102 protein-coding genes, 1 tRNA gene and 1 pseudogene (2 of these 104 only partly in view) are annotated in these 115,343 nt (G+C 58.6%); 43 read left to right on the top strand and 61 right to left on the bottom strand.

Annotation, left to right across the window (positions count from 1 at the left end):
- On the bottom strand, positions 1-339 hold the beginning of the coding sequence (gene radC, locus R3D51_03170) for a DNA repair protein RadC (GenBank protein MEZ5898474.1). 411 nt of this gene lie to the left of the window's left edge; 339 of the gene's 750 nt are visible here — the first part of the coding sequence; the start codon lies at positions 337-339; the stop codon falls past the left edge of the window.
- 77 nt (positions 340-416) lie between these two features.
- Complete coding sequence (map, locus tag R3D51_03175; GenBank protein ID MEZ5898475.1) at positions 417-1,250, bottom strand: type I methionyl aminopeptidase; 834 nt, start codon at positions 1,248-1,250, stop codon at positions 417-419.
- A 115-nt stretch (positions 1,251-1,365) separates the two neighbouring features.
- Between map and R3D51_03180 the strand changes: the two genes are divergently transcribed.
- The gene (locus R3D51_03180; protein ID MEZ5898476.1) at positions 1,366-2,364 is read left to right on the top strand and encodes an OmpA family protein; all 999 of its coding nucleotides are present in this window, start codon (positions 1,366-1,368) and stop codon (positions 2,362-2,364) included.
- 113 nt (positions 2,365-2,477) lie between these two features.
- Here the strand turns inward: R3D51_03180 and rplS are convergent, their stop codons facing one another.
- Positions 2,478-3,173 carry a 50S ribosomal protein L19 gene (gene rplS, locus R3D51_03185; protein ID MEZ5898477.1) on the bottom strand — a complete coding sequence of 232 codons (696 nt, stop codon included), beginning with the start codon at positions 3,171-3,173 and terminating at the stop codon, positions 2,478-2,480.
- Between the two features lie 223 nt (positions 3,174-3,396).
- On the opposite strand from rplS, the gene R3D51_03190 reads away from it, so the two are divergent.
- From R3D51_03190 to R3D51_03210, 5 genes are all read left to right on the top strand, one after another.
- Positions 3,397-4,269 carry an NAD(P)-dependent oxidoreductase gene (locus R3D51_03190; GenBank protein ID MEZ5898478.1) on the top strand — a complete coding sequence of 291 codons (873 nt, stop codon included), beginning with the start codon at positions 3,397-3,399 and terminating at the stop codon, positions 4,267-4,269.
- A gap of 118 nt (positions 4,270-4,387) precedes the next feature.
- Positions 4,388-5,344: a glutathione synthase gene (gene gshB / locus R3D51_03195; GenBank protein ID MEZ5898479.1), complete on the top strand. Its 957-nt coding sequence runs from the start codon at positions 4,388-4,390 to the stop codon at positions 5,342-5,344.
- Between the two features lie 90 nt (positions 5,345-5,434).
- Positions 5,435-5,908 (top strand): hypothetical protein, encoded by a 474-nt coding sequence (locus R3D51_03200; protein ID MEZ5898480.1) that lies wholly within the window; start codon positions 5,435-5,437, stop codon positions 5,906-5,908.
- A gap of 116 nt (positions 5,909-6,024) precedes the next feature.
- Complete coding sequence (locus R3D51_03205; protein ID MEZ5898481.1) at positions 6,025-7,410, top strand: GntP family permease; 1,386 nt, start codon at positions 6,025-6,027, stop codon at positions 7,408-7,410.
- Between the two features lie 104 nt (positions 7,411-7,514).
- Positions 7,515-9,044, top strand: a complete 1,530-nt coding sequence (locus R3D51_03210) for a YifB family Mg chelatase-like AAA ATPase (GenBank protein MEZ5898482.1) — start codon at positions 7,515-7,517, stop codon at positions 9,042-9,044.
- Positions 9,045-9,071: 27 nt separating this feature from the next.
- Here the strand turns inward: R3D51_03210 and R3D51_03215 are convergent, their stop codons facing one another.
- From R3D51_03215 to R3D51_03230, 4 genes are all read right to left on the bottom strand, one after another.
- Positions 9,072-9,449 carry a DUF4345 domain-containing protein gene (locus R3D51_03215; GenBank protein ID MEZ5898483.1) on the bottom strand — a complete coding sequence of 126 codons (378 nt, stop codon included), beginning with the start codon at positions 9,447-9,449 and terminating at the stop codon, positions 9,072-9,074.
- Positions 9,450-9,627: 178 nt separating this feature from the next.
- Complete coding sequence (gene folD / locus R3D51_03220) at positions 9,628-10,509, bottom strand: bifunctional methylenetetrahydrofolate dehydrogenase/methenyltetrahydrofolate cyclohydrolase FolD (GenBank protein MEZ5898484.1); 882 nt, start codon at positions 10,507-10,509, stop codon at positions 9,628-9,630.
- Between the two features lie 100 nt (positions 10,510-10,609).
- A complete protein-coding gene (locus R3D51_03225; GenBank protein ID MEZ5898485.1) occupies positions 10,610-10,891 on the bottom strand; it encodes a DUF167 family protein in 282 nt (93 codons plus the stop codon).
- A 50-nt stretch (positions 10,892-10,941) separates the two neighbouring features.
- Positions 10,942-11,232, bottom strand: a complete 291-nt coding sequence (locus tag R3D51_03230) for a YggT family protein (GenBank protein ID MEZ5898486.1) — start codon at positions 11,230-11,232, stop codon at positions 10,942-10,944.
- Positions 11,233-11,497: 265 nt separating this feature from the next.
- On the opposite strand from R3D51_03230, the gene R3D51_03235 reads away from it, so the two are divergent.
- Positions 11,498-11,573 (top strand) — tRNA-Ala (locus tag R3D51_03235).
- Positions 11,574-11,687: 114 nt separating this feature from the next.
- On the opposite strand, the gene R3D51_03240 is transcribed toward R3D51_03235, so the two are convergent.
- From R3D51_03240 to R3D51_03255, 4 genes are all read right to left on the bottom strand, one after another.
- Positions 11,688-13,019 (bottom strand): DUF5677 domain-containing protein, encoded by a 1,332-nt coding sequence (locus R3D51_03240; GenBank protein ID MEZ5898487.1) that lies wholly within the window; start codon positions 13,017-13,019, stop codon positions 11,688-11,690.
- Positions 13,020-13,205: 186 nt separating this feature from the next.
- Positions 13,206-13,799, bottom strand: a complete 594-nt coding sequence (locus R3D51_03245; protein MEZ5898488.1) for a mobile mystery protein B — start codon at positions 13,797-13,799, stop codon at positions 13,206-13,208.
- Positions 13,796-14,254, bottom strand: coding sequence for a mobile mystery protein A (locus R3D51_03250; protein MEZ5898489.1), 459 nt, complete (start codon positions 14,252-14,254; stop codon positions 13,796-13,798). The genes R3D51_03245 and R3D51_03250 overlap by 4 nt, the downstream gene beginning before the upstream one ends.
- Before the next feature lie 143 nt (positions 14,255-14,397).
- Entirely contained in the window at positions 14,398-15,948 is a 1,551-nt protein-coding gene (locus R3D51_03255) for a relaxase/mobilization nuclease domain-containing protein (protein MEZ5898490.1), read from the bottom strand.
- A 49-nt stretch (positions 15,949-15,997) separates the two neighbouring features.
- On the opposite strand from R3D51_03255, the gene R3D51_03260 reads away from it, so the two are divergent.
- The 3 genes from R3D51_03260 to R3D51_03270 all read left to right on the top strand — a co-directional run bounded on the left by R3D51_03260 (position 15,998) and on the right by R3D51_03270 (position 18,994).
- Positions 15,998-16,150, top strand: a complete 153-nt coding sequence (locus R3D51_03260; GenBank protein MEZ5898491.1) for a hypothetical protein — start codon at positions 15,998-16,000, stop codon at positions 16,148-16,150.
- An 842-nt stretch (positions 16,151-16,992) separates the two neighbouring features.
- Positions 16,993-18,366, top strand: coding sequence for a type IV secretory system conjugative DNA transfer family protein (locus R3D51_03265; protein ID MEZ5898492.1), 1,374 nt, complete (start codon positions 16,993-16,995; stop codon positions 18,364-18,366).
- Positions 18,356-18,994, top strand: coding sequence for a hypothetical protein (locus R3D51_03270; GenBank protein MEZ5898493.1), 639 nt, complete (start codon positions 18,356-18,358; stop codon positions 18,992-18,994). The genes R3D51_03265 and R3D51_03270 overlap by 11 nt, the downstream gene beginning before the upstream one ends.
- Positions 18,995-19,075: 81 nt before the next feature.
- Here the strand turns inward: R3D51_03270 and R3D51_03275 are convergent, their stop codons facing one another.
- The 7 genes from R3D51_03275 to R3D51_03305 are packed head-to-tail and all read right to left on the bottom strand — an operon-like array spanning position 19,076 to position 21,226.
- Complete coding sequence (locus R3D51_03275) at positions 19,076-19,387, bottom strand: hypothetical protein (GenBank protein ID MEZ5898494.1); 312 nt, start codon at positions 19,385-19,387, stop codon at positions 19,076-19,078.
- On the bottom strand, positions 19,384-19,605 hold the full coding sequence (locus R3D51_03280; protein MEZ5898495.1) for a hypothetical protein: 222 nt from the start codon (positions 19,603-19,605) through the stop codon (positions 19,384-19,386). Before R3D51_03280 ends, R3D51_03275 begins: the two co-directional genes overlap by 4 nt.
- Positions 19,602-20,300, bottom strand: coding sequence for a hypothetical protein (locus tag R3D51_03285; protein MEZ5898496.1), 699 nt, complete (start codon positions 20,298-20,300; stop codon positions 19,602-19,604). The genes R3D51_03280 and R3D51_03285 overlap by 4 nt, the downstream gene beginning before the upstream one ends.
- Positions 20,297-20,626, bottom strand: coding sequence for a hypothetical protein (locus R3D51_03290; GenBank protein MEZ5898497.1), 330 nt, complete (start codon positions 20,624-20,626; stop codon positions 20,297-20,299). The genes R3D51_03285 and R3D51_03290 overlap by 4 nt, the downstream gene beginning before the upstream one ends.
- Entirely contained in the window at positions 20,617-20,826 is a 210-nt protein-coding gene (locus R3D51_03295; protein MEZ5898498.1) for a hypothetical protein, read from the bottom strand. The genes R3D51_03290 and R3D51_03295 overlap by 10 nt, the downstream gene beginning before the upstream one ends.
- A complete protein-coding gene (locus R3D51_03300) occupies positions 20,823-21,002 on the bottom strand; it encodes a hypothetical protein (protein MEZ5898499.1) in 180 nt (59 codons plus the stop codon). The genes R3D51_03295 and R3D51_03300 overlap by 4 nt, the downstream gene beginning before the upstream one ends.
- Positions 21,002-21,226, bottom strand: coding sequence for a hypothetical protein (locus R3D51_03305; GenBank protein MEZ5898500.1), 225 nt, complete (start codon positions 21,224-21,226; stop codon positions 21,002-21,004). Before R3D51_03305 ends, R3D51_03300 begins: the two co-directional genes overlap by 1 nt.
- Before the next feature lie 448 nt (positions 21,227-21,674).
- Here R3D51_03305 and R3D51_03310 point away from each other — a divergent pair, with 448 nt between their 5' ends.
- The 6 genes from R3D51_03310 to R3D51_03335 are packed head-to-tail and all read left to right on the top strand — an operon-like array spanning position 21,675 to position 27,378.
- Positions 21,675-22,142, top strand: a complete 468-nt coding sequence (locus R3D51_03310) for a hypothetical protein (protein MEZ5898501.1) — start codon at positions 21,675-21,677, stop codon at positions 22,140-22,142.
- A 13-nt stretch (positions 22,143-22,155) separates the two neighbouring features.
- Entirely contained in the window at positions 22,156-22,755 is a 600-nt protein-coding gene (locus R3D51_03315; protein MEZ5898502.1) for a hypothetical protein, read from the top strand.
- A 60-nt stretch (positions 22,756-22,815) separates the two neighbouring features.
- Positions 22,816-23,088, top strand: coding sequence for a hypothetical protein (locus R3D51_03320; GenBank protein ID MEZ5898503.1), 273 nt, complete (start codon positions 22,816-22,818; stop codon positions 23,086-23,088).
- Positions 23,085-23,444, top strand: a complete 360-nt coding sequence (locus R3D51_03325) for a hypothetical protein (GenBank protein MEZ5898504.1) — start codon at positions 23,085-23,087, stop codon at positions 23,442-23,444. Before R3D51_03320 ends, R3D51_03325 begins: the two co-directional genes overlap by 4 nt.
- A complete protein-coding gene (locus R3D51_03330; protein MEZ5898505.1) occupies positions 23,441-25,834 on the top strand; it encodes a hypothetical protein in 2,394 nt (797 codons plus the stop codon). The genes R3D51_03325 and R3D51_03330 overlap by 4 nt, the downstream gene beginning before the upstream one ends.
- Positions 25,835-25,845: 11 nt before the next feature.
- Entirely contained in the window at positions 25,846-27,378 is a 1,533-nt protein-coding gene (locus R3D51_03335) for a hypothetical protein (protein ID MEZ5898506.1), read from the top strand.
- Between the two features lie 34 nt (positions 27,379-27,412).
- Here R3D51_03335 and R3D51_03340 read toward each other — a convergent pair whose 3' ends face one another.
- Both R3D51_03340 and R3D51_03345 read right to left on the bottom strand, forming a co-directional pair.
- Entirely contained in the window at positions 27,413-28,771 is a 1,359-nt protein-coding gene (locus R3D51_03340) for a hypothetical protein (GenBank protein MEZ5898507.1), read from the bottom strand.
- Between the two features lie 75 nt (positions 28,772-28,846).
- The gene (locus R3D51_03345) at positions 28,847-29,782 is read right to left on the bottom strand and encodes a zincin-like metallopeptidase domain-containing protein (protein ID MEZ5898508.1); all 936 of its coding nucleotides are present in this window, start codon (positions 29,780-29,782) and stop codon (positions 28,847-28,849) included.
- A 237-nt stretch (positions 29,783-30,019) separates the two neighbouring features.
- Here R3D51_03345 and R3D51_03350 point away from each other — a divergent pair, with 237 nt between their 5' ends.
- A complete protein-coding gene (locus R3D51_03350; GenBank protein ID MEZ5898509.1) occupies positions 30,020-30,595 on the top strand; it encodes a hypothetical protein in 576 nt (191 codons plus the stop codon).
- 12 nt (positions 30,596-30,607) lie between these two features.
- Here the strand turns inward: R3D51_03350 and R3D51_03355 are convergent, their stop codons facing one another.
- The gene (locus R3D51_03355) at positions 30,608-31,183 is read right to left on the bottom strand and encodes a recombinase family protein (protein ID MEZ5898510.1); all 576 of its coding nucleotides are present in this window, start codon (positions 31,181-31,183) and stop codon (positions 30,608-30,610) included.
- 311 nt (positions 31,184-31,494) lie between these two features.
- Between R3D51_03355 and R3D51_03360 the strand changes: the two genes are divergently transcribed.
- Both R3D51_03360 and R3D51_03365 read left to right on the top strand, forming a co-directional pair.
- Positions 31,495-32,340 (top strand): hypothetical protein, encoded by an 846-nt coding sequence (locus R3D51_03360; GenBank protein ID MEZ5898511.1) that lies wholly within the window; start codon positions 31,495-31,497, stop codon positions 32,338-32,340.
- A 55-nt stretch (positions 32,341-32,395) separates the two neighbouring features.
- Positions 32,396-33,322, top strand: a complete 927-nt coding sequence (locus R3D51_03365) for a hypothetical protein (protein MEZ5898512.1) — start codon at positions 32,396-32,398, stop codon at positions 33,320-33,322.
- A gap of 79 nt (positions 33,323-33,401) precedes the next feature.
- On the opposite strand, the gene R3D51_03370 is transcribed toward R3D51_03365, so the two are convergent.
- The 7 genes from R3D51_03370 to R3D51_03400 form a co-directional block, all read right to left on the bottom strand.
- Entirely contained in the window at positions 33,402-33,716 is a 315-nt protein-coding gene (locus R3D51_03370) for a hypothetical protein (GenBank protein MEZ5898513.1), read from the bottom strand.
- Between the two features lie 324 nt (positions 33,717-34,040).
- Positions 34,041-36,143: an AAA family ATPase gene (locus R3D51_03375; GenBank protein MEZ5898514.1), complete on the bottom strand. Its 2,103-nt coding sequence runs from the start codon at positions 36,141-36,143 to the stop codon at positions 34,041-34,043.
- 51 nt (positions 36,144-36,194) lie between these two features.
- Complete coding sequence (locus tag R3D51_03380) at positions 36,195-37,031, bottom strand: DpnII family type II restriction endonuclease (GenBank protein MEZ5898515.1); 837 nt, start codon at positions 37,029-37,031, stop codon at positions 36,195-36,197.
- On the bottom strand, positions 37,031-38,140 hold the full coding sequence (locus R3D51_03385) for a DNA adenine methylase (protein MEZ5898516.1): 1,110 nt from the start codon (positions 38,138-38,140) through the stop codon (positions 37,031-37,033). Before R3D51_03385 ends, R3D51_03380 begins: the two co-directional genes overlap by 1 nt.
- Positions 38,141-38,212: 72 nt before the next feature.
- The gene (locus tag R3D51_03390) at positions 38,213-38,701 is read right to left on the bottom strand and encodes a hypothetical protein (protein ID MEZ5898517.1); all 489 of its coding nucleotides are present in this window, start codon (positions 38,699-38,701) and stop codon (positions 38,213-38,215) included.
- A gap of 475 nt (positions 38,702-39,176) precedes the next feature.
- A complete protein-coding gene (locus tag R3D51_03395) occupies positions 39,177-40,637 on the bottom strand; it encodes a ThiF family adenylyltransferase (protein MEZ5898518.1) in 1,461 nt (486 codons plus the stop codon).
- A 23-nt stretch (positions 40,638-40,660) separates the two neighbouring features.
- Entirely contained in the window at positions 40,661-41,827 is a 1,167-nt protein-coding gene (locus R3D51_03400; GenBank protein MEZ5898519.1) for a multiubiquitin domain-containing protein, read from the bottom strand.
- 124 nt (positions 41,828-41,951) lie between these two features.
- On the opposite strand from R3D51_03400, the gene R3D51_03405 reads away from it, so the two are divergent.
- The 4 genes from R3D51_03405 to R3D51_03420 are packed head-to-tail and all read left to right on the top strand — an operon-like array spanning position 41,952 to position 46,430.
- The gene (locus R3D51_03405) at positions 41,952-42,356 is read left to right on the top strand and encodes an MbcA/ParS/Xre antitoxin family protein (protein MEZ5898520.1); all 405 of its coding nucleotides are present in this window, start codon (positions 41,952-41,954) and stop codon (positions 42,354-42,356) included.
- Positions 42,349-43,050: an RES family NAD+ phosphorylase gene (locus R3D51_03410; GenBank protein MEZ5898521.1), complete on the top strand. Its 702-nt coding sequence runs from the start codon at positions 42,349-42,351 to the stop codon at positions 43,048-43,050. Before R3D51_03405 ends, R3D51_03410 begins: the two co-directional genes overlap by 8 nt.
- Positions 43,051-43,072: 22 nt before the next feature.
- A complete protein-coding gene (locus tag R3D51_03415) occupies positions 43,073-46,228 on the top strand; it encodes a TM0106 family RecB-like putative nuclease (GenBank protein MEZ5898522.1) in 3,156 nt (1,051 codons plus the stop codon).
- On the top strand, positions 46,212-46,430 hold the full coding sequence (locus R3D51_03420; protein ID MEZ5898523.1) for a hypothetical protein: 219 nt from the start codon (positions 46,212-46,214) through the stop codon (positions 46,428-46,430). The genes R3D51_03415 and R3D51_03420 overlap by 17 nt, the downstream gene beginning before the upstream one ends.
- Before the next feature lie 30 nt (positions 46,431-46,460).
- On the opposite strand, the gene R3D51_03425 is transcribed toward R3D51_03420, so the two are convergent.
- The 16 genes from R3D51_03425 to R3D51_03500 form a co-directional block, all read right to left on the bottom strand.
- Positions 46,461-46,778, bottom strand: coding sequence for a hypothetical protein (locus tag R3D51_03425; GenBank protein ID MEZ5898524.1), 318 nt, complete (start codon positions 46,776-46,778; stop codon positions 46,461-46,463).
- Positions 46,778-47,137: a hypothetical protein gene (locus tag R3D51_03430; protein MEZ5898525.1), complete on the bottom strand. Its 360-nt coding sequence runs from the start codon at positions 47,135-47,137 to the stop codon at positions 46,778-46,780. The genes R3D51_03425 and R3D51_03430 overlap by 1 nt, the downstream gene beginning before the upstream one ends.
- A complete protein-coding gene (locus R3D51_03435; protein MEZ5898526.1) occupies positions 47,134-47,805 on the bottom strand; it encodes a ParA family protein in 672 nt (223 codons plus the stop codon). Before R3D51_03435 ends, R3D51_03430 begins: the two co-directional genes overlap by 4 nt.
- Before the next feature lie 1,477 nt (positions 47,806-49,282).
- Entirely contained in the window at positions 49,283-50,827 is a 1,545-nt protein-coding gene (locus R3D51_03440) for a Fic family protein (GenBank protein ID MEZ5898527.1), read from the bottom strand.
- Positions 50,828-50,996: 169 nt separating this feature from the next.
- A complete protein-coding gene (locus R3D51_03445; GenBank protein MEZ5898528.1) occupies positions 50,997-51,884 on the bottom strand; it encodes a replication initiation protein in 888 nt (295 codons plus the stop codon).
- 167 nt (positions 51,885-52,051) lie between these two features.
- Positions 52,052-53,410 (bottom strand): type II toxin-antitoxin system HipA family toxin, encoded by a 1,359-nt coding sequence (locus tag R3D51_03450; protein ID MEZ5898529.1) that lies wholly within the window; start codon positions 53,408-53,410, stop codon positions 52,052-52,054.
- Between the two features lie 3 nt (positions 53,411-53,413).
- Positions 53,414-53,740, bottom strand: a complete 327-nt coding sequence (locus R3D51_03455; GenBank protein ID MEZ5898530.1) for a helix-turn-helix domain-containing protein — start codon at positions 53,738-53,740, stop codon at positions 53,414-53,416.
- A 355-nt stretch (positions 53,741-54,095) separates the two neighbouring features.
- On the bottom strand, positions 54,096-54,938 hold the full coding sequence (locus tag R3D51_03460) for a hypothetical protein (protein MEZ5898531.1): 843 nt from the start codon (positions 54,936-54,938) through the stop codon (positions 54,096-54,098).
- Positions 54,939-54,978: 40 nt separating this feature from the next.
- Positions 54,979-57,801: a hypothetical protein gene (locus R3D51_03465; GenBank protein ID MEZ5898532.1), complete on the bottom strand. Its 2,823-nt coding sequence runs from the start codon at positions 57,799-57,801 to the stop codon at positions 54,979-54,981.
- Between the two features lie 23 nt (positions 57,802-57,824).
- The gene (locus tag R3D51_03470) at positions 57,825-58,523 is read right to left on the bottom strand and encodes a hypothetical protein (GenBank protein MEZ5898533.1); all 699 of its coding nucleotides are present in this window, start codon (positions 58,521-58,523) and stop codon (positions 57,825-57,827) included.
- A gap of 156 nt (positions 58,524-58,679) precedes the next feature.
- The gene (locus R3D51_03475; GenBank protein MEZ5898534.1) at positions 58,680-59,237 is read right to left on the bottom strand and encodes a hypothetical protein; all 558 of its coding nucleotides are present in this window, start codon (positions 59,235-59,237) and stop codon (positions 58,680-58,682) included.
- Positions 59,238-59,682: 445 nt separating this feature from the next.
- The gene (locus R3D51_03480; protein MEZ5898535.1) at positions 59,683-60,132 is read right to left on the bottom strand and encodes a hypothetical protein; all 450 of its coding nucleotides are present in this window, start codon (positions 60,130-60,132) and stop codon (positions 59,683-59,685) included.
- A 24-nt stretch (positions 60,133-60,156) separates the two neighbouring features.
- On the bottom strand, positions 60,157-64,497 hold the full coding sequence (locus R3D51_03485; protein ID MEZ5898536.1) for a peptidylprolyl isomerase: 4,341 nt from the start codon (positions 64,495-64,497) through the stop codon (positions 60,157-60,159).
- A 376-nt stretch (positions 64,498-64,873) separates the two neighbouring features.
- On the bottom strand, positions 64,874-65,122 hold the full coding sequence (locus R3D51_03490; GenBank protein ID MEZ5898537.1) for an AlpA family phage regulatory protein: 249 nt from the start codon (positions 65,120-65,122) through the stop codon (positions 64,874-64,876).
- Between the two features lie 108 nt (positions 65,123-65,230).
- Entirely contained in the window at positions 65,231-65,917 is a 687-nt protein-coding gene (locus R3D51_03495) for a hypothetical protein (protein ID MEZ5898538.1), read from the bottom strand.
- Between the two features lie 79 nt (positions 65,918-65,996).
- Positions 65,997-67,271 (bottom strand): tyrosine-type recombinase/integrase, encoded by a 1,275-nt coding sequence (locus tag R3D51_03500; protein ID MEZ5898539.1) that lies wholly within the window; start codon positions 67,269-67,271, stop codon positions 65,997-65,999.
- 924 nt (positions 67,272-68,195) lie between these two features.
- Here R3D51_03500 and R3D51_03505 point away from each other — a divergent pair.
- The 5 genes from R3D51_03505 (at position 68,196) to R3D51_03525 (ending at position 72,709) form a co-directional block, all read left to right on the top strand.
- Positions 68,196-69,311, top strand: coding sequence for a GTP-binding protein (locus tag R3D51_03505; GenBank protein ID MEZ5898540.1), 1,116 nt, complete (start codon positions 68,196-68,198; stop codon positions 69,309-69,311).
- Positions 69,298-70,272: a GTP-binding protein gene (locus R3D51_03510; GenBank protein ID MEZ5898541.1), complete on the top strand. Its 975-nt coding sequence runs from the start codon at positions 69,298-69,300 to the stop codon at positions 70,270-70,272. The genes R3D51_03505 and R3D51_03510 overlap by 14 nt, the downstream gene beginning before the upstream one ends.
- Positions 70,269-71,303 carry a WD40 repeat domain-containing protein gene (locus R3D51_03515; protein MEZ5898542.1) on the top strand — a complete coding sequence of 345 codons (1,035 nt, stop codon included), beginning with the start codon at positions 70,269-70,271 and terminating at the stop codon, positions 71,301-71,303. Before R3D51_03510 ends, R3D51_03515 begins: the two co-directional genes overlap by 4 nt.
- Positions 71,303-71,596: a hypothetical protein gene (locus R3D51_03520; protein ID MEZ5898543.1), complete on the top strand. Its 294-nt coding sequence runs from the start codon at positions 71,303-71,305 to the stop codon at positions 71,594-71,596. The genes R3D51_03515 and R3D51_03520 overlap by 1 nt, the downstream gene beginning before the upstream one ends.
- Before the next feature lie 66 nt (positions 71,597-71,662).
- A complete protein-coding gene (locus R3D51_03525; GenBank protein ID MEZ5898544.1) occupies positions 71,663-72,709 on the top strand; it encodes a nickel/cobalt transporter in 1,047 nt (348 codons plus the stop codon).
- Positions 72,710-72,870: 161 nt separating this feature from the next.
- Here the strand turns inward: R3D51_03525 and R3D51_03530 are convergent, their stop codons facing one another.
- The 6 genes from R3D51_03530 to R3D51_03555 form a co-directional block, all read right to left on the bottom strand.
- On the bottom strand, positions 72,871-73,833 hold the full coding sequence (locus tag R3D51_03530; protein MEZ5898545.1) for a metal ABC transporter substrate-binding protein: 963 nt from the start codon (positions 73,831-73,833) through the stop codon (positions 72,871-72,873).
- A gap of 35 nt (positions 73,834-73,868) precedes the next feature.
- Positions 73,869-74,741 (bottom strand): metal ABC transporter permease, encoded by an 873-nt coding sequence (locus tag R3D51_03535; protein ID MEZ5898546.1) that lies wholly within the window; start codon positions 74,739-74,741, stop codon positions 73,869-73,871.
- Positions 74,738-75,496 (bottom strand): ABC transporter ATP-binding protein, encoded by a 759-nt coding sequence (locus R3D51_03540; protein ID MEZ5898547.1) that lies wholly within the window; start codon positions 75,494-75,496, stop codon positions 74,738-74,740. The genes R3D51_03535 and R3D51_03540 overlap by 4 nt, the downstream gene beginning before the upstream one ends.
- Before the next feature lie 97 nt (positions 75,497-75,593).
- Positions 75,594-75,821 (bottom strand): hypothetical protein, encoded by a 228-nt coding sequence (locus R3D51_03545; protein ID MEZ5898548.1) that lies wholly within the window; start codon positions 75,819-75,821, stop codon positions 75,594-75,596.
- Entirely contained in the window at positions 75,818-76,210 is a 393-nt protein-coding gene (hisI, locus tag R3D51_03550; GenBank protein MEZ5898549.1) for a phosphoribosyl-AMP cyclohydrolase, read from the bottom strand. Before hisI ends, R3D51_03545 begins: the two co-directional genes overlap by 4 nt.
- Complete coding sequence (locus R3D51_03555) at positions 76,207-76,632, bottom strand: Fur family transcriptional regulator (GenBank protein MEZ5898550.1); 426 nt, start codon at positions 76,630-76,632, stop codon at positions 76,207-76,209. The genes hisI and R3D51_03555 overlap by 4 nt, the downstream gene beginning before the upstream one ends.
- Positions 76,633-76,736: 104 nt before the next feature.
- Here R3D51_03555 and zigA point away from each other — a divergent pair, with 104 nt between their 5' ends.
- Complete coding sequence (zigA, locus tag R3D51_03560; GenBank protein MEZ5898551.1) at positions 76,737-77,996, top strand: zinc metallochaperone GTPase ZigA; 1,260 nt, start codon at positions 76,737-76,739, stop codon at positions 77,994-77,996.
- Between the two features lies 1 nt (position 77,997).
- Positions 77,998-78,672 (top strand): DUF1826 domain-containing protein, encoded by a 675-nt coding sequence (locus R3D51_03565; GenBank protein MEZ5898552.1) that lies wholly within the window; start codon positions 77,998-78,000, stop codon positions 78,670-78,672.
- A 98-nt stretch (positions 78,673-78,770) separates the two neighbouring features.
- On the opposite strand, the gene R3D51_03570 is transcribed toward R3D51_03565, so the two are convergent.
- Positions 78,771-79,424: an SDR family NAD(P)-dependent oxidoreductase gene (locus R3D51_03570; GenBank protein ID MEZ5898553.1), complete on the bottom strand. Its 654-nt coding sequence runs from the start codon at positions 79,422-79,424 to the stop codon at positions 78,771-78,773.
- Between R3D51_03570 and R3D51_03575 the strand changes: the two genes are divergently transcribed.
- From R3D51_03575 to R3D51_03590, 4 genes and pseudogenes are all read left to right on the top strand, one after another.
- The gene (locus R3D51_03575) at positions 79,423-80,451 is read left to right on the top strand and encodes a LysR substrate-binding domain-containing protein (protein MEZ5898554.1); all 1,029 of its coding nucleotides are present in this window, start codon (positions 79,423-79,425) and stop codon (positions 80,449-80,451) included. The two genes, R3D51_03570 and R3D51_03575, sit on opposite strands and share 2 nt — an antisense overlap.
- A 139-nt stretch (positions 80,452-80,590) precedes the next feature.
- Complete coding sequence (locus R3D51_03580) at positions 80,591-82,954, top strand: sulfatase-like hydrolase/transferase (protein ID MEZ5898555.1); 2,364 nt, start codon at positions 80,591-80,593, stop codon at positions 82,952-82,954.
- A gap of 263 nt (positions 82,955-83,217) precedes the next feature.
- A pseudogene (locus R3D51_03585) lies at positions 83,218-83,529 on the top strand (GTP cyclohydrolase I).
- A 717-nt stretch (positions 83,530-84,246) separates the two neighbouring features.
- Positions 84,247-86,547, top strand: coding sequence for a TonB-dependent receptor (locus R3D51_03590; GenBank protein MEZ5898556.1), 2,301 nt, complete (start codon positions 84,247-84,249; stop codon positions 86,545-86,547).
- A 957-nt stretch (positions 86,548-87,504) separates the two neighbouring features.
- Here the strand turns inward: R3D51_03590 and R3D51_03595 are convergent.
- The gene (locus R3D51_03595) at positions 87,505-87,864 is read right to left on the bottom strand and encodes a hypothetical protein (GenBank protein ID MEZ5898557.1); all 360 of its coding nucleotides are present in this window, start codon (positions 87,862-87,864) and stop codon (positions 87,505-87,507) included.
- A 283-nt stretch (positions 87,865-88,147) separates the two neighbouring features.
- Here R3D51_03595 and R3D51_03600 point away from each other — a divergent pair, with 283 nt between their 5' ends.
- On the top strand, positions 88,148-88,429 hold the full coding sequence (locus R3D51_03600; GenBank protein MEZ5898558.1) for a hypothetical protein: 282 nt from the start codon (positions 88,148-88,150) through the stop codon (positions 88,427-88,429).
- Positions 88,430-88,738: 309 nt separating this feature from the next.
- Here R3D51_03600 and R3D51_03605 read toward each other — a convergent pair whose 3' ends face one another.
- Positions 88,739-90,046 (bottom strand): FAD-binding oxidoreductase, encoded by a 1,308-nt coding sequence (locus R3D51_03605; GenBank protein MEZ5898559.1) that lies wholly within the window; start codon positions 90,044-90,046, stop codon positions 88,739-88,741.
- 471 nt (positions 90,047-90,517) lie between these two features.
- Positions 90,518-91,462 (bottom strand): glycosyltransferase family 2 protein, encoded by a 945-nt coding sequence (locus R3D51_03610; GenBank protein ID MEZ5898560.1) that lies wholly within the window; start codon positions 91,460-91,462, stop codon positions 90,518-90,520.
- A 383-nt stretch (positions 91,463-91,845) separates the two neighbouring features.
- Here R3D51_03610 and R3D51_03615 point away from each other — a divergent pair, with 383 nt between their 5' ends.
- Genes R3D51_03615 through R3D51_03630 form a run of 4 tightly spaced genes read left to right on the top strand, consistent with a single transcriptional unit; the run spans position 91,846 to position 100,789 of the window.
- Positions 91,846-92,427, top strand: coding sequence for an SIS domain-containing protein (locus tag R3D51_03615; protein MEZ5898561.1), 582 nt, complete (start codon positions 91,846-91,848; stop codon positions 92,425-92,427).
- Complete coding sequence (locus tag R3D51_03620; protein MEZ5898562.1) at positions 92,409-93,653, top strand: HAD-IIIA family hydrolase; 1,245 nt, start codon at positions 92,409-92,411, stop codon at positions 93,651-93,653. The genes R3D51_03615 and R3D51_03620 overlap by 19 nt, the downstream gene beginning before the upstream one ends.
- Before the next feature lies 1 nt (position 93,654).
- Positions 93,655-94,650, top strand: a complete 996-nt coding sequence (locus tag R3D51_03625; GenBank protein MEZ5898563.1) for a galactokinase — start codon at positions 93,655-93,657, stop codon at positions 94,648-94,650.
- Positions 94,651-94,693: 43 nt separating this feature from the next.
- Entirely contained in the window at positions 94,694-100,789 is a 6,096-nt protein-coding gene (locus R3D51_03630; GenBank protein ID MEZ5898564.1) for a glycosyltransferase, read from the top strand.
- Positions 100,790-100,975: 186 nt separating this feature from the next.
- Here the strand turns inward: R3D51_03630 and R3D51_03635 are convergent, their stop codons facing one another.
- The 3 genes from R3D51_03635 to R3D51_03645 form a co-directional block, all read right to left on the bottom strand.
- On the bottom strand, positions 100,976-102,124 hold the full coding sequence (locus R3D51_03635) for a glycosyltransferase family 4 protein (GenBank protein ID MEZ5898565.1): 1,149 nt from the start codon (positions 102,122-102,124) through the stop codon (positions 100,976-100,978).
- Positions 102,125-102,136: 12 nt separating this feature from the next.
- A complete protein-coding gene (locus tag R3D51_03640) occupies positions 102,137-103,906 on the bottom strand; it encodes an ABC transporter ATP-binding protein (protein MEZ5898566.1) in 1,770 nt (589 codons plus the stop codon).
- 114 nt (positions 103,907-104,020) lie between these two features.
- Positions 104,021-104,827 carry a glycosyltransferase family 2 protein gene (locus R3D51_03645; GenBank protein MEZ5898567.1) on the bottom strand — a complete coding sequence of 269 codons (807 nt, stop codon included), beginning with the start codon at positions 104,825-104,827 and terminating at the stop codon, positions 104,021-104,023.
- A 445-nt stretch (positions 104,828-105,272) separates the two neighbouring features.
- Between R3D51_03645 and R3D51_03650 the strand changes: the two genes are divergently transcribed.
- Together R3D51_03650 and R3D51_03655 are read left to right on the top strand one after the other, a co-directional pair.
- On the top strand, positions 105,273-105,869 hold the full coding sequence (locus R3D51_03650) for a DUF1326 domain-containing protein (protein ID MEZ5898568.1): 597 nt from the start codon (positions 105,273-105,275) through the stop codon (positions 105,867-105,869).
- A gap of 3 nt (positions 105,870-105,872) precedes the next feature.
- Entirely contained in the window at positions 105,873-106,634 is a 762-nt protein-coding gene (locus tag R3D51_03655; protein ID MEZ5898569.1) for a DUF2182 domain-containing protein, read from the top strand.
- A gap of 103 nt (positions 106,635-106,737) precedes the next feature.
- Here the strand turns inward: R3D51_03655 and R3D51_03660 are convergent, their stop codons facing one another.
- The gene (locus R3D51_03660) at positions 106,738-107,667 is read right to left on the bottom strand and encodes a LysR family transcriptional regulator (GenBank protein MEZ5898570.1); all 930 of its coding nucleotides are present in this window, start codon (positions 107,665-107,667) and stop codon (positions 106,738-106,740) included.
- A gap of 102 nt (positions 107,668-107,769) precedes the next feature.
- Between R3D51_03660 and R3D51_03665 the strand changes: the two genes are divergently transcribed.
- Both R3D51_03665 and R3D51_03670 read left to right on the top strand, forming a co-directional pair.
- Entirely contained in the window at positions 107,770-108,105 is a 336-nt protein-coding gene (locus R3D51_03665; GenBank protein MEZ5898571.1) for a hypothetical protein, read from the top strand.
- Positions 108,106-108,726: 621 nt separating this feature from the next.
- The gene (locus R3D51_03670) at positions 108,727-111,771 is read left to right on the top strand and encodes a DUF3857 domain-containing protein (protein ID MEZ5898572.1); all 3,045 of its coding nucleotides are present in this window, start codon (positions 108,727-108,729) and stop codon (positions 111,769-111,771) included.
- 51 nt (positions 111,772-111,822) lie between these two features.
- Here R3D51_03670 and R3D51_03675 read toward each other — a convergent pair whose 3' ends face one another.
- From R3D51_03675 to R3D51_03685, 3 genes are all read right to left on the bottom strand, one after another.
- Positions 111,823-112,875 (bottom strand): transporter substrate-binding domain-containing protein, encoded by a 1,053-nt coding sequence (locus R3D51_03675; GenBank protein ID MEZ5898573.1) that lies wholly within the window; start codon positions 112,873-112,875, stop codon positions 111,823-111,825.
- Positions 112,876-113,136: 261 nt separating this feature from the next.
- Positions 113,137-114,090: a DUF2950 domain-containing protein gene (locus R3D51_03680; GenBank protein ID MEZ5898574.1), complete on the bottom strand. Its 954-nt coding sequence runs from the start codon at positions 114,088-114,090 to the stop codon at positions 113,137-113,139.
- A gap of 51 nt (positions 114,091-114,141) precedes the next feature.
- A protein-coding gene (locus R3D51_03685; protein ID MEZ5898575.1) for a DUF3300 domain-containing protein crosses the window boundary here: on the bottom strand, positions 114,142-115,343 show its 3' portion. It continues 193 nt past the right edge of the window; only the last 1,202 of its 1,395 coding nucleotides appear in the window; its start codon lies off the right edge, out of view; its stop codon occupies positions 114,142-114,144.

Below are 115,343 nucleotides of genomic sequence, written 5' to 3' on the forward strand. Positions count from 1 at the left end.
TGCGGCGCGGACTAGTTTTAATTCATCGACCGCGCGCGGACCAACGCCCTCCACCTCCATCAACCGCTGCGCGGGTGCGTTGATCACTTCGGAGAATGTGCCGAATGCAGCCAATAGCCGTTTGGCGATTGGCTTCGTATCGCCACGCGGATAAACGCGAAAAAGGATCATCTCCAGCAGTTCGTAGTCGGGAACGGCGTCCGCTCCGCCTTCACGAAATCGCTCTCGCAGGCGCTGGCGATGGCCTACGCGATCGTCAAGCGGCTGGGGAGCCTCGAAGAACGAGCCTTGGCCAGCGGCTTTAATAGCCGGAGGCTTATCGGATCCCTCGTTACTCATTCCCCTTCACCCCTTGCCACCGACGTCCACACACCTTGTGAGCGATGCCGTCGGCCATTCGCCAGCCTTCAATTACATCAGGCAGCCTTCGTGACGGGGTAAGGCGGGCATTCCAGCCCGGCCGGGGAGGTAGTGAAAATCTCGCATCCCGTCTCGGTCACGCCAATCGTGTGCTCGAATTGAGCGGAAAGCTCCCGATCCCGCGTCACCGCCGTCCACCCGTCCGGTAGAATTTTGACGTGCGGCTTGCCGAGATTGATCATCGGCTCGATAGTGAAAAACATGCCGGGCTCCAGCACGTTTCCATCGCCCCGCTCGCCGTAGTGCAAAATGTTGGGCCGGTCGTGGAACACGCGCCCCAAGCCGTGGCCGCAGAAATCCCGCACGACGCTGCACCGCTCGCCTTCAGCATAACTCTGGATCGCGGCGCCGATATCTCCCGTCGTATTTCCGGGCTTCGCTTCCGCAATGCCGCGCTGCAGCGATTCATAGGTGACCTGGATGAGCCGCTCTGCGCGCCGCGAAATGTCCCCGACCGGGTACATCCGGCTGGTATCGCCGTGCCACCCATCGACGATCAGCGTCACATCGATGTTAACGATTTCGCCTTCCTTAAGAGCCTTGGCGTTTGGAATCCCGTGGCACACGACATGATTAATCGACGTGCAGATGGATCGCGGAAATCCACGATAATTCAATGGCGCAGGTACCGCTCCATGATCGAGCGCGAACTCCAGCACCAGCTCGTCGAGCCGGTCGGTGCTGACCCCGGGCACAACGTGAGGCAACAGCAGGTCGAGTGCCTCAGCAGCCAGCCGCCCCGCCTTGCGCATACCTTCAAAGGCTTCAGGTCCGTGAAGCCGGATCTTCCCGTCACGGCTGAGAGTGCGATTAACGTCTACGTTCGACATCGTTTTCCTAGTGGCCTCATCTATCTCGTCAATTAGGGAATTTAGTGCAAAACTGCGTCTGCGCAAATCGGCGTCCATAAAAGAAGGCGTCATCAATATTTGGAGGAAATAAATAATGATCAGGTACCGCGCTATGCTGCTGGGCGGCGTCTGTCTCGGCCTACTTGCCCCGCAGGCATTGGCCGAAGATGCCGCTAAAGAAACGCCCGCGTGGGCGGCCGAAGCCACGATGAATCCCGACTACAAACCAGCCGAAGACAGCGCGCCAACCGCGTCACAAGAGGCTGCCGACGATACCCAAGCCGCAGAGCCTGCCGCAACTGCCGAAACTGAAGCACCCAAGGAAGTGCCCGCGTGGGCTGCCGAAGCCACGATGAACCCCGACTATAAGCCGCTCGACGACGCAGCTCCCGCGGCTGAAGCCGAAGCCCCTGCCGCAGCGGAACCCGCAGCTGAGCAAGCGCCCGCTGGTGAACCTGGCCAGACCGAGTACTACGGCGACACCTCGACCTCAGGCACACCGGCCTGGGCCGCTGAGGCGACGATGAACCCCGACTACGAAGCAGCCAAAAAGGCGGAGGAAGAAGCTGCCGCAAAGAAGGCTGCCGAGGAAGAGGCGGCAAAGAAAGCTGCAGAGGAAGAAGCCGCCAAGAAGGCTGCGGACGAAGAGGCCGCGAAGAAAGCCGCCGAGGAAGCAGAAGCCAAGCGCAAGGCCGATGAAGAAGCCGCCCGCCAGACCGCCATTGAGAGTTGCCGCGATGCGCTTAACGGCGCCATCTCGGCTGGCAACATTCAATTCAAGTTCAACAGCTGGAGCCTCGACGGCAAGGCCGACAAACTCCTCGACAAAGTGGCAACGATCGCCAAGGACTGTCCGTCCAATGTCACCATCGACGTGGGAGGACATACGGATAGCTCAGGCAAAGCCGAAGCCAATCAGAAATTGTCGGAACTGCGTGCGAAAGCCGTCATGGACTATCTCGTCAAGGCAGGCGTCTCGGAAGGCAAGTTGAAAGCGACCGGCTATGGACAGGACAAGCCCATCGCGGACAACGATACCTCTGCCGGGCGCGCCAAGAACCGCCGTATCGAATTCTCGGTTTCGTCGAACTGAGCCTTTCAGCTCGCACCTTATGCGGAACCCACCGCAAGCCAAGAAAAGCAAAAGGCCCGGCAATTTGCCGGGCCTTTTTTCATTCGCCTACGCCTCGAAGCGATCAAGAGCAATCAGCCCTGAGCTTCCTCGGCAGGCACCTCTGACGCGGTCGCCTCAGCGATCAGCCGCTGGGCCTGACCGGCCCAATCCTGCTTCTCGATAGCGCCCTTCAGGTTGAGCGTCTCATCGATGTTGGCGATGTCGTCGTCCGAGAGGTTTGCGACCTGGTCGAACTTGTAGCAGTTGAGCTGCTTCAGGCGCAGCGCGAGATCCGCGCTGATGCCGTTGATCTGCGTGAGATCATCTGCCTCGCCCTTGGGCTTCTTGAAGCCTTTCCAGGCGGCGTTGAGGCGACGGGCGCGCGCATCGGTGCGCTCGACAATACGGGCAGCCTTACCGCGGCGACCACGCAGATAGTAGAGTTTCGCGCGGCGAACTTTGCCGCGGCGGATGACTTCAATCTCGGCGATGTAGGGCGAATAGATCGGGAAGACGCGCTCGACGCCCTCACCGTAGGAAATCTTGCGGACCGTGAAGGTCTCGTTCAGGCCAGCGCCGGAGCGCGCGATGACGACGCCCTCATAAGCCTGCATGCGCTCGTTGATCTTGGGCTCGGCGGACTTCCTCTTCTTGTCCTTGGGATCATCGATAACCTCGATGACGCGGACCATGACCTTTACGGTGTCGCCGGGAGAAAATTCGGGGATGCCACGCTTCGCGAGCACAGCATCCATCTGCTCGCGCTCGAGCTCCTGGATGATATTCATCGTGTTCTTCCTTGTTCATCGTTGAGGCAGAGGAGCATTCCGATAAGCCCCAAGGGCCCGGTTGGCTCGTGCCGCCCCTGTTCGGGGCCACCCATTTTCGGGATATTGTTGGCCGGGTTCCTAGCCTAAAAGACCCTGGCTGTCGAGTGGGGGCATCCAGGATCGGCCAAAACTGCCATTTTGCCTCACGGATTGTACAGACTTCGCATAAGGAAATCGACTGATGCGTATCGGATTTTTTGGGCTGGGGGCTATGGGCCAAGGCATGGCGGCAAACCTCTTGGCCGCTGGTCACGAGGTCGTCGTCTGGAACCGCTCACCGGGCCCTGCCGTCGCCCTGGCTGCTAAGGGCGCCCGCCTTGCAACGACACCTGCGGACGCTCTAAAGGGCGATCTTGCACTCTCCATTCTGGCTGACGATGCCGCCGTTCTTTCCGTTTTTGACGAGGAGGCTCTTGGTACTGCGGTGCCAGAGTTGGTCCACGCCAACATGGCGACAATTTCGCTGGATGCCGCCAAGACGCTGATGGAGAGGCACGCCCGCCATGGACTGGGCTACGTCGCGGCGCCCGTCTTCGGTCGGGCAGACGTGGCGGCGGCTGGAAAACTCAACATCGTAGCCAGCGGCGCCCCTGCCGATCTGGCGAAGCTCGCCCCCGCATTCGAGGCGGTCGGACAAAAAACCTGGGAGGTCGGCGAGGACCCGCTTCACGCCCACACGGTCAAAATCGCCGGCAATCTCATGATTGCAACTGCGATCGAGATGCTTGGCGAGACGCTGGCACTTTGTGAAAAAAGCGGCATCGATCCCAAGCGGTTCGCCGAGATCATGACGAGCACCGTCTTCAATGCCCCGGTTTTCAAGGGCTATGCTGGCCTCATCACCGAAAAGCGCTATGAGCCGGCAGGCTTCAAAATGCGGCTGGGGCTCAAAGACGTGTCGCTTGCACTGGCAGCCGGGTCCGCAAGCCAAACCCCTCTCCCACTCGCAAGCCTCATTCGCGATCATTTCCTGGAAGGCATTGCGAACGGGAATGGCGACAAGGATTGGTCCGCCTTGGCCGAGGTGGTAGCCCGTAAGGCGGGGCTGAACTGACCGCAGACGACACTAAGATCCGCGAACCATCTGTTACGCGAGCGTGGCACGGCAGCAATACCCACGGCCGCGCGAGCGCGTAGACTGAGACAGCTAAAGAGAAATCGGAACGTTTCCCATGGCCTTAAAAATCGCCGCTCAAATGGACCCGATCGAGCGGATCGACATCCGCGGCGATTCCACGTTCGCTATATTGCTCGAAGCGCAAAACCGCGGTCATGACATCTTCTACTACACACCGCCCAACCTTGCCCTGCATGGGCCACGGCTGCTGGCCCGCGGCCATAGCCTCAAGGTGAAGGACAAGGAGGGTGACCACTACGCCCTTTCCGATCCGCGCGTCGTCGATCTCGGCCGTGATATCGATGTGGTTCTGCTTCGCCAGGATCCGCCATTCGATATGGCCTACATCACGACGACACATCTGCTGGAGCGCATCCATCCCAAAACGCTGGTCGTGAACGACCCCATGCATGTTCGCAATGCGCCAGAGAAGCTGTGGGTTCTCGACTTCCTGGACCTGATGCCGCCAACTCTGGTGACGCGCCAACTCGACGACGTGTTGGCGTTTCGTGCCGAGCACAAGGACATCATCATCAAGCCGCTCTATGGAAACGGGGGCGCCGCCGTGTTTCGCATCAAGCCGGAGGACAGCAACCTGTCTTCGCTTGTCGAATTGTTCCAAACGGTATTCCGCGAGCCGTTCATGGTTCAGGAATACCGGCCCGAGGTGAAGCTGGGCGACAAACGCATCATCCTCGTCGATGGCGAAGTGGCCGGCGCAATCAACCGCGTGCCGCAGGAGGGCGAAACACGCTCCAACCTGCACGTTGGCGGCACCGCGCGCGCCGTTGAGTTGACCGCCCGCGATAAAGAGATTTGCGCCCGACTTGGTCCTGAGCTGAAGAGGCGTGGCCTCATATTCACCGGCATAGACGTCATCGGGCCGTATCTTACGGAGATCAACGTTACCTCTCCGACCGGCATACGCCAGGTAAAAGCGTTCGGCGGTAACGACATCGCCGCGATGATCTGGGACGCTATCGAGCGAAAGGTCTCCCCGAAAAGCACTTGAGCGTCTAAATCGAAAAACTCGCGACCGATGCTCGTTTCCCAGTCGAAGGATAAATTGATGTTGTCGTGCCTTACCCGCCTGAACGCCACCATGTCCATGCTTGCTTTCTTAAGCATCGTGCTCGTTTGGCTGATCGCACCGGCGAAAGCCGAAGAGCCTTCGCCTTTCGTCACCTTGGCAGGACGTTGGGTCGGAGAAGGTCGCTTCGGCATCAAAAACAATCCTCCAGAAAGCGTGAAATGCCGCGCGACCTACATTGCCGGTGAAACCGTCGATGATTTGAAGCAAACAATTCGGTGCGCGTCGTCTGGCGGCTCCATTGAAGTCATCAGCGCCTTGAAGCACGAGGGCGGAAAACTCTCGGGCGAATGGAAGGAGACGATGCACAACATCGAGGGCAAGCTCGATGGAGAAGTGACCGCGGCAGGCTTTCGTATCAAAGTCATGAGCACCGATCTCGCCGCCAACATGGATGTCATCGTCAAAGCCAACCGGCAAATCGTTGAAATTCAATTCTTCAATTCAAACCTCATCGGTCTCAGTTTGGTCCTGACCAAGGGATGAGTCTCAATCAAGGTGCAGTGCAGCGCTAACTGAGCGTTTGACGCCCGAACGAAGCCGCAATAGCCTCCCCGCTTAAATGGTCAGAAAAATTGACCGGGTTTGGGGGGAATAGACACATGAGCACGCTCGGCATCCTTATCTCGCTCGCGCTGTTGATGTATTTCGCCTACCGCGGCGTGACCGTACTGATACTCGCGCCCCTTGTTGCGGCTCTCGCTCTGCTGTTTTCGGGCGAAGTTGGGACGCTGCTTGCGACCTACACTCAAGTTTTCATGAAGTCGATGGGTGGGTATCTCATCCAATTTTTCCCCCTGTTTCTGCTCGGCGCAATTTTTGGCAAACTGATGGACGATTCAGGCTCCGCCCGAGCCATCGCCCACGCGATCATCGAGAAGATCGGCAAACAGCACGCCATCATGGCGATAGTGCTCTCGTGCGCGTTGCTGACCTACGGCGGCGTGTCGTTGTTCGTTGTGGCGTTCGCAGTGTTTCCGATCGGCGCGGCCTTGTTTCGCGAGGCCAACATTCCCAAGCGGCTCATCCCCGGCACCATCGCGCTCGGATCATTCACGTTCACGATGACAGCGCTGCCGGGAACGCCCGCCATCCAGAACGCAATACCAAGCCCCTTCTTCGGAACCGATACTTTCGCCGCTCCAGGCCTCGGCATCATCGGCGGTTTCATCATGTTCGCGCTCGGAAGCTGGTGGATGCAGGTGCAGGCGCGCAAGCTCATGGCGGCAGGCGAAGGCTTTGGCCTTCATGCTCAAACCACCGAAGAACGACGCGACATCCCAGTCGTCAGCTTCGCGACCGCGCTTATCCCGATCATCGTTGTCATCGGCCTCAACTTCTTGATGGCCAAAATCGTTCTGCCGAACATCGACACCAGCTTCTTGGCGAAACCGGAATTTGGCGGACTAAAAGATGCAAGCTCCGTGATCGGCATCTGGTCGATCATCGCGGCGGTCACGACCGCCGTGCTGTTATTGATCGCGCTGCACTGGCCTCGTTGGGCGGACCTCAAGAAGACGCTCAACGAGGGGACGTTCGGCTCGATGCTGCCGATCCTCAACACTGCGTCCGAGGTCGGTTATGGAACCGTGATCGCGTCGCTCGCGGGCTTCGCGATCATTCGCGACCTCGTCCTCAACATTCCGGGCAATCCGCTCGTTTCGGAGGCCGTTGCCGTCAACGTGCTTGCCGGCATTACGGGGTCTGCATCGGGCGGCATGTCTATCGCGCTCAAGACGCTTGGACCGCAATATCTTGAGATGGCCAACGCGGCTGGCATCAGTCCGCAACTGCTCCACCGCGTCGCCGCCATGGCATCAGGTTGCATGGATACACTTCCGCACAACGGGGCGGTCATTTCGCTGCTCACGATCTGCGGCCTCACGCACCGGGAGTCCTATAAATTCATCTTCTACAATACGGTCCTCTTCCCGCTGATCGCGCTCGTCGTCGTCATCATCCTCGGCAGCACGTTCGGAAGTTTTTAGCGGTGCCATTCCGACGGTCCTGCTAGATCTGCGCGTGTTCTATTTTTGTTCTTGACGACGTTCCGGGGCCGGACTAACGTCCTTCGCAAGTGGGGAGGGGCGTCATGTACGGTCAGATTTCAACGCTCGCGTTCATCGGCGTGGAGGCGCGCGCCGTCGAAGTTCAGGTGCGCATTACGCCAGGACAGCCAACGTTTGCGATTGTGGGACTTCCCGACAAGGCAGTGGCCGAGAGCCGCGAGCGGGTGCGCAACGCGCTGCACGCCGTCGGTCTGGGGCTTCCCTACAAGCATATCACCGTCAATCTCGCACCAGCCGACCTTCCTAAGGAGGGAAGCCATTTCGATTTGCCCATCGCGCTGGCCATGATGGCCGCGATGGAAGCCATCGCCCCTGACGCCATCAGCGGATACGCAGCTCTCGGCGAACTGGCCCTTGATGGCTCGATCCGCTCTGTTCCAGGCGCTTTGCCAGCCGCCATCGGCGCCAACGCTATCGGCAAGGGCCTCATCTGCCCGCAGTCGGGCGGCCCAGAAGCAGCGTGGGCCGGAGAAGAGATCGACATCCTTGCGCCTGCGCACCTGCTGTCCCTGGTCAATCACTTCAAAGGACTGCAAACGCTGTCACGTCCGGTGCCAAATCTCGAACGGACGCAAACCACGCTCGCTGATCTGGCCGACATCAAGGGCCAGGAGATGCCTAAGCGCGCGTTGGAGATCGCGGCCGCAGGGGGCCACAATCTGCTGATGATCGGTCCGCCGGGCTCGGGCAAATCCATGCTTGCCGCGCGCTTGCCCTCCATTCTTCCTCCCCTTTCACCAGAAGAAATTCTGGAAGTCTCGATGGTGCATTCGCTTGCGGGAGAGCTCATGGGCGGAAAGCTCGCTGTCGAGCGACCGTTTCGCGCACCGCATCACTCCGCCAGCATGGCAGCGCTCGTTGGCGGCGGGTCGCGGCCGCGGCCGGGCGAAGTTTCACTCGCGCATCTGGGCGTCCTGTTCCTCGATGAGCTTCCCGAGTTTCAGCCCAACGTGCTAGATGCGCTGCGCCAACCGCTGGAATCGGGCGAAACTGTTATCGCGCGCGCCAATCATCGCATCGCCTATCCATCACGCATCCAGCTTGTTGCTGCCATGAACCCCTGCAAGTGCGGGCACTCAGCGCCGGGTGAAAGCTGCAAACGCGGTCCGCGTTGCGCGACTGACTACCAAGCCCGAATCTCTGGGCCATTGCTTGACCGCATCGATCTGCAAATTGAAGTGCCTGCGGTCTCCGCAGCGGATCTTGTCCTGCCGGCGCCTTCGGAAGGAAGCACGCAGGTGCGCGCCAGAGTTTCCGCCGCACGCGAGCGGCAACGTGCCCGCTATACCGCTCTCGGGCACAAAAAAATCCGCACCAACGCGGACGTCTCTGGCAAACTTTTGGAAGACACCGCCATGCCCGATGAAGCCGGGGTGACGTTGCTACGACAGGCCGCCGAAACAATGCATTTGTCGGCGCGAGGCTTCCATCGGACATTGAAAGTCGCGCGCACCATTGCCGATCTTGACGCGTCCGATGCCGTCCAACGCATCCATGTCGCAGAGGCGCTTAGCTATCGCGCGGAGGTCTTGCGACAGGCACGAGCTGCGTGAGGACATTGAAGAAGCGGGTCGCAATGCTCATTCAGGTTGACGATAGACCCACCACGCCACCGGTATGACCGCGGCCTCCAGCAAAGCGTAGAAGATCAATAGTGGCGCCGGCGCGCCGTCAGCAAAAAAGCTCAAAAGCCGCCCAGTGACCAACCCGCCCGCAAAAAGCATTGTCGTCAAGATTGCGACGTCCTTGTGAGTATCGTTGAGCGCGCAGTAAAGCCAGAAACCTCCCAGCGCCAAGTACAGACACATGACCGCTCTGAGAATATGCGCAACGCTCACGCTGAGATCGTCGATCCCGAGAAATGTCCTTGCGAACCACGCTGGACTGATCCCGTACAAAAGCGCAATCACCGCAACCATGGCAAACGCCACATACAGAAATGCTTTCTTCCACATCATAGCCGACCGATCCCTTTCCCTGGGCACGAACATTCAAAGCGAAACAGAGGACGGTTACAAATTAGCATGCCCGGCGTTACGTTCACGCTGCAAACGCAAAGAACCGGCTGCGTTTAAAAAAGAGGGGCCGAACGATGTCGGCCCCTCCGTCAATTTCCGAGATTTATTGCGCCAAACCTTATGCGAACGCGCTCTTCAAGCCGTTCTGCATCGCGGCAGCTTGAGCTGCGTTGCGCAGCAAGCAGGCGATTGTCATCGGGCCGACACCGCCAGGAACCGGGGTGATGGCGCCGGCCACTTTCTCACATTCCGCATAGTTCACGTCGCCGACAAGCTTGCCCTTGCCATCTGGTCCAGTGATGCGGTTGATGCCGACGTCGATCACGATTGCGCCGGGCTTAATCCACTCACCGCGCACCATTTCCGGAATGCCGACGGCGGCCACCACCAGGTCCGCGCCCTTCACAACACCCGCGAGATCTTTCGTGCGCGAGTGGGCAACCGTCACGGTGCAGTTCTCGCGTAGCAGCAAAGCGGCAACCGGCTTGCCGACGATGTTAGAGCGGCCGATAACGACCGCGTTCATCCCGGACAGGCTCGGCGCGACGGTCTTAGCCAGAATAACCGATCCGGTCGGCGTGCACGGAACAAGAGCGCGTTCACCAACCCACAGACGACCGACATTGACGGGATGGAAGCCATCAACGTCCTTGTCTGGATTGATCGAGTTCAGGACCTTTTCGGAATTGATATGCTTGGGCAGCGGCAACTGCACCAGAATGCCGTGACAAGCTGGATCGTTGTTGAGCTTTTCCACCAGCGCCAGCAGATCGACTTCACTGGTCTCAGCTGGAAGGCGATGCTCCCAGGAATTCATGCCGACCTCGACGGTCTGCTGTGCCTTGTTCTTCACATAGACTTTGCTCGCCGGATCTTCACCGACCAACACAACGGCAAGGCCCGGCTTCAAGCCATTTTCCGAAACGAGGCGCTCAACTTCAGCCGCCACCTCAGCGCGCACGTCCGCTGCGATCTTCTTGCCGTCGATGATTTGAGCCATTGTTTTTCTCCTCCCCGCCCTGGATGGGCTGGCGTTTCTTTGTTTCTATGACGTTCGGTATTTAGAAGTCCGAGTTCTTGAGCGCACCGCAAAGGCGCACTCAAGCTTTCAAGGCGTCAAAGCGCTCTTGGAGCCGGCCTTCGATCGCGTGCGCATCGCCATTAATGGCGAGCGACTTCACGCGCGACTTTCCTCCCGTAATCAACCGCACCGCGCTTTTAGGCACGTCGAGCCACTCGGCGGCGAGACGCTCGAGCGCTGTGTTGGCTGCGCCATCTTCGGGAACGGCGCGGACCCGCGCCTTGAAGGCCGGGCCCTCAGCAGTCACTTCCAGCCCGTCAATTGTATCTTTGTATGATTTTGGCGTCAGACGGAAGCGCACAATGACGCACGCGTCGGCGTGCCGCCACGGCCGTTCGGATGCGCCACCCGTCAAATGAAGGCCTTTGCAATGTTAGGCAAAATGACCGTTTGCACGAAATAACAGGCAAGCAGCAGAAAGATCGGCGAAAAATCAATCCCACCCATGTTGGGCAGCATATTGCGGATCGGGCGCAGGAGGGGCTCGGTGACAGCGTTAAGGCCCTGCCAGATCGATCGGACCATCGGATTGTAGGCATTGATGACACCGAAGGCCATCAACCAGCTCATCACGACGCTTGCGATGATGACATAAGTGTAGAGATCAATGAGGTAGCTAATGAATCGCAACAGTTCGAGCATGTCAGACGGCCTCAGATTGCTGTGAGCGAAGCTGTAACGGGGGCGCTGCTTCGCAGCAAGCCTTAAGCCGCTTTTCCGGGTGAGGAACGGCCCCTAACCACTGGGCGCAGGGTCTCGCCTCAACCGACGTCCAAACCCGGCGTTTTCATCCTTTAGCGGGCCCGAACTTCCGCAAACCGATCCACCCAAAGGTGATGATCGGGCCGCCCTGCCTCTCCTTGACAGGCTGCGCAGGCGACATCTAAATGCCCGCTCCCACACCTTTGGGGCCGTAGCTCAGATGGGAGAGCGCTGCAATCGCACTGCAGAGGTCAGGGGTTCGATTCCCCTCGGCTCCACCAATTAAATCAAGAACTTATGAAGCCGGCGCAACGCCGGCTTTTTGCTGGGCACATACCAGGCACATACGGATGCAGGTGTGCACATGTTCTGGAGTGTCCGTGGTCATTCTTGATCTAAGCCTTCCGGACGGATGCCGTCTCATCGAAGCGAGGCGCGAAAGAAGGATAGAGCTTGTCCACGAGCGCGAGGGTCCTGTTGGTGATCCGCACTGCATCGAAGCAAAGATCGGGCATGTCGACACGCATCGGTCTTGGGATGCGATGGAAACGATGAAGCGGATTGGCACACAGGTCGAAGACAGAGTCACGGACTGCGCCCCAATGGCCGTGGACGTAACCTGATGGCCAGACATAGAACATGTCGTAGACATCCTTGGTACCGGCATCGTCGGCCATTTTTCGGACGGTGAGGCCCGCCCAATTGCCGACATCAACCGGCACAAACTCCTGCCACATGTCCTCGTTGGCGAGGCGTTCAAGCACATCAATGTCGATGTGACGCGGAAGATCGCCCCGCTCGCTCTCCACAAGCTTGAGGAAGGCTAGTTTGGCCTGGCCGTTGCCGTAGGCGCGATACATCTGCCACGTGGCCGGGTCATCTTTGAACGCGAGATAGGCAAGAGTGATGTGCACTTCCGCCAGCGATCTCAGAAGGTGCCTTCCACTTGGACGTGTCGAGTACGGTCTCATGAGGCCCGTGACCAGCGACATCGCATAGAGGGCGAGCCCGAATGTGGAATCATGTTGGGCGTCGAGGCCAGTGGTAGAGGTAGTTGCGAAGAAGTGCTTCACCAGCTCCGCGTAGATCTCGCCCCAACGTTTCTTGGCGCCGTCATAATCAAAATCGGGCTCGTGTACCGGCGGTGTGTAGCGGGCGGGGATACAGCGAGTTTTGTCCAGGCATTCCTTCCAGAAGGTTTCGCTCCAGTTGGGAGGGCGCTCGCCGTCCGGTCCAATATCGACGGTCGGCTCCATTGCACTGATCATCGCGTCCGCCCAGTCGGGGACGTCGGTGCCTTCGGGATAAGCGCAAAGCATGGCGACAACATCGTCCTGCTCCTTGCGGAACAGGAGACGATGCTGCAATCCGAGGAACATAACGCGAAGCCAGCGCATATCGATCGCCAATGGCGATCGCGGATCGAAGCTGGCAGCGACGGCCTGCGCCAAAGCGTTCCATCCTTCCTCAGGTGGAATCTCACTGAGATGCTCGGTCCAATGGGCCCGATCGGGCAGATTGACCAGCAGAAGAAGCGGTGCAAGGGCTCGGCGTGCATCGTCGCTCTTGATCACTTCGTGAAAAACTGCGGCGAACTGCTCTCTGGAGATCGCTGCAAGCGCACTATGAGATGGGAAGACCTCAGGATGGTCGCGGAACTGCATCGCAGTCTTGGCGACGGCACTTAGTAGAACAAGCGCCGCTTCGCGCGGCAGGGCCGTGCCCAACAAAGCGCTCCACAAAGCGTCAGGCAGGCGATCATTGCTCCAGGAATGAAGCTCTAGATTGTCTGTGACTCCTAATAGGGGGGGCGTGAACACCTTCCCTTTGCGGCTATGGCGATCCAGCCCTGAAAAGTCCTCTCGCCTTGGCCTTTTGTTGTCCTGGCTCATTGCAGATTGCCCGTTCTGTCTTCAGGATCGCGCGAAAGCGATCAGCAGATCGATGTCGTGATTGTCGGCTGCGCGCAGCGCGTCGATGTACTGACGGCGCAGCTCGCCGATATCGTGGAGGCTTCCACCGCCCCATGTGAATGGCTGTCCGCCCAGGCGTTCGATGAGAAGATCTGCCATGAGGCGTGCATGGCGGCCGTTGCCGTTGGGGAAGGGATGGATGGCAACGAGCCGGTGATGCAGGCGCACTGCTATCTCGTCGGGCGGGTAGGTCTGATGGTCGACCCAATACCGGACGTCATCGAACATCATCCCAAGGTCGTTTGGAATGCGATGCGCCTCTATGCCGATGTTGCGCTCTGTCTGACGGAACGTCCCCGCCCACTGCCAGACATCGCCGAACATGCGCCGATGCAGGGACCTGGCAAACCCTTCGTTTAGGATGTCCGCGTTGCGCTGCCTTCGGGAGCGCGCCCATGCCGCTCCCTTCACAATATTTTCCTGCTCCGCCTCGTTCAGATCGCTGCGGTGGGTAATCCAAGTCTGCAGCAGCCCTTCGCGTTCTTCGGGCTCCAGCGGAGTGGCGTCATCGGGCTCCTGGAAGAGGTCGGTCACGGCGCATCCCAGAGATCGCGATCCCTGACCGACTCACGGATATAGGTCTCGATGCGCTCTTCGAGATCGGCATCGCCGACCTCCTGCGCTTCCAGCTTCATGGTGTGGGAGACACGGCGCAGATCCCGAAGAGCGATCTGCCGTGCCCTGGCATCCACCATGTCTTCAAGAGAGGACTTGGGAACAAGCGCATAGACGAGCGTGCATCCCAGGGCATCCGCTGCGCGCTGCAGGGTGCTCAGACGGATCGAGCCGCTCGCTTCTGATTTCTCGATGTCGGCAACCGTCTGCGGACGCACATTGAGACGCCCGGCGAATTGCCTGCCGGTCATGCCGAGGGCGTCTCGTATCGCGCGGATCCAACCCTTCGGCGGAGATGCGAAGCGGGATGCCGGCCTGAGCGGCTCCAGCCGCTCGTCCAGCCTGGCGCGGGCGCGTTTGAGTGTGCTCTTCATAAGGGTATAGCCTGTTTTCACAGATGAAATATAAGGCCATAGCCTGATATCTGCAAGTTTAAAAACAGGACATAGCCTGATAAATTTTCATAATTATCAGGCTGTGACCTGATGATAGCCCATAAACCTGCGTTCCGACTGATCTATATTTCGCGCCCGAAATCGCGCCCCTTGTTCCTCTTGCGCCATTCCTCCATGTCGCGACGGATGCCGGCGGCTCGCCTCTTCGTTGCCGGCAAAGCTGTCTCGTTGAACGGGTATGAGACGGAGGGTGACCTGGCGTCGTTGCTCGGCTCAGGCGACGCAGGTGGTGCGGGTGACAAGGGTTCCAGCTTCGGCGTATCGGAACCACGCCGACGCTCATAGGAAGCCTGTATCTCGGCTCGGATGCGCGCCACATAGCCCGCATCCGTCTCCATGGGAGGCGCATCAGCCGCCATTCGGACCGGTTCTCCGAATGTCCGTTCCAGTTTCAGTTGGTTCTTTGCGCGGAGGAAATCGACGGACCTGCGCGTCACGTCTTTCTGCCGCGTAAGCTCGGCCGCACGCTCCGCTGCGTGACGGGCCTTCATGGCCGTAAAACGCGGCTCATGGGCACGCATGGCGCGTTCAACCAGCTCGTGCCTGTCGGCTTTCTGCATCTGGCTGAGGCCAACGCGCTCACGCCGGTGCATGCGGCGAACGGCATCATCGAGCTTTCGTTGCGAAAGGATCAGTTGCACCTTGCGCTTCATCGAGAGCGGCTTGCCATTGCCGAGGCGTTCGCTGTTGACGAAGACATAGACCGCGCGTTCGAAGATGTGGGTGTCCTGTCGGGAGACATGCCGCGCTTCCTTGCGCTGCGCTGCGTAGAGTTCCCGCCATCGGCGTCGATACTGATCGTTTACATGGTTGCGAGCTTGATCGGTCGCCTGTGTCGTCGTTTCCACCAGTTCCGCAAACTCCTGCCGGTGGCGCGCCCAGGTGATTCCCCGTTCGGTCAGGTGCCGACGGTCGTACTCCGCACGCAGCCGCTTCATGCGGTCAATGATTGCCTGCTTCTCGATCCACTCTTTCCGCTGCACCGGCTGATGTTTTACGGGCTCATAAGGTGCTTTGGCCTTCTGCTCCTGTTCGGCGGCCTGCTCAGCTTCCGCGTTCTCGTGCTCGCGTGCGGCTTTGATCTCGTCGCGCTTGCGGTTGTTATCCACACGTTGCTCGATGCGGAGCCCGTGTTGCTCTTCATACGCCTCGGCCCAACGCGATAGGCGCTCCTTGGTGTATTTCATCGGCGCGGTGCGGCCGTTCTCGGGATCGACCGTGTTGATGACAAGATGGACGTGGAGATGCTCCTTCTCGTCATGAGCGGCCATGAGGGCCTGATGACGATCAAGACCGATTGCCCTGAGGGCGGAGAGCGCCGTCTCCCGCATATGCTCCGGCGTCGGTGCATCATCCGCGTGCCATGAGAGAGTCATGTGAAGCACGGGCTTCTTGTTGTCGCGCCCGCGCAAGTCCACCCCGGCCGCGCGCTTGAGCTTTACGCGGTCGCGCCAGGTTGCATGCATGGCGCGCCATGCATCGTCGGGAGATCCTTCAAGATTGACGCTTTGGGTCCACAGGACGCGGTGGGCGGAAGTCTCGCCAGGATCGTGAAGGATATAGGTGAACGCTCCTTTGAAACTCTGCCCGCGTTTGTGAAGGCGGGGAATCATTGCCTGGTGCCTTGAGGTTGCCGTCCTCGACCGTCCTGGGGTCAAGGCCATGCGTTTCAATCACCTGCAGGATCAGGAGCAGCTGCTTGCCGTAATGGCGGATATCCGGCGGGAGACCGGAATTCACAGCGTGAGCGATCTGGTTGATGTTGTTCCCGATGCGCCTGAGTTCGTACACGACCTCCGGCGGGATGTTACGTGAAGGGGGAGGGGGCGCAGTGGCCGCCTTCTGCATCCCGGCCAGCCGCCTGCGCAGCTCGCTTGACCTGCGATCGAGCGTGGCCGCCACATAGGCGCTCAACGTCATACCGGCTTCAATCGCGGCATCGTCGAGACGGCTTCGTTCCTCCGGCGATACGCGGAAGGTTATGGTCTGTGTCCGACGATCATCGGACTTCTTGGCTCGCCTTTGCATCGGTCGTCTTGCATCATGGTTGGGTTCGGGTGCGCGAAGCTGCACCGTGACCGGAAGGGGACCTGGGGAAGAGCGGAAGCGGCTCCCCGGCGAGTGGTTTTTGTAAACGTGTACCTTTGTACACGTGCACAAAAACACATCTCGCTACCCCAAGCTCAAACGCTACAGTTCCATCATTGATTGTTGAATCCGCAGCCCTTGTTTTATTCCCAACTTTTTTATTTTCCGCAATATCGCTCATGGGATCGCATATCCCCGCATTGAGAAAACCCGCGCCACATGCCGCAACATTTTTTCAGGTGAATTTTTCAGCCCCACCAATCCGAGCGTGCCACCTTGCGCGCGCCCGTCAAGGACACACCCGCATACGCGGGAGCCGCCCTAACTCTGCGGCTTCCTTGACCGCTCGCTTGCTGCGGCGGCCAGCCGATCACCTGGGTCGGGACGGAAGGATGGGCTAAAGGGCGCGAACAAAAGGATGACCAAAATAATTTCGGAAAATCTCAACCGAACATCGCATCACATCGCGTAACGCGGACGGCATTCGCCGCTCCTGCCGTCACGTTTACGGCCTCAGACGAATTATTCATAACGGATGCACACGCTCGATTTTCTAAAATGGAGTGCGCATGCATTCGGATCAGTTTCCCCCGCGCGGCTCCGGCATTGCCGGCCGACACGAGAAGGCCCCGTCGGCCGCGTGGGGACATCCGTGGCAGCTCGGCGCCTCGTGGGACTGGAAGGCCGGCGAGCTCCTCCTGGGACACTGGCAGGGGCGTCTCATCGGCCGCGCCGATGACCGGCATATGATCACGGTCGCCGGCGCGCGCGCCGGCAAGTCGTCAACGGTCCTGATCCCGAACCTGAAGCGCTACCCGGGCTCCTGCATCGTACTCGATCCGAAGGGCGAATTAACGCGGGCGACGGCCGCGCATCGGACGAGGCTGGGGCAGCGCGTTTTCGTCCTCGATCCCTTCGGCGAGGTCGTCCCGCGTTCGTCCTGCCATAACCCGTTCGCCGAGCTCGGGCAGGGGCGCGCCGATCATGTGGCGGCGGATGCCGCCCTGATCGCCGATGCCCTGATCATCGGCAATCAACGCGATCCGCACTGGACGGATTCCGCCAAGAACCTTGTTCGGGGGATCACCCTCCATTTGATGGCGACGACAACCGCGCCCACCATGCGCGAGGTCCGGCGTTTGCTGAACGCAACGCCGGCCGAGCTGGACAAGCTCTTCACCGATATGACCGACTCGTCGGCCTTCGGCGGGATCGTGGCGAACATCGGCGCGTCGTTTCTGGGCAAGAAGGAGTCCGGCGGTCGCGAGTTGCAGGGCATCCTTTCGACCGCGCAGGAGCAGACCGCACCGCTCGATGACGTGGTCGGCATCATGGATCGGTCCGACTTCCAGTTATCGGAATTGTCTGCCGGCAAGACGACGATCTACCTCGTTCTCCCCGGCATGCGCATGGGCACGCATTACCGGTGGCTGCGGCTCGTCATCCAGCAGGCGCTCGGCGCCATCGAGCGACGCCCCATTCCGCGAGGGGCTTTACCCGTGTGGTTCGTGCTGGAAGAATTCTCGACCCTCGGACACATGCGCTCAATCGCGACGGCTGCGGGGCTCATGGCCGGATTCGGCGTGAAGCTCTGGCCGGTCCTTCAGGACCTCACGCAGCTTAAGACCAACTATTCGAAGGCGTGGGAGACCTTTCTCGGCAATGCCGGCATCGTGCAGGCGTTCGGCAATGCGGACCTGACCACCACCGAGCACCTCTCGAAGATGCTCGGGCACTGTCAGGTGATCGAGCGGCAGGATGTGCGCGTCTCAGGTGCTGCCATGGCGCATGGGGATGACGGGGTGCGCGAGCACATTCGATCCACGCGGCTGCTCGATCCCAACGAGATCACCACGCTTTTTTCCCGCGAGACGGGACGGCAGCTGATCCTGATGCCGGGCCGTCCGCCCATCTATCTGGAGAGGTTGAGCCATGACGCATAATTCCGCCCTGGTCGAAGCGATCCGCAGCAATGACCCCGATGGCCGACTGGCATCTGCCGGAGCCGCATGGCGCGAGGAGAGCAGGTTCGGGATGTACGCGACCGCCATCCTGATCATCCTCGCCATCGGCGGCTTTGTCTGTTCGATCTCGCTTCTGACAGACGGCCGGCATGGCCTGGAATGGCTTTGGCTTACCGCCGCCAGCATCATCGGGTTCGTAGCGACTTGCTGCGACGCATCGGAGAGTTGCCTGAAGAGGCGGGGCATTCTGTTTCGCCGTGACGGCAGCGTCTATGTTCCCTACGGCATCCCGTTCGATCGGCGTGCCGGCGATCTTGCCTGGACGCAGGATATCTTCCGCTCGATCGAGGTGCGCGAGACGCGCGAGCACGGCCATGCGGTCGATATTCACACGAGTGAGGGCGATGCCATCATGATCGCCTGGCACATGTCGGAGGCAACCGCGCGCAAGCTGGCCGTGCAGCTGACCAAGGCATTACGGGAGCTGCGCGAGGCCACGGCGCGCGATGCCCTTGATCTTACGCCAGAGACGGCACTTGCCATGGCCGGCCGCGCCATGCGCGGCTACCGCAACGGTGCGGCGACGGCCGACTTTGTGATCGACTGAAAACCGGCACTGCAAGTCTGGTCTGCCACCTACGGCGCTTTATGGGAGCGCGGTGGCAGACCCTATCCCTCTTTGAGCCTGTCAATCGTCGAAATTGCGAACGGTGTAGCGCGCATCTGCCGGCACCGGCCTGGCGGTCAGGATGTATCCGAGGCGGTTGACGAAATGATAGCCGCTCACAATGAGCGACTCGCCGTCGTCGCCATCAATGATGGTCCAGATACATTGCGGGTTCTGCGAGCGAACAAAAGCCAGGGCCTCGCCATAGGTTTCAAACAGGCACCCGCCGCGCCCGAAGTCCACGGACGCGTTGCTATCCATATGGTTCGGGACCGGCCGGAACAGGGCATCGAACGCGTCGGTGTCGATTGTGGTGTGGCGGATCTTGCTCATGCCGCACCTTCCTGACGATGCAGAACGAGGATCGCACGAAGAAGCGCGTTCGCGGCTTCGAGCTTTTCTGCGGCCGGCAATATCGTGCCGATGGCACCATTGCGCTCGCCTTTTCGGATGACGAGTGCGGCGGCGTAGGTGTGATGAGAGGCCCCGAGAATGATCTCGTCGAGAACGCTGAAAAGCTCGATAAGTGATTGGTGTGTCGTATTGCTCATGAAAATTTCCTTTTGTTGGCAATGTTGAACTGAAATGCGGTTGAGGGATTGCGGAACGCCGCGCCGGAGAGCCACCAGAATGTGGGGGCCCGTCGTGTCGAAGACGCGCATCCAAACGAGTGCTCCGGTGTCCAGACAGCCCAGACATAGCGGTGCTTTGTGAAGTGACGCGGTGCCGGCCCGTAGCGATCCTCGGGCCAGCAGACGATGTCATCGACCGCGTAGAGCCGCGCCGGCGGATGCTTGCACCACCACGGGGTTCGCCTGCGGTGGCAGAGCGATCCCATGTTGAGCAGCATGGCGACCTTGCCGCCTGTCTTGCGGGAGAACGCGAGCGCCTTCGCCACGAAGCGATCAGCGAGCCCCCAGCCATAAGGCGGATTGGTCACGATATGTCTGGCACGCGGGGTTTTGGCTTTGAGGAAGTCAACACCCGCTTCGCCGAAGCCGTAGGCATTCAGGTCCGTGGGCACCACGGCGTAGCCGTGGCGCGCAAGGATCTTCGCGATACGCCCGTCACCACAGGCGGGCTCCCAGATCGGACCGTCAAAGGCCTCGACCGAGAGAAGCGCACGCGTGGCTTCCGGCGGTGTCGGATAGAACTCGTTCGGTATCCGACGCGGTACAGCCTGTGTGCAGCTGGCAGAATTGCTTCTGGCGGCCCATCGAGGCGGGATGGCAAAGGAGGCACTCATAGAAACTCCTCCCCGTCTGGCAGTTCACGGTCGAGAAGATCTATGATGTCGTCGGGCAGGTAGCAGCGCGGATCGTCGTAGCCGACGGTAACGCCTAGCGTGTCGTACCCGATCAGCTCCTTGCCATCACGCCGTATGGAGGTGATGACGGTGTTGTGGATGCCCCATTGCTGGGTCTCGACGTCATAGCCCGCTTGCCTGAGCACGGCCTCGACCTGGTAGGTCTCGACCTGGCCGTCGCCGTCGCCGAAGCCGAACTTGTCGAAGGCTTCCCGCCAGCTCCACTGGTAAAGTGCGCCGCAGTTTTCGCATGTCGTTACCGGCATTCGTCCACCTCCTGCTGGAAGTGGTCACGCGCCCGATCCAGTGCCGCCTCGAAATCGAACTTTGCGAACACGGCCCAGTGCATCAGATCGCCTAAGAGATCGCCGAGCGCGTCTTCGAGGTCGCATCGCGTGGCCTCACGAAAGGTGGTGAGAGCGGCTTCCGCCCACACCGCGCGTTGAAGGTTGGTCACTTCGCTCATGACAGGCCCCCGATCGCGTAGGAGTCATCGAAGGTCTCGACCTGACGGTCGCGGATTTTCAGGAACGTCTCGCCGTCGAGATCGTAGAGGTCTTGCGCGCAGATGATCGCGTTTTCGACCAGGGCTTCGAAGGCATCGGCAGCAAGCGGCCGGCAGGGCAGGCGTGCGGGGGTCATTACGCACCCCCTTGGCTGTCAGCGCCGTTCTCGATGTCCTTGATCGCACGAACCACGATGCGGCCGTGCATCGGCATGCTGTCGAACTTCAGGTTTGCGCCTTGCATGTCCTTGTGCATCCAGGCGGAACCGACGCGGTTCCATCGTGCTTTGTCGTCATCGCCGATCACCTGGTAGATGGCGTGCGTCGGCCGGTTCGTGTTGGATTTGGGCTCGGTACTCATAACTTCACTCCTCGTGTTTCTCGATTTTCTGACCGAACACCGTTGTCCGGCCTTGATGGGGACGAAGAAGCCGGACCCATAGGCGGACGGATCAAACGCCGCGCGCATGCGCGCCTGTGAACAGGGGCGGAGCTGCACAAACGAGCGTGTGAGCGAAGTGCGGAAGCGAGCCGCGTTGATACGGCTGACGGGTCCGGCTAGGCCCCGATCATCCATGGCCGACACCGGTCAGCTTCGGCGCACAGGACAGGAGAAATCCACGAGCGAAGGAGGGAATCGCACTGTTGCCAAGATCCCGGACCGATACCGCCCCGTTTGCGCGCTAGCCTGCATGAATGCCTACGCGGTGGCGCGGTTAACAACGCACTAAGTCCGCTGCGACCCGCGTGAATGTCATGGCATCGGCGCGAGAGAGTCTGTTCGATGCAACTGCTTCAAGAGGGGCACGATGGATAAGCGACACACATATCTGGACAGGCGGCAATTCGTGGGGACGTGCGCAGCAGCCGCGTGTCTCTCCCTGACGCCGCTCGCCCATGCGATGCCAATCGAGTCTCCGGAAACGCTCAGCCCTGAATTACACGACCTCGCGGCCCAACTGGCGGTCCAGATCGAACGCCGCCAACGCCACGGCGAGCAATGCGGAAAACTGATGGCCCGCGTGAAAGCGCTGCCAAGGTGGAGTGACGCGTGGTGGGAAGAGCGGTTCAAGATTTCAAAGGAGACCGACGCGCTCTTCGACGCTGTCTTCGAGGCGGACGCACTCATCGAGCGCATCCTGCCCATACGATCAATGAGACCCGCAGACGTGGCGTTCCAACGCAAAGCTCTCGCGCTCAAGGCCGAGCGACCGGTTGATGTCTGGACGACCTGCTACTGGGAGGAACGGAAGCGGATCGAGGCATTGCCTGTTTAAGGGGAGGGGGTTGATGATTGATCGGCGTGGCATGTTACTGGCCCTGACATCCGGCCTTGCGGTGATGAGCCTCGGCACGCCGAAGGCCCTGGCCATTGCAGCTTCAAAGACGATGGCCGCGATGCCGTCTCTCAGGGTTCTTCGCGCGGAATTATCGGCCGCCATGGACCACCGATGGGAGATGCAGAAGCCGCTGCTCTGGGTACGGCTCAACAGACCGGCACCAGCTACGGACGCGGAAATTGCCGCTTACAAGCAGGCCTACGCCGAGATGCTGGCAGCGGCCGAGCGGTTTATGGGCCGTCCTTCGGACAACAGGGACGATGTCCTTCTGAAATACGGCATGCTGGAAGAGCTTCTTTACGAGATACGCGGCGTCGAGAACCATGCGGTCATCCGGCGATTCAACATTTGGCTATACGGGATCGAGCAGGAAGAGCGCCGGCTGCAGGCCGGCATTCACTTCTGGTGGCGGGACGGCGCGACAGGCGGCCTACCGCTCATCGATGATCAGCCGGTGTGGTGGCGCGACGGCCGATGGGAGCCACTTAGGCGGAGCGCGAGAGCAGGTAAGGATTTGAGATTTTCCATTCTTATGAAAAAGGACGCATAATGATGAATTGAATTGCGCGATCAGCAATGTATAAAATGATAGGGCGACATAGGAGGGGATTTGCCCAAAGAGAAAACTGCACGCGATATTGAAACGAGACCGAATAAGAAGCCGTCCCATATAGCCTACTACACGCGCCCTGGAAGTGGGCGTAACTTCTGGATGCCCTGCGGAGCCGCCTGGACGCACAAAGACGGCAAGGGCCTTCGCCTCAAGCTCGATGCGATTCCGACCGGCGGTGTCATTGAGCTGCGCGTCAACGAACCTCTCGCAACAAATCCTGATCACGCGATCAATCGGTGGTGGGCCGAAGATGAAAGCGAGGGCGCTTGAGCGTACCCACGTCCGCCATCGACATTGCCTTGGAACTCAACCTGCGCGCCGTCGTCACACGACTGGCACTGTTGGCCGTTCTTATTCCCGCAAGCATCGCGCTGCTGCATACGGGCGCGCAGGCCGCGCCTGACGACTGCTCGCCTGATACGGCGCGCGCTCTTCAACAAGCCCGAGACTCTCTTGGGAGCAATGATCCCGCAAATGATCGCGCGGCCCTGACCTGTCTGGTCGAGGCCGTCGCAACACTCGATTCCAGACTCTCACAACTGATGTCCGGTGAGATCCCGTTCGAAGGCCAGGCATGGCTTGAGAAGGGATGGGTCATTTCCAAACCTGCACCGGAGGCTGAATGAACTCCGGTACGGTGCATAGTATCCGGACGCTCGGGGCAGTTACCCACAAAGACACTTCGGGCGTCCGGACCCTGTGCATGACCGTGCTGGCAGGGCTACTCATATCAACCTGCCTTGCAACACCTGCCTCGGCCGATTGCCCCGCAGCGCCGCTTGCGAGTGCGGACGACATGGTCGTGAGCTTCATTGCATCACAGGGCGGCACGCAGGCGGCCCCGTCGACGCTATTCGCATCCTCGGTCAAGGAAGGGATGCTGGTTTATGATGACACCAACAATGCCCTGAAACTCTGCGACGGCACGAACTGGGTGGCGCTGCAGTCCGCAGCAACTATCGGCGCTGCTGCGGGCGGTACCGAGGGAGCCGTTCAGTTCCGTAGTAGCGCGGGAACACTTGCGGCGGATGACGCCAATCTTGTTTGGGACAACGAGAATAATCGTCTGGGCGTCGGGACAGCCGCCCCTCAATCTGCGCTCCATGTAGCGGGTGGCATCCAGCTCGCTAACGACGCCGCAACTTGCCCAGGTACGTCGAATGCGAAGATCGGAACACTGCGTTTTGGATCGAACGCTCTTAGCGTTTGCCTGAGCGGAGGCTGGACCGCGCTCGGCACAGGGAGCGGCACGGTCACTGGTATCGGCGCGGTAAACCACATCGCGTATTGGACCGGCCCTAGCCATCTTGCCCACGACGCGAACCAGCTCGTATGGGACGCCAATAATAACAGGCTCGGCATAGGTACGACGAACCCGGCAGCGAAGCTGCAGATCAGCTCGCTCGGAGCTGCGACTGACCTTATCCGATTTGAAACCGACCGGCCTTGGAAGTTCCGTAGCACTGGAACCGGTGCGGATGCAGACCTTCAGCTCATGTCCGAAGTGGATAGCAAGAATTTTAGAATCGTTGCGAGCGACGGCGCGACCCGCGCCATGGAAATCCGAGCGACCGTCACCGGGTCGAGCAACCGTGTCTCTCTCGTTCCTGATGGCGGCAACGTCGGAATCGGCACGACGACCCCACAAACAAGGCTTGACGTCAATGGCAGTCTCAGGATCGGCAACGACGCCGCGTCGTGCACAGCCTCGAAAGAAGGCGCGATCAAATACGTTTCCGGTGCTTCCCCTCCATACAAGTACTGCGATGGAACGAGTTGGACGGATTTTAGTCAGGTGGGGGGTGGGGGTGGAGACACTGCGCCCAATTCCTTTGCCTTTACGGACCTGACAGGTCAGACGTTCTCCGCACTCACCTCATCGAACACAATCACACTTGCCGGGTTGGATAACCCGCCCGAATTGGGCGTCTACACGTCTATATCCGGCCAAGGTTCCCCGCAATTTCGCATCAACGGCGGTACGTGGGTGACTAGCGGTTACGTCAATGACGGCGATACCGTCCAGCTGCGCCTGACTTCTTCGGGAAGTTCGCTTGCGACACATTCCGCTGTGCTCACTGTGGGAACGCTCTCCGGTACTTGGAGCGTTACCACCACAAGCCAGGACAATACGCCGAACGCCTTCGCGTTCACCGATCTGACCGGACAAGGCTTGGCGGCGACGAATTCATCCAACACGCTGACCATAAACGGCGTCGGGCCGGCTCCAGTATCGGTATCTGTGTCCGGGGCTGGCTCCCCGCAGATCAGCATCAATGGCGGCGCATGGGGCACTACCGGCTCAATCAGCAACGGGCAGACGTTGCGCGTGCGCCTAACGTCGGCCAGCACGTCCAGCACAGCAAGATCCGCAACGATCACTGTTGGGACGATCTCCGACAATTGGAGTGTGACGACCGCTACGGTGACTGCGGGTTCCCAGACATTCTCGTCAGCCGGGACTTTCACCTTTACCGTGCCGCATCACCAGACCCTGACCGTCAAAGTCTGGGGCGGTGGTGGCGGGGGCGCCGGCTGCAGCTCGTATAGCGAGGTCGCAGGTGGCAACGGTGGAAACTCCAGCTGGGCAACCTCCGTCTACGGGAACGGCGGCAAGAAGGCATCGGCAAGCGCGGGGGGAGCCGGCGGAACAGCTTCTGGCGGGACAACAAACCAAACAGGCGGTACGGGCAGTACCTCCGGTAGCAATGGTGCAAAAGGCGGAAATGGTGCGAGCGGTGGCGCGGGCGGTGCTCAGCGCACGAGCAATGGTGCAGGCCACAATGGGTCCGCCCCGGGCGGAGGCGGCGGCGGTGCACGCTTCGTAGCTAGAGGAAGCTGCAATGGCGATGGCGGCGGTGGCGGCGGATATGCCACGCGCACCTATGCAGCCGGTACCTACACCCAAGGTACAAGCGTCACGGTTGTCGTCGGCGCAAGCGGGTCCAGAGGGAACGGCAGCTCCTACAAAGGTGGCACTGGCGGCGTTGGCCGTGTGACGGTCAGCTGGAACTAGTGGACAACAGATTGCGCTCAACGACCATCCTCGCCCTGGCGGTCGGATTCTGGGCGCTCGCTGGCCAGTTTATCGTCAATCGTATCATCTTCTTTTACGTCGCAAATTCTGAATACGCGGCCGCATCGATCATTGCATTGCATCTGACGGGCTTCTGGCTCGGCGCTACGTTGTCGCGGCGCTATATGCCGGCGCTCAGCTCCCTGCTCGCAGCGACTTTTGGTTTGACAGCCATCGCAGAGCTACTCACCTGGCGGTTTGGCGTGATTGTTCTCGGTCTCCCTGCGACCGTTGCTACCGCAGTGCTGTTCGGCGTTGGGCTCGCCGGCTTAAGTGGCGCAATCGTTGTCAGGTTGATGCACGTTACTGACCCCGGCCGAAGCCAGCAGGTGCTGATAGCAGATACGGCAGGTTCCGTGGTTGGTGCGATTGCCGGTGGGTTTTGGTTTTTACCGACGCTCGGCATTCAGGCGAGCTTTCTGGTCTTGCTCGGTATTCAAAGCGTTATGTGGCTCACTAATACGCTAACCCCGCCCTGGTCACGACAAGCCATGCTTCCCGCTGTGACGATCTCTCTCGTCGTGCTTGGGCTATTGATGCTGCCTGTGGCCACATCGATTACATCTCGCGTGCTCGCTGTCGAAGGCATGCCCGTGGAGGCAAAGCACGGCCAGAGCGACCAGATCCTTTACAGCGAGCGGTCCCCCTTTGGGCTTGTTTCCGTAATTCAGTCCGGTGAGAATCGACAGCTCAACATTGACGGCCGCGCACTCTGCATAACTGGTCCTCAATGGAGCAACCGCCTTGCGGTCGATCCTTCTGCCTGGGCGGTCGGGGAATGGCCAGCCCGACGTGCAGGACAAGCGAGTGACGCACACTTGGCGAACATCGGCCTCGGGTGCGGTATGACCATGGCCGCGATGCTGGAGAATGCGCTGCCGGACGCCACACTCGATGTCATAGAGATAAATCCGGCCATACTTACCGCACAGCAGCTATTCGATGACGCTCTTCCGCGCAACCAATCTGATCCGCGAGTGCGACTGCTTGCACGAGATGGATTCCGTCACTTCGCAGAATATGCAGGTCCTCGGTATGACGTCGTTGCCATCGATGTCGCATGGATGCAGAACATGAACGCCACGCACCTGTTTTCATGGGAGATGTATCGAAACATCCGTCGCCACTTGAAACCAGAGGGCATTCTCGGTGTGTGGATTGAAGAGTCGACCCCGTTCTCGCCAACGTCCGTCATCATTTTCAGGACACTCAAGGATGTGTTCCCAAACGTCGTTGCCGACGTAACGAAAGGTGCGATCGTGATGTACGCATCGCCCTCGAAAACGGATTTGGTCAACGATCTCGATGCGCTGAGCGCAACCGCAACGGATTGGCTGGAGGATGCCTCTGCTCTTGCGCCCGTCAACAAGATCGACGACCTTGCAATGAACCGGACGAAGTTTGTCGTTTGGGGCGACAGCACGTGGGAGCGCCTAAGGGACAAGTATGCCGCATTGCGACGAGCTGCCTGGACAGATGAATGAAGGCTCCGACCCAAGAGCGGGACGCGAAGCTGATCTATTTCTGGAGGAGCGCGGGATCGTCGACCGCCGTGTTCTGCGAAGCCCAGTCCATGCAGCTGAGAAGACACAGTTTCGCAAACTGCTCTGCCTGCCCCTCAGTATCACTCCAATCCCATCCGAACTTGTCGTTGGTGCCATGGACGGTCCGGCTCCGACCGTCGCCATAGATCTTTTTTATGACCTCGCTCAACGTCGGCCCGTTCCGGCGGATCGGATCTTGAGGCTTGAGGCCAAGCCGCGCCGTTATCACGCGGCAGATCGCGGGCTCGCCATGGCCTCCAGCCAAGGCGTCCATGGTCGCGGTGAACTTGACGATAGCCATCAGGCTAACAGTTTCTCGGCAACCCTCATGGAACCACATCACGGCCTGGGCAAACGTGTTCATGAGCTTTGGCCGCGCCACTTGACCAGTCGGGCTGAGAATGAAGTCCAGAACCTCTCCGAAAATGGCAAAGTGATCTTTCCAATCGCGCAGTAGATCCTCCCATGCGCCGGATTTTAGCCATGGCCCGTGCGGCATATGCGAAAGCGATGATCCGGAAAGGACATGCTTGGTGGGCACGAAGGTCAGCGTCTTGATCCGTCTGACGGAACGATCGAAGAGCAGGTTGAAGCCATTCAACGCTTTGGAGGGCGTCTGCCAGAGTAGGGCTATTGCGGCAAGGGCTAACCGCGCCGCCGTCAAGGACTTTTCTTTGGCCGCCTCGCCGGCAAAACCTGTCGTGGTGACACTGCACACGAAAGGGCAAGTATCGATGGCATCCAGAATGGCATCCTCGGTAAGACTTTCGTTGGAAACCTTGCGCTTTCTGAGCTTCCTGCCCTGCCACGCGTTTCTAATGCGCTTGGCCGTAACGTTCGTTACATAACCCGCCTGAACCTGCCGTGCGAGCCAGTTGGTGCGCGTCTCGAAGCGGACAGGCCCTATGGCAAAGGCTTCGATGTTCGCATCACTAAAGAGCGTACATCCGAAAGCATGCTCACGCGAGATTTGGCGTGACTGATCCTTTGAAAGTGCTTCCCTTACGGACTTGAGAACAAGCTTCGCGTTGTCCTGCGGCTTGTCGTCTAAGTCGATTGAGGCCAGCGCCGGTCCGAAACAACGGCGGACGGCGGTCCGCCATTCTGCTTGCGTGTACCCCGTCTTTAGCGATGGGTCGTTGTCCAGCAGCAATTTCGCCACGGCAGCTATACCATCGTCGATCTTTTTCGAAACGACAATGCCGCCACCGTCACCAGCGGCGATCATCCGGGGCAGGGGAAATGCGTCGCCATCGTTTCGTCGAGCGACCGGCACCAACTGTAGCCTTGCCAGTTCGACAACGATGTCCTTCACAATGTCCTTGAGCTTCATGATCAACCGCAATTTGTGTTTGACGAAAGCCCGAAGTGTAGCGGATTCGCTGGCAATGTCCTTGTATGACGCCCACTAGGCGGGGGTCTGCAGCCGCCTCAGGTACGTCACCGCCTCGGACGCCTTCGCGGCAGCGGCGAAGACGGCGCGGTTGTCGTGCTTCATCATCTTGAGCCAATGCGCGACGTACTGCGCATGATCGGTACGCGGCTCACCTTCCGTGATGCCAAGCTGGGCGCACAGGAAGGCCGAGCCGATTTCGGCGACGAGTTCCTCGGCCGCGTAGGCATTGTCGCCGAAGCGCTTGCCCATATCGCGGCTCAAGCGATGCTTTGCACCGCTCCAGTGCGTCAGCTCGTGAACGAGGACGGCATAATAGGATTCCGAACGGGAGAGGGTATCCGTACCGCAAAAGAGGTCCTCGGGCGGCATCTGGATGTGATCGGTGGACGGGCGATAGAAGGCGCGATCCCCGCCATGTTCGATCGCCGCGCCCGTGGCAGTTACGAAGCGATCGGCGGCGGCAATGCGCTCGATGGGACCTAGCGGCTCCGGTGCATCCGGCAGCGTGTAGCCATCAACCTGGCTAGCGTTGAACACGTACGACGCGCGCGCGACACGGCGCTTGCCATCGTCATCGGAGTTGTCCGGATCGGGACCATTGGCGCCGCGCGCCTCCGGAACGACCTCATACTCCTTGTAGAATACGACGAGAGACGACTTTTCTCCCTTGCGTACCTGGCAGCCCAGATCGGCCCACTGGCGATACGTGCCCCAGATCGGCGCGGAATAGCCGCGCGTTTCGGCAGATACCCAGAGGCTGACGACATTGATGCCGTTATACGGCTTCTTCGTCAGCGCGTTCTCCGGCAGGAAGAGCGGCTTGCCAGAGTGCCGACGCCACGGCATTTGCGGGAAGCCCGGATCGGCCTCGATCGCGGCGATGAGCTGGTTGGTGATGTCTGTATGGATGTCGCGGCGCGGCTGCGACTTCGCGGGGCGTGCGGGCATGATGATGTTCCTCCTTCGTGGCATGAGCCCGCCGGAATTGGCGGTCTCGATGCCGGATGGAGAGCGATCACGGAGAAGCGGGCGCGGAACCGCAGCCCGTCAGGGCAAGGCGGCCGGCTGTCAAGCCGCTAGCCGAGGGCGTCAGCCCTTGAAGCGACCGCGCGTGAGCGCAAACAGACGGCAGAAAGAGAGACCGCCTCCCGCGCGGGATCAGACGAAAAGGGGAAGGAGGACGTGATGGCGAGCGCACCAACGACGCGGCGACGCCGTAGCCCAGAGCAGGATGAGCCGAGAACCTATGTCGTCAGGATCGAGGATTGGGAGTGGAGCCTGTCGTTCGGGGTGAACACCATGAGTCACCGCACCGACCCGTATGCCGACTTCCGGCATCTCGTCTTGCGGGGAAAGCTGCTGCGGCCGACCAATCTCAAGGCGGATACAGGCGAACTCACGTTGTTGCCGGATCCACGCCTGAACTGGGATCAAAGGCAGAAAGACGAGCCAAAATGCGTTGGCTCACTGGATCTCTACAGGGGGCGCCTTACAGGGCTGCTATCGCTCCCATCCGATGCCCTTCCGTCGCTTCTGCAAATGCTGATCGGCGAACGGCTGCGCTATGCGGTCATAACTTCTGCAAATGCTGATCGGCGAACGGCTGCGCTATGCGGTCATAACTGGCGACAAGCTTCGCTACAGGAAGGGACTGGTGAGATATTTCGCACTGGATATGAGCGTCGACGAGGACGAACTGGCCGAGTAGGACGTACGAGAAAAGCCGTGACGACTGCAATTGCCCAAATGTGGATTTGGTGACGCGTGCAGCCGCTAAGTGCCTGCAGATCGCGTAAGACGACGACCAACCGCGCGACGCAGCGTCTTGGCGCTGACCGATAGGGATTGCGCCATGGCCGTAAGCGTGACCTCTCCGGAGCCGAGCCGAGCCGCCACTTCCGCGATGTCACGCTCGGAAAGCTTGTATGGACGGCCGACATGTTTGCCGCGTCGTTTGGCGGCAGCCATACCGGCACGGGTGCGCTCGCTGATCTGCTCACGCTCGAACTCGGCAAAGACGGTCAGTTGGCCGTAGAGCATGCGTCCGACGGCCGTCGTCGTATCGATGCCTTGCGTGATGGCGATGAAGTCGACGCCACGCGCTCGCAGCTGATCCAGCAGTTGGAGGAGGTGGACGGTCGATCGCCCGAGGCGATCCAGTTTCCAGACGACCAACGTATCGCCCGCAGTCAGGGAAGCGAGAACGTCATCCAGGCCCTTGCGGTGCGTGCAGGCGCCGGAGACGCCGTGATCGGCGTAGATCACCTCGCATCCCGCAACCACGAGCGCGTCGATTTGCAGATCCTGAGTCTGGTCATCATCCGAGACCCTGACGTAGCCAACCTTCATGCGAAAATTATGAGGGAACCTGGCAGCACATGGCAACGCGTGGGCTACCGCGACTGCCGGTCAAGACCTCACCTCCGTACGCATGCGCGGCGACCCGCCAAAAGGGGTCCCTTTTGCATGCGGCGGATTCCTTGGTGTTGCTGTCGGAGTTGAGCCGTATAGTGCAGCAAGTTATGGCAAAATCAAGCGCGCTGACCCGATGATCGCGCGAGGTCCAAAAGGGACCCCTTTCGGACCACTGCACCACAACGCCCATCGATGATGATTCGTTGCGCACCCGTCGTGCGCGCTTCCCGCGCGCAACACGAGGCATGCGCAAACCATCACACTTGATCGCAGCGGCGCTTGTCTCCGGCGCAGCAATCCTGCTCGGAACAAATGCGTCCAGGGCGGAAGACATCGTCTGGAAGCAGGTGCAGGCGATCGCAAGGGGGAAGGGGCTTCCGCAGGGTGTGCACGGTGACATCCGCGGGATCGAGCTTGGAGATACTTACGCTGATGCCAAAGCCAAAATCGACGCGTTGCGCAGCGAGGCCAATGCACCGGAGGGAGACGCGAAGCTCAAGGAGACGGAAACCGTTTTCCAGCTGCCGACGCCCCATGGAAGCATCACGGCCGCGTATGTCGGCAAGGTCCAGCTTGAGATACGGACGACGCAGCCGAGAGGTGATGACTACATCACGGTGCGGTTCAGCGCGCCGTCCTCGGGCCACCAAGTGTATTCGATCGAGCGCCTGCTCATTTACTCGGATCAGAAGGACCAGCCACGTATTTCGGAGGTGGTTGGGAGCCTGAAGAAGAAGCTCCGGGCCGATCCGCTTGAGATCAGGGGCCGCGAGGGTGTCACGTATCGCTTCCAGTTCGACGGCGGCAAGGCGTGGATCACCAACCCGCAGCCGTTCACGGCGTGCAGTGCGGTCACGTCGGATACGATCGAACAGTCGCGCATCGCCTCGATCAACGACAAGGGCGTCTGCGATGTGGTGTTCGAGATGGAGGCCACCTACGGGATTTCTGACGACCACATCGAGAGCGTGTGGTTTCGCCTCACGGACAACGATCGCATGAAGGCGAATCTCACGGCCGATTTCGGGTTCTTCCAGACCTACATCAATGAGCTGCGCGCGAAGACAGGCGGCAGCGTGCCGAAGCTGTGAGCGGAAACATTTGAGCGCGTAGCTGTCGGACTGCAGCAGTATCGAGTAACGCAACATGATTCGGATTGTACTGCCCCGACGGCGGGGCGTGCTCGCCATATTCCTGGTCGCACTGGGCCCCCTGGTCAGCGCGTACTTCTATTTGCACGGGCTGCGCGACCACCTGCTGTTCCTGGGGCTCGATCCTCCCGTGCTCATCAGCGCATCCGACAGGTTCATCCCCGAGACCGGCCGGACGCTGTTTCTTGCCTGCTCCGGCGGCGCGGCGTTTTCCGCGTCGGGACTGAGAACCGCGCCATCGAGCCCAAAATATCCGGTCCAGTGCCAAAGCGTCACTGCCGAAGGGCCGATCCTGCCTGGTCAGGTCTTTGCCGTGGAAAGCACCGGACCCTTCCGGTTCATCGCGGGCGAAATGCAGATCGCCGACGTGACGTTCTCTCTAAAAGCGGGGCGCTTCGTCTTCCTCATTCTCTATCTGGTGCCTTGGCTGATGACCTTGTTCTTCCTCGCCACGTGCGAAGGAGATGTCTCGGAAAGGAACCTGCACGAAGCCTCGCTTTCCCCCGGGACCCGGTATGCCGCGTATGTTCTTGTCCTCGTCCCGCTCATGTTCGGGCCGGTCACCATCATTTTGCACTCACGGGACGGTTCTGTGGGCCAACTTCTTAGGGCGGTGAGCCTTCTGGCTATGTGCGTGTTGTTTTTTGGTCCGCCATTGACGAGAGGACTGCTCGGGGCTGCGCATACCTTCGAGGAAGTGCCAGTTCTTGGCCGGTTCCTCTTTGCGATCATCCCGGCCCGCATACCGGCTGCAGGTGTAGCGATTGTCTATCTTGTGATGGGGACCCTTGCGCTGACGCTCTTCCTCTGCGTCTCGCTCGCTGCGTGGTATGCGATGCTCTTTGTGGCCCGCGTCCTGCTGCTGATAGCGTTCCCCCGATGGCTTGCGCCCGTCCTTGATCGCCTCGATCCGCTGTTGTGAAGGAAGCGCCACGCAGTCCGCGCGGCTTCCTTCCTCCCTGTAGACTGCACCGAACACGATGGTCGGGCCCGGGAACGCCTCAGAAGAGGGAGAGCTGCCGGAAGGACGCAAGCCGTGCCTGCCATTCCGGCGTATCGGCTTCGTGGTCCAGCCAGGCGATGGCGAAGCTGACTGGTCCGCCATGCGCCTCGATATCGGATGAATGGCAGAAGTGAGAGCGGTATCCCGTCTCGGTCACCGGGAGGGGATGCCGGTTATCGGCGACGATTTCCAGATGCGAGAATGAGAATTCCGCACCATCGCTGCCGAGCCATCGGGGTGACCACCGGATAGTGATGCCGATGCCCTGCCAGACTGTGCGCTGCTCTTCGTAGACGGGTCGTGTCGTGGTCATGCCGTGATCTCCTTCGCGTTGCGGGTCCAGGTGGACGCGCGGGAGATCGGCGGGCCGCAATTCGCGAAACGGTCACAGGGGCAACACGGTCCCGATGCGGGAGCGGTGCGGGCAGCCCCTTGACCGGATGCAGCGGCCTGGCATCGTCGCGTCAATGGCCACCGACCGCGAACGCAATTGCGATCACTCGAATATGCAAAGCAACGGCGCGAGGGAAAGATCGGGCGGTCAGGAAGGTCGTCTAAGTCGTTGTTTCTACGCGATACGTCCGAAGTGATAATGTCTCTTACGGGAAATAACTTGTTGTCACAGTCAGGTGGTCGGCTAGATTCCCTCAAATAGGCTACCACAAATCACTACCAATTCAGGGTCGCCACCATCGCCAAGTGGCGTGCTGAGTCCGATGGCTTGCTCCCTCGTAGCGACTCTCCCGCATGCGGCCAATGCCCTTTCAGGCTTCGCCGTCGATGTCGGCGTCCCTTCGGGGTAGTAGTCCTCGATAGCCCCGCGCGAGAGCACGTGTATGCCCGAGCGCCGCAGTTCGGTAAGGGCGGGAACGATAGCAGCCTGCGAAGCTGCATCGTCGCGGCAAACACGGACACGGGCGATGTCGACTTCCCAGGTAAACAGTCCATCCATCAACGCAATGGTGTCGTCATCCACGTTGCCGGTCTCCTGGATGGTTCGCAAAGCATCCTTCGCGCGATTGTAACGGTCCCTCCAGGACGCGCCGGATACCTTGTCCTTGATTTGGCGGTTTGCAGGATCGGCCTTGATGTTCAACGCACCAATCCGCTCGTCGACTAGACGAATTGCTTCATCGCGCAGTGCCGTTACTTCCTGCCCGGCCCCGAGATGTTGATAACCTTCGAAGAACGCATCCAGATCGGCAATCAGCTTCACGTCAATTCCGAACGCCTCAAAGAACCTTCGAAATCGGGTAAAATTGCCCTTCCCGGACACCCGCACCATGGAGATGTTCTTGGCTTCGAAGTCCCACTCGGGATTCATCAGCTTCGCGACGTGTTTGAAGAAGGCATCGTCCGACTCGCCTTCGAACAGAACCACACGCTTGCTGAAGAACGCCGCATCTGCGTTCTCGAAGCGCGCCATCTTGAAGGACTCGGCACTTGCCGCGTCGAGTTCGAAATTCACAGCCCGCAATCGGCCGATTGGCTTGGGGTCGGCTGCTTCTTTCGCTACACGCACGAAGCTTGCCGTTGCGCCCGGCGCAAAGAAAAGCGGTGAATGGGTGGTGACGACGACCTGAAACTGGCGAGAAATGCGTTCGAGCGTGCTGAACAGGATCCGCTGCGACTTGGGGTGAAGGTAGAGTTCAGGTTCTTCGAACAGGAATATCAGCGGCGGTCGGGTTGCCGGCTCGCCTTCTGCGTCTTGTCCCTGGAGCCGGGCAACATAGCATTGCAGGAGAGCGAAGGTCAGTGACCGTTTGATGCCGTCGCCCTTGTTGTCGATTACGTCCTTCGATCCGTCATCCACGTAAATCTGCGCAGAGTTGAGGATCGTCCTCAATTCAGGCGGAGGCACCCTCAGTTCGATCTTCACGAGAGGAAAGTTCTCTTTCAGATAACCTTCAACGGACGCCTCAAGGTCTCGAACCTTTTCGTGCCGGTTGTCGACGGTTTCGCCGTCGCGTTCCTCACGATTGAAAAACTGGTTCAACTGGGCGAGCGACGCCGTGATGTCCGCGAGATCTGGCGCCATGTCGTCAAGGAGCAGGCCCAATAGCCGCCCGAACGATGTCGATTGGCTGGTCTTGAGGTCATCGGAAAGGTTTTTCACCGCAGGAATGTAGATCGGCTCCGGCAGCAATGCCGTTACAGAGGCTGAGACGCCTGTCGGGAGCGGCGCTTCGACCGCCTCGAACTGGTCCTGTGGCAATCGCGAGATATGCTCTTTGATGTGGGCCTTCGCCGCTCCGATATTCAATTCGTCAGGAGCATCGCCGGCAAATTCTGCGTAGCTTTCTTCAAGAGCACGCCTTACCGCGGCTCCGCGCTTATTGGCGAACACCGCGTTGATCGCATCATCGCGATACCGCTCTTCACGTGGTTGCTGCCGTTCAATTCTGATCTCGACCTTCTGGCCCACCCGGTAGCGTATTGTCAGCACCAGTCGTCCATCAACGACAAGCTCTTGGATACGTGGTCGATGCTCTTCGGCCAGACGATTGATGTCGGCATCCTGGATGTCCAGGTACTCCATTCTGAACTCGACCGGCTGTTGCTGATCGTAAAAAAGCTCTGCTTCCAGCTGGTTCGGGCGTTTTAGACCGGTCACAATTGCCTGAAGCACGGTGGATTTGCCGGCGTTGTTCTCACCTACGAGACAAGAAAACCTTGTCGGATCGAAGCTGGCCGACCGCAATCCCTTGAAATTCTCGATCGATATTTTTGATAAATGCATGATGGTGACGCCCCTCGAAGGGCCAGCCTAAGAATTGGAAGCGATTATCCTTTAAAGCCCGTAATTTCTCCGGAGTGTCTGCAGGTCATCCAAGAACTGCTCGCGCATCTTGGTCGTATAGATGCGTGCAATCTTTCCCTGGTTCTGGCGCTCGACGATCTTGCGCAGATCGGACATGCGAGCCTTCCAGGTAATGCCGTCTGTGACGAACATGAGCACGGTGTCGTGCCGCTTGGCGTCGATGATCGCGTCAAGGTCACCGATGATATCGCTCATCTTCGAGCCGGTAGCGCCATATCCTTTGACCTCCACAATAATGCGGGGACGAGTCTTGTCGGGTACGGCGAAGTCGCACTTCGCTGTCCTGCCGTCAGCGCCTGTGAAGGTGCAGCGTGTATCGTAATTGTCTCCGAAGACCTCCTCGACAATGGCTTCGGCGAAGTCTTCGAGCCCCCTGCCCCGCTTCTGGCCCTGTATCGCGCTTCCACGGCCGGATCGTAGACGCTCGACAAGAATATCGCTCCAGACGGGTTCGTAGTTGATGGTAGCCGCCATTGCATCAAGAAGACCAAGGCGATCGAGCACGGCAAGGAAGGCATCTCGGTCGGTCTGGAAACGCTTGACGCCTATACCTCCCGCTCCGAGTTCGCGTCGCAGTTCCGCTTCCATTGCATCCTTCGAGAGGGCAAGGAACAATCGACAGCAGAGGATCCCTTCGTCGAAATCCTCCTCCACGAGCTGGGCAACATCCTCGGTCGTGTAAGCGTCCTTCTTCTCCAGGGTCGCAAGCTTGGCGATGGCCTTCGTGGCCACATCATCCATCCACTCAACCGACAACGGGCTCAGGCTTTCGACGATATCGTCGAGTGCCTGGTCGATCTGCTGCATCAGCGACCTACGATCAGGTATTCGGTCACACTTGAACGTTCGACGCCTGCATGGGTCCCGAAATGATAGCGGTGAGGCTTCTCGAAAACGCGAACCGATTTCTTGTATTTTCGCAGCATCGTTTCGAGCTGATCGAGATCGGGATACCCGTTGGAGCTGTAGGAAAGCACGATCGTGCTCTTCCTAAAGCGGGCGAACATCTGGTCGAACGCATCGACCGCAGTGCGGCGATAACTGAAGGGGGTGTATCGCTTGGCGACCTTCTTGACCTTGGTGTTGAGGTCGACGGAAAGACCCTGCCAGTAGCAAGAGAGGCCTTCGAGGAAATGGTAGCGTTTGATGTAGCAATTGTCGTCCGACCGCGGGACGTAAGGCGGATCCAGATAGACGAGATCGACTTTTCTGGCCGGAAGTTCAAAGATGTCCGACCGCATGGCGACGTTCTTGCGGCCGTTGTTGAAGACAGCGGCGTTGTAGACCTCGATCTGCTCCAGGAAATGTTCCTCCAGTGACAGCCGGAGATCGCGTCGGCCGTCGTCGTAGCGGCTGAGGTCGCCGGAGACGGTAAAGACGCCGCGTGGCTGCCGCTTGAGGCAGGAACGGAACAGCGCCGTATAGGCGAGTGCCTCGTCTCGGGGGTCCTCAAGCTGCCTGATGTTGCCGGAGATCCGATCGAGGAATTTGAGATCCTCATCTGTGTAGAAGATCCCGGAAAAAGTGCGCTGGATGAAGTTATGTACTGGAGGCGTTGTGTCGATCAGTCTCTTGATGGCCTTACCGTCGAGCCGTCGGTGACTGTTCTCGATTGTTGCGCGGGCGACAAGACTGGAGAAATTGAGAAAATCGGAAGCGATTACGCGTCTGCCCATCGCTTTCATTAGGTATGCGACCGCCCCAGTGCCTGAGAAGGGATCAAGGGCGGTCTCAAAATCTAGCGCGTCAAGAACGCCATGGATCCAAGGTAACAGCCGTTTCTTGGAGCCCATGTATCGGAGTTCGGGATAAGCGGCGACCTGAGGTGGCAGCTCGACGGCGCGCGCCTTCGTCGTTGGCCGCGGTAAAGGCACAACGGTTGCTGATTTGGTCTTGGCGGCTGCGGATCCCCTCATGATTCCATCAGCCTAGATGAGTCGTTGGGTGCTGACCAAGGTATAGTTGCCAATCCACCTGAAAGCCCACGACTATGTAGGCGCGGTGCCGCCGCTTGGCTTCTCGGGCACCTGCCCGAGAGCCTTGGCGCGGCGGTCCATGACCTGCTGCGGGTGTGCGGAGGAAAGCACCGTCCCCGCCTTCGTCTCCACCTTGGAGCGGAACGTGCCTTTGAGCGTGTAGTCCTCGCCCTTGAGGCGTTCTGCGTCTTCTTTCGTGAAGGCTTCAGCGGCGGTGATGTTGGTCGCCGGCGTGTAGCGATCGGAGCCGAGATTGACGAGGCCCACCCCCTGCTCACGGAAGGCGTCCACCCCTTCCCTCGCGAGACGCGAGGATTTGTCGGAAAACTCGATGCGGGCAGTGATGCGATCGGGATCGATGTCGATCCCCTTCTCTTTCAAGCCAGCTGCGGCCTTCGCCTTGTCGTCTGCAGTAAGCGGCTTGATCAGACGGATGGTATCGAGCGGAACCGTGCGGACGACGCCTTCATGTGTGGTGTATTTGAGTGAATGGGCACTCATGAACTTCTCCTTGTTTTTGTTGATTAATTGGCAAGGAGATGATCGCCATTCATCCGCATAAGTCACGATGCAGTGCAGCATTACGCAAGGGATCGAAGCCGGATGGCGGAAACCCGCGCATCTCGCCGGGTTCCGTTCACGAGAGCCCGACCGGACTTATGGCAATGGGGACGGATGCGCCCAACCTAAAGGGATGGAAAATCTTCATAGCCGACAATCATGACGTAGCCGACGTACCCAACGTACGGGACTATTCCGACTCGCCTTCCGTATGGCGCAAATGATGAACCCCGTCTGGATTTGCAACTCCGATTGGTGATCAGGCGGTCGTTGCTACGAAGCTCTCCCAGATAGCGGCCGTCCGGCCCGAATATCTGGTCTCCTTGAAATCTGCCCACATGCCGACCGTCATGTGTCCACAAACTGTCTCCGTCCCGATAGCCGAAGAATTCGCCCCCCCACTTCCACAATGCCTTCATTTCCACCTCCGAAAGAGTTCCGACACCGTCGTTGACACGCGACACAGCCAGGGGCTGCGAGAGGACGGTGGACTCTCGATTTGATCAGAGTGCGGCCTCGGCCCCGTAACAGCTATCCCCCCGTCATCGCCCATCGCCACAAGACCCGGGAACGGACAGTTGGGCTTGCATGTGCCGAACTGCGGCGGTTCCATCTGGCTTCCAACGAAATGATAGATTTGGGCGCCTGGATTAGAGAGATCGAGAGGAGCGATCGCGTAGGCAAGCATCTGCAGGACCTGCAGGCTGCCGCACGAAAGCGCAAAGGCGTACACATTCTCCCGCGCGTGCAACGGATGATCCTTGGGCAATCCTTCAATGTAGTCCGGGTCGTCGAGAAAGCCCTCACGCTCCAGCTGCACGGCGCTCGGCGTGTACTGACCAAGGCATTGCAGGCACGGTCGCGTCACGGTCGCGGTATGAGCCCGCCAGTCGGCTGCTGCCAGCCTCCCGGACTTGTTTGCCCGTACACTGATCCCGCCGTCGAACACAGGGATGAGATGTGCATAGGCGATCAGATTAAGCGCATATCGCCCCCAAGGACGATCGACGCAGCAGATCAGCATGTCGCAATCCAGAGCGGCTCTGAAGCCCTCGTCTTCGTAGACCGCAAGCTGCAAGAACTCGACGTCGAACCTTCCAGCAGTGGCACGGGCTTTCAGATGCTCGGCAAGAACATCGACTTTGAAGCGACCGATGTCGGCCCGCGTCGCGTAGATGAGCCGATCCAGATTGTGTTCTTCAACCTTGTCGAAATCGAGCAGAAGCAGGTCTTCGAAGCCCATGCGGCCTAACGCGTCGGCGACAACACCACCAACACTGCCGCCACCGATGACCCCGATCCGCATGCGGGTGAGATCGGCCTGGCATTCGTCGCCCCACGCAGAAATTGTTCTTACTTGCGCCTGCATGGGCATTGGTACCGGCGCTAGCTGATCAAAGTAGTCAACCTTTATGCGCTCACCTAAAACACGGACAGTTGCGCAGAATTGCCTCGTGTAGGCGCGCGGTGCGGTCCGCTCCCAGAATCGGGCGCTCCATGCGTGGTCACCGGCAAGTGTCAGCCCTACGAGCGGACGATCAGTAGTGCCGAAGACGGCACCCGCAATGCCTTGCTCCGTTGCGACGTCATCGCGGCTCATGCCCTGCCATCCCCGTCCCATGGGATGGCTGTGAAGCAAAGCCAGACCGGCCCCCTCGACCGCGGCGGCGGCAAGAGCGCGTTCAAGGTAGACAGGCTGGAAGCTTACGTTGCCATGGACATTCCGATCGCCGGGATGGGGCAGCACCAGTTTTTGGATGATGGCAGTGCTACGGCTTCGCCCTGCGCTCGGCCGCCACAAAGCGAAGCAGAGGTCTTCTTGCCCGTCGGCGCGCAGCAGATGAGCGCGGGCTTCTTCCGCGACTTGCTCCGTCATGGCCGCACTTCGATTGGCGCGACTCATTGCGAATCCCACAAATTCCAGATGTGGCTCAGATACGCGGCAACGGAGCGTTTGCTGTTCTGCCACTCGGGGAACGGCCGCGACCAGTACTGCCACGATCCGCCGGCGGCCCTGTCGAAGGCTTTTGCCTGATTTTTATGGACGCCTCCGGTTGGGTGCGGCCCGTCCGGTTTGATGGGATGCACTTCCGGCGACACATACGGTCCTGTCGGAGCATTCATGGGGAAGTCGTTCGGCACGACCAGCCCCAACCGGTACGTCTTGTCCGCATACGGCCCGGTCTCGACCGCGTAATCGAACACGACATGGTTGTCGTGACCTTTCACCTGCGACGGCTGGAAACCAAGCTGCCGCAGGCCGTTCATGAATGCGATTACACCGGTCTGGTGCTGGGGATCCGACACTGTCATCGGTCCGGTGCAGATGACCTGGAACTTGAGGCCCTTCTTCAGCCGGATGGGCTCATCACCCTTGTCCTTGTAACTAATCCGCTCATGCTTGGTGATCTGCACGAGATAGTGGGTGGCCGGGTCTTTGCTGGTGGCCCCCCTGATGATCTCGTTTGGCGTCATGATCCGCCGCGGGGCCTCGTAGGGCTCGCCGTCGACGACAATCGTGATGGGGCCACGTGGTGGCCTGGACTTCAGGTGTTCGACGCCGGCCCTGCCAATGCGGACTTCGTCATCGTCACCAATGATCTTGTCCGGTGCATCGTCACGCTCGAGCAGAAGCTCGTCGTCTTCGTCCACGCCGGCAAGAAACTTGATGGCGCGTCCGGACAACGATTTGATGGGCCATTCGAGACTGAGGCCATTGACGTAGAATTTGTCGGTGCCACTGCCTTTGATAACGAAGACTCGTGTCGGCCTCCCGAGATCGATCAGCTCATTCGGCCGAATAGTCTCCAGCTCGAACGTCGGCAGTTGCTGAATGATGACGTATTCCTCGACCGGGTGAGCCCGGACCGCCTCGGCAATTTGGCTTCCCGTCACTTTCCGATCGTCGAACCGCACCTCGCTGAACGCGAAGCTCTCATCGGCGACGCTCACAGTGTGTCCGCGCCCGGATACGCAGGATTCCTGATCCGAATCGCTCTGATGGCTTCCGCCACCTGCACCGGAGTCTGGCTCAAATTCTATTCTCTTATCAATGTCTTGCGGCATCGTTGCCTCCTTCTCGAAGTTGGACTAGACTGTTCATGACGTCTAAATCTGGACTAAATCTGGACTAAATCTAGATTTAGACTATTATGCTTGTCAAGTCCAAATATAGACAAAAGGAGATGCTATGCGAGGAAATAGCCATGTCGCGTACCGGCCAGGGGACCTCGATCACAGGGCTGCACTTCAGGGATTTTTCAGTATGGCGGACGCCTGGGGTCTCTCGACCGAGGAGCAAATGAAGCTGCTTGGATCGCCGCCGCGATCGACGTTTTTCAAATGGAAGAAGGAAGGAGGGCAGCTGTCCAACGATACGGTCGAGCGCATTTCCCACCTGCTCAACATCTATAAGTCACTCCGCATCCTGTTCACGGAGCAAGCTAGCGCCGACGCGTGGCCGAAACGTGCGAACGACGCGCCAATGTTCGCAGGCAAGTCGGCGATCGACTACCTCATGACCACGGGGTCGCTTATCGACCTCTACAAAGTCCGCACATATCTGGATGCGCAGCGGGGTGGCTGGGATGAGTGAGTTTGCCGTGCGCAAGGTCGAGTGGAAGCGCTCCTGTCGGTTGATACCGTCGCGGTTCCCGCCGGTGGAACCGTATCAACCGATTGCGCCGAGCGCGATATGGGACGCCCTGAAAGCCATAGAGGTGATGACGAATCCGCGTCTGCGCGAGGTTTCTGCCCGCGATTATCTGCTGCCGGAGGATAGGGGCGTCGAGCAAAACTGGGTGGTCGCCCCCTTCGCCTATCCCAATCCTCACCCGTCGCGCTTCTCCGATGGGTCATTCGGGTATTGCGTGGTTGCGCAGTCCGACGAAGGCGCGCTTGCCGACTCGGTCGCCAGCCGTGAAATCTTTCTTCGCAAGACACGTGAGCCGGCTACCAAGCTTGATATGCGTATGCTGGTTACGCCACTCACCGCGTCGCTGCATGATGTAAGTGCCTTAGATGGCGCGGAACCGGGAAAGATTCGGCAGGCGGCAATCTCGCTGCGCGAGGAGAAGTCCTATGGGCTCCTGCTGCCAAGCCGGACGCGTCGTGCGGAGAGCATCGCTGTCGTTCTCAGACCGACGGCATTCACAGGTCCCGCAGTGCAGACCGATCATTACAGCTACGTTTGGGACGGCGAGCGCATCTCGCAGATCTATTGCTACACCGACGGTCGTACGATTGATCCTGACGAATTGATTAACGTGAAAAAGCGCCGAGCTGCATAGGGTTCGGCGCGGAGGAAATATTATGCAAGTGAATGGCGGCAAACTTCTATTTTCAGCTAGTGATTTGGTCACCTTCCTCGGTTGCCGACACGCAACATTTCTCGATCTGAAAGCAGCGCAGGGTGGCCCTAAAGCGCCGGAGCAGCATGACGCGCAGACCGAACTACTGCAGCAAAAGGGCCTGGAGCACGAAGCGGCATATCTGGAAAGGCTACGATCCGAGGGCCTGACGGTCGAAGCGATCTCATCCTCAGCCACGCTCGATGAGCGTGTTGGGGCTACGCGTGCCGCCATGCAGCGCGGCGTCGACGTCATCTTTCAGGGAGCTTTGCTCGGGCGGCCATGGCACGGCTATTCCGACTTTCTTCGGAAAGTCGACATCCCATCAAAGCTCGGCGCGTGGAGCTACATCGTCCTCGACACCAAGTTGTCGCGCTCGGCAAAACCAAGTCATTTGATCCAGCTTGGCGTCTATGCCTCACTCATCGAGAAAGAGCAGGGTCTGGTTCCCGCGAACGTCGGCGTGCTGCTGGGTGATGGAAACGAGGTGGTTCTTAGAACGCACGACTACACTCACTACATGCAAGCCGCCTCCGACCGGCTGGTCGCGTTCACGGAGAAGCCGCCGGGAGCCTCGTCGCCTGAACCCTGCTCGCAATGTACTTACTGCCGTTGGCAGCCCGTCTGCGATGCTGAGTGGGAGGAAGAGGGTCACTTGAGCCTTGTCGCCAACATTCGTTCAACGCAAATCCGCAACCTCCGCGACGCAGGGATTTCCAACATCGAGGCCCTTGCCGGTTATACCGGTCCAAGCGTGAAGGGCCTGCCGGATGCGATGCTGGGACGCTTAGGGAGCCAGGCCGCCCTTCAAGTCGCAAAGCGCAATGACGGACAGAACAGGCACGAAGTCCTTCCGGTCGAGCAAGGGCGAGGATTTTGCCGGATGCCCCAATCGGATCCTGGAGATCTCTTCTTCGACATGGAAGGAGATCCTCTGATCACAGGTGGGCTTGAATACCTTTTCGGGTTCATCAGCGGGCCAAGCGACAAGCCGACCTTCAAGGCCTTTTGGGCGCATAACAGAGAGGAAGAGAAGAAGGCATTCGAGGACGCGATTGATTTCATGGTTGAGCGCCTACAGGCGCACCCGGCAGCTCATATCTATCACTACGCTTCCTACGAGGCCTCTGCACTCAAGCGCCTGTCGATCTTTCATGGAACGCGCGAGGCTGAGCTTGATGACCTACTGCGGCGCAGGAAGCTGGTCGATCTCTACCGAGTAGTAGTTGAAGGAGTGCGCGTTTCGGAGCCCAGCTACTCGATCAAGAATATGGAAGTCTTCTACATGCCCAAGCGCGAGGGCGAAGTGAAGACAGCCGGTCAAAGCGTCGTGGTCTACGAGAACTGGCGCAAGCTTCAGGACCCTGCACTTCTGGCCGAAATCGAGGATTATAACCGTATTGATTGCGTCTCGACCTTGCTTCTGCGCGACTGGCTCAACACAATTCGCCCTGGAACGGCTCCCTGGTTTTCGGGTGCCGACGCGGCAGCCCAGGAGGACGAAAAGGCCGACCAACGGCAAGCAGCCGAGCAACGCACGGCCGAAATGTATGCAGCCCTGTCTGGCTGCGGAACGCCTGGCACAGCGACTCTGGCGGATCTGCTCGAATTTCATCGACGCGAGGCCAAGCCCGTGCATTGGGCAATGTTCGATCGGCAATATCGGCCAGAGGAAGATCTTATAGATGACGCCGAGTGCCTCGGCGGCTTACACGATGTCGGCCAGCCTCCTGCACCGGTCAAGCAGTCATACGTCTATACTTTTGGATTCCCCGCGCAGGACTTCAAACTGCGTGACGAGGATAGGCCCCTCCTATCCGAGACGCTCGCGCCTGCAGGTGAAGTCGTCGATATTGACGAGAAGGCCAGGCGCATTCAGTTGAAGCGCGGCAAGAAAGGCGGCGCACTTCCGGATCGATTCTCGCTGCTGCCCCCTAAACCCATCGGATCGACCGTTCTTAAGGATGCGATTTTCCGTGTGGCCGAGTCCGCAGCGCAGAACGGCGCTGCCTATCGTGCAGTTCGTGACCTGTTGGAAAAGAGCCCGCCGCGGCTATCTGGGGGAGCGGTTCTCGCTGAGCTTCAGGGCGATCCGGTAGAGCGAGCAGTCGCGGCCATCTCAGCGCTTGATCAGAGCTATCTCGTCATTCAGGGGCCGCCCGGCGCCGGCAAGACGTATACGAGTGGCCGCGCCATTGTGGCATTGCTGGAAGCCGGAAAACGCGTCGGTGTCTCCTCCAATTCACACAAGGCCATCAACAAGCTTTTGGCCGAAGTCGAGGCAGTCGCACTATCACGCGGGTTCAGCTTCCGGGGAATGAAGAAATCCTCGAAAGAGAGCCAGTTCTTCGACGGCATGATGATTGGCGACACCACCGACAACGCCGATGTTCATGGGCATCAGTTGATTGCCGGAACAGCTTGGTTGTTTTCGCGCCAGGATCTCGACGGCCAGATGGATTATCTCTTCGTCGATGAAGCAGGACAGGTATCGATCGGGAACATCGTGGCGATGGGCACGAGCGCTCGCAATCTCGTTCTGGTGGGCGACCAAATGCAGCTCGGGCAGCCGATCAAGGGGGCTCATCCAGGTGAGTCGGGCTCATCCTCCCTGGAATACGTTTTGGGGCAGTTGCCGACGGTACCGCCGCACCTCGGCATATTCTTGCCGGCCAGCCGCCGCATGCACCCCGCCGTGTGCGGATTTATTTCAGCAGCGTTCTACGACGATAGGCTCGAACCTGCTCCAGGAAATGATGTGCAACGCCTGGTGTTGGCCTCCAACCGCCATGAAGCGCTCAAACCAGCAGGCTTGTCATTTGTCGAGGTTGTGCATGAAGGATGCGCTCAACGCTCCGATGAGGAAGCTGTCGCGGTCAAAGCAATCGTTGAGAGCCTACTGCGGCAAAGGTGGATCGATCGCGATGGCATCGAAAGGCCGATGGAACTCGATGATATCCTCGTAGTCACACCCTACAACATGCAGGTTGCCAACCTCGAAGGCCTGCTTCCTGAGGGTGCCAAAGTTGGCACAGTTGACAAGTTTCAAGGCCAGGAAGCGCCTGTGGTCGTCCTGTCGATGACTACCAAGCGCAGAGGAGATGCCGCGCGAGCATGAATTTCTGTTCAGCCGGAACCGGCTCAACGTTGCGATCTCAAGGGCGCAAGGTCTGGCTATCGTTGTCGCAAGCCCGCGCCTTCTTGAGGTGCCTTGCCGCACCATCGAGCAGGTCAAGCTCGTCAACGCACTGTGCTGGGCGGAAGCCTATGCACGAGCACCTGATAGCGAACCTCAATCCGATCCCGCACGTGCTGCCTGAGCTTATGCAATAATTTGACCTTGTGACTGATCACTTCTCGATTGAAGGGCCAGATCCCTCTTGTACCGCCTCAACGACCTCGCCCTCTTCTTCCAGCTTGGAGAGCACTTCTATCAGGCCGAGCTTGCAGGTCACGAAGCTGTCGACGATCGCTGTCACCGACGCCAAATAGACCTCGCCTTGAGCAAGGCCTGTGGACACCGCGAAGACTTCCCTGGCTTCGTCGAAGGCAGCGCGTGCGGCCCCGTCTTTCATCCTGAATTTGAGAATCGGCTCTGGCGGCCAGGCATTGGGCAGACTGCAATGGACTTCGATGAACAGCTCCGGTGCTCCTGGCTCCGCGTTCATCAGCGCATCCGCCGGCCGTCCTGCACCATGTCGCTCTCTGCGATCTCGACGCCAAAATCCCGCAGCGCCGTCATGACGATGTGACGGAGCGAAACCTGCTCCTTCGCGGCGCGGATTTTGAGATCCGTCCAGACATAGTCGGGCAGCTCCAGGTTGACGGTCTTCATGCGCGAGCGCGGCGTCGCGCCATTGGCCGGCGTGGGGGCCTTGCGCTTTGCTTCAGCCCCCTCCCCTGCCCCGTTGGCTTCGGGCTTGACGAGCACGCCAACGCCTTTCGTGGCTGCGAGCTTCTCGAGCTTCTCGTCATCGACATCCACATCGAGGGACATGAAGGGTTTGCGGTCTTCTTTCATCATCATCCTGCCTGTTGGAGTTTGGTCTGGAACCCCTGCCCTGCGATGGCCTTGATCTCGGCGAGCAGCGCGCGGATCTCCAGCCCTGCGCCCTTGTCGGGCTCTAATGCCGTCGGCGGCTCTCCGGTCAGGAACATTTCGCGGTAGGCGGCGCGCTCGACGAGCGCGGTGCGGAAGAGCGGCAGCCCGTGGCGTTCAAGCTCCGCATAGGCGAAGTCGGTCACGCGCGTGCGCAAGGGAAAGATTTTGGTGAGCAGCAGCCGGTAGGGAATCGCGCGGCCCGTCGTCTCCCCCACGTCGCGGATGTCGCCAACGATGACGAGCGCCTCGCGCAGGTCGGGCTCGGAGGCCTGCGCAGGGATCACCACCAGATCGGCGCGGGCGAGCGCCTTGTAGAGCGTCACCTCGCGCGTGCCTGGCAGGTCGATGCAGATGTGATCGTAATGGCCGCTTTTCTCGTCATCGCGCAGCACGTTGGAGAATTTCTGCTGATCAACGGCCTTGACGGTGAGGCCCGGGAACGGCGCGCGTTTGGCCCATCGGTCGAGGGTGCGGTTCTGGTCGAGATCGAGGAGGAGGACGTTGGCCCCTTCCCGCGCGAGCTCGGCGGCGATGCAGGCGCAGGCGGTTGATTTGCCGACGCCGCCCTTGGAGGATGCGAATGTAATAATCATGGAACGCGAACTTTCTTCATGTACGCAAATATTGACTTTGGCAAATATGGATTTGGGTAACTGCACAGGCGGCGAGTTGCCCATATGCGTAAAAGCATGCCGGATTCGTTGCGGATGCCCAACCGTGTTTTTGCGCAAGGCCATAAATGCAAAAGTGAGAACTCGCCCAAATTCTCACTTGCCGTTTCGCGCAATGGCGCAGATAGGCAACGATACGATTGACCAACTGCGCAAGAACCCATCTCTGCACTTGGGCAAGTCACCAACCCAACACTTGCCCCTGATGGGCAAGCACCGCTTTGACCAATCGGTGATTTGTGGATTTGGGTCGTTGTGTGCTTCGCGCTCTTGCGCACGTGGGGCATAAGCATCGCCCCATGGTTTTCGGAGCCAGCCCGTCGCCAGGGCCTTCTTCAAGACGGACCGTTGCCGGCGCGGTCAAGGCCGGCCGTCCAACCGCCAGGGCAGGGCGGCCGCGTGCTTGGCCTTGACCCGCGTGGCCGGCAGGTCCGGCTAGGCCCGCATGGCGATGGCTGGCGAATATCCCGCCGGCGCGGCCCATGGTTTTTGGTGAAGCCTTGAGCAAGGTGGCGGATCAGGCGGGGAGGGGCCTTGGCCGTTTGCGCCCGCGTGAAAGTGAGAGCAGTTCCGTCTCACTTTCACTTGCCGTGTCAGAACATGCCGAGGTGTAGGGAAAGCGGCGAGTCTCTGGGCGGTGAAGCGGCTTCGTTGGACTTGCTCCGTCATACCGGTCCAGAGGATGGCCGCCATAAACGCTTCAGGATCGCGTGTCGTCTCCGACAGTCTCAACCTCCCACGCGATACTCCGGATCGTGATCAGGATGCGTCTGTGTGGGATTTCGGGCCTATCCACGAGGAAGATGCCGGCCCTCAAGGGCTGTGACCTCACGTGTCGGTCTCACGCATAGCCGAACAGCATCCTCTCCACGTGGAAGTTGTTTCACTTCTGAAGCCGGGCATATCCACTGGCTCAACGCACATCGGTTATCCGCGTGCAACGCGGATTCCGCTTAACAGGTGCGGCGCAGTGAGCGCGTATGCGCGAACGAAGGGTGAGGGGCTTCAAAATGGTTGTGGCCGCTTGGGCGGCCACGCAATCATCACCGAACGTAGTGAGGCTCTCTATCCGGCTACAAGTCGTTTCACTTTTGAGCCTGGGACCTGTGTAGAGAAGACATAATCCCGGTGAGGGGCGCACGCGTCCGTGATTCATTTAATTCAAGGATTCAAGATTCTATTTCAGAGGCGAAATCGATGCGCAATAACAGTGCGTTACAGCACTGGAAGTGAGAGATCGGGCGATCTGGGTGAGAAATTGGGCGGAGTCGGGTGAGAGATCGGGCGGCGTAAGTGAGAGGCTGGGCGACGGCGGGTGAGAGAAGGGGCGCAAGATTCTGACAAGCGGGCCTTCAAGTGAGGAATTGGGCGGAGCAAGACGATCGCCCGTCGGTATGCGTCATGCCTGCTCGAATGTCGCTGCATAGGCCTTCTCGATACGCTTTGCCTCGGCGTCCGTAAGCTTGGCGAACTCCTTTCCACGAGCGCGCTTCGAGAGACGGCCCTCGTTTTGGCGCAGCATGCGGAAGAGGAGATCGATGGTGCGATCAGGCATATCCAGTATGGCTTCCACGGCCGCGCGAAACCTATCATATCGGCGCAGATAGTCGGTCTCCTGCGGCAGATCCTCCTCGACGGTCTTGCGCACGCAGGCGTAGAGGAACTCGGCCTGCGGAGTCGCATCAAAGAAGCGGTAGAAGTCGCCGGTATCGTTCAGCACCTCGACATTGCCATCTTGTGTGGGGCGCCAACGGACGAGGGGAAGCACGCGCTCGGAATAGGCCTCAAGCGCAGTGCGATAGTCATCGATGCGCTCCAGGATGGTCGCGGAGACAGGGAAGACGACGCCTTGTGGATTGAAGCCGCGCGAGGCGAGCACGTGGTGGATCAGGTAGCGATGAATGCGGCCGTTGCCATCCTCGAAGGGATGCACGAATACGAAGCCGAAGGCGAGCACGGCTGCGGCGATCACGGGGTCGAGAGCCGGGGCCTTGTCATGGTCGAAGGCGACCATTCCCGCCACGAGGGCTGCCAAGTCCTCATGGCGGGCGCTGATGTGCTCGGGCAGGGGCGTGCGGCTGTCGCGGTCATGCTCACCCACAAAACCGCCCTCCTTGCGTAGGCCAAGGTGGACGAAACGGTCGTCGCCAATGACGATCTGTTGCAGCCGCAGCAGTTCGTTCAGATCGATCGGCCTGCGCCCCGCCTGCCCGATGGCGCGGCCCCATCTCTGAATGCGATCGAGTGGCGGGTTTTCGCCCTCGATCACGTAGCTGGCGCGCGAATCCTTGAGCAGTAGGAAGGCGGCGGTGCGGGCGAGAAGATCGGCGGGAACCGCGGCGGCCGTGGCCTTGGCGCGGGCGGGCAGGTCGAGCGCGATGAAGTCTTCGAGCGCCTTGGTCTTGAAGACGAGGGGGCAGAATTCGGGGGTGCCCGGCAGATTGTTGCGAACGCGGTGGCGCGGCGAGTCCGTGCCGTCCGCCGCGTATTGCAGGCCGGTGTCTACGGCATCGACATAGGCGACTTTGGCGAGATCCTTGAGTTTGAGCGTGCGTCCCGTGAGCCATTCGTAGAGGAACCAAATCCTGCGGGAGTAGCGTCCCGTGGGCGTTCCTTTGACAAGCGTCTCGATCGGTTGAGGCCCGGTTGTGAGGAAGAGGCGCTTCAAGACCGCGAGATCCAGGCCTTCGTATTTGAGAGCGAAGGTGAGATGCCCCTCAAGGGTCGCGGCGGGTGCGTGGCGGGGGGTGAAGAGTCGCCATCCATCGACGGTCTGAAGCTTGTGGCGTGAGCCGATGGCAGAGAGGGTGAGGGGGATCGGGGCGGCGAGCGCGTACGCATCGATCAGGGCCGCATATCCGACCGGGGTGGCCCGTTCAGGCAACCGCCGCTCGTGAAAAACCGTCACCGCTCCTGAAAATTGCTTGCCGCTGCCTGCTGCCATGAAATCCACTCTCGCCCCATGAAAATCGTTCACTTGCCCACTATGCCGTGAAAAACCGTCTCCGGCCATGAAAAACTATCGCAAAGCGTCCTCTTTCTGAAAAATCAGAGCCAGCGGGACAAAGCGGTCACGTGAAAAGTGAGAGATTGGGCGGCAACATCAACTTCCCCTAGTCGAAGGTAATGACTTCGACCGTGCCCTGGCGGCGCGCGGAGCGGCCGACGCGGCTGCGCTCGCGCTCGGATTCGGCCTGGCGGCGGCCGTCGGGATCTTTGCGCGCCCAGTGCATGATCAGTTTTTCGACCGTGTGGCCCTTCTTGACGGCCGCGATCGAGACGAAGAAGTCGGTCAGTTGATTGACTTCGCCGAGAGCCGGCTGAAGGGAGTGCTTGTTGAAATCGGCATAACGGGGAAGCTTGCCGTCCGGTACGCCCAGAAGCCCGCGCAAATCCTCGATCGAGAACTCCTCGAACTGCTTGGTAAGCCCAATGCGGCGCTCGATCATCTCGTAGAGGCGGATCGAGTATTTGGAGCGCAGCGTGTACATGATGTGCGACTTGATGGTCGCCCAGGCATTGGATTGCGAGATGATGGCGAGGAGATCGGGCGGGAAGGTGTAGGTGAAGTACCCGTCGCTCTTGTCCTCTTCCTTGTTGGTGCCCAGCAGGTGGACGCGGAATGTCGCCATCTCGCCGGTTTGCGGGTCGCGGGCGCGGATCTTCGCCCATGCGCCCATCAGGTTGTCGAAGGCTTCGTTCAGGCGGTCATTGCTCTCGTGCGAGCCGCGAAGCACGGATTTGCGGATCTTGTGCACGGGCTTCGCGCGAATCTCGTTCCAGGCGTGACCGAGCAGCTGGTTGTAGAGCACGGTCTCGGCGCGGTTGAGCGGCGTGATTTCGATGATATCGACGAGCTCGCGCGGCTTGATGATCTGGCCGGCATTGTCGGGATGCAGAGGCTGGCCGGTGACCTTGATATCGGTTGCGAGCAGGGGTCCCGTCGGGCTTGCAAGCGGGGTCTTGGAAGTATCTTCGTGCGGGTTCGTCTGTTTACGCACGAATTCACGGTGCCGATTTGAAGTGAGGGCGTCAAGAAGTGAATTCACCTGTATTGTGACTCACTTAGCGAATCGGGCTCGCCCATTTTCTCACTTTTGGACTCAGCGAATCGGGTCAAGCATCTGATTCAATTCATGCCGCCCAATCTCTCACTTCAAGACGCGGGTCACTTGCGGCGCTTCTTCTGCCTGCCCGATTTTGTCTTGGCCGGTTTTGAAGACGACTTGGCTGCGGCCTTCTTTGCCGGTGAGCGCTTGGCGGGTTTGGCTTTCGCGGGCGCAAGCTTCAGAGCGTCGGCCAGATCCTCGTGATCGAAAGCCGACTCCATGCGCGCAATCTCGGCGGCCTTCAACTTGAAAGACTTGGCCACCGCACGCCAATCGGCGACGGCCTCCGCCACTTCCCCTGCAATCGCCTTTGCATCGGCCGCATCGATCCCGAATCGGGGCGCTACATCCAGAGCCAGCTCCAGTGACGCCGATGCATCGGTTTCGTCGATGGCGAGCGCATGGATGCGGCGGCGTACATCGACCGGACAGGGGTTCATGTCGTAGGCGGGGGAGAGGGTCCAGCCGGTGCCGTCATGCAGGAAGGCATGGTTGCGCAAGTGATCGTCGGTGTTGGAGACCAGCATGTTGAAGACGATCCGCCGCCAGAGCTGGGCGATATCGGCTTCCGGCCGCGATCCCAGCTGGCGCAGGACATCGACGATTTCCAGATAGCTGCGTTGATCGCCGTGATCCTCCGCATCAAGCGCCGTCATTGCCGACATGAAGGGGATGCGCGTCTCGATATCGGCGCGGTCAAAGCGGGTCAGCAGCAGCACGGGCTTTTTCGCGATCACTTCCAGACGCCACTGCGGCACGGTCACGCCCGCACTTTCAGCAAGCTGCAAGACCACCGCTTCCCAGAGCGTCACCGGCCAGTCGTCATCTCTCTTCGGAAACTTCGCAACCAGCAGATTGCCGTTGACGTCGCGCACCGTCGCTTTGGGGCGCGCGCCGCCAAGCGACGTGCCGGGTGCCAGCACGAGCACCAGATCGTCATCGGTCTCGCGATCGCGCTCGATGCGGCCAGTGGCGGAAAGCAGCTTGGGCAGATCGATCAGGGGCGGGACCGGCCGGCCGGTCTGCGCGATGAACTCCTCGCCACCCGCATCCTTGATGCGCAGCGCTCCAAGCCGCGTGAAATCATCCACGCCGGCCAGAAAATCGATATCGAAGAGGGTGCGCGGCTGCGTCTTCGCCTTGCGCGCACGCGCACGCTCCTGGCGCAGCATCAGCTTGCGCCCCCAGGCATCGGGTGCTGCGTCTGTGAAGGCGGTCAGCAGTCCCTTGGCCGAATGATAGGGGCCGGGCGTCAGCGGCAGGGAAGGGGCGAGCGCAAACGCGCCGCGTCTTTTGATCCACGACGGATCATAGGTGAAGGAGGAGGTTTCGCGGCCCGCGCGCTCGCGCGCCCAGAGGCGGCCGACGAGAACGGGCTCGCGCGCGATATCCATGTAGATGAGAAGCTCGCGTTCCATGGCCTAGTCCCCGCGCGGCTGCCGGATGCGCTTGGGCAGACGTTCTTCTTCGAGGGCCATGCCGACGGGGTCTTGCGCAGGATCGGCGAGCGCCGCCAGCCGGTCGGTCATGTCGAGGACGAAAAGGAGAGAGGCATAGACGGCCATGGAGACGCCGGGATCGCCTTTCTCGGCGCGCGTCAGCGTGCTCGCCGAGATGAAGGCGCGTTCGGCCATGAGCTTGTGGCTGATACCGCGGCGTCTCCGGGCGACCGAGATATCACCGCCAAGCTTCTCGATGGCGCGGCGCACGCGCACGGGCAGGGTGGTTTTTGACTTCGAGCTCTTCATCGTTAGACGCTATAAATAGGTTCGGAACCGAGATACGACGTTATTTATAGCATATTACGTGCACGCCAAGCAAGGTTTCTGTCGCGCAATCCGTGCACAAGCGATCATAAACGACCACATAATCACCATATGACACTATTTATGACGTCTTATATGTTGTGCCCACGGCAGAAAAAATCTCATCAAGACCGCGATCCTTGCGCGGTCGGCCAGTTGGGCAAATGTGGTCTTGCAGAGAAAGCCGACGTCGTCGCCAAACGTGAACCGAGCATATCAATACCTGGCGTCCTGGCCAGCTAAGCAGCCAGGAGAGGTAGATCGGCTGCGCCAAGATCGTCGCTCCGACATGCCGGCATCAATCTTCGGACTTCGCTTGCGAAAAGTTGCGCTCGGCGCGGTCGATCCAGGTATCGCACTCAACGATGAACTCATCGCAGAGCTTGGAGAATATGGCGTCGCGCGCGCCGATCGGCCGGTGCTTGTCTGCAGCATCTGCGAACCAGTCGTTGTAGAGCGCGGCGTCGGGCCAATCCTCGTTGCGCCAGTAGTGGAGATCCTCCACGAAGTGCCATTTGATCCAGGCCATGAGGCAATCGAGAAACGCTTCGTGCATATAGCGAAGGTGCAGTGTCGGAGCGCCGAGATAGCAATCGACCTCGTCGGCTTCGACGTTCGAAGTGTTCGCAAACACGCCCCGCTCATGCACTTCAACCGTCACGTTCTCCAGAAGAGGGCAGCCCGTCTCGGACAGGAACACGAAGCTCAGCCGGTCATTGCCGGGAAAGAGGCGCCGCGGATCGAACAGGACAAGATCGATGCCCTTGAGGCGGCATCTGGGGAGCGATGTATGGCAGACGGCCGACGTCTCTGTCATGAAAACGGGTAGCCTGGCCTCGCGCAGCCTGGCCCCAAGATCCGCGTTGCATTCTTTTGCATCCCCGGAACCGCGACGAACGACGTCGCCGCTGACAACGATACGACCTTCAATGGGGATATCGAACTCGCGCCATGTCGGGTCCGCCAACGGCTCGATGCCCGCAGCGCGATGCATCGCGCGATTGATCCCGGCGATCGGCGCCGGGTAATCTGCCCAGTAGCCGTGATTGATCTCCGCCAGCACCTTTAGATAGCGAGACAGCTCGTCCTGCTTTTGCCTGTCCCGGCAACGGCCCGACCACCTCGCTTCGACTGAAGGCATGCCGCGGTATCCGTTTCATTAGCTTGACAGCTCTGCGCTCTCACGGCTCCCAGTTCGGGCGTTTGGCCATGCCGAGGTTTACGTCCCGCGCCGTGGTGTAGCCCCAGCAGCCGGGCGCTCGGCTGTAGGTCATCGCGCCGCCGATGCGTCCGGCCTCGACGGAGCCGTTGTTGTAGCAGTCGCGGATCTTATCGAGCTCAGCCAGATAGGCCTTCATCTGCTCCGGGTGGCGCTTCTGAAGCGAGGCGATTGCCGCCGTCCTGCGCGCCTTTTCGTCGGTGATCGAAGCGAATTGCGGATCGGCCGTCGTCTTGTCGATCATGGCGCGCGTGTTGTCCGTATCGAAGGACCGGCGCCGGTCCTCGAAATGCAGATAGTCCTGGAGCGCGTTGCGCATATGAGGGTCGTTATAGTTTGGGCCGCCCGGCAGATATTCGTTGGTCGTCAGCGCTTCGAGAAGCTTCGTCTCGCGCTCAGCTTCTGGGATCTTCTGCCAGTAGGGCTGCTTCAGCTCGTTTGCCATCCAGACCTTGAAGTCCTCGTAGCTGCGCCATTTATCGCGCAGGAATTCGAGCCGGCCCTGGGCAATCAAGGGGTAGCGTTTGGCGATCTTGGCGTCGATTGCGGCGTAGCGAGCCTCCTTTGCCGCTTTCTCCCTGCGATAGGCATCTGCCCGTGCTTGGCTAGCCTTCTCCTGCGCGATTTTTTCCTTCACTTTTCGAATTTCAGATTGTTGCTTGTCCCGACGCGCAATAGCTTCGCCGTTCGCGAACCGAAGGGTGAAATCAAAATCTGCCTTGTGGGTGATGGCTTCAAAGCTAACGTTGCAGGTGTGCTGCTCTCGATTGCGAAGCACATCGGCGGGCTCAAAGCGCGCACACGACCAATATGTCGGCCTCACGCCATCGTACAGGAGGCGCTTTTGCGCGACGGTCGGGTTCGCAGAGAACAGCCATTTGAGCAGCGCTTCGGCGTCTTGAGGCGGTTTGGGATAGTAGCAATCATTGAAGCACGTGTTGACCGGCGGAGATGGTGCGCATTTCTTGTTCTTATCGGAGCCACCGCAGCAGGTGCTGTAGCACTGGTCCATTGTCGCGAAGTCGTCTTTCAGCTCTTGGCTCGCGTTCGCATAACTGCTGGCCCGTTGGGCGAGCAGTTTGCCATAGTCGGTCTTGATGTAATACGGCATGCCGTACTTGCGCATGATCGCCGCATAGGTTTCGCGGCGGTCCTTCTCTGGAATTCTTCTGCTTGTGAACTCAGCTCGTAGCAGCGATTTATTATCGGTATCGTAGCGGACAAGCCAGATGCCGTCGTCGGCGTCTCCCTCGAGTTCCACCTCGCCGTCGGATTCGCTGCGCTTGAAGCTCTTGCCAGTGCGGGCTTTGAGAAATTTCTCTATCGCCGCCAGATTAGAATTCAAAGGCAGGCCATTGATGTCGTATGGCTTCTCCAGCTTTTCGGGCGGGCGTGGTGCTTCCGCTTCGGCCGCCTGTGCCGCGTTGTTGTCGGCTGCTTGTTCTGTCGTGCTGGGCTGGCTCTGCCTCCTTGACGCGCTGAGCTGTTTCTTCAGTCGCGCAACATCCTGGCGCGCGAACGCATCGCTGGAATCTATGGCCAACAAGGTCTCTGCGTCTTTCAGCGCAAGATCGGGCTTGCCCAGCTTTTCGTAAACTTGCTTGCGGCTCTTGAGCGCGCTGACAGCTTTGGGGTCGATTGCCAGCGCTTCGCTCAGGGCACCGAGCTGCGCATCGTAGTTCTTGAAGTGCCCCGCTTCGTTGGCGTTGCGCAGGGCTGCCCGGACGCGCTCCTTGCGCGCCTGGTCTTCGTCAGTGACACCCTTGGCGTCATCGAGCCCTTTCTCCGCCGCGGCTATCAGTTCCCGCAACTCCGGCGAAGCACCACCGGCCTTCATCTTTGCGATACGTAGCTTTCGCAAGGCAACGTCGGGGTGGCCTTGCGCGAGAGCCGCCTTGCCTTCCGCGATGAGATCATCTGGCGACTTCTGTCGCTTCGACTCTCTGGTATTCGCTGACGGTTGCGTGGGCGCAGTCGGCGGAGGGGCGGCCTTTTCTGTTGGTGCTGCTGCGGCTTGCTCCTCGCCTGCTTTTGGCCGTTGCTCGCTCTGCGCCACTTCAGGCGAACCGGTACTCGGGGAAAAATTGGCGTACCTCACAAACTGATGGCAGCTCGCTTCATCACCGGTGCCAACGCAGTCATTTCCAGCGTAGAGCTTCACGAAGCAGTTCGGCGGCTCCGCCTTCGGAGGCAGGATCGCTGGACCGCTTTTGCTCGTCTTGCAGCTCCAGAAGAGATCGGGCTGGCGACCTGTGCGCGCGATATAGGTGACGACCCAGGAAGCGAAGGATTGCGGCTCCTTGGGAAAATGCCGTTCGAGGCAAGCCACGTCGACGATGGCTTTGCCTTGCTTCGAGCTTGGCGACAGGCAGGCCTTGTCCGCGCCTGCGGGGTAGCCGCTCACTTTCGGCAGGCCGACATAGTTCGGCGTACCATGTTGCCAGATGAAGTCGAGCACGCTCTTACGATAGGCCGACATCGGCATGGCGCGATGCTCTATTCCCAGCATCAGCAGATCGCCGGACGTTGTGAAGCGGAGCACGCGCCCGTCGTTTCCTTTGGCGAGCGTTATCATCGAACCGCCATCCTGCGCTTTGCTGCGCGCGACGCCCGTGCCAGCTGGAGCGCTGCGCACATAGGCTTCGACGTCGGCCTCCTTCATCTTGAGCGGGATGCCTTCGATTTCGTCTATGTTCGCAAGAACGGCCTGCGGTGAAGCCAATAGAGCGAGGGCAAACAAGCACGCGCGGAGATTGAGGGGGGGAATCGAATTTTTGCGTTTCATGCCCCTGCCCAGTGCCAACGCTGCTATTCGTTGCGATAGAGCATGTCATACACGCAGCCGGTCTTGTCGGGGACGCCACCTCCGATGCAATCGCCAACCCTCAAGCGCATGTAGCAACCGGCCGCAGGCGCCTCCAGCGCGACGCGTGTCGCCTTGGCACGGCTCTCACACGGCCAGTAGGACGAGTACTGGGCGCCCTCCTGCGGCGTGCGTTCGAAAAGATACTGCTGCAGATTCGCTGGATCGCTCGGCAGTGTCTGAGTGAGGCAGCTCCCTTGGCAGACCTTTCCGGCGTCGCAGAAGTAGGGCGACGGCGCGTGCTCGCCGCACTTTGATGCGCACTGCTTGAGACACCCGTCGAAGTCATTCTTAGAAAAATAGTGCTCGGCCTTGTCGAGCTTGAGGAGGGCAACAGGACCCAGCTGCTTGACGAAATACGTGTCGACGCCGCGTACCGTCTTCAGCGGATAGGGACCGGCCTTGTGCTGGATCAGCACGATCTTACCGTTACGAAACCGCACCTCGACAGTGCCCGCGTCGAAATTGCCGCGAACCGAGGTAGTGCCGTCCGCTTTACTGGAGGTGCTGACCTTGAAGCCTTCACGCGCGGCGAGCAGCTTCTCGACCTCGTCGACACTCGAGCTCAACGGAATGCCGTAGAAGAGCTTGCCGTAGCCGGTTTCGGCGCGAACGAGCGACGGCAGCGCCAAAAGAAACGCCAAGCAAGGAATCAAAAATCGGACCAAGCCGGGGTTCACAATTCCCGCGGTCATGTTCCCTCGCATGTTCCCCTCCCAGCCCAAATGACTTGTCGCATCCGTGCTATTGCGGATCGCCGAGCATCACATCGGCTCGCCACCCAGGAGGCGACGAGCGACCTACTTCTTGGCATCCCCGGTCGCTTGCGGCTCAGGCTTGGCAGCTTCGGCGGTCGACGCCTGTGGCCACTGCTTCGGATCCCACAATTTCTGGGTCCGGTTCGCCGCGGAAACGATCTCGTCGATCACACGACGCAAGTCCGCCGCCGATACATCCTTGTTGCGCAGATTGCTGAGCAGAAAAAACGAATTACTCGACTGCAGATAGCGAAACTGCGTGAAAGTGAGATTAGCGTTGTCGCTGAGTAGTCCAAGCAGAACGCTTTGTGGGATCAGATCTGCTGCACCTTTGTACAGTGCGAATTCGCTATTTATGCTAACGATGTTCTTGCTGGCGTCGATGTAAATAGTGATATCGTAGTTCCACGGCGATCCGGGGATACGAATCCGATAGTATTGCGCTTGGGTATCGTTGAATTTGCCCTCCTGCGGCTCGTAGCCAAGTCCCTCGATCATGGTCTTGAGGGAAGCGTGATCGAGCGGGCCTTCGGCCGCCTGCAGGGTAGCTGGGTGGAGCAGGCCGCCGATCAGGAATAGCAGTGCAATCAATGGTTTCATTGTCGCCACCAGAGCCGATTATTTTTAACAGTGCCGATACTATCACCGCCCCATTTGATGTTCAATCCAATGTGGTTTGGTGGATCGCTGCCGGCGTCAGGCGTCACCGTCTATGACAGAAATCTATCGCTTGTCATGATATGCCGATGATGCCTTTGGTCGTTTAAGTGGCAGGACGTTTCATCACGAGAGGATGATTTGTGCCCGATGTTCATATTTGCTCTGAGAGCAGACTGAGATGCGATATATCCTAGGTTTTGTGGCACTTTATCTTTTGGCGGGCTGGCTGATTGTTGGCCTGCCCCATGGCGAGTGCACCTCCGAGCAGCGCGCGCATTCTCCTGATTCGTGTGGCATTGGTGCGGTCATCCAGCAGTCCCTGCTCTGGCCGTGGCGCGTCCAGTGACCGGCGTCCGCCGCAGCCGTTGGTATCGGTGGCCCCCGCTCACAGAGACGCATCGGCCTCGTAGAGCCACAGCGATTGCAGGACGCTGAGCGCCACGACGAGCGCGACCGCAGCCACGTGCCACCGGCGTGCCGCGTCGGTCCCACCCGAAACAGGCCGCCTGTCAGTCGCCAGCAGCGCCAATGCCGCGACGAACAGGACGAGCGTCGGCAGGCCGAGCACGAGATAGGCGTATTTCAGTGCGTTCCCATAGCCCTGCGAGGCGCGCGCCAGCATCGCGCTCACGTCCTTGGCGGAGTAGATCACCAGCGGCAACACGCCGAACGACACAAGGAAAGACCGGTACGCGCTCACCCCGATGCTGTCGCGCCGACTCAGCAGCAGCAGTGCGAAGCACGCGAGGCTCGCAGCCGGCAAGAACAGCCAACTGTTGTGCAAGTGCAGGCCATGAAAGATGGCCCGCTCGATCCATGGCGCGTCCGGGGACATGCCGAGGTCTCCTTGACGGCGCCGTTAGCGTTCCTCTCGCTTGATTACGTGCCAACCGAACTGCGTCTTCACCGGCGCGGAAATCTCGCCGGGCTTCAGCGCGAAGGCTGCCTCCTCAAACGGTTTCAACATCTTGCCGCGCGCAAGCCACCCCAGGTCGCCGCCCTTCGCCGCAGTTGCTTCGTCCGTCGACAGCGACTTGGCGGTCTGCGCGAAATCAGCCCCGCCCTTGAGCACCTTCTCCGCAAGCTGAGCTTCGCTCTCCGACTTCAACAGGATGTGGCGCACGTGGACCTTCTCGCCGGTGTCAGTGCCGGAGCCGCGTTCCGATTTGTCTTCTGGACCGGTTTCGGATGAAGGGTCCGCCAATGCTGCGCCGAGGCGTACGATGCTGAAGCACTTGGCCTTGTCTTTATCATCCTGCGCAGACGCACAGGACTCGGCGTATGCGTCGCTCGTGACCGCTTGAAAGATGAAGCCCTTGAGTTCTTCTTCTGGCGTTTTCTTGGGGTCGAGCTCGATGGTCCACAGTTTCCAGGACCTCAAGGCTGCATCGACAGGGCGGGTATCAGGTTTGGCATCGAGGCGCGTGATGATGGAGAGCGGCACGCTGTTCGGCCAGCCCGACGCCACCGCCATGACGGGAAAGTCGCACTCGTTTATGAGCTTCAGGTCGTAGCTGCCTTTCTTGCCGGTGCTCTTGTCGAGCTTGTGCACGAGGCACTCGTCGGCGATGACCTTCTCGCCGGTGTCGAACCTCTGCGAAACCGTCGGCTTGGCTGCCTGCGTTGCATCCGCCGATTTCCCTTCGCTTGGAAGCGCTTTTCCCTGAGCGCTGCCAACCACTATCTTTCGGAACGGATTGCCTTTCGGCAAGATTTCGCAGCGCCCGTTCTGCTTATCCCTGGCGGCAGTGTCTCCCTTCCGCTCATAGAGCAGGACAAGGCGGTCGCAGATCAATCGGCTGGTCGGTGCGGCGTGCTCTCCCTTGCGCAGCCATTGTTCGGCGTGATCGAACTTTTTTGCCGCTATCAGGACATTTCCAATCTCGGCGTATCCGATCGGGTTCTTCATGTCGGCCTTGATGGCGAGCGCATAGTGGTTGAGCGCAGATCTGATGTTCTTCTGAGCGGACTCTTTGCGTTTGGCAAAAAAGTCGTTTTTACTAATGGCCTCGGCCACTTGTCCGATGTAGACGTGCGCCAAGGCGAGGTCTTCTGCGCCAAGCGTGCCTTCCTTTATCAGTGCCAGGCACGCATTGACGCGGAGCTCGGGATCCTCATTTTGGCTGCAGGATTCCGCATAGAACTCTGCCCAGTCGCCCGGCTTCGGGCCAAATGCCGCTTGGGCGGAAGCCTTCTTCAAAGCGCGCGCCTTGTCATCCTTCGGATCGATTTTCAGTGCTTCGTCCGCGTCTTTCCATGCTTTGGCGTGCTCGCCGAGCGCGGCGTAAGCCTCGGCCCGCTGCCTGTAAGGCTTCAGAGGGGCAAACGTCTCGATCGCGATCGTCTTGTCGAGGTCCGCGATCGCCAGCTCGTACTTCTTCTGCCGCAGATTTGCGATTGCCCGGTTGCGGTAGGCATCGGCATTCTTGGGGTCGAAACGAAGCGCCTGCGTATAGTCGGCCACCGCCTTCTCATAGTCGCCCTTATTGAAATACGCGGCACCGCGATTGTTCAAAGGCGTGGATTTTGCAGCCCCCGAGAGTGCGTCGACCTCAGCCGTACAGGCCTTGATCGAGGCATCAGGATTGGCACCGGGGCAGCCCTTGCTCTCCTGGATCTGCTTGATCTTCTCCTGAGCCCGCTTCGCCCAGTCCGGCTCGCCGTGCTTGGCGACATAGACCTTGCCGAAGCACTTGAGGGCGCCCTGGTCGTTTTCGCGGAACGCGCCGCAGCTGCGCTTATAGTCCTCCAAGGTGAGTGCCGAGACTTCCAGGCGCTTGAGGTACTGATCGGTGTCTACGGCACTGTCGAACTTGACGGCCAGCTCGCGCGCGCTCTGGTCAGGAAGCAAGGCAGCCGCCGCCTCCGACGTGCCAGGCTGCTGAACACGCAACACGAGGCCGTATTTGCAGGTGTTTTCAAACCACAGCTTGTAGCGCAAAGCCCCGCCATCGGTCTTCTCTCCCGTCTTCTCCATTGACTTCTTGATGCACTTGTCGGCCGCCTGTCGTTCCATTTCTTCGGCAGCCGCCAATCCCGCTTTTACCGAAAGCGGAATCGCCCAGTCCCGTTTCCCGCGCTTCTCGTCATACGCATTGGCAAAACACTCAAAGCGGAGTTCGAGGTCGGTGTCGAAAACGCCGGCGTCGCAGCTACGCCGAAACTCCGCCAGGCTGAGCGCTGCAAACTCCAGCTGTTTGAAGAGTTCATCAGGGTTGGCCCCGGCTGGCAAGTTCACACCCCAACTGTAGCCAATGGCAACGCCACTATCCTTCGATGGAGCGGGCGAAATGAGTCCACGTCCCCGGAGCCACGGGCCTCGAACCGCGACAACAGGTTCGAAGGGGCAGTCGTTGGTGATCGACACGAAATGACTGTCTTTGGACCCGCCCCCCGCTTTCCCGATCGTCTTGTTGACGATGCACGTGTCGGCGTCCGCCGACGGCTTCGCTTGAGCGCTTGGGCTTTTTACAAAGCCGTTGACTTTGTCAAAGCAGGCACGCGCCTTTTCGGCATCTTCAACGTCGATCCCGGAGCAGCTCTTGTTGTATCGTTCAGCGGTAATCGCGGCTGCCGAAAAGGTCTCGATGAGCTTCTTGGGATCGGAGCCGGCTTTGGCGCTGAATGGAACTGTACGCAGAATCCCTAAGCGCCCGACGCTGCCGGCAAGGTCCAGAATGGCAGGCCTCTTCAGCAGCGAACCTTCGACAACAACCACAATCCCGAATTTGCATTCGTTGCCGACACTGAGCTCGAAGTTTCCCTTCTTGCTGTCGGGCGTCGGGTCGACCCAGGAACTGAGGCACTTTTCCAGCGACTCGTTGGAAGAGGGCGCCGGCGGTTGCTCCCTTTTGTTCGCCGCAGCGACCGCGAACAGCAGCGGCTCCTTCGGGCAGCGCTGGCCCGTAATCTCGGCCTTGACGACTTCGTATTCCTTGCGGTCCGTGGCCACTGAGCGCAGCTTGCCGTCGCTCCGCGTCGGCGCAAACTCCAGCTTCGCCTCGCAGGTGACCGACTTGCCGTCTGGGCTGAGCGGCCAGGAGAGGATCTCATAGTAGCTCTTGCGTTCGCGCACGCGTTTGAGCTTGCCGTCGTCGACGAGCCACGTCGTACGGTCGCCCTCACTGTCGATGGCAATCTCGCCGAAGCGCGTCTTGAAGGCTTTAAGGGTAGGTCCGTCGCCGATCTGCATGCGATCGGTCAGCGTCTTGTCGTCGCCCACCTTCAGCTCGATCTTGCGCTCTTGCGAGACAATTGGTCCGGTCTTCCCGCTCTTGAGGCTCCGCATCTGGGTATCGAGGTCGAGAACGAACGACAGCGTCTGTCCTTTGAGCTTGTCGGCGGCTTTCCTCTGCTCTGGGGCGACGAGCCATGTCTTTTCGCAGCGCTTATAGGTGACGCGCCGTTTGCGCCCCTCGCGCAGGCGCATAGTGTCGCCCTTGATGCGGTCGAAGGTGAAGCTTGTGCGCTTGTAGCCTTTCTTCGTCGCGCACAGCGTGTCGACCGGAAGCTTCGGCGTCAGCGGAAACAGCCCCGTCAACCAGCACGCGCCATCCGCGCGGTCGATGCCGTGTGGCTGGATCCACAACAGGTCCCCCGTGCGCGCGGCATCGTCGAAGATGCCCGGGCACTCCTTGCGCTCCGGCACCCAAGCGCCGACGAGCTCGGGCGGCAAGTCGGAGTTGGGCGGCGGCAGCTTTTCATCGATCGGGTCGCGCCAGCCGCAGGCCTGGCGGATGACGCGCTGGAAGTAGCCCGCCCGCAGCGCCAGCTTCCCGTCGATGTTGGTGAAGTATGCGGCACCATCTTCCAGGCACCACACATCGGGGTAGAGCCCACGCCAGTCGAACCCGATCGGGACGAGCTCCTGGGCGACATAATCGCGCCCGCCCGTGTAGTTGGCATTGTACTCGATGAGATATTTGACCGGCCTGTCGAAGAAATGGCAGTGCGTGTTGCTGTCCGCCTGGTCCAGTTTCGGCTGCAGCGAAAATGGCCGCTTCTCCGCAATACAGCCTTCACTGTCGAGCGGGCAGATCTGCAGCGTGTAGGGCAGCGTGCCCGACCAGCCGAGCTCGGTTGTCACGGAGCCGCAATAGAGCTTGAGTGGCGCCGGCGTCTGGTCGGCGGCCAGCACTGTCGTGGTGGCGAACGAGGCGGCGGCAAGAAATAACCATACGAGCAACACACGAAAAAGCATTCACGGCTCCCAGGATCTTGGCTTAGACAAGCGCTGTCGCAAAAGTCTCGGGTCGACCGAGGAGAATAGCGGCTGGTTGTGTCGTTACAATATCTCTGTGAGATGGGCCCGGGTCCGGCATCCAACTTGGGCGCAAATTCCCGAGAGCGCGTTCGGCGTTGGGTCAACGCGGCGGTTGGCAGCCAATTACAAACCGCCCTGCGTGTGCCTCCCTGGTGTATCACAGCAACCATGGTCTGACTTGTTCTTCACGCAGACATGAGACTTTGGAGCCATTTCAAATCGTCGCTTCGCGTGATTGGTGACGGACGCAAGAGCAGCCCCGCCGCATCAAAGACGGGCGGGGCTTGCTCTGGCCGATATGTCTTCGAGGCAATCACTCATCGATCGGCTCGGGAATGATCACGACCGTGCGATTCTTGAGCCATTCCTCGATGTCGATTTGACGCCAGGCGACGCGGTTCTCGCCGACGCGCACCCGGCGCGGAAACTTGCCGGCGCGCTCCAGGCGATAGATGTGCTGCGCCGTGTAGGGAACGAGGCTTAAGACCTCCTTGCGGGTCAACAAGCGAAGATGGGCGAACGTATCGGGGCCGGCACGGGGTACAACTGGCTCAATGTTCATGAGCATGGTCTCCATCAAACTGGCGGCGGATGGACCGCCCGGGCTGCGGGCGGGAATCAGCCCGCCCTGTACCCATGAGACCGCACGTAAGTAAAAACTTGTTTAATATTACTTTTGTTTCCGGTGGCGCATCTGCAGGGCGAGGCCCAGCTTGCGCAAGTCCTCCGGGTCGTACCGGCCGGAAAGATCCTCGACCATTTCGTCGATGCGCGCCGAGAGCGTGAGAAGCTCGGGCAGCGTGTCGTCGGGATTGCGGTGACACCACACGTTAAATGCGTTGTAGAGGCCAGGGTCGAGGGCCTTCACATGTGGCCGTATGAGACCCCGCCCGAGCCAGGGTGCATAGACACGCCGGATGAAGGCCACCGGATTTTCACTGCGGCCCTCCCGTTCGCTCCATAGCTCCGGCGCTTTGTCGGGAAGGGGCGGCGGTTGCCCCGTTTGCTCGTACGTTGCGGCAAGCTCTCTCAAGAGACCGGCGATTTGCCTGGATGAGAGGCGGGCGGGTTTCGTTAGGCGCGCGACATGGCGCTTGATGCGGGCGATGAGATCACGAGCAACCTTCTCTGATAAGGGCGCGCCTTCCTCGACAGCGCTGCGTGACTCAATTGATCGCGGCGGTTTGGATGTATCACCGACGAGATACTTGATGGCGGAGCGTCTCTTCGCCCCGCGCGCAACGGGTCTAACCTGAACTTCGAACAGTTTCGACGGGTCGGGTGCGGCGGCGTCAGGTGATGTCCTTCGAGCTGCGCGGGCACGTCGAGTGGATTGATCGCCGGACTTTGCGGGCATGAAGGAGCCTCGGATCGGAAAAGCGGGCACACGCGGCAACGAATCGCGATGCAATCTTATTCCATAAATCTATTACGATCTACGCGGCCTTGGCGCGTCGGCTGACGATTTGGGCCAAATGCGCCTCCCATGCTGCAAGGGCTTCGCGCTTCTCCTTGTCATACGCATAGCGGTTATAGACAGCATCGGTCACGCCGCGACTCATGGGGCTGTGATTGAGCACGAGGGAACGCACGTGAACCGGAAGGCCCAAGCGCGCCATCTCGGTGCCAACGGTGCGCCTCAGGTCATGTGGGGATACGCGGGCAATTTTGATTTCAGCGACCAGTCGCGCCATGGCCCGCGTGACCGCGTTCGCCGAAATTGGCTCGTCTTCCTGCGATTCCGGTGATGCGAACACATACACACTGTCGTCCGGACTCGCGGCCATCGCCTTGGCAAACTCCGCCTTGGCGAGCGGGCAGAGCGGAACGCGATGCAGAAGCCCGTTCTTGGTGCGCTCACCGGGAATGGTCCAGACCGGCTCGTCGATATCGAGCTCCAGCTCCGACTTCCTGGCCTCAACCACTTCGGAGCGTCGCTGCCCGGTAAGAAGTAGCAGGCGAAGCACGGAGCGTGTTGCGGGCGAGAGCATGCGACCCTTCTCGCCGCGCGCCATGTGCTCCCCGGTCGTGGTTTCGGTTGCTTCAAGCGCCTGCCAGAAGGTCACCATGCCGGCGCTATTCAGCACGCGCTCGCGCGGCCGGCGCTTGCCCACTTTGCGCAGGCGGGCAGCAGGATTGGCGTCGATCAAGCCTTCGTCGAGCGCCCAGTTGAGAACGCGGTTGATCAAGACAAGGACTTCGTTGGAGACGAGGGGCGTGGCTTTGGCCGCCACCTTGTCACGGTAGCGGGCGATCTCGATGCGTTTCAGATCGGCAATGCGCTTGGTTGCGAACTCGCCTTCCAGATGATTGCGATAACGCGAGAGATCCGTCTCTGCGCGGGTGAGCTTCACGAGCGCGTGGCGCTTGTACCAGTCCTCGAAGACTTCGCCGAAGGTGAGGGCCTCTTGCTTCTTCGCGACGCGCTCAGCGACAGGATCGCGATCCTCGACCTTCACGCGCGTCATGATCCGCCCGGCGGCCTGAGTAGCGTCCTGCAGACTGACAGACCTGACATCGCCGAGGGAATACTGGCGGAATTTCTGTGTCTTGCGGCCGCCTGGCTGGTAGCGGACGTACCAGGTCTTCTGACCGTTTGGACCGACGTTCAGCCATAGGCCCGGCACGCCTTCGATGCGGTAGCGCGTGCGCTTTCCATCGATGGCTTTGGCAGCGAGGATCTGACGGTGATTTCGCTTCAGAATGGGCATGAACAAAACGCGTCCGTTGGGCACATACGGCACATACCGGGCACATACCAAAGCAGCCTTTGGCGTGTGTGAGGGTTATCCCATGGAACGAGGGTGCACACAATAAAAACAATAAAATCATGATGTTAAGCTGTGCCTGCCGGAACCCCCCGGAACCTGCAAAAACACCCCTGGAGCCGATCGCACTGCAGAGGTCAGGGGTTCGATTCCCCTCGGCTCCACCAATCAGTTCCCGTTGTTATTCCGTTTTCCGGCCCCTTCATGGAAACCCTCATGATCTCACCAGGTTGCCGGCGACACCCGCGGCGCCATCGCCGTCTCTCAGGTCCAATTGGCTCCTAGTTCCTCGGTCATAGACCCGAAGTCTCTGGCCTCGAAAAACCATTTCCGGGCGCCGTCCGCTGCCACGCTGCAGAGACAAGGTTCTCACTGAACTGAGACCGGTTCGAAGGTGGAAGGGGGCACTTCGTCCGTTCTTCGCAGAGGATCAGGACTGGTGGGTCGGCACTGACGCAGCAGCTTTTGACCGAGAACGTTAGTGAGGCTCAGCGGGGCTTTCTTGATGCCCAAAGCTGCCCTGAGCAGGTGCACTATGCGTTCTATATCTACAAATGCATCGCGGAATTTCCGAGATCTGCTGCTCGCTCAGTTCTAAGTTTACACCAGCGCGATCGAGGACCGTAGCACCTCTGGAAGCTGGGGGCGTGAAAGCGCGATGCCTCATCCAGCACAGGATTAGCAAGTTCTCGTCCGTCGAAGAGTAGACCTAGAGGGCCATCGAACGCCCTGGGTCCGTGTCGGTGCTGATCCTGCAGAGCCAACGACGGAGATCGTGCCTCAGTATCGCCACACTGGCACTGTTATCAAAGATTGGATATTATAACATCCGAACTGTAGTAGCAGTGGCGGCGCCGTCTTTTACCGATGATACCCATCGCGCTTCTCACCGGCTTCCTTGGAGCTGGAAAGACGACTGTCCTCAATGCCTTGCTGCGGGATCCGCGGTTCGCGCACTCGGCTGTCCTGATCAATGAGTTCGGGGAGACGGGGATCGACGGTGATCTCATCGTCGAGTTCAGCGCGGATGTTATCGAGACCACGACGGGGTGTCTGTGCTGCACGGCTTCCAGTGACGTGCGCCAATCCTTGTTTGATCTCTGGCTGCGCCGCCACAAGAAGGAGGTTCCGGAGTTTCGCCGTGTGCTCATCGAAACAACAGGGCTCGCCGATCCTGCGCCGGTCATCCATGCGCTGACGATACCGCAAAGCTACGGCCTCATGGATAAAACCGTAGCCGGGCAATTTGCGCTCGCTTCGGTAATCACGACAGTTGATGCGATCAATGCGCCCGGTTCCGCAGCGGCCTATCTCGAAGCGTTGAAGCAGATCGCGCTGGCCGATGCCATACTGATTACGAAGATGGAGCTGACGCCTGCACGTCACAGGGAGGGTCGGCGCGACATTCTCGGTGAGATGATTGCGGATACGAATCCCGGCGCGCATGTTTTCGAAAAGCAGAACGACTGGGACCGCTTTGTCGATTGGCTTCTGAAAAATCGGACCTACGAACGCACAGCCCGAACGAGCGAGGCGCTCGCCTGGCTCAATGCGGAAGCCGTTCTGGAGCATGGACCTCATGCTCAAGTGCACGAGAATGAAAGTCGGCACAAAGATGGGATCCGCGCTCAGTGCCTGATTATCGATGAACCGATTTCCCCCATTGTTTTCAATTTTTTTATGAACGCTCTGCAAGCAAGCGCTGGCGCGGCGCTCCTGCGCGTTAAAGGACTAGTTGCTCTGGACGACGATCCAACGCGCCCAGTGGTCATCCATGGCGTCCAGCACCTCGTGCAGTGCGTCGACCGACTTGCGCAGTGGCCCAGCACAGACCAACGCACGCGCATCGTGTTCATCGGTCAAAACATCGACATTCGTGCAATGAAATCCATCCTTTTGACAAAGACTGGTAAGGCCAAACGCGCGGCTCGCTCACCTGTTGAATCAAAAGTCATCAAGGAGACGTTCCATGACGACCCCTGAAACGCCAATTCCGGTGACCGTGCTCACCGGATACCTCGGCGCCGGCAAGACAACGCTCTTGAACCGCATTCTCACCGAGCAGCATGGCAAGCGGTATGCCGTCATCGTCAATGAGTTCGGTGAGGTTGGCATCGACAACGATCTCGTGGTCGATGCCAACGAGGAAGTCTTCGAGATGAACAACGGCTGCATCTGCTGCACGGTGCGGGGCGATCTCATCCGCATCATCGGCGGCCTTATGAAGCGCAAAGACCGCTTCGACGCGATCCTGATCGAGACCACGGGTCTCGCCGATCCAGGACCCGTCGCCCAGACCTTCTTCGTCGACGAGGATGTACGTTCCAAGACGAAGCTCGACGCCATCGTGACCGTGGCGGACGCGAAGAACCTCACGCAACGTCTCGGAGACAGTCACGAAGCGGAGGAGCAGATCGCTTTCGCTGATGTGATACTTCTCAACAAGACGGATCTCGTCTCGGCCGAGGAGCTGTCGGCGGTGGAGAAGCGTATCCGCTCCATTAACCCCTATGCGAAGCTTCACCGCACGGAGCGCAGCCGCATCCCACTCGATCAGATCCTTGGCCGTAACGCCTTTGATCTCGATCGCATCCTGGCGGTTGAGCCCGACTTTCTCGACGAGGGGCATGAGCACGAGCATGACGACGAAGTAGCTTCAATCTCGCTGGTGAGTGATGCTCCGCTCGATGCTCAGAGGTTCTTCGACTGGATGCAGGGCGTCATCGCCCAGAACGGGGTCGACATCCTGCGCATGAAGGGCATCCTCGCCATGAAGGGCGACGAAGAGCGCTATGTCATCCAGGGCGTTCATATGCTCATCGAGGGCGATCATCAGCGACCCTGGAAGGCGGATGAGAAGCGGCAGAGCCGCCTCGTCTTCATTGGACGCAATCTCGATCGGGACGCGTTGCGGCGTGGTTTCGAGGCTTGCGTGGCCGCATGACGAGCGAGATGACCTCAGCTCCCCTCAACAAGCGCTATGAGACGAAGCAAGTCGGGTGGCCGGCGGCAATCACCGGGCTCCATTGGGGTGGCGACAGCGCTATGTTTGCGCTCGGCGATGGAACCGTGAGGTTCTGGCGGAAGGATGAGGAGGACGCCACTGTCGTCGAAGCTCACGAGGGAGCAATCCTGACGGTCACTTGCGATGCTGCCGGAACCGGCCTCTTGAGTGGAGGGGATGACGGCGTCCTGCTGCATACGACCGAGAGCGGGCGGAACATCATCGCCAGAACTGGAAGGCGCTGGATCGACCAGATCGCGCTCGCCCCGTGGGGCGGACTGGCCTGGGCGCACGGCAAGACCGTCGAGATCGCTCACGGCAAGATGAAGCAAAGCCGGACACTATTCCTGCCATCGAGCTGCGGCGGGCTTGCCTTCGCGCCGAAGGGCGAGCGCCTGGCAATCGCGCACTACGGAGGCGCAACGATTGCATCTCTTGCTCATCCGAATTCCGATCCGGATCGCTGCGAATGGAAGGGCGCCCATATTGCGATCACCTGGAGCCCCGACGCACGGTTTCTGGTTACGGCGATGCAAGAACAAGCGGTTCATGTCTGGCGGCTGAGTGATGGCGGCAACCTGCATATGGGCGGTTATCCGACGAAGCCCAAGAGCTTCTCCTGGTCGCCAAAGGGTCATCTTCTGGCGACGTCCGGCGGGCCATCAGCTCTCATCTGGCCGTTCAAGGGCAGAAGCGGGCCGCAGGGCGAGATGGCTCAGCAAGCCGGCGGATATCTCTCCCCAGTGTCAGCCGTGTCTTGGCATCCCGTCTCGAACGTTCTCGCGATCGGTCACCGCGACGGGGTCATCGCGTTGGCCGGACCAGGTTCGGAGCGGTCGCTGTACCTACGTGAACCTGATGGAGGTGCGATTACCCACGTAGCGTGGAGGGCCGATGGCGCCATTCTGGCCTTCGGAAGCGAGAGGGGCTCTGCCGGGCTGATCGACTGCACCGGACTTGCGAGGACTTGATGACGAAACCGAACCCTTTTCAACCGAAGCCGCGCGGTGGCGTTCAAGACGCGCTCAATCGAATTCGTGCTTGGGTCCGCGCCGCTATGCCGGTCGATGACCGGGAGACGATCTCAATAACCGAGCTCGCCTGCGCCGAGCCCGGATGCCCGCCGCGTGAGACGGTGATCGTCATCATGCCGACAACCGGAGCGTGGCTGAAGGCGCGCGTTCACAAGGCTCTTGGCGACGTGATCGAGGACGACGTGCTGTGGGCGTTGAGAAAAGCGGAGCTGGTTACCCGTCCTACATAGGCATTGTTCCGATCGAGAGGACTTCGAGTGCAACTAATGAGCGTCCACAGGATAGGAATCCGGATTTTGTCTTGGTTATCTAAAGGCTTGATGATCCTTCTCGGGCTCAACACACTATCGGCGGTCTTTGGCTGCTGGTGCGGTGAGTGGCACATTGCCCAAGCTGCTCCACATATCCAGGCACAAGCCGCCGGCATAGAACCGGCGGTCCGCCCAGCTTCGCCGTCGCTGGCGGCGCAGGCTTGGCAGTTGATCCTCAGCTCGCAGGCAGCAATCAATCGCGAATTGATAGCGACTGTCCGTCTGATCAAGGACGGCAGCCCGTTCTCGGGCACGCTGACCCTCGTTCTCCTCGCCTTCGGATACGGAGTTCTGCACGCGGCTGGTCCTGGGCACGGCAAAGCCGTCATTTCGTCGTACGTCCTCGCGAACGAGGAGACGGTTCGCCGCGGCATTGCCTTGTCGTTTCTCGCCGCACTGTTTCAAGCACTGAGTGCGATCCTGTTCGTAGGCGTGCTGCTCATGCTCATGCGGCAGACAAGCCTGACGCTGCGCATGGCGGAGGCGCAGCTGGAAACGCTGAGCTGGGTTCTCATTGTAGGCGTCGGCCTCTGGATGCTCTGGCGGCAGTTCCCTCGATCTTCAAGGCAAGTGGCGGGAGGACCTGTCGTTACAGCCGAGAACCTCCAGGGCTTTGCGCCACCACATGTTCATAGGGACGACTGCGGATGTGGGCACGCCCACATGCCAAACCCGCGCGATGTTGCGGGGTCGTGGTCGTGGCGCAAAGCGATTCCCATCGCAGTGGCAATCGGCATACGTCCGTGTACCGGCGCACTCCTCCTCCTGATCTTCTCGTTCGGGCAGGGGTTGTTGTGGGCCGGCGTTCTCGGAACATTCGCGATGGCCATTGGCACTGCGCTGACGGTCTCGGCGCTTGCGGCTTTTGCCATCTCGTCGCGCTATTGGGCCGTACGGCTATCGGGACCCGAACGCCCATGGGGAAGAAGGCTAAAGCGCTCGATAGGAGTCATCGCATCGCTCGTTGTCATCCTGCTGGGGGTCGCTGGCGTCATGGCATCGCTCGGCCCGGTCCGGCCCTTCGGACTGTGAGGAAGGAAAGTCATTTGGAGCGAGCTCTCGCCCAACCCCAAAGTGCTCAGCCGCCCCAACGGTCACCGCTTGAGGAGACGGCTGAATCGGCTGCGCCTGCTCCTCAGGCAAGGACGCTGCCGGCCTTCACCGGCAGACCTTTGGGCAACAGGCGCCATGGTTCATGATCCCGCCATCGCGCCGGCGAGGAGGCCTGCATTGTGGCGCATCATGTCGAGGTAGGACTTGGCTGGACCTTCTTTTTTGGAGAGAGCATCCGAGTAGAGCGTTCCCCCGATCTTGGCGCCGGTCTCCTTGGCAATCTGCTCGATGAGGCGGGTGTCAGTGATATTCTCGACGAATACGGCCTTGACGCCGTCTTTCTTGATCTGGTCGATGAGCTTGGCGACGTCCTTGGCAGACGCCTCGCTTTCGGTCGAAACGCCGGTCGGCGACAAAAACTCGACTCCATAAGCCTTCGCGAAGTAGCCGAATGCGTCGTGGGAGGTGATGACCTTGCGGCTCTTCTCGGGGATTGCGGCGACCTTAGACTTAATTTCTTCATTCAGTTTGTTGAGTTCGACGGCGTAGGCTGCCGCATTGTGGGTATAGACGGGGCAGCCGTCCTTGTCGGCGGCGCAGAGACCTTCCTTCACGTTGGCGACATAGAGAATAGCGTTTGGCACGCTCTGCCACGCGTGCGGATCGATATCGCCGTGGTCGTGGCCGCCCTCCTTCGCATGATCGTCGTGCTTTTCGCCCTTGTGCTTCTCGTGATCGTCGTGGTCATCTTCCTCGCCCTTGATGGGCTCAATGCCCTTGGTTGCGACGACGAGAGGGCCCTTGTAGCCGGATGATTGAACCAGACGCTCCATCCAGCCCTCGAAGCCGAGGCCATTCTGAAACACTACTTTCGCCTTTCCGACGTCAGCTGCGTCGGCGGGCGAAGGCTGATAGACGTGTGCATCGGCTTCCGGGCCTACGAGCGTGCGGACTGCAACGCGATCGCCGCCCACCTTCTCGACGAAATCGGCGAGGATCGAGAACGTTGCCACAACGGACATCTTCTCCTCTGCCTGTACCGCTCCGCTGGCAAGTGACGCCATTCCTGCGAGGACAAGGCCCGCAGTTGTGCGTAGTCTCATGGTCTTAAAATCCTTCATTTTGTGGCTACGCCTAACTACCCTGCGCGATGCCGTTGCGGCAGCACGTTCCAGATGGCCCCGCTGACGGGGCCGAACATGAGTGAAACGAGATAAAAGGCTCCGGCCGACAATGTGATTGCCGGGCCAGATGGAACGCCAAAGTGAAATGACACCAGCAGTCCCAGGACAGACGCGCCGATGCCGCCGGCAATCGCGAGCATCATCATGCCTTCGAGGCTACGCGCCCAGAAGCGGCTTGCCGCCGCCGGAAGCATCATCATGCCGACCGCCAGCAATGTCCCCAATGCCTGGAAGCCCGCCACGAGTCCCAGGACCGCCGTCACGAGAAAGGCGAGATGGGCGCCGCCTCCGCTCTGGCTCATCACCGCAAGGAAGGACGGATCGACACATTCCGCAACGAGCGGACGAATGATGATCGCCAACCCGAGGAGATTGACCGTTGCTGCGAGTCCGAGGACGATGAGCGCGGTATCATCGAGAGCGAGCACCGTGCCGAACAGCACGTGCATCAGGTCGACATTCGAGCCCTTTACGCTCACGATCATGACACCAAGGGCAAGCGAGATCAGATAAAACGCCGCGAGGCTCGAATCTTCGCGCTGCACGGTCGTTCGCGCCACGAGCCCTGCCGCGAGTGCTACAAAGAGGCCGGCGGCGAGACCGCCAATCGTCATCGGGACCACCTTCAGCCCGAACAGAAGGAAGCCGACGGCGGCCCCAGGCAGAATGGCGTGCGCCATGGCATCGCCGACAAGGCTCATGCGTCGTAGCGTCATCAGCACGCCCGCAGGAGCCGCACCGAACGACAGCGCCACGCACCCGGCCAGTGCCCTGCGCATGAATGCGTAGTCGGAAAATGGCGCAATCAACGCTTCATAAGGGCTCATGCTGCGCTCTTCCGGCACCACGGTGCATTCTCGTCCCATGCTTCCGACATTGCACGTGCCTTGAGCAGGTTTTCAGGCGTGATGACACTCCTCGTGTCGCCCCATGCGACCGGCTCCCGCGCAAGCATCAAGGCTTGCGGAAAGCGCTCCTTGACCAGATCGAGATCGTGCAGGACCGCGATGATCGTCCGCCGCTCGCCGTGCCAGCGTTCAATGAGCGCCATGAGCTCCGCAGCGGTCTTGGTATCGATAGCCGTAAATGGTTCGTCGAGCAGAATGAGCGCACTGTCCTCGAGGAGCAATCGGGCAAAAAGAATGCGTTGCATCTGACCACCCGACAGTGCGTCGATCATACGGCGCTCGAAGCCCTCTAGGCCTACTGCCATTAGCGCTTTGCGAATACGCGACCGAGCCCGCGTATCAAGACCCCGGAAAGCGCCAATCTCCTTCCACAGCCCGAGTGCCACGAACGCTTCGACCGTGATGGGAAAGCTCCTGTCGACTTGGGCTTGCTGGGGAAGATAGGCAATACGCCGGCGCAATGCCCCGTCCATGCCAATGCGGCCCTCGAGCGGCTTCAGCGCTCCGATGATGCCTTTGAGCAGCGTGCTCTTGCCACTGCCATTCGGGCCGACGACTGCGAGCAAGGCGCCAGCGCCGACAACACCCTCCAGGTGGTGGACGGCAGGATGGTCGTCATATCCAAGGGTCAAGTCCTCGAAGTGAACGACTGGCTCTGCAGTCCCATCTTGCATCAGTCGTCTCACGAGTTCATTGCCAGAAAAAGAAGACCCCAGATCCCACCGATAAGTGCGAGGGCCAGTGCCATCCGCCGGCCAAGGCTCCAGAACATCATGGGTTCGATCCTGCGAATTGATCCCGGGCCTTCTGGAACCAAGACAAAACTCTCTGGCGGTGTGCTTCGCCCCAGGTCTCAACAAACCGGCGCGTTCGCTCGTTGCTCGTGTCGGTCAATTCCGCAATTCGGGACGCGACGAACTCGGGCGTCAGCGGAATACGGCAGTACTCCTCGATGCACGTCTTCCAGTCGGCGTAGGTCTCGAGTTTGATACCGCTCATAAGGGTGTTTCCCTCGTTTGGGGGAAATAGCCTTCGTCCGTGATGACGAGGTTGCTCGTGTCACCAAAGCGATGGAAGAAGCAGGTGCGCCGGCCGGTGTGGCATGCGGCACCTTGCTGATCGACGAGCAGCAGTATCGTGTCGCCGTCACAATCGAGCCTTGCCTCAATCAGGCGCTGCACGTGGCCAGAGGTCTCACCCTTTCGCCACAGCGCCTGGCGCGAGCGGGACCAATAGCAAACGCGCCCCGTGGCGAGTGTCTCCGACAGCGACGGCGCATTCATCCAAGCCATCATGAGGACTTCGCCCGTGTCATGCTGCTGGGCGATCGCCGGGGCGAGACCGCGTTCATCGAATACGACTGAAAAAGCGGCGGGCAGGGCTGTCATCGCAAAGCCTCCTGAGCACAGTTGGCGCATACACCATGCAACTCCAGCGCCGCTCCCTTGGCGGCAAAAGACATGCGGTGCGACCAAGTCTCCACGACGGTCTCTATTCCAGAATCTCTCATTTCGCTCACGACTCCGCAGCACTCGCAAATAGCGAACACCGAGGCACCGCGATGGCAACCTTGAGAACAGACGACGAAGGCATTGAGCGATTCAACCTTGTGGACTGAGCCGGCCTCGATCAGTCGCTGAAGCGCACGGTAAATCGTCTGCGGAGCCAAATGCTCCTGCTCCGCCAAGACAGCCTGAATGTCGTAGGCGCTTGCCGGTCGGCCGATACTCCGGAGCGCAGCTAGGACCGTTTCCACATGTTTGGGCGGTGGTCGCGTGCCGTTGGCAGTTTTCCTCGCGTGACGCGCCATCTGAATGGCCTCCCTCAAGGGACATCGGGGCCGCGCTCCTACCGCGGACTTGACGGATGTTATAATATCCGATTTGTAGAATGCAACAACCCAGAGAGGTGCTCATGGACGATAAAATCAGGCAACATCTTGAAGAAGCAGAGGAAACGCCTGACTTACGGCTTCCCGTCACCGTCCTGTCCGGCTTTCTCGGAGCCGGGAAGACGACGCTGCTCAATCATGTCTTGAACAACCGCGAGGGCCTCAAGGTCGCGGTCATCGTCAACGACATGAGTGAGGTCAACATCGACGCCGATCTTGTCGCCAAGGGGGGTGCGAACCTGTCGCGCACCGACGAGACGTTGGTCGAGATGTCGAACGGCTGCATCTGCTGCACCCTGCGAGAGGATCTCTTGAAGGAGGTTCGCAGGCTGGCCTCTGAAATGCGTTTTGACTACCTGCTGATCGAGAGCACCGGCATTGCCGAGCCCCTACCCGTCGCAGCGACCTTCGAATTCCGGGACGAGAAAGGCAATAGCCTTTCCGATTTTGCGCGCCTCGACACGATGGTGACCGTTGTGGATGCGGCGCATCTGTTGAAGGACTATTCCTCGCATGACTTCCTGAAGGACCGCGGCGAAGTGGCGGGCGAGGAAGACGAGCGTCCCCTCGTTCAGCTGCTCGTCGAACAGATCGAGTTCGCCGACGTCGTCGTTCTGAACAAGATCGACGTAGCCAAGCCGCACGAGGTTGAGGCAGCGCGGACGATCATCCGCGCGCTCAATGCAGATGCGCGCATTGTCGAGACGAGCCACGCACACGTTGCTCCGCGCGACATCCTCAATACCGGGCTATTCGACTTTGATGCCGCGCACCGGCATCCGACCTGGTTCAAGGAGCTCAACGGATTCAAAGATCATGTGCCGGAGACCGAAGAGTACGGCATTTCGAGCTTCGTCTATCGGGCGCGCGGTCCCTTCGAACCGGTGAAGCTCCACGCCTTCTTCAACAAAAGCTGGCCGGGCGTGGTGCGCGCCAAAGGCTTTTTCTGGCTCGCCTCACGCCCCCAATTCGTCGGCGAGGTTTCGCAGGCCGGTGCGCTCGTCCGCCACGAAGCGAAGGGCTACTGGTGGGCCGCTGTGCCGAAGAAGAGTTGGCCCGAGGATGAGGCGCTTGTCGCGCGCATTAACAAGAGCTGGCACAAGCACTGGGGCGACCGGCGCCAGGAGATCGTCTTCATCGGCACGGGCGAGATGGACAAGAAGGCCATCACCGCCGAGCTGGACGCTTGCTTGCTAGCTCTCCCTGATGAGGGCGCGGTCGACACAAAGGCGTGGGCGAAGCTGCCCGATCCCTTCCCCCGCTGGGGCAAGGAGGCGGCGTAGAATGACGAGCCTGTTCAAACGTCAGATGGCAGGTTCCGACGCCCTGGCGCTTCGCATCGCCAGAAAGGAGCTACGCAGCGCTTCGCCGTCCGTCTTGAGACACTGGAGCAATAATGGGGTGGCATTGGCGCTTTGGGAGCGCACGTGGGACCCGGTACTAACGACGAAACTCGATCAGCTTGGCTTTCATGAACTCCCACGGACCCGGTTCCAAGCCAAAGCCGTTACGGCAGAAGTCGACGTGACCGCGGCTCTTGCCGATACGCAATGCCATGACGAAACGGTGATGGCGGCGCTTGCCACGGACATTGAGAGTTTGATCTGCCGCTTCGCAGAAGCGACTGGGATCAATGAGGTCGAAGTCCGGCTCGAGGCCATTCGCGACGATGCCTGCAGGCTGTTTCATGCCGATCGCATGCGTGCGCGTCTGGTGACGACCTATCGAGGTCCCGGAACAGAATGGGTCACACCTGCCGATGCCGACAATGCTCTCAAAAACCCAGAGGGCTTTTCCGGCACTGTTCACCCGATGCCCCGCTTCGCAGTTGGCCTCTTCCCCGGCTCTCTCGCTCCGCAAGGTCCACTCGTCCATCGCTCGCCACGCATCCGGGAGACGGGTGAGTTTAGACTCTTCCTCTCGATCAATGAGCCGTTTCGGGCTGCAGCGTTAAACTAACGGCACTGATCGTCCTTCAGACTAGCATTTGTTACACCAATCCGCAGCGTACGCCGCCGCCCGACACGTGAAGCCGCCGAGGCCGCCGTCCGGTTGAGTCATTCGCTGTAAGTTGTTTCCACCGCCCACGACTCCTTTGGTTGAGCGTACAATTGCCAGAATTGCTCTGCGACGGCTTCGGCTGCTTGTGAGCCGGGGTTCACGAAAGCTGCCACTGTTACCGTGGCCACGTGCACGCCTTGGTCTTTTAGGCTTTCGAATAGTCCTTGCGCCAAGGCGCGGATGCCCGCCTTGCCGATGCTGAGCGAAAGATAGTCGGGGCTTGGCTGCAACGCGAAACCGCCCCCGGTCAAGAGAATCGATCCGGAGCCACGCGCAGTCATCCTGGCTGCGACGGCCTTGGCAGCCGCCTGAGCGCCGCCAATATTCACGGCGAGGTCCGAGTTGAACGTATCGGCGGGCTGTTCAGCGATCGTCGCCTTGCGCATGGATGCCGCGTTGTAGTGCAGGACATCAATCGCGCCGAACTGCTTCTCCACTTCGGCGATGAGCGTGGCCACGCTTGCCGGATCGGAGGTATCCACCGTGCGGGCTTCGGCGGTGTAGCCCCTGGTCTTTAGTTGATCCGCAAGCGCCTGTGTCTTCGTGGCATTGCGTGCGCTCAGGACGACCCGAAAGCCTTCCTTTGCGAATCTTTCCGCGGTCGCCGCGCCGATGCCGGGGCCGGAGCCGATACTGAGAAATGTCTTCATGTCAGTTACTCCTCGACGTTTCGATGATGGTGAGATAAGCCATTTACGGCGTCAGATAATCAGGTCATGGCGCATAAAATTCGTGCACATCATGCAGGAATTGCTGGAACGAGGCGGGCTTGAGTTACTCGCGGCCTTCGTCGCCGTCGCAGAGACGGGGAGTTTCACCGACGCCGCCAAAAAATTGGGCCGAGATGCGTCCATAGTTTCACGCCGCGTCACTCAGTTAGAACAGCAGCTCGGGGTGCGGCTGCTGTCGCGGACAACACGCCGCGTCGCACTCACTGAGGTTGGCGCGATCTATCATCGTCGTGTGCGGGCACTGCTTGACGAGTTGGCCGTCGCGAGCCGGGAAGCCAGCGATGTCGCGGCAAGCCCGCAAGGCTTACTGACAATCTCGGTTCCGGCGACCTTTGGGCGTTACTGGATAGCGCCGTTGCTTCCGGCGTTTCTCGCCCGTCACCCGCAGATCCGCATCGATGCGCGATTTTCGGATCGCCTCGTTGATGTTGTCTCCGAAGGTTTCGATGTCGCGATCAGGGTCGGCGTCCTGCGTGACAGCTCGCTGACATCGCGAATGATTGCGTCCTATCGCAATCTTCTAGTCGCCGCACCGAGCTACATCGCCAAGCACGGTAAGCCCAAGGTTCCAGCAGATTTGGCCAAGCACGCCTGCCTTGGCTTTTCGGGACATGCAGACTGGCCGGACTGGCGCATGATGAAGGACACTAAGCGAGCGACAGTTCGCCCCACTGGGCCGTTGATCGCCGACAATTCTGAAGTTGTACTGATGGCCGCGATCGAAGGCGCAGGAATAACATTCACACCTGACTGGTTGGCTGGACCAGAAGTTCGCGCAGGAAGGCTGGTCGAGGTGCTGCCGGGATGGGGCGGCACGGGATTAGGCGGCATTTACGCGGTGCTGCCGCCCGGTCGATTGGTGCCCACCAAGACGCGTCTCTTTGTTGATGAGATTGCAAAAGCTATTAGGTCGGGTTGGGCAAGAAGAGCCGGCAAAGCCCGTTGAAGGTCTACACGACACTCGCTCTGAGGGCGGGGCCGTGCGATACCAGCACGGTCGACGTTTTCGTGGTCCATCATGCAACCCGAGCGGCAATGCCGCGTTTAGTGTCGAAGCGGTTGGTTTATTGCGGAGTTAGCGACAAATGCGAGGCCTATTCGCCATCAAGGCACTCACGATTGTGCTGTTTCTTGCGCTTTCGCAGAGTGCTTGGGCCGAAGACCCTGCGCCGTCAGGTGCCAAGGTAGACCGCACCGAGCTACCGATGCCGCTGCCGCCTTTCGAGGGCAAGATCGGGGAGACCTACAAGGAGAGCGAGGAGGCTTGGCCCAAGGTTCCAGCGCCGCCAGAAAATGCGCCGAACGTCGTGGTGATCTTGCTCGACGACGTAGGCTTCGGCCAGCCCTCGACCTTCGGCGGTCTTATTCCGACACCCAATCTCGACAAGCTCGCCAGCGAAGGGTTGCGTTACAACCGCTTCCACACCACTGCGATCTGCGGGCCCTCGCGCGCGGCGCTGCTAACCGGACGCAACCATCACGACACCTCGAACGGCTTCTTGATGGAATGGGCGACCGGCTATCCGAGCTACACAACTATGATCCCGCGCGAGACGGCGACCATCGGCGAAGTGCTCAAGAACAATGGGTACACCACTTGGTGGTACGGTAAGAACCACAACACGCCGGACTGGGAGACCTCCGTCGCCGGCCCCTACGACCGTTGGCCGACCGGCATGGGCTTCGATTATTTCTACGGCTTCAATGCCGGCGAAACACACCAATATTATCCAACCCTGTTCGAGAACACGGTCCCCGTGGAGCCCCCCAAGTCGCCAGACGAGGGCTATCACTTCATGACGGACATGACCGATCGGGCCATCGCCCGCATGAAATATTCCAAGTCGGTTGCGCCCGATAAGCCCTTCTTCATGTACTTTGCCCCCGGAGCCATGCACGCCCCGCACCATGTCACTGCCGAATGGCGCGAGAAGTTCAAGGGCAAGTTCGACATGGGCTGGGACAAGTACCGCGAGCAGGTGTTTCAGCGCCAACTCGACATGGGCATCATCCCGCCCGACACCAAGCTGACCGAGCGGCCCGACTGGGTGCCGGCTTGGGACAGCCTGACCGATGAGCAGAAGAAGCTCTACAACGCGCTGTTCGAGAACTATGCGGGCTTCTTCGCCTTCACCGATCATGAGATTGGCCGGCTGCTCGATGCCATCAAGGAACTGCCTGACGGCGACAACACGCTCATTATCTATATTGTCGGCGACAATGGCGCCTCGTCGGAAGGCGGTCGCGACGGCACGCTCAACGAGATCAAGGGCCTCAACGGACTGCCGACTACGATCGAAGAGACCCTGGCTAATATCGACAAGCTGGGCGGCCCCGAAACAGAGCCGCACTATCCCGTCGGCTGGGCCTGGGCCGGCAACACGCCTTTCCAGTGGGTGAAGCAGGTGGCCTCCCATCTCGGCGGCACGCGCAACCCGATGGTCGTGAGCTGGCCGACCAAGATCAAGCACGACGAGAAACCGCGCGACACATTTCTGCATCTGGTGGACGTGGTGCCGACCATCCTAGAGGCGGCGAATGTCCCGATGCCGGAGGAGGTCAACGGCGTCGCGCAGAAGCCGCTTGCCGGGAAGTCGTTCCTCGAAAGCTTCTCCGACCCGGAGACCGCGGGCAGGTCCGAGCAGTATTTCGAAATCCTGAGCAACCGGTCGATCTATGGGGACGGCTGGAAGGCGAATGCGCAGCACACTCTGCCGTGGCGCCAGGATCTTGCCCCCGGCAATTGGGACAAGGACAAATGGGAACTCTACAATCTGGACGAGGACTTCTCGGAAGCCAACGATCTGGCTGAGGCCATGCCGGACAAGCTTGCGGCGATGAAGACCAAGTTCGACGAGGCGGCGGAGAAGTACCACGTCTATCCGCTCGACGACCGAGGCGCAGCCCGCCTTGCCGTTCCGAAGCCGCCGCCGCCGGGTTCCGATCCGAAGGCGACGAAGTTTACCTATTACGCCGGCGCCACGCGGCTGCCCGAGACGGCGGCGCCACAGATGAAGAACCGCAGTTGGACGCTCACGGCCGACGTCAAGACCGAGGGCACGAAAACCAACGGTGTCATCATGGGCTTCGGCGGGGTTGCCGCAGGCATGGTCTTCTATCTCAAGGATGGCGTGCCGATCTTCGACTACAACTATTTCGAGGATCACGCGGTCATCAGGGCCGACAAGCCCGTACGAGACGGCGAAACGAAGATTGAACTCGCTTTCGACTACGAAGGTGGCGGCCAGGGCAAGGGCGCCAAGGTCACCATCAAGGTCGACGGCGATCAGGTGGCGCAAGGCGAAGTCCCTGCCACGGTTGCCGCGCGCTTCGGCGTTGATACCTTCGGCATCGGCGAGGACAGCGGCCAGCCCGTGACGTTCGACTACAAGCCGCCATTCAAGTTCGACGGCGAAATCAGGAAGGTCGTTATCGACTTGAAGAGGTGACCGAAGGCGTGACTGGAACGCAATGTCTGCTTCTGGCACCAGCACCAGGATGCCATTCTGGCGGCTATGAGTCCGGCGCGGACTGTTCTGAGGAAAAACAGCCGACAAACTTTAAACGAGAAAGTTGAAACAGGGTACACCCCATGAGAGTCCTGAAATACGCAGCAATAGCCCTCACCGCTTGCCTCAGCACGGTGAGGTCGCCCCCGCCCCTGGCGCGGAATGAGCAGGCGTCGCCCGCCCGCGTGCGTTGAGCCGCAAAGCGCGTCGTGCGCGCCTATGAGGAGTTCTATGCTGGCTACTTGGAGGACCCCAAGGCTGTACTCGAACGCACATTCGAGGAGACAGCAGGTTACGACGAGATTGTCATGCTGCGCGACATCCGGCTGGAATCCCACTGCGAGCACCACATGGTGCCAATAATCGGACGCGCACACGTCGCATATCTTCCGGAAGGTCGCATTGTCGGCATATCGAAGCTTGCACGGCTCGTCGAGATTTACTCAAAGCGCCTTCAAATCCAGGAAGTCCTCACCGCACAGATCGCCGATACGATCAACGAGGTTCTGAATCCTATTTCGGGATGGATTTGGTCGAGGCAAGCGAGCCGAAACTTGCGATCCATGAGAAGGCGGATGAGCTCAGGATAGCGGGTGAAGGGTGCGCCGTTCGGATGATCGGTCGTGAAAAAAGACGCGCCAGGGATCCTCAGCAAGAAGGAACAGCTCGAGGCCAATCGCCCACTGCAATGCGTTGATGAGGCTCTGCGGCCGGTACCGGTAGGGAACGCCCCCCCGCCACCCTCACATTCTCCATCCCAGACCACGTATCTGCGTGGGCTCGCCGTGTGGCGATGCGAGAATTGCGCAATGACATCACCGGAGCCTGATATTTACCAGTTCCGCTTGGAAGATTCGACGTGAGATGACCCACATTCCTGTCTTGTCCGGCATCGCCGTCGCGCTCGCAAGGCAAAGTCGACCGGATGACACCGCTTTTTCTTTGAATAGTGTTCTCCTCAGTTGAGAGACATCTCAGCATGCGCCTCCACCAACGTGCTGATCTCACGATTACCTTCGGCGCAGTTATTCCGTCTCCATCTAACTGCGCGGGACGTGCGCCCTTTGCGGTCAGAACACGTCCGACTAACGGCGTTGGTCCGGTCTGCGCCGCTGTGACCGTAAAGATGCAGGTTGCTCGCCTTATCGCAGATATTGGGGCATGTAGGCTTGCTTTTCCGGATAACATCCGCTTCAATATTTTGGATATTATAACATCCAAGGTTGGTTCGCATGGTCAACAATACGGTTTTCACCGCGCGACGGGACGGCATCTGGCGCGAGCGCCGGGCACAGCTGCTCATCAGGACGGGCGTTGCCCTAAGTTGCTGGTGTGCGAGCCCAGATGTGGCCATTTCCCAGCAAGCACCTGCGGTCGATCTGCCTGAAGTAGTGGTCGTAACTGCCCCAAGCCCCGTGGCGAAGCCGAAAAAAAAGCAGGCCGCCCAGCCCAAGCCAGCTGCCGCGCCGACGCCTTCCTCCGCGCCTGCTCCGCCCGCCGCTGCCGGACAGCCGGCCGTGGTCGAAGCCACCAACCAAACGGTTCCGGGTCCAGGACAATCCGCTACGACCCTTCCGGGAACCCTGATCGTGGTCGACGACACGTTTGCGACTGTGACGGTTGTGACGCAGCGCGATGTGCTAGCTACCGAGGGTCAGACGATTACGGATTCGCTCCAGACGAAACCGGGCATCGCCGGCTCGACATTTGCCCCTGGTGCCAACCGGCCGATTATTCGCGGTTTGGATAATTACCGGGTGCGCATCCAGGAGAACGGCATCGGGAGCGGCGATGTCTCGGCGGTATCAGAAGATCATGCGGTCACGATCGATCCCTTCTCCGCCGATCAGACTGAAGTTGTGCGAGGTCCGGCAACCCTACGTTATGGCAGTCAGGCAATCGGTGGTCTTGTGGCCATCGAAAATCAACGAATCCCAACCTTCATTCCGAATGGTGGAGTGTCAGCCGAGATCAAGGGTGGGTTGACATCCGTCGATGAAGGCCGCGATGGCGCAATCCGCGCAACTGCTGGCGCCGGGGGGATCGCCGTGCACGCGGATGCCTTCAAGCGCCATGCTGACGACTATGAAACTCCCAAGGGAATAGAGCCCAACACCTTCGTCGACAGCGAAGGATTTGCGGTCGGTACCTCTCTCATCGGTCCATCCGGGTTCTTGGGCGTCGCTTTCACACGCTTCAATAGCCTCTACGGAATTCCCGGCGAGGAAGCATTAGAACTTCGCCCGCGCATCGATCTTGAGCAGGACAAGATTCTCGCCAAGGGCGAGTGGCGAGTGAAAGACTTTGGTGTCGAGGCTCTGCGCATCTGGTTCGGCGCGTCTGATTACGCCCACAACGAAGTCATCGCTGCCGAAGGGATTATCGGCACGCGTTTCACCAACAACGAATATGAAGCCCGCGCCGAACTGCAGCACCAGACGTTCCGAACGGGACTCGGTGAATTGAGCGGCGCCATCGGCGTGCAATGGGGCGATCAGGACATCGCGGGTGTGGCGGTGGATGAACCGGTGGACGCATTGCTCGATCCAGCGAACGTAAAAACCATCGCCGGCTTTTGGTTCGAGGAACTCCAGGCCACCAATGCGCTGCGCTTCCAAGCCGCCGCCCGTATTGAACAAGCCGAAGCGACCGGCGACGGCTATACCGATATCAGCAACCCGCTCGATCCAGCAGAGTTTGCGGGCACGCGCAGCTTTACGCCAGTTAACGCAAGTCTGGGCGCGCTCTACAATCTGCCAATGGGCGTCGTCGCACGGCTGAACGGGCAGTACGTCGAGCGCGCGCCGGCCGCCACTGAACTCTATTCAAAGGGCGTCCACGAGGCGACGGGAACGTTCGAGATTGGTAACCCCAATCTCGGCGTTGAAGCAGCACAAACCGTTGAACTCGGCTTCAGAAAAGCCTCTGGCCCGTTGCGCTTCGATGCGACGGCCTACTACACGAAGTTCGACGGCTTCATCTACAAACAGCTGACCGGCGTGGACTGCGCCGACACTCTGGTGTCGTGCGGTGTGGATCCAGATGCATCTCTGAGGCAGGTGATTTACCAGCAGCGCGATGCGACCTTCTATGGCGTCGAGATCGCCGGCCAGTACGATGTCGCCGCGATCTGGAATGGCATCTGGGGCGTCGATGCACAGTACGACTTTGTCAACGCCGAGTTCTCGAACGGCGAGAACGTGCCCCGCATGCCTCCGCACCGTCTCGGTGGCGGCCTCTACTACCGGGATCAGGCATGGTATGCGCGCGCCGGCGTGTTGCACGCCTTCGAGCAGGACCGCGTTGCTCCGGATGAGCCGACAACGCCCGCCTACACGCTCGTCTCAGCGGAACTCAGCTATACGACGCAGCTAACAGATCTCGGCGGTCCGCCGCAACAATTCACCATTGGTCTAAGAGGCGACAATCTCGCAAACGACGAGGTGCTCAATAGTGCGTCCTTCAAGCGCCTCGAGGATGTGCTCCAGCCCGGCACCAGCGTCCGCCTCTTTGGGTCTCTAAAGCTAAATTGAACCACTCGCTGAGCGCCGCGCAGCCGCTAATGAAGACAAGCACTCCGAAGTTTTAGTTAGCAGTTCACCGACTACAACGAGGGCATCCCGATGGAGACTGGTCGAATTCCTGAACCATTATGGACGCGAGCCACGACATTGGTGATGCTCAACATCACTTACTCTGCCTGCGCTTTGGTTGCATTCCCGCCGGCAGTGCGAGCCACCGTATCCGACACACCAAGTCCAATGATGTTCGCGGGGCGCGACGCAATTTTCCACCTTGTAGACGTTCGTGCTTACCGGCACTGCTACAACACCCCCCGGCGGACTTACTGTCACACGAATGAATGCCTCCCAATAGGATCAATTCCCTGTTCAGTGGGGACCAATCAGTCCACGCGCGCTTTATCTGAGAAGATGATCAGTTCGCATTCGGTCCATTCGCGCTGACGGCACTAATCAATGTACAACATGCCCGGAGAGACAATCGTCCTCTCAGGATGACTCATGCGGTAAGATCGGCCAGACCCAGTAAGGCTCGATGAGCTAACCTAATAGGGTGTTCTACCGGACCGCGTGATCGGCATAACAGGCGCGCATGGCCTCGCATCGGTGAGGACCTGCAAAATGCATGCTATCGCCTCGTGCCGGCGAGATGAAAGCGCAAATCTGATCCAATCCCGCCTCGTCAAGCCAGCCCTCTCGTCGGCCCCGCTGGACCGCGAAACAGTCTGCCGTTTCCTCGTCGGGTCCCCGGAACTGGTGGCCGCATTCGTGCGAAAAGATCCACCTTCTGACAGGGTTTGAGACACGCGCCAGGAGGCGCGTGTTCACAATTAGAAAGCCGGGATAGGCCGCCGCATAGTCGTCGAGAGATACCGCCAATCGCTCAGACAGCATGTGTATGTGTTTCAATGGAGTGCCAGGGTGTCGTAAGAGATGCAACGCACGGAGATCTACGAACTTAGATTTGCTTTACGGCTTGATGACCTCGAGCGGCCCATGATCATCGCAATGATCGCCATGAGGGTGATGTAGGTGACCGTCGACAAGGTAGTCGATATGATCGCCATGCGGCACAGCCTCATGCCCGCATCCAGGACCATGGACGTGTCCAGGCTCATGCGCGCCACAGCGATGGTTCGGTGTGCAAGCCGTAGGATTGATTTCTGACACTTCGATGACATGCTCATCAACATGGCCGTCATGCATGTGATGCAGGTGACCATCGTGCAAATAGTCCACATGGCCGTTGTGCTTCACGGCAGTATGGCCGCATCCGGAACCGTGCTGATGAGGGTGATTATCATGATGTGGATCAGTGCAGGTGGACATGGCGCATCTCCTTCAACCCGAATTTCTTAGCTTAGCAGTTTCTTTCATCATGCCGCAATGTTGCGTCCAATCCTCGACTTCGACCGAACAATGTTCTGTTCGGGATCGGCTGTTAAGTGACTAAGGCAAGAGACGGGTTCGCTCGCGCAGTCTCGATGGCGCCATAACCCGTTCAGACAGTCGGGGGGGGTATGCAGTTCGGGTACGCAACACCGACAATCTCGGCAGAAGCCACGGCACGGCCAACACACTTGCCGAGACCATTTAGGTTGCCGCCGCGGCTGTGTTATTTGGCGCAGCTCTCGCGGCGACAACGGCTAAAGCCGACGGGATATCGGGTGTCGAACCCGCCTACTACGAGCTACCCGCAATCTGGAGCGGTCTCTACGGAGGCGGGCACATCGGCTACGCTGATGCACACCACGACGACGGCTTCGTTGCGGGCGCTCAGCTTGGGTATAATTGGCAAGCAAACGCGATTGTATATGGAGTCGAGGGCGACATTTCCTTCACAGGAGCCGACTCGGTTGATTGGTTGGCCTCAGTGCGTGGGCGACTGGGGTAATTTAGTCCAACCAAGTTTACTACTTTACGGCACAGCTGGCGTTGGCGGCAGCGACGATGCAGGCTTCGTCTATGGTTTGGGTCTAGAAAGCCAGCTGAGCCACTCCACGACAGGTCGCATCGAATATTTGGGATACGACAGAGATCACGGGGTTGGCGTGATCCGCGCAGGTTTGAACTTTATGCTCGGACCCTAAAGCGCCATCGCAGCACGATTCCGAACTAGGGACTTGGTCGGTTCCTGCGGCGTGGAATTCTCGCGCCGTGCCGAACAGCTTGTGCTGTGTGTGCCTGGCTCCGGCGGCGTCCTCTAAATTCCAAGCCGATCACGCAGGGAATAGTACCACGACCCGAGTGCTGAATACGGTGCTCTAAACATCCGTCCGCCAGGGAATGGATACCACGGGAGTTTGGCAAAAGTGTCGAACCGGCCCAGATCACCCATGACGGCCTGGCTGAGAATGCGACCAAACAAGTGTGAGCCGGTGACGCCATGCCCGCTGTATCCGTGGGCAAAATAGGTGCTCTTGCCCAATCGCCCCATCTGCGGCACGCGGGAGAATGAGAGCGCAAAATTTCCGCTCCAAGCGTAGTCGATCGCAGCGCCTTTGAGTTGCGGAAAGACCTTGAGCATGTTTGGGAGCAGCTTAGCTACGATGTCGGCGGGATCAGTGCCACCGTAGACGGTTCCGCCTCCGAAAATCATTCGGTTGTCAGACGAAAGGCGAAAATAGTCGAGGATATAGCGAACGTCCTCGACACAGAGCCCTGTTGGCAGCAGCTGCTGGGCACGTTCCGGGCCCAGCGGCTCAGTTGCCATCATTTGAGTGGAGACGGGCATAACTCGTGACACCAGCTCGGGAACCACGTTGCCTAAATAAGCGTTGCCGCAAATGATCAGCGTCTTGCAGCGGACTTGCCCGAGTTCTGTTTTGACAACCGGTGCTGCGCATTGATCGACCGAGACCACGCTAGTGTTTTCGTAGATTACACCTCCCAATGTCTCCAGCGCTGCAGCCTCACCGAGGGCAAGATTAAGCGGGTGCATGTGGCCGCCGCTGTGATCGATCATGCCGCCGCAGTACACGTCCGAGCCGACGTGATGGCGTATGCCATGACGGTCGAGAAGTTCGTGATCGTCCATTCCGTGCGTGCGCCACAGCTTCTGCTTGGCTTCGAGATCCCTCATCTGCTTGGGTGTGTAGGCAGCGTACAAATTTCCATCTTTGAGATCGCACTGAATTGCATACTTGGCGACGAACTCTCGGATGATCTTGCCGCCCTCTTGCACAAGACTGCCGACGAAGGCGGCTGCTCCTGTTCCGTAGCGGCGCTCAATGGTGGCAAGGCTAGCATTGAGCCCGTTGACGACTTGTCCGCCATTTCGACCCGAAGCCCCCCAGCCGACACGAGCTCCCTCAAGCACAATTACGCGATAGCCCGCTTGTGCGAGGTGAATTGCGGTCGACAGGCCTGTATATCCTGCGCCGATAATGCAAATGTCCGCGTCTAACGAGCCTTTTAGACGTGGTCTCTGAGGCGCAGGATTGGCCGTAGCAGCATAGTAGCTGGGCGGATATGAACCATCTCCGCAATACCGATGAACGCGACTGGTCAAAAACAGCCTCCGAGTTGCTGAACGTTTACCTGCGTTACGTGGAAAATTTAACCGCATGTGAGAATTCTAACGAGACCAATTCACCTAGACGGCATTAGAGTATAGATGGGGACGCAGGTAGCAATGCGGACAATCAAGTTTATGGGGATCCCCATTCTGATAAGGTCCAGGGAGCGATAGCATCGTGCACCGTAGGCCATCGTCTTGGTGGTGACCTGCTCGACTTCTTCGGACCGTTCTTAGCTTGAGAGATCAGCCCTCGTTGCTTCTGGGTTGTCTTCCGATGTGACGGGGCGGAGCGCGAAGGCTCGTAGAGCCGCACCGATCGGATATGAGCGTCATCCTGACTTTATGCGGCGCGAAGAAAGCCATGACCGGATCATGCATCCATGTGAGGACGCCAAAGAATAAGTTTCTCGTCGACTGCAGAGCTCTTCAAATCTCTATCCAACTTACGCCGATTAAACTTCGTCAATAGATCTTTTGACCTTGGAGAATAGCTTCGACATCCCGCGCGAGCGGAACGGTAGCCAACGTCATCGCTTGTTCCCAGTCAGTCGAAATGCCCACCTTCGAGCGCCCATACGCAATCAACAACGTCACGTAGGTAAAGGGCCGCTGCCGAATCAAGGCGTTTCGCCTCATCCAGCGCAATGACCGTGATAGTACTTTCTTAGCGGCGATCTGCTTGTAGCGTGGGTTGAAATGCGTTGTTCCGAACCGCTTCAATATTTCAATAGTTTGATGAAATGTGAGCGCCTCTCGGCTCGACAATCTATTTTCGACTCCGACCAATTGCCAGCACACGGGAGCATCCACCCTCAGAACGCGGCCATGCTCGAAAACGAGCAGCGCAACCGCCAAATCCTGACAGGATACCAAGTCTTCCTCCAGCCTAACGCCTGGATCGAGAGATCGACGGCTGATCAACGCCGCCGTCGGGATGTGGTTATATCCGGAGATCGCATACAATAAAGGATCGTCCAGGATTTCAAATGTACAATCGGCCTGGTCCTGCGATTCAACCCCAAAGCATGCTAGCGGCCCAGGCCCATATGGAATCATATTCCCAAAAACGTAATCTGCCATCTTCGATTCGGCCAGTTGCTTCAGAACTTCTGTTGAGCCTGGAATCAATGGGTCGTCGCAATCAATAAATCTAAGCCACCGCTGCTGTCCCAGACCAAGAAGCTTATTGGTCACATTAAAGATGCCCCTGTTCTGTTGTTTGTGAATTGATATGCGATTATCGCGCCTCGCAAAGTCGACGATGATGTCCCACGAGTTATCGCTCGAGCCATCGTCTACAATAACGACTTCACCATCAGTTACCTGCAGTTCTCCATAGACGGTTTGCAAAACTACCCGCAGGTATTCGCACTTATTGTACGAACTTATGAGATAGCTGACAGACATTATCCCCTCCTATGCGCAGCCATCAGGACCGACTGCGGCGTTTCCGTCTAGAGGAAAGTTGGCACGACAAACCACGGAGCGCCCAACTGGCTCCGTCTATGATCTCACGTATCCAAACTAGTATTGAGAGCAGCAACGGCATGCGGCGAGACCGATCATGCACTCGCAGCAATGTCGCTTTTCATATGACGCCGCTAAAACACGACCATCTCTCTAAAATTGTATTATGAGCGTGCCTGGGTTGCTAAACTAATTTTGTCGCACTCCTGTCACCGCGGAGATCCAGACAACTCGCCGGTCAAGCGAAAACATAATTATTGATGCACGCGCCAAAAACGGGCAACTATCAAGGGTACAGGGCACGCTATCTATTTGGAGACTTTATGGATAGTACATCTTTTGTAACGAGCTATCTGGATCGGACATCAAAACTGCTATTGGAGCTTAAGTCGATCCAGCCGCTCATCGTAGAGGCCGCGGCTAGGATCGAGGCGGCACTCCTGGATGGAAAGAAGGTGATCTTTTGTGGGAATGGTGGGTCGGCTGCGGATGCGCAGCATTTAGCCGCAGAGTTCATGGGAAGATTTTTGATCGACCGCGCCCCAATGCCCGCATTGTCGCTCACAGTCGATACTTCAGCGCTCACCGCGATTGGTAATGACTACGGATTCGAGAATGTGTTCTCGCGCCAATTGCAGGGAATCGCCGTCGTCGGCGACGTTCTTTTCGGGATGTCGACTTCCGGCAGTAGTGCCAATGTCGTCAAAGCCTTCGAGGTCGCGCGAAATTTGGGCGTTTTTACAATCGGACTGACCGGCGACGGGGGTGGGAAGATGTCATTGTCAGCGAACCTATTAATAGCGGTGCCTGAGACCAAGACAAGCCACATCCAAGAGGCTCACATAACCATCGGCCACATGATTTGCGCAATGGTTGAGGACGCAATTTGCTTGCACAAGCAGTAATCCTTTGTGGCGGACTCGGCACGCGACTTGGCACCTTAACGTCGGTGACGCCGAAACCTCTCCTGCAAGTGGCAGGCCGCCCATTTCTCGACCACTTAATTCAGGAGATTGCACGTTACGGTGTTCCTCGTATTACACTCGTAGCAGGTCATATGGGCGAACAACTAGTTGCCGCTTATGATGGCCGACGTTGTGACGGGGCCACCATTGAGGTTCTGGTTGAACCGACACCAATGGGAACCGGAGGAGCGCTGCTATTTGCCCGATCTTCTCTCGCTTCTGAATTTCTGCTCATGAACGGTGACTCCTGGATCGATGAGGATCTAGTCACCTTTTCTCGCTCGTGGCGACGGACGCGAGCATCAAATTCGTCAGTGGTGGCGCAACTGCTATTGCAGTACGTAGCCGATTCCAGTCGCTTCGGACTAATTGAGCTGAGCGATTCCGTCTCGGGCCCCGGCCTGATTTCATCTTTCAGCGAGAAGCCGAACGCAACTCCCAAGGCTGGGTTGATCAACGCAGGTGTGTACATATTAGACCGCATGATAGTCGATAAGATTGCGGCCGAGAAACCGGTCTCGCTGGAACGCGACGTGTTGCCAACGCTTGTTGCCGCTGGTCGCGTTGCCGGCGTGCCCGCTCGACGCGGAAGTTACTTCGTCGATATAGGAGTGCCTGATTCCTATGAGTCGGCGCAGATCGAATTGCTTCGCCACCGCACCCGTCCCGCGTTGTTTCTTGATCGCGACGGTACGCTCAATGTCGATCGCGGCTATACGCACCGCGTCGAAGATCTGCAATGGCAGCTCGGTGCGCGGGAGGCAATTGCGCTCGCCAACCGTGCAGGTTGGTACGTTTTCGTAGTCACAAATCAAGCCGGAGTTGCCCATGGTTACTTCGATGTTTCGGCGGTAGAGGCTTTCCACGCTGCGATGCAGTCCGATCTGTTTGAGTTGGGCGCACATATCGACGCGTTCGAATGGTGCCCGTACCATCCTGAGGCAAAAGTAGCTGAATGGCGTGGACCTAGCCGACGGCGCAAGCCGGAGCCTGGCATGATTCAAGATCTACTCGCACAATGGCCGATCGAGCGCAGCAGAAGTCTTATGATCGGTGATCGCGAAATTGACGTAGAAGCGGCCGTAGCCGCCGGAATCAAGGGCGTCCGATATAAGGGTGGATCGCTGGTCAAACTCTTGGGTGAGGCCCTTCGTTGCGAGATGTAGCATGTGGATCAGCAAAACACCTCTTAGAGTGAGCTTTCTCGGAGGCGGCACCGATTACCCATCATATTTTCGAGATAATCCCGGGGCGGTGCTGGGCGGGACTATCGACAAGTACGTATACGTGCAAGCGTTACCTCTAGCGCCAATAGCAGAACAGAAGTTTCGCGTTACCTACCGGACGACCGAAAGTGTGAACTCGGTCAATAACATCCGCCACCCTGTAGTCCGCGAGTCCCTTAGGCACTATGGCTGGAACGATCCCCTAAACATTGCAACAATGTCCGACCTACCCGGAGGAACTGGGCTGGGCAGTTCGTCCGCTTTCACGGTCGGTTTCATAAATTTATTGCACCGAATGCGCGGCATAGAACTGACGCGCTACGAGCTGGCGCGCCATGCGATCCGAATGGAGCACGAGATTCTGAACGAGAACGTGGGTGTCCAAGATCAGGTTCACGCAGCCTTCGGCGGTTTAGCACGCTATGAATTTACAGGTCAGAGCTTCTCAATCGAGCCGCTGCGAATGAGCACGAGAAGACTGTCATTGATCAATGACTCGATGTTGCTGGTCTATACCGGTGAGCAGCGCAGCGCATCGGCAGTGCTCGAAGAGCAAGAGAAGCGTACAAAGTCGGGCGCAAACATCGATCATCTCCGAGAGATGTACCACATGACGCGCGCAGGCACCGCAATCCTCGAAGCGGAGGGGGAGGACATCAACGCGCTCCGTCAATTCGCCGAACTTCTTGACCATGGCTGGCAACTCAAGCGAAGGCTAAGCAACGCGATCTCGACTTCTGCCATCGATGAACTTTACCTGACTGGAAAAAGTTTAGGCGCAATGGGTGGTAAGCTCCTAGGCGCGGGCGGTGGAGGTTTCGTGTTGTTCTTCGTGGAGAAAGAGCTTCAGCCACTCTTTATTCAAACCTTTGGGCCCGCACGCGTGATCTCGATTTCTATGTCGAACGGCGGTTCTTTAGTGACGAAGTTGCCCTAGGTGCGGCTTGTCGAAACAAGTTGAGAAGACAGGAGGCCAATTCATGACCATTCGGCGCATCGTGGTCGTTTCTCCGGCTGGTCCCGGCAGCAAAGGCGATGAGGCATTGATCGGCGGAACCGTTGGCATATTTGAGGCATATCCGATCATCGTGCTAAATCCCGACCGGGAGGCGAGCTGGCTTGATGTAGTGCAAGCTCATCCTTCTTCAACAAGAGATTTGCGCGAAGTATCGGGACCAATTCGAGCCTTTGCCGACCAGCTTCGGGAAGATGACGTTCTCTTTGTTGTCGGCGCAGACGTGATTGATGGCAGTTGTGGCCTTGAGCCTGCGATGGATCGCATCGACCTCATGGCCGATGCTCTGGCTATGGGATTGCCTGTTTATGCCAGCTGCTCTTTTCGCTCCGGAGTGGCTCCTGAGCTACTTGAACAGTACCAACATTTGGTCGGTGTACGGTTCTTGGTGCGCGACGAACTTTCTCTTGAAAACCTCAAGCGGCAAACTGGGATTTCGGGCCAATCGTTTCCAGACCTCTCCTTCTTTCTACCCGCAACAGAACAGAGCATAATCGCCGAGGCATTATCAGCTCGTCTTGCGGAGGAGCGCTCAGTGCGCGGGCCGATCATTGGGCTAAACTTCTCGGAACAATCTTTCCGATCTTTTTCCGATGAACATTCCGAAGGCAGTCGTCGCGCGTTCATTGCCACGGTTCTCAACAGCCTTATTGAGGCCCACCCATCGGCATTCTTTGTGCTTCTATCGAATGATTGCCGAGACTGGCCCAATCACCCCTCGGACGATGATTTTGGGGTAATGGCTCTCGATTGGATCGCATCGAACCTCGGTCCTGACCGCGCTGCGAACATTGATCGGTCTGCTCGATACATTGACAATATAAAGATTGTCGAGCTTCTCGACTTTTTGGTGACAGGGCGGATGCATCTCGCGTGCGCAGCCTTCCGAGTTAGAATCTTGCCATTGGTGCTGATGGGCGAGGGCAGAAGCTACAGCTCAGTCGACAAGATGCGGGGAGCGTTTGAAAGGCATCTGGGCACCGCTGAAGCAGTGGTAGACACCCCGAATGAGATCGGCCGCAAAAGTGCCGAGTTGATGGATCGTCGGGCGGATTTCGCGGAAATTCTATCTCGTCAAAGCCAAGAACTAGAAGTGGAATGTGAGATGTGCGCCAAACAGCTCCACGCCGAGATTTCCTCACCTAGTCCATCAGTCGATCCGCAGCAGGCCGCGATTGCATTCGCACGTCTTGCGGCGACTCGGAAAGAGCTGCTCCAATTGCGTGGAGATAAAGAAAAAGCGGATGCCGATCGCTCAACTGGTTCGCCCGAGAGAATTTGCGTCGAAAAAGAAGAAGCGAATCATAGCGCCGCACTCGAGGAAATATTGGCCAAAGCGCAGCAGGCCCGAATAGACGATGCTAGGCGAATTGCCTCCCTGGAGAGCGAATTGGCCGAAGTGAGAGGTAAAGCACTCACGCCAGCCGCAAATTTCCAGGCGCTGATCGCGGGCGGTGACGCGCTGGCTGAGAAATTGAGACGCGCTTATGATCAACCGTTGAAGCCGCTGATACGAGCAACAGAAAGAAGTGCATTGCGTCTGGCTCTGTTGCTCGGCTCAGCATTTTCCGAGCGTCGGCGCAAACGGTTTCGGCGGTCGCTGGCAAAGCGGGTGCCAACAGTTTATCGTGAACAATGGGACCACATCGTCTCTGAGGCGATGGTGGGACATGACGACGTCTTGTTTGCTATGAACCGTGACGCGGGCCGTCGCGCCACTCGGACACAGAAGTTTGCCCATCGAGCACTTTTGCTCCTTGCCGACTTATTCGAGCCGATCTCAGAGCGCCGCTCCCGTCGATTTCGACGGTCAGCGGAGAAGCGAGCACCGCGTACCGCTAAACTCGCAGACGAAACCATCAAAAATGCCGAACCGCAGATTCTCAGGCGAACTCTAGCAGTCGACGATCTATCTCGGTCCAGTCGCATCCTGGTCGCCGACTTCCGCTTGCCTCGGCCGGATTTCTCGGCTGGTGAACGTGCCACCTTCGGCCTTCTGACTGATCTTGTAGCGCTAGGATACGACGTGGTGTTCATAGCCTTCAATGGCGTCGACGATCCAGAATATCGAAAGCCACTCGAAGATCTCGGCATTACCGTCATTACCGGCGAGAACGGAGCTGACACAGCTGCTTCCTATATTCGCGCCCAGGGCCGAGAGTTCGGAGTCTTCTACCTAATTCGCTTCGACGTCGCCGAAACACTGATACACATTGCGCGGGCAATGGCGCCGAATGCTTGCATCTTGTACCACGCTCCCGACCTCTGCTTTTTGCGCGAGTCTCGAGCGGCAAAGTTGAGCGGAAACGCAGACGATTTTGAACGCGCTGCTCGTTCCAAAGTGCGAGAATCTGCAATGATGCGGGCTTCTGACCACATAGTTCTGGTCAGTCCAGCAGAACGTCCATTTGTAGAAAAAATTGTGCCTCGCGATCGGATTTCAATTTTTCCTGCTCTTTACAGCTCGATCGTCTCAAGTCCGCCGGGCTTTGCGTTTCGTAAGAACCTGTTCTTCCTAGGAGGCTTTGAACACAAACCCAATCACGGCGCCGTAAGATGGTTTGTAGATGGGGTCTGGCCATTGGTTCGGGCGGCCATTCCCGAGGCAGAGTTCCACATTCTCGGTGCCGAAGCGCCGCCTGACATTAGAGCTCTTGGGCAGCATCCTGGTGTTCGCTTCATAGGCTACGTTTCTGATCTTGACGCGGCTCTGTCCGGTTACCGGATCAGTGTGGCTCCACTTCTTTTCGGTGCCGGCATTAAGGGGAAGGTCGCCTCAGCCATGGGGGCTGGCGTGCCGACAGTGACCACTCGAATCGGCGCCGAGGGGATGGGCATCGCCGACGGCGTACATGCGCTGGTGCGGGACGAAGCAACAGCCTTCGCAGAGGCGGTGTGTGCGCTCTATCTTGATGAAGAACTTTGGAACCGACTGTCATCCAGCGGGCAGAAGCTAGTGGCCCGCCGCTTTGGCGGTGAAGCGAACCGCGCCGCCCTTTTGCGCGTGCTCGAAGCCGCCGGAGCCCTCCCCTTTGAGAAATATATTTCCTACTGCAAAGCGGCGGCTCCTGTTTCGCTTCCCACTCCAGAGTCGGGGGGCCAAATAGATCTCACCATTGTCGTTGCTTTACACGGTGATCCATCGTTGTCGCGGGCTTGCCTCAAGTCCCTAGCCTTGAACTGCCTGGGGACTGGTCTTCAGTGCGAAGTGATTTGCACCCTTAATGAACCCTCCGACGAGATGCATGAAACGGCCGAATTTCTGACCGGTTTCAAGATTGTGCAGTGCGCCGCCAACAAAGATCCCCTGGCATGTTGCAACGACGCTGTTGCGGAGGCGCGAGGTCGTTGTCTGCTGTTCGTGGATAACACAACTATTGTTTCACCAAATTGGCTAGAGGCCATTGTGGAAGCGATAGAGCGTGAACCGAACGCAGCTATGGTCGGATCGAAAATACTCCGCCGAGACGGACAAATCGACATGGCGGGAGGAGTTTTGTTTTCGGATGCTACAGTTGCAAGGGTTGGCCATGGTCAACCCCAAAACTCCGCTGCCTACGCAGTTAATCGCGAGGTCGACGTAGCATCCTGGGAGGCAATGCTGGTTAGACGGTCGTTCTGGGATACAGTTGGAGGCTTCGATAATCGCTTTGCATCGTTCAAATGGAGTGCGCTCGATCTCATGATGTCTGCTCGAGAGCAAAACATGAAGGTAATGTATGCAGCTGAAGCTGTTGCTGTAAAAACCAATCTTGTCATAGACGGCACGCCCACCCCGGGGGCGGACCAAGCTGCATTCCTCGCGAAATGGAAATTGCCCCTGGAGACCGAACACCTTCCTCGGGGGACGCCCCTACACATTGCAGTTGCATGCGCCGAACGTACGGCTCCAACTTCCGCGGCTGAGCGGCGACGCGCTGGTCGTTTGAACATACTATATTTCAGCCCGTTCCCTTCACATCCTGACAGTCACGGAAACCAAGCCACAATCCAATCTTTTGGGCGTAGGTTCCAAAAAATGGGCCATAGGGTGCATTTCGCGCTCCTCGAAAGTACAATTTACGATAGTGACGCGCTCGACGCGATGCGCACCACTTGGGACACTTTTGATATCCTGCCAAATTCCCGCAGATTGTGGGCCGATGGTTCTGATATTAGTTTCGATAGTTGGTATGACCCTAGACTGGGTGAAAACGTCAGGCGTCTTTGTGAGAAGTACGAAATCGATGTCCTGTTCTGCTCCTACGTGTTTCAGTCAAAGCTATTGGAGTACGTCCCAGCCCACGTATTGAAGGTGATCGATACTCACGACAAAATGGGAAATCGCTATGAAATGCTGCGGGCAAATGGCCAACCGGTGGAGTTCTTCTCGTGTACGCCTGAGGAGGAGGGTGCATATCTGCGCCGCGCCGACTTAGTCGCCGCTCGACGGGCCGAAGAGGCTAGATATTTCGACGAAGTTATGGGAAGCGAAAGGTCGTTCGTTCTGCCCCATGTGGAGGATGCCAGAAATCTTCACCGTACTTTCCACGCATTGAGAAAGGTCGGCGTTGTAGCCAGCGCCAATCGCATCAACCTCATTGTACTTCACGATTTCCTGGCCGAGATCGCCCGGCGATGCGGCGACAATTGCCCCTTCACAGTCGAGATCGCGGGGCAGGTAAAGTCTAAGATCGGTGATCTGTCGCCCGAACAGCAACGCGAATTCCGGCGCCCCTGGGTTCGAATGCTGGGCTTCGTGCCTGATATATCGACTTTTTACAACGCGGTCGATTTGATCGTTTCGCCTGTCACCATGGGAACCGGGATTAACGTCAAGACAGTGCAGGCTATGGCGTTCGGCATGCCGCTTATTACCACCAAAGTTGGGATTAAGGGCATTGAGACAGACGAGGCCATGCACAATCATGAAACACTGGTTGAATTGGTAGATTCGCTGTTCAACCTGCTTGGGAAGGAAGGCGATTTGAGTCGCTTAGCTGCGGTGAGCGTCAAGCGTTACTGTACATTCCTAGAGTCGGCGCACGAAGCTATCCAACACATGTTTAAGCATCCCAAGATCGCAGCGCGCTCTTGCTTCTGCGGCGCGCCAATGAAGCCTCTGGTTCAGTTTGGTCACACATCAAGACGCAATTGGCGCGGCCAGCGGTTCACAGCTCTAACTTGTAGTACGTGTTGTTACGTGACTTTTGATGCGCCGTCTGAGAGAGATCTTGCCCAGTATTATAAGGAAGAATACGGAAAAGGCTCTCAACAGTATTACACCATTGAAGACGACTACGACGCTCACAAGACGTCGTCTCGGGCAGATATCGCACTAAATCTATCGCAAACATTTCTACCAAAGCACACCGATCCAGTTTTTCTCGAGTTGGGATGTGCATTCGGTGGCACCGTATTCGAATTGCGCCGCCGTGGGTTCAATGCCTTCGGTATGGATTTGAACAGCACCGCAATAACGGCCGGTAAAAAGCGCGGAAACCAATTTCTTTCAGATAGTCCACCAGAACAGTTCCCATCCGAAAGCGGGACACAGGCCAATGTAATAACGTCTTTTCATATGCTTGAACACGTACCTGACGTTCGGAGATATCTGACCGCCCTGAAACCTGTGCTTTGCGAGGGTGGAGTAGCGATGTTTCGAGTGCCTAACGGATCGTATCTTAAACCTTGGCTCAAGGGTTTCGAAACTTGGGATTGGTTTGCGTTTCCAGATCATTTGCACATGCTAACGCGGCGCTCGGTGTCATGCTTAGTGCGGTCGTGCGGCTATGAACTGGTTAGTCTTCGTTCGAATGCGTGCGGCGAGAGCGTCGACTCTGTGAGATCCTGGCTTCCAGAGGGCCATTTATGTACGGAAGCGTCGATGGGGGCACTGGGCGCCGCGGGATGCCTGATGGAACTAGAATTCGTTATCCGTAAGCCTGGCAGTTCGCCAACCAATGTCGTGCAAGAATGGATGGCCGAGGCTTCGGCCGATGCGGACCGTTCAGCTGACACAGAACGTGCATTGAAACACGATCCTGAAGCCTTCGCTGCAGCGCTGTTGCGGGAGACTTGAGACGTCGCTGCAATCCTCGAATCGCCCGGTCAGTCGGTGCGCAACTCCCACATTGAATTCGCAACCGGCCCACCCCGACATAGCTTCAATACCCATCACCCCACATTGTTACAAAGACAACTTTTTCTCTGTGCTGATTGTGCAAGCTCCCGCGAGTCATAAACAGTTGTAAATACGAATATCCCATCATGCTGAGAAAAATTTGAGACCAGCGACTCGCTCATAAAAGTCGTCGGCCGACGCTGCAACAGCCTCGACGCCCAATCGAATGCGGCATCGTTCTCGTCCTGCTTCTGCCAGTGCGGTTCTGAACGGCCGATCATCAATCAAGCGAACCAACGCACTTGCAATGTCCGCGGACACAAAGTCCACCGGTAGTGCCAAGGCACTGTCACCGCTGATGTCTGCAAGACCACCGGTCATCGAACTAATCAAGGCGCAGCCTCCGGCGTGGGCCTCCAGCGCCGTTCGTCCAAATGGCTCCTCCCATTTCGAAGGCACGACCGCGATGGCTGCTCGCTCACACAATTTCTTGATCTGAGAATGCGGCAAGGAAAACACCAAGTCGACCTGAGCGGAAACAGGGGCTATCGCTTGCCGGATCGCCTCCAAATATGACGGATGCTTGTCTGGCTCGCTAAGCGCCAGAGTGCCTCGCCAACCAGGGTAGCGCGGCAGAACAGCTGCGAGCGCCTCTGCCGCTTCCTTCACGCCCTTTTCGGGAGCCGCGCGAGCGACGCAAATGATTTCCTGCTCTCGCACGGGGTTCGGTTGCCAAATCGAGAAATCCAATCCATTCGCAATGATGGATCGCGCGATGTTCACGTCGGGCCAGATGCGTTCAAACACCTGCTTCGATGCTTCACTTACAAAAGAAATACCGGCCAGGCTCTGGTAATCCCGACGACGAAGAACCCGGTGAATCCAACCAAGGGGAGTTCGTGAATACGATTTAGTCTTCATATTATGCGTATGTAAAATCACGGGTGCTTTGAGGTGCCGCGCCAGCTCGGCAGCCGTGGGCAGGTGCTGCTGGACGACCACGACATCTACCGGATGGCTCCGCACATAGTCCGTCACAAAGCTGATCTTACGCTTGCGTGAGGCGTCGATTTCCCGCGATAGGGTCACGACGTCGATGTCCGAGAAGATCGTTTCGTTCTCGCAGCAAACGACCGTGGTAGACTGCTTATACCGGCTTGCCAACACCAGATCCCTCACGCAGAGATCAATAGAGGTCGCGTTGCTTGGGCCAAATCGCATATTGCGTGGCATGAAAATCAAGACGCGAAGCGATCTGTTTGGATCGTCCGACTTCTTCGAAACCGAGCCCATCAAGCCACTTATCTAGTTCAGAAGCTGCGCTTCGCTTGTAGCCATAACTTTGGCGAACTGGAGCCGGAAGAGCCGACTATAGGGCCCGTCACCTCGGACCAACTCCTCGTGTCTTCCGCTTTCGACAACGCGACCCGCATCGATCACGTGAATAATGTCGGCGTGGAGTATCGTCGAGAGCCGGTGAGCGATAACAAGCGTCGTGCGCCCCTTGGTCAACTCGCGCATCTCGCGCTGAATATAATCTTCCGTCTCGCTATCGAGCGCGGAGGTTGGTTCATCAAGAAGGACAATCGGCGCACTCTTGAGAAAGGCACGCGCCAAGCCAATGCGCTGACGCTGTCCGCCCGAAACCTGTGAGCCAAGTTCGCCAACGTCTGTGCTGTAGCCATTGGGTAGGGACACGATGAAATCATGGGCATTCGCCTTTCGAGCGGCGGCAAAGCATTGCTCGTCAGTTGCATGCTCACTGCCGGCGCGAATGTTCTCGAGAATCGACCCTTCAAATAGAAAAATGTCCTGCCCCACCATCGTAATATTTCGTCTTAGAGAGGCTCGCGACTTTTCATTGATGGGCTGCCCATCGATCAAGACAGCACCGTGTTGCGGCTCTCGGAAACGTTGGAGCAATGAGAGGATAGTCGACTTTCCACCCCCTGACAGTCCGATCAGCGCCGTTGTCTTGCCTGCCGGAGCAACAAGATTGAGATCGTTGACCACCGGCTGACCTGGGACGTATGCAAATGTAACGTCTTTGAATATGATTTCGCCCGACGACACTTCGAGGTCCGGGGTATCCGTTGGCTCATCTTCGACGGCCGGGCTGTCAAGAAGCTCATACATCATCTGGACCCCGATCGCGGCAGTCGCGATTTTCAAGTGTACGCGCGACAGGCGCCTCGCGGGATCGGCGCACATCAAGAGCGCGGTGATGAAGGCGAAGAATTGCCCCGGCGTGTCGCCATAGTTGAGATTGCGCCACCCGGCGTACAGCACGACAAACGCCACGGCGAAGCCACCGACCGTCTCCATCAGAGGGTTCACGCTCGCTTCGATACGAAGCATCTTATTGCTTAGCCGCTCGACGGCGGAAACCGCCTCGAACATGCGTCCACGCATCTTATTTTCGAGCTGGAAAGACTTGACGATCTGTACGCCCTGGCTCAGTTCTCGTGTGGCATTTACAATACCCGTGATCGAATGCACCTCACTGCGCGCGGCTTTCTGGATCCGCTCTACCAGCTTGCGCGATGCCAAAGCCGCCGCTGGACCGCCGATAAGCGCAATCGCTGTCATCAATGGGTCAAGAACGATCATCGTGGTCACGAGACCAACGATCGTGAACAGGTCGCGACCGAACGTTAGCGAGACCATGTTCAGCATATCGCGCACGGCGGACGCGTTATTGGAAATTCGCGTGATCAAGTCGCTGGACGGGTGCAGCTGAAAAAAGCCGACATCGGCTTTCAGCAGATGGTCGTACATGCGCCTCTGGGTCTGCGCTACCAGGCGGTTTCCTATGGTGCCGAGCACGACTTCAGAGAAGTACGCCGCTGCTCCCTTGACCATGAAGATTGCGATGATACCAAGCGTGATGGCGTAGAGCGCGCTGCGATTCTGATTTACGAAGATCGAGTCGATGACATATTTCATCAGGTAGGCGCTGAGTGAAGTCGCGCCCGCGACCACCGCCATTGACACGATAGCAACTGAATATTGCGGCGCGTACTCGCGACCTAGGTCGCCTACCAAACGCTTTATAACGTCAAATTTGGAAGACATCGGACCCGCAAACGCTGGAGTGCCATAACTTGGCGCATCATATAGAACATATGATCGGGTTCGACGGGCGGCATCTCTTCGAGAAACGCGAGACGACCGCCCGTCAATTCGTAATTACACGGTGGGTTGATACAAGCGCCCAGCAACTGTTTGAGGTACCGGCGTAGCCATCGCCTTTGCCCATAAGCCATAGACTCTCATGAAGCGAAAACGGGCTAGAATAGCCGCATATCGCAGCCCCGTAAGACCACCGGTTACATGACGGCGACCGATATAGAATTTGAGGAATGTCATCGGCAGCTCGCTGGCAAGGCGCAGAGTGAGCACTGCCGCCGATCTTTGCCGACTTCCCTCGACGGCCAGATCGACGCGTTCAAGAAGCTTGCACTTCATGTCGTCGAACGACCGTATCGAATAGTGGTACATCGCGCCTTTCAGGCTTCCGACTGCATGGCTTTCGGTCACCACGGAATCGAACAGAGCGCTATTACGGAACCGAACGACCCTTTTGTCGTAAAGACGCACGCACCAGTGATCGTGTGCCCAGCGCCTTGGCTTTACTTTCCCGGGATAGACAAGCTCGACCGGCATGCCATAAGCCACGCGGTCCGGCATCCCACGCTCAAACAGTTTGACGATTTCGCGACGCAATTCGTCCGTCACCACCTCGTCAGCATCAATGTTCAAGATCCAATCGTTCCGGCATTGCGATTCGCCGAAACGCTTTTGTTGCCCGAAACCGGTCCATTGATTCTCGACGACGCGAGCCCCGGCTTTTTCGGCGACTTCGATCGTGTTGTCAGAACTACTGCCGACGACAACGATTACTTCGTCCACCCAACCACTGACAGCTTCGATGGTCCGATGGATGCGATCTGCTTCATTACGCGCAATAATGAATACTGATACGGGTACCCTCACGCTACACCCCCACTCAACTCACGCTACTAACCCAAACAATATTAGAGCAAATATTCCGGACATCAGCAACTGCGACAATGTTCTAGATACGTTTCATAACGATTACTAAGGGCTTAATCGACTAGCAAAACCGCTGTTGCCGCCACTCATTTCCAGACTAGGGATGCCTTTTTGCATCACAGTCCGAGCACCTTACCTCGATAAAAGTCAGGGCCAACGGGGACCCACGCAGCGCTGGTCGAACAGTCAACCAGAAAGACAGGATGCGAAGATACAGCTTCGCGAGGCGTGGAAACTGCGCAATCGATGTGGGTTTCCAAACTCGACGAAAACTGGGCGCCAGCCCTTGAAGCCGCGGCAAATACGTGGCGGCAATTTCCAATTGACCCGACTGAAGTCAAGCGTCCAAACTTGACAGATATTTTATCGGTTGAAGGAGAGGACGATGCCTTGGCAAGTTAGTGGCACCTATATGGAGGCATGCAATTGTGAAACCGCTTGCCCCTGCGTGTTCTTTTCTCCACCCACGGAAGGCGAATGCACAGTCGTTCTCGGCTGGCATATCGACACGGGTAAGTTCGATGACACCGACCTCGATGGCCTCAACGTTGCCATGTTGGTGCATTCACCGGGCCATATGAAAGACGGTAACTGGCAAGTTGCGCTCTACCTTGACGACAAAGCCGACGAAGCCCAGCAGATGGCCCTTGGTGGTATCTTTTCCGGTCAAGCCGGCGGGCACCTTTCAAATCTGGGACCGTTGATCGGCAAGGTTTTGGGAGCACGCTCGGCAAAGATCCAATTCGAGACGCGTAGTCCCAATCTGCGTCTGGAAGTTGAAGGCCTTGGCGAAGCGAAAATCTCACAGATCGAAGGTCAGCAGGGCGGCCCGGTGCAAATCAGCGGTCATCCCTTGGCGATTAGTCCTGGCAACCCGGCGACGGTAGCGCGCAGCGAAACGCTAAAGGTCAGCGACCACGGCCTGAGCTGTAACGTCACCGGCAAGAACGGCTTCTTCGCACCATACTCTTACAAGGGCTGATTCATGGGCGGCGGCATCGTGCGGAATGCACTGATCCGTGCCGACATGTTGGCTGTCTTCGGACTGGTCCTTGTAGCCAGCTGGGCATTTGTTGCCTGGATGACGATGGACATGTCGCATCCCTTCATCATGTTGATGATGCCCCTAGACTCATCTTGGACCTGGGCCACCCTGATTGCTGTCTTCCTTATGTGGTCAGGAATGATGGTCGCGATGATGTTGCCTACCGCAGCGCCCATGATACTGACATTCGACTCGATTGAACGACGCAAAGTGGACGAGGCTTCTGCAACCGCTCGAACGCTTTTGTTTGCTGCAGCGTATCTCGCAATCTGGATAATATTTTCTGCGCTTGCCACCGCGGCACAGTGGTTCCTGCAATATGTAGGTCTGTTGACCCCGATGATCGCAAGCAAATCCCACTGGCTAACCGCAGCCCTTCTCTTGCTTGCAGGAGCCTATCAATTGACGTCGTTGAAACAGGCTTGTCTGGGCAATTGCCGCACGCCTATTGGGTTCCTGTTGACCGAGTGGCGGGACGGGCCAGATGGCGCCTGGAAAATGGGACTGAAGCACGGCTTGTACTGCATGGGATGTTGCTGGGCTCTCATGCTGCTGCTCTTCGTCGCCGGCGCTATGAACCCTATCTGGATCGCTTTCCTCGCCGTTCTTGTGGCAATTGAGAAATGGCCGCGGTTGCCAACTTGGACAAGCTCGTTTCTGGGTGTCATTCTGATGGCGGTTGGCGCCGCGCACTTGCTTTAGTGGCTGCCAATGTCACGACAAGGACCCAGACTTCGGAGCCACTTTGTGGCGGCGCTTAACCCGCGCTTACCGAGAACCGCCATGAACTTCACCCACACGACATCTAGCGCGCCTTGCCGCTTGCTCGAACGATGGCCTGCCGAAGCCAGGCATGGCCAGGATCAGCGTCGTACGATGCATGCCAGAGCATCGAGATTACCACCTCGGGTAGTTCGACCGGAACGCGGCTGAGGGCCAGATCAAGTTCCTTGGCAAATATGCGCGCCAGCCGCGCATGCATCGTCGTGACCACCGGAGCGCCGGCAACGATGAACGGAACGCCGATGAACCTCGGCGTGATCAGCGCAACCTTGCGGGATTTACCGATTCTCTCGAGCGCATCGTCGACCACACCGCGCTCGCCTTTGCGTAAGCTCGTCAGAACGTGCGGCAAGCGCACGTACTTCTCAAGCGTGATGGGCGGCTTAAATCCAACTTTGGCGCTGTTGAACATGCACAGGTAGGTGTCCGTTGCGAGCCGTCGCTGCTTATGATGGACTTGCCCGTCAGGAAATGTGCCGATGCCAATGCCGATATCGATGTTGTCGGCATCAATCTCATCGAGCAACTGGCGCTCGTCGGTGGAGTAAAAGCGGAAGCGAATTCCCGGAGCCTCTTCGCAACCGATCGCGAGCAGCTTGGGGCCGATCAGAATTTCTACGCTGTCGGGTAGTCCAATTCTGAAGATCCGCTCCGCCTTTGCCGGCACGAACTCTTCTTCGCGAGAGACGAGCGTCTGGATGCCCGAAAGCGCGATGCGCACACGGTCGGAGAGCGCCATCGCCTTCGGCGTCGGGCGCATACCTTCCGGCGCACGCACAAGCAATTCATCATCGAACAGTTGGCGCAATCGGGCGAGGTTGTGGCTCATGGCCGATTGCCCAAGGCCGACCCGACCCGCCGCCTTTGTCACGCTTCGCTCGGTCATCAGAGCGTCGAAGGCGACGAGAAGGTTCAGATCGACGCGGGATAAATTAATATAATCGATGGACATTATGAATCCAATCTATTGGACTAATTACCTCGCTCGTACCATTCTCTCGATCACAGGGAAAGACACTCGTGTCCTTTCCGAACGGATCAGGAGCCAATGACCATGAAGAACCTTAAGTTTGCTTTTGCCGCACTCGGCCTCGCCGTTGGCCTCGGGACCACCGCTCAGGCCGCTGAACTGGCAGCTTATCGGGGCCAGTCGATCGACCTCGGCGCCGTCAACGGTATCGCCTACTACACTGAAGAAAAAAGCGGCTATCGTGTTGTCGCTACGCTCGCCGATGCCAATAGCAAGGCTGTCCGCTTCGAGACGGTTCTTGCGCCGGGGCAGAGCATGACTCTATCGGCCCCGTCGAAAATCGGCGAAGCGCCAACGATGATCGAGATCAGCCGCCAGGGCAATCGCGTCCAGGTGATGAAAGCCCCAGTGACGAACTGACGATAATGGCAAGTGGATCGCGGTTTCGGGGCCGGTTCAGCCGGCCCCTATACCGTGCTGGCGTCGTCATTCACGGTAGCGACGAGCGCAATGCCGACGCCGCAGATCCCTATAATCCGTAAGCCTGGGCGGACGTCGTGCAGGCCCTCACTTCATAATCCTCTTCCTGTTTTGACCAAGAGCGATTCACACACCTGCTCGAACGTTCTTCAGTTGGATCTTGAGCGCGGAACTTGCACGCATAGGATGGCCCTTTCGTTTCGGGCGACACTCGATTGGTCCGGCAGCTAGGAGTTGGCACGCCTCTGCCTCCGACCGCATAAAGCGACGCGGTCTGGCAGGAGAGATTGGCCTTCCGGGCGGCTATCGGGGGAACTCCACCCCCATCCCACGTTGACACGATTGATCGCGAAGAAGTTGATCATCAACGAGTCTCAGCGTTTCCCACAATTGGTCTCAATCCATCCACAGCGCACGCTTATCGGCAACATTGCGCCAAATGCAACCGCAAAACGAATCATGCTTAGGTCCGACGTCTGAGGGCTGCTCTCCGCTCTGCAGCGACGTGCTTTCCGCGCACAGAGCAGCGACCTTTTTGAACCGACCCCGGGGGGAACATCTATGAAGCGTTGGCCTCGCACGCCTGCCCTGCGCCCGATCATTGCGTTTCTGATGCTTCTTCACGTGCCAACTATCAGCATTTCTGCTGCCTATGCGCAGATGCCTCAAGACCAATTGAGCGAAGTCAAAATCGACGCCGGGGCCTATTCGGTTTCCGCACAGATCCCGGACTGGGCTGAAGAGACGGCGCTGCCAGAGGGCCAGTCCACCGAACCAATGGCAATACGGCTCGGAGACACGCAGTTTCTTGCCTCTGACCGGCCATCGGTCTATATCCATCACGCTTTGCAGGTCAACGATCCCAGCTCGTTGAGTTCAGCGGGACAAATCTCGATTGTCTTCGTTCCGCAATATCAGCATCTGACGTTGCACAAACTCGTCATCCATCGTGGCCAAGAGTCCTTGGACCGTATTCAATCCTCAAAGCCGAGATTTCTTCAGCGAGATATCAATCTTGAGAGGGGCGTTTATAACGACGCCATCACGGCCTCGATCCTGGTCAATGATTTGCGCGCAGGCGACACCATAGAATATGCCTACTCCATAGATGGTCAAAACCCGGTGTTCGCCGGAAAGTACTATGATGCAGCGAGCTGGGACAGCTATGCACCAGTTATGCATCGCCGCGTGATCATGAACGTTGCCGATGGACGCGACATCAAATGGCGCTTCGTATCGGAAAACAAACGAGATCAACTTCATCCGACAGAATCGACAAAAGGCAACCTGCGGCGGATCGAGTTCAACGCAGAGAATATCCCAACGCCACAAGTAGAGCAGCTCGTTCCTTCCGACTACATCTCCGGCCGCTGGATCGAATTTTCTGAATATGAAAGTTGGAATGAGGTCGCCAAATGGGCCGATGAACTCTTCAAGCCAGAAGCGTTTGAAAGCACGGCGTTTGACGAACTGGTGGCGCGACTGAAGACAGAGACTTCCGACGAAAAGCGCCTCGTGTCGGCTCTAGAATTCGTGCAGCGTGAGATTCGATACTTCTCGATTGCACTCGGCGAAAGTTCGCACCGTCCCACACGACCGGATGTCGTTCTGCAAAGACGCTACGGCGATTGCAAAGACAAGACGTTGCTGCTCGTCACGCTGCTCGACAGGCTTGGCCTCCAAAGTCGGCCGGTCCTGCTTTCCGTTCAGCGTCGCGGCGGACTGGATAAAGGTCTTCCGAGCCCATCGTCATTCGATCACGCGATCGTCGAGGCGCGGCTCAAGGGCAAAACCTACTATCTCGATCCTACGCGTCTCGGACAACACGGCAAACTTGAGGCCATGGGCCGGCCCTATCAGGGAACACAAGTACTACTTGTTGACGCGAAGACTTCGAACCTTACCGTGGTTCCAGTTTCGCAATCTCGAGAAGCCAACAGAATAGAGATCAATGAGACAGCGTCGTTCACGAAATTCGGGGGCGAGGGACACCTGACAATTAGGCTAGTGATGAATTCGGTCACGGCTGAGTCGATGCGCGTTGCACGCCAGCAAATGCCAAGCGATCAGTTCGCAAAATTCTATACCGACAAGATTGAACAGCGGTTTCCAGGCGCAAAAATCGACGGCGAATTGAGCTTCGTGGATGACCCAGAAAACAATTTCGTTACGATCACCACGAACTACAACGTCCCGAATATGGCAATCGAACAGTCCGGAAACTGGTTCGTTCGGCTTGATGCGAGCAACGTGAAGGGCATTCTGGTGCCTCAGCCATCCAGCTCAAGAGTGGCGCCAATCGCCATTCCCGACTACCCATACAATGCACTCTACAGCATGACATTGAAGCTGCCCGAGAACGTCAACATTTGGGAAACGCCTTTCGCGTTGAACACCAAAAACAAGCATTTCGAATCGTCGCTGACCAGCCGCTATCGAGGCAACATGGTCTACACAATCGTTTCTCTCAAGACCCGCGCCGACCGCGTCTTGCCCGCCGACTTCAAGGAATACGCCAAAGCTCTGCAGGAGATTGAGAGGTATCCGATTGGCGCCGTCGTCGTGCCCGGAAAGCTCGCGAAGGTCGCCTCGACTAGCAAGTCGAAGAACACCTCCGACCCAGCCAAGACCATAGAGGATGACCGGCGCCGGCAGATTTCCAACAACACGAAGGCAATTGATTCCGGTCATCTTAAGGGAATGGATCTTGCCTCAACCTATTGCTCGCGCTCATTGGCCCGCTCGGATCTCGGTGAATTTGAGGGAGCCCTAGAAGACGTTGCCAAAGCGCTGGAGATCGCGCCCAATGATCCAACCATGATCAAGTGCCGCGCAGAGGCCCGCTTTGCTGCCGGCCTCTTCAAGGAGAGTATAGAAGATCAAACACTCGCATTGACCCTTGGCTCGGAAGCTGGCCCTCGTCTGCAAGCTCGCGCCATCGACAAATTCTATGCGGGTATGCTCGAAGACGCTGCGGAGGATTTTGCCAGAGTCAGCGAAATCGATGATCCATACAATCAGGTCTATAGCGACATCTGGCTGACGTGGACCCTGCAACGTCTTAATAAGCCAATCCCCGAAGACCTAGCGCAGCGCGCATCCATGGCCGCGACGGCCCCTTGGCCCAGGCCGGCGCTTGCAATGCTACACGGCAAACTTTCGCCGGAAGACATCCTGGCATTGTTGAAGAAAAAAACCGGGATGGAAGCAGCGGTGGATTCGTGTGAAGGCCATTTCTACATCGGGCAATATTACCTGATAAAAGGCGATAAACTAAAGGCACGCGAGCATTTCGCTAAAGCACGCGAACTAAAGGTGGTGCATTATACAGAGTACACTGCTGCAAGATTCGAACTTGAAGCATTGGGTGGTGTTGCCACAAACGCCTCAGCACAGACTGCGAAAGGTTCGACTTCGCAAGTAGATGGTGCCGGTGAAGACAAGAGCAGATCGCAACTCGAGACGACCGCCGTTCCTCAAGCAGCGCCCGCCGACGGCAAGACGCAGTCAACAGTGACAGGATCCATTTCCAAGCGGAAGACGACACGAAAGTCGCCGCCTATGAAGAAGGAAGAAACTGATCGTATGAACAGCTACTTCCAGTAGTCCTTCACTGCGCTCAGCAATTGCTCATCCAGCTGCCCGTCATCGCCAAGGTCAGGGGCGTTGTCCCAAGTAGCGTCGCCTGATCGTGGACCAACGATCAGATTCCAGAATGGTTAGAAGCGACCGGTTCACCGGCTCGCGCAACGGACTTCGCGATGGCAGCACGATTCCATAACTTTGCGGTTCAAATATCTGGTCTAGAAGTTGAACCCGGCCGGCAAAGTTATGCAGCGCCGCGTAACGCAGGATGGGCTCATCGTGAACGAAGGCATCAATGCTTCCTACTTCCACAGCCTTGAGCCCCGCCGCGACATCCTCAAAGCCTCGTGTTCCGATGAAGCGTTGGTGGAAGTAATCAGCCGTCGCCGACTTCGCCACGATGCCTACCCGCGCATTCGGCAAGTCTCTGGGTCCTGATACCGGGCCGGAAATTCCTTCCAAGGTCAAAGACGCCGTCAGCTGCGCAGTAAACACCGCGGTCAGAATAAGGGCGGCGAACATCCAGATCACGGCAATCGCACGGCCTAGCGGCGTGACCGGCGCCTTGTCGCCGTAGCCCACTGTTGTCATGGTCACGGCCGACCACCAGAACCCGTTGGCAATGCCCTCGATCGGCTTCTTTGGAAACTGTTGCGAATTGCCTTTCCTTTCCATAGCCCACATCACCGCGCCGGTAATCAGCAACAACAGCCCGAGCATTGATACGGTCGTCAGAAATGCCGGAGACCCTAACGCTTTCATAATGTCCCAGAACCCCGAACTTCGGTTCCTTACGACGGCAATAGATAGCCCTGAATCGTAGTAGGGATATGAGAAGTCGACCTTCGCCTCACGCGCAGCCGTGATCGATACAGCTGCCACGCCCATATCAACCGATTGCTTCTCTACCGCAGCCACTAAGTCTTCGCTGGTCTCGACCCTTTTCCAAACGATGTCGCGGTTAAGGTCGCGAGCGATCGACTCGATGAGTTCAACTGCGATGCCCGTCCAACGCCCATCTTCCGCTTGCATGGCGAATGGAGGCGCGACTTTCGTGGCAACCTTCAGCTTCTCTGCTGGAGTTGGCGTATTGGCGGGGGTATCTGTCTGAGCCGACTGCGCCAAGGAGGCGGCGTTGAACAGACAGAGAGCAATTAGAGCGATTAGAGTCCTGCACGTCGCGGCAAAAGAACGTCGAATTACCAAAACGGGAAGCCTTTGGGGTTGTCGGTCTTTGCAGGCACCCTAACAAGCGACGTCGGCATTGTAAAACCAGCCATCCGCAACGCAAACACTAAGAGCGCGTAATGCATGACTCCGCGCTCTCAGGAACTGCAGATCTGACGTGTTAAACCTCGGCTTAACGTGGCCTGCTCCGAACACCGGCTATTCGCTGTCCACTTCGTGCCAATCCTTGCCGGGATTGAAGACCGTCATCTTCGAGACGAACGCACTTGAGTCCGGACCCAGATCGCGCTGATAGACTTTGCCGTCCTGATTGACGATGAAAGTCATTACCCCAGAGTTGCCATAGTCGGCCGGCGTCGCCACCAGACCAAAACCGCCGATCATGCGGCCGTTCAATACGAACTCCCTTGCTCCACCCTGAGCAAGTGGTCCCTGGGCATTCAGCATTTTGAAGACGTAGCCGTGATAGGGATTGCTGGTCTCGCCGTGTGCGCTGCCGGGCTTATAGCCCTGTGCACTCGCTTTGGCGACGAGGGCACCAATCGGACTTTCCGGCTCGCCTTCGCTGGTTTGCCAATAAAGGCCGTCGTGTTTGCCCGCGCTGCTCATGAGGCGACGTGCGTACTGGGGCCCTTTCCCGTCACGGTCAACTGCAGCATAGTCATCCTGCGCATCGACGTAGGCGCGCATCACTTGGATCGTGTTCAGCTCATTCTCACCTATCCGGCGGCTGAGAATTTCTTCTGCACCTGCTGGCGTATCGAATTGCCACGATCCATTCGATGCGACGAGAGGAATGGGAAACGGATAGTCATCGTCCCCGATGATGAGGATCGACTTGGCGTCTCCTTCGGCCTCGATATGGTGCGCTTTGTCGTAGGCGGAGACAAATTTCTCCCTCAACGTAGCGTCATAAACATCATCGCCGGAATCGATCACATCCGACGCGTCAGGGCCGAGCACCTTGATGAGCGCTTCTTTGTCATCCGATTTCACGGCTGACACCAACGCGTCAACAGCCTCATTAGGGCTTTTGAAGACCTCTTGGGAAGAAGCAGCATACGATCCGGCCGGGGCTGCCATAAGCGCTGTCATTGCCAAAGCGAGGCTTACAAACATCTTCGAGATGGGCAAAGCTTTTAGAGTTCGCATAACGATCACTCCAAATGATCCGTTTGAATTCCTTTTGAATGTCTCAAGTGATCAGCGACGTCTGCCACCACCACCTCGATGCCCTCCGCCGACGTGACCGCCGCCGGGATGACCTCCAGCGGCTCGTCCGCCACCGCTTGCCGGGCGAGGATGTGATGCTGCCGACTTGAGGCTGGCGTTGCCCCGATTGGACTGTTTCTTGACGGTCTGCGCCGGCTTCACATTCAGCGCGCTAGACCCCTTCTTGGAGGCCGCCTGTTTTGCCTTGCCGGACGAAGAAACACGCTCCTTCGCCTGGGACTTGTCGACACTCTTCATTTTCTCCGCGGCCTTACCTCGATCGACGTCCTTGGCCTTGTCCTTGATCTTATCGCGGTCCACCGATTGGGCTTTGTCTGCGACTTTGTCACGGTCGATCGATTGAGCCTTATCTTTGACCTTGTCGCGGTCGACGGAGTCCAAACGCTCCTTGACCTTTTCTTGATCGACGCTGCCGTCTCGCCCTCGGAACTGATCGCGCGCGTCACGCCTTTGATCGTTGAGCTTTCCGTATTGCTCGCGTGTCTGCGGATTGCGATATGGGACCGGTCCGCGGTGCTTCGGATCATGCTTCCAGGTATTGGAGGTTATCTGCGTGCGATTGACATTGATGTTGTTGTAGCGATTTACGTCGATATCGACGTTGTGGTGGTACCAATCGCAATGGCCCCAGCCCCAAAGATTGTTGGCGACGGCGAAACCAGCACCCCAGAAGAAGCCAGAAACAAACGAAGAAGCTGGGTAGCCGTAATTCCAGTAATATGGCGGATAAGACGGATACCACCACGACCCGTAAACGACAGTGGGATTATAGGCCGGGACATACACGACCTGGGGACTGGCCGGTTCGATAATGATGTATTCCTTGCTGTCTGTGGTCTTCTTGGTCACCTTCTGCTGCTTGTTCGATTTCAGCGAACCAGCTTCATCGGCTTTCTTACGAAGGAACTGCACTTCAGCCATGACATCGTCCGGCTGAGCGAGAAATGCATCGCCTAGCTTTTGCGTCCAGTCGAGTTTATCGCTCATTGACTGCAGAACTTCTGGAAATTGCGTGAGGGACTTCACGCTGGGATCCCAATCTTTCGACTCCAACGCCTTCGTCAGGTCATTGCCCTTCAATTTGGAATTCGATTTGCGCCAGCGCGCTGCCTCCACGACCTCAAGCGGATAGGTCGATGCCATGAAAACATTTGAGAGAAGATCATCCGGAT

Source organism: Hyphomicrobiaceae bacterium (genome assembly GCA_041397645.1).
Lineage (GTDB): Bacteria > Pseudomonadota > Alphaproteobacteria > Rhizobiales > Hyphomicrobiaceae > Hyphomicrobium_B.

Bases quoted from the DNA above. Each gene is read 5' to 3' on its own strand.
- map (MEZ5898475.1), bottom strand. From the start codon at position 1,250: ATGTCGAACGTAGACGTTAATCGCACTCTCAGCCGTGACGGGAAGATC.
- R3D51_03180 (MEZ5898476.1), top strand. From the start codon at position 1,366: ATGATCAGGTACCGCGCTATGCTGCTGGGCGGCGTCTGTCTCGGCCTA.
- rplS (MEZ5898477.1), bottom strand. From the start codon at position 3,173: ATGAATATCATCCAGGAGCTCGAGCGCGAGCAGATGGATGCTGTGCTC.
- R3D51_03190 (MEZ5898478.1), top strand. From the start codon at position 3,397: ATGCGTATCGGATTTTTTGGGCTGGGGGCTATGGGCCAAGGCATGGCG.
- gshB (MEZ5898479.1), top strand. From the start codon at position 4,388: ATGGCCTTAAAAATCGCCGCTCAAATGGACCCGATCGAGCGGATCGAC.
- R3D51_03200 (MEZ5898480.1), top strand. From the start codon at position 5,435: ATGTCCATGCTTGCTTTCTTAAGCATCGTGCTCGTTTGGCTGATCGCA.
- R3D51_03205 (MEZ5898481.1), top strand. From the start codon at position 6,025: ATGAGCACGCTCGGCATCCTTATCTCGCTCGCGCTGTTGATGTATTTC.
- R3D51_03210 (MEZ5898482.1), top strand. From the start codon at position 7,515: ATGTACGGTCAGATTTCAACGCTCGCGTTCATCGGCGTGGAGGCGCGC.
- R3D51_03215 (MEZ5898483.1), bottom strand. From the start codon at position 9,449: ATGATGTGGAAGAAAGCATTTCTGTATGTGGCGTTTGCCATGGTTGCG.
- folD (MEZ5898484.1), bottom strand. From the start codon at position 10,509: ATGGCTCAAATCATCGACGGCAAGAAGATCGCAGCGGACGTGCGCGCT.
- R3D51_03230 (MEZ5898486.1), bottom strand. From the start codon at position 11,232: ATGCTCGAACTGTTGCGATTCATTAGCTACCTCATTGATCTCTACACT.
- R3D51_03250 (MEZ5898489.1), bottom strand. From the start codon at position 14,254: ATGAAGAGCACACTCAAACGCGCCCGCGCCAGGCTGGACGAGCGGCTG.
- R3D51_03255 (MEZ5898490.1), bottom strand. From the start codon at position 15,948: ATGATTCCCCGCCTTCACAAACGCGGGCAGAGTTTCAAAGGAGCGTTC.
- R3D51_03260 (MEZ5898491.1), top strand. From the start codon at position 15,998: ATGCGTTTCAATCACCTGCAGGATCAGGAGCAGCTGCTTGCCGTAATG.
- R3D51_03265 (MEZ5898492.1), top strand. From the start codon at position 16,993: ATGCATTCGGATCAGTTTCCCCCGCGCGGCTCCGGCATTGCCGGCCGA.
- R3D51_03270 (MEZ5898493.1), top strand. From the start codon at position 18,356: ATGACGCATAATTCCGCCCTGGTCGAAGCGATCCGCAGCAATGACCCC.
- R3D51_03275 (MEZ5898494.1), bottom strand. From the start codon at position 19,387: ATGAGCAAGATCCGCCACACCACAATCGACACCGACGCGTTCGATGCC.
- R3D51_03280 (MEZ5898495.1), bottom strand. From the start codon at position 19,605: ATGAGCAATACGACACACCAATCACTTATCGAGCTTTTCAGCGTTCTC.
- R3D51_03285 (MEZ5898496.1), bottom strand. From the start codon at position 20,300: ATGAGTGCCTCCTTTGCCATCCCGCCTCGATGGGCCGCCAGAAGCAAT.
- R3D51_03290 (MEZ5898497.1), bottom strand. From the start codon at position 20,626: ATGCCGGTAACGACATGCGAAAACTGCGGCGCACTTTACCAGTGGAGC.
- R3D51_03295 (MEZ5898498.1), bottom strand. From the start codon at position 20,826: ATGAGCGAAGTGACCAACCTTCAACGCGCGGTGTGGGCGGAAGCCGCT.
- R3D51_03300 (MEZ5898499.1), bottom strand. From the start codon at position 21,002: ATGACCCCCGCACGCCTGCCCTGCCGGCCGCTTGCTGCCGATGCCTTC.
- R3D51_03305 (MEZ5898500.1), bottom strand. From the start codon at position 21,226: ATGAGTACCGAGCCCAAATCCAACACGAACCGGCCGACGCACGCCATC.
- R3D51_03310 (MEZ5898501.1), top strand. From the start codon at position 21,675: ATGGATAAGCGACACACATATCTGGACAGGCGGCAATTCGTGGGGACG.
- R3D51_03315 (MEZ5898502.1), top strand. From the start codon at position 22,156: ATGATTGATCGGCGTGGCATGTTACTGGCCCTGACATCCGGCCTTGCG.
- R3D51_03330 (MEZ5898505.1), top strand. From the start codon at position 23,441: ATGAACTCCGGTACGGTGCATAGTATCCGGACGCTCGGGGCAGTTACC.
- R3D51_03340 (MEZ5898507.1), bottom strand. From the start codon at position 28,771: ATGAAGCTCAAGGACATTGTGAAGGACATCGTTGTCGAACTGGCAAGG.
- R3D51_03345 (MEZ5898508.1), bottom strand. From the start codon at position 29,782: ATGCCCGCACGCCCCGCGAAGTCGCAGCCGCGCCGCGACATCCATACA.
- R3D51_03350 (MEZ5898509.1), top strand. From the start codon at position 30,020: ATGGCGAGCGCACCAACGACGCGGCGACGCCGTAGCCCAGAGCAGGAT.
- R3D51_03355 (MEZ5898510.1), bottom strand. From the start codon at position 31,183: ATGAAGGTTGGCTACGTCAGGGTCTCGGATGATGACCAGACTCAGGAT.
- R3D51_03360 (MEZ5898511.1), top strand. From the start codon at position 31,495: ATGCGCAAACCATCACACTTGATCGCAGCGGCGCTTGTCTCCGGCGCA.
- R3D51_03365 (MEZ5898512.1), top strand. From the start codon at position 32,396: ATGATTCGGATTGTACTGCCCCGACGGCGGGGCGTGCTCGCCATATTC.
- R3D51_03370 (MEZ5898513.1), bottom strand. From the start codon at position 33,716: ATGACCACGACACGACCCGTCTACGAAGAGCAGCGCACAGTCTGGCAG.
- R3D51_03375 (MEZ5898514.1), bottom strand. From the start codon at position 36,143: ATGCATTTATCAAAAATATCGATCGAGAATTTCAAGGGATTGCGGTCG.
- R3D51_03380 (MEZ5898515.1), bottom strand. From the start codon at position 37,031: ATGCAGCAGATCGACCAGGCACTCGACGATATCGTCGAAAGCCTGAGC.
- R3D51_03385 (MEZ5898516.1), bottom strand. From the start codon at position 38,140: ATGAGGGGATCCGCAGCCGCCAAGACCAAATCAGCAACCGTTGTGCCT.
- R3D51_03390 (MEZ5898517.1), bottom strand. From the start codon at position 38,701: ATGAGTGCCCATTCACTCAAATACACCACACATGAAGGCGTCGTCCGC.
- R3D51_03395 (MEZ5898518.1), bottom strand. From the start codon at position 40,637: ATGACGGAGCAAGTCGCGGAAGAAGCCCGCGCTCATCTGCTGCGCGCC.
- R3D51_03400 (MEZ5898519.1), bottom strand. From the start codon at position 41,827: ATGCCGCAAGACATTGATAAGAGAATAGAATTTGAGCCAGACTCCGGT.
- R3D51_03405 (MEZ5898520.1), top strand. From the start codon at position 41,952: ATGCGAGGAAATAGCCATGTCGCGTACCGGCCAGGGGACCTCGATCAC.
- R3D51_03410 (MEZ5898521.1), top strand. From the start codon at position 42,349: ATGAGTGAGTTTGCCGTGCGCAAGGTCGAGTGGAAGCGCTCCTGTCGG.
- R3D51_03415 (MEZ5898522.1), top strand. From the start codon at position 43,073: ATGCAAGTGAATGGCGGCAAACTTCTATTTTCAGCTAGTGATTTGGTC.
- R3D51_03420 (MEZ5898523.1), top strand. From the start codon at position 46,212: ATGCCGCGCGAGCATGAATTTCTGTTCAGCCGGAACCGGCTCAACGTT.
- R3D51_03425 (MEZ5898524.1), bottom strand. From the start codon at position 46,778: ATGAACGCGGAGCCAGGAGCACCGGAGCTGTTCATCGAAGTCCATTGC.
- R3D51_03430 (MEZ5898525.1), bottom strand. From the start codon at position 47,137: ATGATGATGAAAGAAGACCGCAAACCCTTCATGTCCCTCGATGTGGAT.
- R3D51_03435 (MEZ5898526.1), bottom strand. From the start codon at position 47,805: ATGATTATTACATTCGCATCCTCCAAGGGCGGCGTCGGCAAATCAACC.
- R3D51_03440 (MEZ5898527.1), bottom strand. From the start codon at position 50,827: ATGGCAGCAGGCAGCGGCAAGCAATTTTCAGGAGCGGTGACGGTTTTT.
- R3D51_03450 (MEZ5898529.1), bottom strand. From the start codon at position 53,410: ATGGAACGCGAGCTTCTCATCTACATGGATATCGCGCGCGAGCCCGTT.
- R3D51_03455 (MEZ5898530.1), bottom strand. From the start codon at position 53,740: ATGAAGAGCTCGAAGTCAAAAACCACCCTGCCCGTGCGCGTGCGCCGC.
- R3D51_03460 (MEZ5898531.1), bottom strand. From the start codon at position 54,938: ATGCCTTCAGTCGAAGCGAGGTGGTCGGGCCGTTGCCGGGACAGGCAA.
- R3D51_03465 (MEZ5898532.1), bottom strand. From the start codon at position 57,801: ATGAAACGCAAAAATTCGATTCCCCCCCTCAATCTCCGCGCGTGCTTG.
- R3D51_03475 (MEZ5898534.1), bottom strand. From the start codon at position 59,237: ATGAAACCATTGATTGCACTGCTATTCCTGATCGGCGGCCTGCTCCAC.
- R3D51_03480 (MEZ5898535.1), bottom strand. From the start codon at position 60,132: ATGTCCCCGGACGCGCCATGGATCGAGCGGGCCATCTTTCATGGCCTG.
- R3D51_03485 (MEZ5898536.1), bottom strand. From the start codon at position 64,497: ATGCTTTTTCGTGTGTTGCTCGTATGGTTATTTCTTGCCGCCGCCTCG.
- R3D51_03490 (MEZ5898537.1), bottom strand. From the start codon at position 65,122: ATGAACATTGAGCCAGTTGTACCCCGTGCCGGCCCCGATACGTTCGCC.
- R3D51_03495 (MEZ5898538.1), bottom strand. From the start codon at position 65,917: ATGCCCGCAAAGTCCGGCGATCAATCCACTCGACGTGCCCGCGCAGCT.
- R3D51_03500 (MEZ5898539.1), bottom strand. From the start codon at position 67,271: ATGCCCATTCTGAAGCGAAATCACCGTCAGATCCTCGCTGCCAAAGCC.
- R3D51_03505 (MEZ5898540.1), top strand. From the start codon at position 68,196: ATGATACCCATCGCGCTTCTCACCGGCTTCCTTGGAGCTGGAAAGACG.
- R3D51_03510 (MEZ5898541.1), top strand. From the start codon at position 69,298: ATGACGACCCCTGAAACGCCAATTCCGGTGACCGTGCTCACCGGATAC.
- R3D51_03515 (MEZ5898542.1), top strand. From the start codon at position 70,269: ATGACGAGCGAGATGACCTCAGCTCCCCTCAACAAGCGCTATGAGACG.
- R3D51_03520 (MEZ5898543.1), top strand. From the start codon at position 71,303: ATGACGAAACCGAACCCTTTTCAACCGAAGCCGCGCGGTGGCGTTCAA.
- R3D51_03530 (MEZ5898545.1), bottom strand. From the start codon at position 73,833: ATGAGACTACGCACAACTGCGGGCCTTGTCCTCGCAGGAATGGCGTCA.
- R3D51_03535 (MEZ5898546.1), bottom strand. From the start codon at position 74,741: ATGAGCCCTTATGAAGCGTTGATTGCGCCATTTTCCGACTACGCATTC.
- R3D51_03540 (MEZ5898547.1), bottom strand. From the start codon at position 75,496: ATGCAAGATGGGACTGCAGAGCCAGTCGTTCACTTCGAGGACTTGACC.
- R3D51_03545 (MEZ5898548.1), bottom strand. From the start codon at position 75,821: ATGAGCGGTATCAAACTCGAGACCTACGCCGACTGGAAGACGTGCATC.
- hisI (MEZ5898549.1), bottom strand. From the start codon at position 76,210: ATGACAGCCCTGCCCGCCGCTTTTTCAGTCGTATTCGATGAACGCGGT.
- R3D51_03555 (MEZ5898550.1), bottom strand. From the start codon at position 76,632: ATGGCGCGTCACGCGAGGAAAACTGCCAACGGCACGCGACCACCGCCC.
- zigA (MEZ5898551.1), top strand. From the start codon at position 76,737: ATGGACGATAAAATCAGGCAACATCTTGAAGAAGCAGAGGAAACGCCT.
- R3D51_03565 (MEZ5898552.1), top strand. From the start codon at position 77,998: ATGACGAGCCTGTTCAAACGTCAGATGGCAGGTTCCGACGCCCTGGCG.
- R3D51_03575 (MEZ5898554.1), top strand. From the start codon at position 79,423: ATGTCAGTTACTCCTCGACGTTTCGATGATGGTGAGATAAGCCATTTA.
- R3D51_03570 (MEZ5898553.1), bottom strand. From the start codon at position 79,424: ATGAAGACATTTCTCAGTATCGGCTCCGGCCCCGGCATCGGCGCGGCG.
- R3D51_03580 (MEZ5898555.1), top strand. From the start codon at position 80,591: ATGCGAGGCCTATTCGCCATCAAGGCACTCACGATTGTGCTGTTTCTT.
- R3D51_03590 (MEZ5898556.1), top strand. From the start codon at position 84,247: ATGGTCAACAATACGGTTTTCACCGCGCGACGGGACGGCATCTGGCGC.
- R3D51_03595 (MEZ5898557.1), bottom strand. From the start codon at position 87,864: ATGTCCACCTGCACTGATCCACATCATGATAATCACCCTCATCAGCAC.
- R3D51_03610 (MEZ5898560.1), bottom strand. From the start codon at position 91,462: ATGTCTGTCAGCTATCTCATAAGTTCGTACAATAAGTGCGAATACCTG.
- R3D51_03615 (MEZ5898561.1), top strand. From the start codon at position 91,846: ATGGATAGTACATCTTTTGTAACGAGCTATCTGGATCGGACATCAAAA.
- R3D51_03625 (MEZ5898563.1), top strand. From the start codon at position 93,655: ATGTGGATCAGCAAAACACCTCTTAGAGTGAGCTTTCTCGGAGGCGGC.
- R3D51_03630 (MEZ5898564.1), top strand. From the start codon at position 94,694: ATGACCATTCGGCGCATCGTGGTCGTTTCTCCGGCTGGTCCCGGCAGC.
- R3D51_03635 (MEZ5898565.1), bottom strand. From the start codon at position 102,124: ATGGGCTCGGTTTCGAAGAAGTCGGACGATCCAAACAGATCGCTTCGC.
- R3D51_03640 (MEZ5898566.1), bottom strand. From the start codon at position 103,906: ATGTCTTCCAAATTTGACGTTATAAAGCGTTTGGTAGGCGACCTAGGT.
- R3D51_03650 (MEZ5898568.1), top strand. From the start codon at position 105,273: ATGCCTTGGCAAGTTAGTGGCACCTATATGGAGGCATGCAATTGTGAA.
- R3D51_03655 (MEZ5898569.1), top strand. From the start codon at position 105,873: ATGGGCGGCGGCATCGTGCGGAATGCACTGATCCGTGCCGACATGTTG.
- R3D51_03660 (MEZ5898570.1), bottom strand. From the start codon at position 107,667: ATGTCCATCGATTATATTAATTTATCCCGCGTCGATCTGAACCTTCTC.
- R3D51_03665 (MEZ5898571.1), top strand. From the start codon at position 107,770: ATGAAGAACCTTAAGTTTGCTTTTGCCGCACTCGGCCTCGCCGTTGGC.
- R3D51_03670 (MEZ5898572.1), top strand. From the start codon at position 108,727: ATGAAGCGTTGGCCTCGCACGCCTGCCCTGCGCCCGATCATTGCGTTT.
- R3D51_03680 (MEZ5898574.1), bottom strand. From the start codon at position 114,090: ATGCGAACTCTAAAAGCTTTGCCCATCTCGAAGATGTTTGTAAGCCTC.